Source organism: Mesorhizobium sp. GW821-FHT04C10 (genome assembly GCF_059420305.1).
Map to the genome: position 1 here is coordinate 4,342,779 of NZ_JBWKTL010000001.1, position 111,275 is coordinate 4,454,053.

Consider the following 111,275-nt stretch of genomic DNA (forward strand, 5'->3'; position numbering starts at 1 on the left):
GAAGCACCATGCCGATGAAAATGCGATAAATCAGGGATGCCATGACGTTGCTCGGTTGAGACGCGAGCTTGCCCCATTTTTGCGCCGTACCGCAACATTTGTCGTCCGTGCCCCGTGTGTGGCGATCAAAATCTAGGCATTTGGCCAAATTGGGCGAAAATTAGGCAGATGCCTTGTGCGTTGCGCAAATTTCCCTCAACCAATTTTTAACCGGCTCTCCTTTGTTTGTTCCGTCTAATATAATAACAGTCTGATAATATTTGCCTATTTGCCGTTTTTCGGCATCCGCACAGCGGTTGGCATGGGGGTTGCATTGCATTGGTGCGGTGCAATCAACCAGCTTGGGAGTCTTCCGTATGAGGGGTAATTTCTCGACAATAACAAAAATGTTCTCGGCAAGCGTGGTCGCCGCTGGCCTGTTGATTTCAGCTCCCGCCAAGGCGGCGGACGACACGATCAAGGTCGGCATTCTCCATTCGCTGTCGGGGACCATGGCGATTTCGGAGACGACGCTGAAGGATGCCATGCTGATGCTCATCGACGAGCAGAACGCCAAGGGCGGCCTGCTCGGCAAGAAGCTTGAAGCCGTTGTCGTCGATCCGGCGTCCAACTGGCCGCTGTTCGCCGAGAAGGCACGCGAGCTGATTTCGAAGGACAAGGTCGCGGCGGTGTTCGGCTGCTGGACCTCGGTGTCGCGCAAATCGGTGCTGCCGGTGTTTTCCGAGCTCGACAACATCCTGTTCTACCCCGTCCAGTATGAGGGCGAGGAGAGCGAGCGCAACGTCTTCTACACCGGTGCCGCGCCGAACCAGCAGGCCATTCCGGCGGTCGACTACCTGATGAGCGAGGATGGCGGCTCGGTGAAGCGCTGGGTGCTGGAAGGCACCGACTACGTCTATCCGCGCACCACCAACAAGATACTCGAGGCCTATCTGAAGTCGAAGGGCGTGGCGGCCGAAGACATCATGGTCAACTACACGCCGTTCGGTTTCTCCGACTGGCAGACCGAAGTCTCGGCGATCAAGAAGTTCGGCTCGGCCGGCAAGAAGACCGCCGTCGTCTCGACCGTCAATGGTGACGCCAACGTGCCGTTCTACAAGGAACTCGGCAACCAGGGCATCAAGGCCGAGGATATCCCGGTCATGGCCTTCTCGGTGGGCGAGGAAGAACTGGCCGGTCTCGACACCGCGCCGCTGGTTGGCCATCTCGCCGCATGGAACTATTTCGAGAGCGTCGACACGCCCGAAAACAAGAAGTTCATCGCCGACTGGCACAAGTTCATCAAGAACGACAAGCGCACCACCAACGACCCGATGGAAGCCCACTATATCGGCTTCAACATGTGGGTTAAGGCGGTCGAAAAGGCCGGCACCACCGATCCGGACAAGGTCATCGACGCCATGATCGGTGTTTCCGTGCCGAACCTGACCGGTGGCTATTCGACGATGATGCCGAACCACCACATCACCAAGCCGGTGCTGATCGGCGAAATCCAGGCCGACGGCCAGTTCGAGACGGTTTCGCGGACGCCTGGCCTGGTCATGGGTGACGAATGGTCCGATTACCTGCCGGACTCCAAGAACCTGATCTCCGATTGGCGCGCGCCCCTGTCCTGCGGCAACTTCAACGTTGCCACGGGCAAGTGCGGCGGCAAGGGAACGAACTGATCCTCCCCGGCCTGGACCATCCGGTCCAGGCCCATGACCGCAAGCGCGCCGGGCGGGCTTTCTCCTCCAGTCCGCCCGGGCGCGAAATCAACCTTTCGGAAGTCACCTGAAGCGATGAACCTGTTCCGCATGATTGGGCTGACGCTGTTGTTCCTGCTGGCGACGCTTTCGTCATCGGGGGCAGGCGAAGCCGATCTGCGTGGCATCATCGCCAAATTCGCGACGGCCAAGGGTTTTTCGGAGATCGGAACTGTCGTTCACGAACTGGCGGCCACCGGCGACCCGGCCGTGGAGGCCCCGCTTTCCGCACTCGCGGATGGCAATCTCTATATCCGCAAGGCCGATTCCCTGGTGTTCGTCGGCAAGGAAGCCGGCGAAACCGTCCAGCTTTCCGACCCGCTGAGCGGTGAAGCGTCCGGCGAGGCGGCCAAGGACGGCATCACCAAGATCAAGGTCAACAACACGCTGCGCCGCGTCATCCGCGACGCGCTGGGCACGCTGACGCTTGGCGCCAAGGATCCGACTGTCCGCATCGCCGCCGCCGACACCATGTTCAAAACGCCCGACGCCGCCAACATAGAGCCACTCGACGCGGCGATCGCCAAGGAGACGGTTGCCAGCGTCAAGGCTCTGCTCGAACAGGCCCGCGCCGCTTCGGTTCTTGTCTCCGACCGTCCGGATGCCGACAAGCTTGCGGCGGTCGCACTGATCGGCGCGCGTGGCGACCGCGATGCGGTTTCCTTGCTCACCTCGGTCGAGGCCAACGCCTCGGGCGCCGTGAAGGAAGCCGCGACAGCCGCAATCGCGGACATCAATTCGACATTGGCCCTGTGGGATGCCGGACAGAACATCTGGTACGGCATTTCGTTGGGCTCGGTATTGCTGCTCGCCGCGATCGGGCTCGCCATCACCTTCGGCGTGATGGGCGTCATCAACATGGCGCATGGCGAGATGGTGATGCTCGGTGCCTACACCACCTTCGTCGTCCAGCAGGTGATCCGCACATCCTTTCCCGGCCTGTTCGACTGGTCGCTGGTGATCGCGCTGCCGCTTGCCTTCCTGGTCGCCGCACTGGTTGGTCTTGCCATAGAACGCGGCGTCATCCGCTTTCTCTACGGCCGACCGCTGGAGACGCTGCTGGCGACATGGGGTGTATCGCTGATCCTGCAGCAGGCGGTGCGCTCGATCTTCGGGCCGACCAACCAGGAGGTCGGCAATCCCTCCTGGATGTCGGGTTCGTTCGATGTCGGCCAGTTGGCCATCACCTGGAACCGTCTGTGGATCCTCGTTTTCGCGCTCACCGTCTTCGGCGTGTTGCTCTACGTGATGAAGCGTACGCCCTGGGGCCTCCAGATGCGGGCCGTCACCGCCAACCGCCGCATGGCCGCCTCGATGGGCATCAGGACGCCATGGGTCGACGCGCTGACCTTCGCGCTCGGGTCCGGCATTGCCGGCATCGCCGGCGTCGCACTCAGCCAGATCGACAATGTCTCGCCCAATCTCGGCCGCGGCTACATCATCGACAGCTTCATGGTCGTCGTCTTCGGCGGTGTCGGCAATCTGTGGGGCACGCTGGTCGGCGCCTTCTCGCTCGGCATCGTCAACAAGTTCCTCGAGCCCTATGCCGGCGCGGTTCTCGGCAAGATCGTCGTGCTGGTGCTGATCATCCTGTTCATCCAGAAGCGGCCACGCGGCCTGTTCGCGCTCAAGGGCAGGGCGGTGGAAGCATGATCACGGGACACTTCTTCGCCGCCGGCGCGGACCGCCGCATCGCTATCACCATTTTCGTCCTGTTGGCGGCGGCCATCATCGTGCCGCTGCTCAACCTTGCTGTTTCTCCGGCAAGCGCGTTCTACATCCCGCCCTATATCGTGGCGCTGACCGGCAAATATCTCTGCTATGCGCTGTTGGCGCTCTCGCTTGACCTGGTCTGGGGTTATTGCGGCATCCTTTCGCTTGGCCACGGCGCCTTCTTCGCGCTCGGCGGTTACGCGATGGGCATGTATCTGATGCGCCAGATCGGCTCGCGCGGCGTCTATGGCAATCCGATCCTGCCGGATTTCATGGTGTTCCTGAACTACAAGGAATTGCCCTGGTTCTGGTATGGCTTCGACCATTTCTGGTTCGCTGCGGTCATGGTGCTTGCCGTGCCCGGCCTGCTTGCCTTCGTCTTCGGCTGGTTCGCCTTCCGCAGCCGCGTCACCGGCGTCTATCTCTCGATCATCACCCAGGCGATGACCTATGCGCTGCTGCTGGCCTTCTTCCGCAACGACATGGGTTTCGGCGGCAATAACGGGCTGACCGATTTCAAGGATATTCTGGGCTTCAACGTGCAGGCCGATGCGACCCGTTCGGCCCTTTTCGCCGTCAGCGCGGTGATGCTGGCGCTGGCCGTGTTCGTCACCTGGGCGATCGTCGGTTCCAAATACGGCAAGCTCCTGATGGCGGTGCGCGATGCCGAGAGCCGCACGCGCTTCCTTGGCTGGCGGGCGGAGAACGTGAAACTGTTTGCCTTCACCGTCTCGGCCGTCATGGCCGGCATTGCCGGCGCGCTCTACGTGCCGCAGGTCGGCATCATCAATCCCGGCGAATTCGAGCCGTCCAATTCGATCGAGGTGGTGATCTGGGCGGCCGTCGGCGGGCGTGGCACCATTGTCGGGCCGATCATCGGCGCGCTGCTGGTCAATGCCGGCAAGTCCTGGTTCACCGGCGTGCTGCCGGAACTCTGGCTGTTCGCGCTGGGCGGGCTGTTCGTCGCCGTCACGCTGCTCTTGCCGAAGGGGATAATCGGCATGTGGGATTCCTGGCGCGGCAACGCCAGGGCGCTGCGGGCCGCATCGCTGGCCGAAGAGGCCGGCACCGATGGCGACCCGGCGCCAGCGAAGATCGTTCGCAGCGCGGCGACAAAGCCCGGAGACTGGTCGTCGTCCAGCCCCGAACCGCAGCCGGCGGAGTAAGCGATGTCGAAGTCGAACACCATCCTTTATCTCGACGGCGTCTCGGTCTCCTTCGACGGTTTTCGCGCCATCAACAACCTGTCTCTTGTGCTCGACAAGGGAGAGATGCGCGCCATCATCGGCCCCAATGGCGCCGGCAAGACGACGATGATGGACATCGTGACCGGCAAGACGCGACCCGACGAAGGCGAGGTGTTCTTCGACGGCCAAGTGGATCTCACAAGGCATGACGAGGCCGAGATCGCCATGATGGGCATCGGCCGCAAATTCCAGAAGCCGACGGTGTTCGAGAGCCACACGATCGAGGAAAATCTGATGCTGGCGCTGAAGGGGCCGCGTTCGATCTTCCCGGCGCTGTTCCACCGCCGCTCCGCCGCCGAGGCGCGCCAGATCGACGATATTCTTGGCATCATACGGCTGGGCGACAAACGCAACGAACTGGCGGCCAACCTCAGCCACGGCCAGAAGCAGTGGCTGGAGATCGGCATGCTCCTGGCACAGGATCCGAAGCTGCTTCTGGTCGACGAACCGGTGGCCGGGATGACCGATGCCGAGACCGAGGAGACCGCGCGGCTGCTCAAGGACATTGCGCGCGACCATTCGGTCATTGTCGTCGAGCACGACATGCATTTCGTGCGCGAACTCGGCGTCAAGGTGACCTGCCTGCATGAGGGCTCGGTGCTCTCGGAAGGCACACTCGATTTTGTCTCGGCCGACGAACGTGTCGTCGAAGTCTATCTGGGGAGGTGAGCATGGTCTGGCGGGTCCAATTCCATCGCTTCGATCTGGCCTTTCTCCGGTTCTGGAAAAGGCGCTGAGACATGCTCGAGGTTTCAAACGCCACGCTCCACTATGGTGCCGCCCAGGCGTTGCGTGGTGTTTCGCTGAAGGCGGGCGCCGGCAAGATCACCTGCGTGCTCGGCCGCAACGGCGTCGGCAAGACCAGTTTGATGAGATCGATCGTTGGCCATCATCGGCTGACGAGCGGAAGCGTTGCCTTCGAGGGGAAGGCGCTCGACCGGAGCGCGGCGTATGACCGCGCCCGGTCGGGCATCGCATTCGTACCGCAGGGCAGGGAGATATTTCCCCTGCTCACGGTGCGGGAGAACCTGGAATCGGGTTTTGCGCCATTGAAGCGTGCCGACCGCAACGTGCCGGCGCATGTCTTCGAGCTGTTTCCGGTGCTGAAGCAGATGCTTGGCCGCCGTGGCGGCGATCTTTCCGGCGGCCAGCAGCAGCAACTCGCCATCGGCAGGGCGCTGGTGATGCGGCCGAAGCTTCTGGTGCTGGATGAGCCTACAGAAGGGATCCAACCATCGATCATCAAGGATATCGGCCGCGCCATCCGCTACCTGCGCGACCAGGCCGGCATCGCGGTTCTGCTGGTCGAACAGTATCTCGACTTCTGTCGCGAGCTTGCCGACGAGGTCAACATCATGGATCGTGGCCAGATCGTCCACACCGGCCCGGCAGAAGATTTGGACCGGGCTGATGTCCGCAAATTTCTCACGGTCTAGAATCGGCACTGGACTTCAGTTTCCGGTCCGAATTCCTTGGCAAGTCCAATATTTCTTTCATCCAGCCATTCGCGTCTCTGGTGCATCAGGGACTGCATGCTAGTCTTTTTCTTGGCTTTGTGAGTCGGCCGCTTCCGTACCAGTCTGGTTATCGCAGATCGAGGGCGCGGCGAAGGCCGGGCAAGTTCCACGCAAGCAAGGCTTCCTAGCTTCCCTCCTGCGATCTTTGTCGTTCAAACGCGTTTGGGCACACAGGCTAAGGGACAGCCATGGAACGTTACGTCGAGGACTACCAGAAGCGGCGGCTTACCGAACGCGTCGACATCATTGCCGCCATCAACATCCTGAGGTCACAGGGCTGCGAATACGACGACCTGATCGAGGAGATCACCAAGGTCTTCTATGTCGACCTCGATGCCTTCAATGAGATCGTCATGGCAGCATAGATGGGCTGGGCCGATAGCCGGCTCGTTTCCTTCCCGACCTGGCTGACATCCACTGCCATCAATCCGGCCCGGGCGATGCCATGCGTTCCAGCAGCGCGATCGCTGCTGCCAGCGTCTCGCGGTCGTCCTCGTCCAGAATGTTCTCCAGCCGGACTGCAATCCAACGCGCCCGTGCGGATCGCGATTGCCTCAGTTCAACCATGCCGTCCTCCGAAAGACGATACAGCCGCTCCCGTCCGTCCCGGGGGCTCGGCTCGCCGGTGACAAGCCCCCCGACTTCCATGTCCGACAGGACCTTGCGCGCGCTCTGATGGGTGACCGCTCGCGCTTTCGCCACCATTGCCGCGCTGAGCGGACCCTTGCGATCCAGGAGGCCAAGCGTCTCCGACCTTGCATCCGAAGGCGTTCCGGCGCATTCGCGCGTCCGCCTGACAAAAGAACCGATGGCTGCCCTCAGGCGCTCGGCAAGCTCGAAATTCGCGCTATTCGTCATGTCATCGAATTTCCTGTCTCCGGCTGATCCAACCAATCGCATCAGCACGGGGCCGATGCAACGGGCCATCCGGCACATGCACATAGGGATTGAACTCCGGTCGGGAATATATACAGTATGGCTGTATTGTTTTGCGAGGTAAATCATGCCCAAACCCAATCCGAAAGAGATCGTCCGGCGCTTCAATGCAGAGGTGATCGAAGAGGGCAACGCACAGAGCTTTGCCGAGTTGATGGCCGCGGATTTCGTCAATCACGCGGCTCCGCCCGGATCGCCCAATGGGCCGGAAAGCATGTGGAGCACCTTCGAAAACATCCTCCGACCGGCGATTTCGGAATTGCGCGTCAGGATCGAGGACCAGATCGCCGAGGGCGACATGGTGACGACGCGCAAGTCCGTCACCGGTATCCTCACAGGGCGATTGCTGGGAGCCGGTCCGACGAATGCGCCGATCGCCATCGATGTCATCGACATCGTGCGCGTCCGCGACGGCCGCTACGCCGAACACTGGGGCATGAACAATCTGGCCGGCGTCGTGGCCGCGATCCGGGGGGCGACGCATGAAGAGGTCGCCTCTTAGCCGCGAGATCGTCGAACGAGCAAACTCAACAGGGAGCAGATGATGGTCGAGACCGTCCTATGGCAGCGCTTCGAGGGGGCTATCTTGTTCGGGGCAGGTCTCCTGCTCTTCTGGCACGGCAATGGGTCGATACCATGGTGGGGAGCGCTGCCGGCGTTTTTCGCTCCCGACCTCAGCTTCCTTGGCTATCTTCTGGGGGCCAAGACGGGCGCGTTCATTTACAACGCCGTCCACATATACGGCTTCGGCGCGGCTGTGCTTGCAATTGGCCTCCTCGCGCCGGCTCCGCTTCTTGCCGGTTTCGGGTGGCTCTGGATTGCCCATGCGGGATTTGACCGCATGCTGGGCTATGGCCTGAAATTGCCGGAAGGCTTTGACCACACCCATCTTGGCCGCATCGGAAAGCGGCGGTAAGCGCCATCAGCTCGCGCGTCGGAAGGGGGAGGCCGTGACGCGGTTGCGGCCGCCACGCTTGGCGTCGTAGAGCGCCTTGTCGGCGGCGCTGAGCACCTTGTCGAAGCTGAGGCCTTCTTTGCTGCCGAATGCAAAGCCGGCACTGACCGTGCAGTTCAGGGAACCGTTTTCGGTCTCAATCAAGCGCGTCGCGAAAGCGGTCCGGATGCGCTCGGCGGCTTCTTCAACCGTCTCCGGCAGAGTGCGCTTCAACACCAGCGCGAATTCCTCGCCGCCCATGCGCGCCGCGACGTCGGCCTGGCGAAGATTGCCGGCGAGTTCCCCGGCGAACACTTTCAGCACCTCGTCGCCCGCCGCGTGGCCGTATTCGTCGTTGATGGCCTTGAAGTTGTCGAGGTCGAAGACGACCACAGCGGTAAAGGCGCCGACCGGGACATTGCCATGCATGTCGAACAGGGCGCGCCGGTTGAGCAGTCCGGTCAAGGGATCGGTCAGGGCATCGCGGCGATGGTGCCTCGCTAGACGACCCTGATTGAGCGCAAGCGAAAGGGCGCCAATACCCGTCATGCTGGCGATGACCACGATGAGGCTCAGTTCCTCCGCCCAGTTGCTTGGCGCATGCCCCAGGACCAGTTTTCCATCCCAGGCAAGAACCATGGCGCAGAGCGCGAAAGACGTGGCGGTGGCCGAATAGAGCGCGGTGATGCCGATCGTCAGGGCAGGGGCCTCGTTCCGGCACCTCCAATATTCGAAGGCGGTGGCGAACAGAAGCAAGGCCGCGAACGAGTTCTCGAATATGAAGCCCAGGCCGTCATAGCCCAGCGCCATGGGGGGCAGCGTCACCACCAGCGAAAGACAACCCAACAGCGTTCGCCTGACCGGTGAGCCGCCCGTTCTGAACTGATAGGCAGCGCCCAGCATGGTTGAAAAGCCGATCAGCAGGAAGCCCAGCGCGGCGATGCCGAGCAGCCGCCCGGGCATGTCGATATAGGCGTCATAGAAGAAGATATCGCCGACCACGAACACGAGGCTGATTGCCCATGTCAGCAGGAAACGCTCGGAGCGAGCGGTTAGCCACATGCCGAACAATGTCAGACTAAGGCAGGCCGCGGAGAATCCGACAGCCAGCAGAAGCGAAGTGTAGTCGAGCGACATGCCCCTCTTTCCTTGCCGGCGGCGGTTCCAGCTCTGCGGCTTGGCGTCGCCGCATTCATGCAGCAAGGAAGTGTCGATAAGGTTACGATGGAGGCGAAGATGCCATCAAAAGGCGCTTTGCCAAGCGCAAAACGCACAGGTGGCGCCTATGGCATGTGGCCTCTTGCTCGTCAGTCCGCCAACCGTTTCATCAGCGCCATCGCCCCGAAGGGCGCGCGCACCTTGCCCTCGGTGATGAAGTAGACGAACACGTCGCGCGGCCGCACCGGAGCGTCGGTTGCAGGGTCGGCACGCCGCAGGTCGGACGGCTGCTTTCCTTCCGCCCAGATCCTTGCACGCGCCGCCCATTCATCGAGCCCCTTCGGCGTATAGCAGTCGGGATTGTCGTCTGAGCCGGTCTGCAGCCGGGCGTAAATGAAATCGCCGGTCACATCGGCGATATCGGGATATTTGGCATGGTCGGCATAGACGATCGCCGCCTTGTATTTGCGCGCGAGCGCGGCGAATTCCGGCACGATGAAACTGTCATTGCGCACTTCGAGTGCATGGCGAAGCGCGACACCATCCTGCTTTTCCGGCAGCAGTTTCAAGAAGGCTTCGAAATCGTCCGGATCGAATTTCTTGGTCGGCGCGAACTGCCAGAGGATCGGGCCGAGCTTGTCGCCGAGCGCGGCAACGCCGGAACCGAGGAAGCGCATCATCGATTCACCGGCTTCGCCCAGCACACGCCGGTTGGTGACGAAGCGGTTGCCTTTCAGCGAATAGACAAAGCCGTCCGGCGCCTCGCTTGCCCATTTGACGAAGGTCGGCTCCTTGAAGCTGGAATAGTAGGTGCCGTTGACCTCGATGCTCGGCACCTGCCGGCTGGCGTATTGCAACTGCTTGGCCTTCGAAAGCTTGTCCGGATAGAAGGACGTGTCCCAGGGCTCGAAGGTCCAGCCGCCCATGCCGGAGCGGATTGTTCCCGATTTGCTCATTGTCGTCCTCCCGAGTGCAGAAGTCTGGCCAAAAAATCAGACCGTCGTGGTTTCGTCGACCGGTTTTGCCATGTCGACCAGCACCCATCCTGGCCTGTAAGGATTGGGCCGGCGACCCGTTTCGCGATAGCCGTAAGCGAGATAGAGCGCGATGTTCCGTTCCATTTTCGCGTTGGTGTAGAGCCGTATCTCCGGCAGGCCCCACGAGCCCGTCTGCTCGTCGGCGTGTTTCAGCAATGCGATACCGAACCCCTTGCCTTGAAAGGCGGGCGAGACCGCGACGGAGAAGATCATCGCATGGTCCTCATGCCGCTCCAGCGTGATCACTCCGGCAAGTTCGTCGCTGCTCTCCAGCAACCAGACCTCGCCTCGCTCGATGCGCGGCGCATAGTCCTCGGTCACCGGGATCGGCGGCGCGTCGAGTATTGCGCTATAGGGAGCGTAGGCTGCTTTCGTCAGCTTGACGATCGCGGCGAGATCTTCGGAGTGGGCAAGCCTCATGATTGATCCATTCCAGCGGCAGCGGCGATCACCTTCTTCATGCCGGCAACCATCGTCTCGACCGCGGCGCGGCTGGCTTCGCCCAGGCCATGGCGCTCGGCGATCCAGTGCGGATCATTGTAGGACAGCCAGATCTTGCCGTCCTCATCCTCCCACGCCAGCGCCTTCACCGGCAGGTCGATGCCGGCAAGTTGCCTGTCCTGCATGAGTGGTGTGCCACCTCTGGGGTTGCCGAAAATCAGCAACTCGGTCGGCCGCAGCGAGGCGCCGACATCGCGTGCGCCGGCTGCGTGATCGATGCGTGCGAAGACAAGCAGCCCTGCGCGCTTGACCACCTCGGTGAGGCGGTCGATGGTTTCGGTCACGCCAAAACGGCTCTGGACCGTGATGAGACCATCCTCAGCCATCACTCCGCCGCTTCGCGCTTGCCTCCGGGGCGCCGCTCCAGCAATTCCTTGAGGAACTGGCCGGTGTAGCTGCGCTTCTCGCGCACAATCGCTTCCGGCGTGCCCGAGGCAACCAGTTCGCCGCCGCCGTCGCCGCCTTCAGGACCAAGATCGAGCACCCAGTCGGCGGTCTTGATCACTTCGAGATTGTGCTCGATGACCACTACCGTATTGCCCTGGTCGACCAATTCATGCAGCACTTCCAACAGCTTGGCGACGTCGTGGAAATGCAGGCCGGTGGTCGGCTCGTCGAGAATGTAGAGCGTCTTGCCGGTCGCCTTGCGCGACAATTCCTTGGCGAGCTTGATGCGCTGCGCTTCACCGCCCGAAAGCGTCGTCGCCTGCTGGCCGATATGGATGTAGCCGAGACCGACCTGCTTCAGCGTGTCGAGCTTGTCGCGCACGCCGGGCACGGCGGCGAAGAAATCGACACCTTCCTCGACCGTCATGTCGAGCACGTCGGCGATCGACTTGCCCTTGAACAGGACATCGAGGGTTTCGCGGTTGTAGCGCTTGCCGTGGCAGACATCGCAGGTGACGTAGACGTCGGGCAGGAAGTGCATCTCGATCTTGATGACGCCGTCGCCCTGGCAGGCCTCGCAGCGGCCGCCCTTGACGTTGAAGGAGAAACGGCCCGGCTGGTAGCCGCGCGCCTTGGCCTCGGGCAGGCCGGCGAACCAGTCGCGGATCGGCGTGAAGGCGCCGGTATAGGTGGCGGGGTTCGAACGCGGTGTTCGTCCGATCGGCGACTGGTCGATGTCGATGACCTTGTCGAGGAATTCGAGGCCCTCGATGCGGTCATGCTCGGCCGGATGCTCGCGCGAGCCCATGATGCGGCGCGAGGCCGCCTTGAACAGCGTCTCGATGAGGAAGGTAGACTTGCCGCCGCCCGACACGCCGGTGACGGCGGTGAAGGTGCCGAGCGGGATTTCGGCGGTGACGTTCTTCAGATTGTTGCCGCGCGCGCCGACGATCTTCAGGCGCCGGTTCTTTTTCGCCTCACGCCGAACACCAGGGGTGGCGACTTCAAGCGCGCCCGACAGGTACTTGCCGGTGATCGAATTGGGGTTGGCCATCACCTGCTGCGGCGTGCCCTGGGCGATGATCTCGCCGCCATGGATGCCGGCCGCCGGTCCCATGTCGACGACATAGTCGGCATGCAGGATGGCGTCCTCGTCATGCTCGACGACGATCACCGTGTTGCCGATGTCGCGCAGGTGCTTCAGCGTATCAAGCAGGCGCGTGTTGTCGCGCTGGTGCAGGCCGATCGACGGCTCGTCCAGCACATAAAGCACGCCGGTGAGGCCGGAACCGATCTGCGACGCCAGCCGGATACGCTGGCTCTCGCCGCCCGACAACGTGCCGGAATTGCGCGACAGCGTCAGATAGTCGAGCCCGACATCATTGAGAAAGCGGAGCCGTTCACGGATTTCCTTCAGCACCCTGACCGCGATCTCGTTCTGCTTGTCATTGAGCTGGGCCGGCAGGTCGGTGAACCACTGGTCGGCCTTGCGGATCGACTGTTCGGTGACTTCGCCGATATGCTTGCCGCCGATCTTCACCGCCAGCGCCTCGGGCTTCAGCCGATAGCCTTTGCACACGGGGCAGGGCGTCGCCGACATGAAACGCTCGATCTCCTCGCGCATCCAGGCGGATTCGGTCTCTTTCCAGCGCCGTTCGAGATTGGGGATGACGCCTTCGAAGGTCTTGGTGGTCTTGTAGGAGCGCAGCCCGTCATCATACTGGAAGGTGACTTCCCGCTCGCCGGTGCCGCGCAGGATCGCGTCCTGTGCTTCCGCGCTCAAATCCTTGAACTTGTCGCCGAGCTTGAAATCGTAAGCCTTGCCCAAGGCCTCGAGCGTCTGCACGTAATAGGGAGAGGTCGACTTCGCCCACGGGCTGACGGCGCCGTCGCGCAGCGACACGTTCTCGTCGGGCACGACGAGATTGGGATCGATGGCGCGCTGGCTGCCGAGACCATCGCAGGTCGGGCAGGCGCCGAACGGGTTGTTGAACGAGAACAGGCGCGGCTCGATCTCCGGAATGGTGAAGCCCGACACCGGGCAGGCGAATTTCTCCGAGAACAGGATGCGCTCATGCGTCTCGTTCTTCGACTTGTTGACCGAATCCTCGCCGGTCTGGCTGGCGTCGAGCGGCTTGTCGGCGAACTCGGCCACCGCCAGCCCCTCGGCGAGCTTCAGCGCTGTTTCAATCGAGTCGGCGAGACGCGTGGCGAGATCGCCACGCACCACGATGCGGTCGACGACGACGTCGATGTCGTGCTTATATTTCTTATCGAGCGCCGGAACATCCGCGATCTCGTAGAAGACGCCGTCGACCTTTACGCGCTGGAAGCCTTTCTTCTGCAGTTCCAGCAATTCCTTGCGGTACTCGCCCTTGCGGCCGCGCACGATCGGCGCCAGCAGGAACAGGCGCGTGCCTTCCTCGAGCGCCAGCACCCGGTCGACCATCTGGCTGACCGTCTGGCTCTCGATCGGCAGGCCGGTGGCCGGCGAATAGGGCACGCCGACACGGGCGAACAGCAGGCGCATATAGTCGTAGATCTCGGTGACGGTGCCGACCGTCGAGCGCGGGTTCTTCGAGGTGGTCTTCTGCTCGATGGAGATGGCAGGCGACAGTCCGTCGATCTGGTCGACGTCAGGCTTCTGCATCATTTCGAGGAATTGCCTGGCATAGGCCGACAGGCTCTCGACATAGCGGCGCTGGCCTTCGGCATAGATGGTGTCGAAGGCGAGCGACGATTTGCCCGAGCCGGACAGGCCGGTCATGACGATCAGGCTGTCACGCGGCAGGTCGAGATCGACGTTCTTGAGATTGTGTTCGCGCGCCCCGCGAATGGAAAGGAATTTATGGTCGGCCATAGCCGGTCGCCGCCTCAGATCTGGAATTCGTGGGATTGGCGGGTTCTTCCCGGCCATCCCCTATGTAGGTCTTTTTGCCGCCACGTCGAGAGACGCCACAACTCCCGACAGAAGTCGTTTAACCGCCTTTCGCGCGAACGGGCAAGCGGAAAGAACAAAGGCTGAACACGCTCCTGACAAAGCTGTGTAAAAACCTAACCTGGACGTAACCTCCCAGCGATCACGTTTTTCGGTAACCGGCTATTGATGGTTGACGCGGCCGGCGCATGGGAGCAGTCTTCAAAAGTCAGCGAAGCCGGCCGTCTTTCGATGGCCTCGCCGCCCAAAGGCGGCCTGCGAGACGCCGCAGGCATTTGCGATTTGCGCTTCGCGACGGCAATGTCGCAACGGACACAGGAGCGGAGCATGACGCCACCGGACAGTCCCCAAGGGCTCCACGCCTCGTTGGAGCCGCGGCAGGCATAAGTGCCAGGGTTTAGCGTTTGCGCCACCCGACAAACCGTGACTTGCCGTATTCCCTAAAAATCAGAGACTGCTAGTCGGATCGTCGGCTGACGCCGCGAAGCATCCGAAATCAAACGCCGGCAGTACACTCCCGGCAAAAAATGGATTTGAGATCCAGAAAAGCCCCGTCCGTTTGCCCAAGGCACGGCGGGGCTGTTCTTTTGAGGAAATGGCTGAACCGGCCCTTGCGGAGGGCTGCTCACCTCGGGGGCTTAAACCCGCCCGTGGCCATATCGACCGTGATGCTGCCGGAAATCCTGACATCGGTATCGCCGATCTTGAACGTGCCGTTCCCGTTGCTGGGGAATGCGTCGTCGGGTTCCGGCTGGGGAGCCGGCTTGGCGATGCGATAATCGCCGGCCACGCCGGGCAGGGCGCCTTTCTGCGCCGGCGCTGCGCTGTCGTCGGCGAGTGCCATGCCGCTCGCAAGGCTGGCGAAAGTGAGCACCGCGGCGGCGATGACGCGATGCGACGTCCTGGGTGAATGAGTGTCGGCCATTGCAGGATTATAGGGACGAGCCGCTGCCGGAGCCAGACCGGTGTCGTCAAATCTTCGACAACCGCCAGGACTCCGATCTGGCTTGGGCTTAGGCCGCCTTTTTGCGCGTATAGAAAACGTGGTCGACAATGCCCCATGCCTGGGCCTCGCGGGCGGTCATGAAGTGGTCTCGGTCGAGCGTGCGTTCGACCTCCTCATAGCTGCGGCCGCAATGCTGGGCATAGAGTTCGGCCATACGCCGTTTGGTCTTGCCGATCCGCTCGGCATGGCGCTGGATGTCGGAAGCCTGGCCCTGGAAGCCGCCCAGCGGCTGATGCAGAAGGATGGTGGCGTTCGGCAGCGCGATGCGCCGCCCCGGCGTGCCCGCCATCAGCAGGAACGACCCCATCGAGGCGGCAAATCCCATGCACACGGTCGACACCGGGCAACTGACATACTGCATCGTGTCGTAGATGGCGAAGCCGCTGGTCACCACGCCGCCCGGCGAGTTGATGTAGAGCGAAATCTCCTTGTCGGGATTGTCCGACTCCAGCGACAGGAGCTGCGCGCAGACCAGCGCCGAGACGTCGTCGTTGATCTCGCCATTGATGAAGACGATGCGCTCGCGCAGCAGCCGTGAGAAAATGTCGAAGGCGCGTTCGCCGCGGCTCGACTGCTCGATCACCATCGGCACCAGACTGGCAATACCGCTCATTTTCTTCTCCAATTCCGTATTCAGGCCGCGCGCAGCATAAGGCGCGGTGTGTTCGCCGCGATGGGCTTTTCGGCGGCCCCGCGCAGCCCGAGCGAAAGCCGGCAGCCGGCGCCCGCCATGGCAACGGCAGGCATCGCCTTGCGGGAAAATCCGTCATGGACGATGCGCAGATGCGTGCCGCCCGAAACGGTGCGGGCGAGCGTGAAGGTGACGACGCTGTCGAGAGGATCCTGCCGTGCAGGATCGTCCGCCTGCTCTCGCCAGGAATAGCGCAGGAGGCGTTCGGGCTCGGCGTCGAGGATTTCGCACTCGATCGCAGCGTCCGTCCCGGCGAAAGCAAAGCGATTGCCGATTTCCGGCGTGATGTCGTTGGGCATCATCCAGGCGGCGAGCAGTTCCGGCACCGTCAGCGCCCGCCAAACCTTTTCCGGCGGCTCCGCAAGGTCGTATTCGAACTCGAGCGCATCCGAGGCGGCTTCGCTTTGGCTTTCGGCGTTCATTGATCCGACTTCCTTCACTGGTCCATGTCCTTCAAAACCGTCTTCAACCTTTCGATGCGCTCCGGCCAGAAGGTCCGGTAGCGTTCGATCCAGGAGAGCAAGGGGGCAAGCCCCTGCGGATCGGCACGGTAATAGGCGTTGCGGCCGGCCCGCCGCTCGACCACGAGGCCGGCGCCACGCAGCACCGCCAGATGCTGTGAGACGGCCGGCTGCGACACAGTCAGGCCGCTGCGCAATTCCGACACGCTCATCTCACTTGTGGCGAGGCGCTCGAAGACGGCGCGGCGTGTCGGGTCGGCCAGGGCGCGGAAAATCTCTGCTTCGATCATGACAAAAGCATAAGTCGACACTTATTGATTTGGCAAGCGCTGTTTTGAAACCCATATGAAGGTGCCGGGCATTGCTGCCATTCCTTGACAATCAGCAGCAGTGCATATAGGAACGAAAAGGGAACAAAAACCTTGTGGGAAAAGCCAGCCTTAGCAGGCGGCAGACCTGCGCAGCCTGTAAGGTGCTGCGACAAAAATTTGTTTCGGATGAGCGCGGAGAAAAATCATGGCGGGTAGCGTCAACAAGGTCATTCTGGTCGGCAATCTTGGCGCGGATCCGGAAATCCGTCGCCTGAACTCGGGCGAGCCGGTCGTGAACATCCGCATCGCCACGTCGGAAAGCTGGCGCGACAAGAATTCAGGCGAGCGCAAGGAAAAGACCGAGTGGCACAATGTCGTCATCTTCAATGAGGGCATCGCCAAGGTGGCCGAGCAGTATCTGAAGAAGGGCATGAAGGTCTATGTCGAAGGCCAGTTGCAGACGCGCAAATGGCAGGACCAGACCGGCGCCGACAAGTACACGACGGAAGTCGTGCTGCAGAAATTCCGTGGCGAACTGCAGATGCTCGACGCGCGCGGCCAGGGTGAGGGCGGCCAGGTCGGCGGTTATTCCGGTGGCGGCAGCAGCCGCGGTTCCGATTTCGGCCAGTCCGGCCCGAACGAAAGCTTCAACCGTGGCGGCGGCGCTCCCAGGGGCGGCGGTGGCGGCGGTTCGTCGCGCGAGCTGGATGACGAGATCCCATTCTGATCGAAAGCGATACCGAACGGCTGACGTCGCCATATGACTGACGTTACGTGATCGATACGCCCCGAGGGTCCTGCATGGACTTTCGGGGTTTTGCGTTGTTGATTGGCCTGACAGCAGGCGCGATCTGGGACTGAAAGGACAAGGCGGTGAAGGCACGGGTAAAATGGGTCGAGGAGCGCACCTTCGTCGGCGAGTCCGGCAGCGGTCACAAGCTGGTGCTGGGAACGGCGTTCGGACCTGAAGGCAAGACACCGGGGCCGAGCCCGATGGAACTGGTGCTGATCGGCACCGGCGGCTGTTCGGCCTATGATGTCGTGCATATCCTCGAAAAGGGACGCGAGGCGGTTGAGGATTGTGTCGTCGAACTCGATGCCGACCGGGCCGAGACCGAGCCAAAGGTGTTCACCCGCATCCACATGCATTTCATCGTCAAGGGCAGGGCGCTCTCGCCCGACAAGGTCAAGCGGGCGATCGACCTGTCGATCGAAAAATACTGCTCGGCCTCGGCGATGATGGCCAAGACGGCCACGATCACGCATGATTTCGAGGTGGTAGACACGTCGGCGAAGTAGGGCAGTAGGGGCTGCCGTTCACCCCACCATCAGCGCCTTGATGCCGTCGGCGACGAATTGCACGGCGAGTGCCGCCAGGATGACGCCGAGTAGGCGGGTCAGGATCGAGCGGCCGGTCTGGCCGAGGATGCGGTCGATGCGTTCCGACAACACGAACACCAGATAGGTGATGGCCAGGCAGACGAAGATGATGCCGACAAGGGCGGCCTGCGCGGCAAAGCCCTGAAACGAGCCGGAGAGCAGCACCGTCGCTGAAATCGCGCCGGGGCCGGCGATCAGCGGGATCGCCAGCGGGAAGGCGGCGATGTTGTGGATCATGTCCTTGGTGATGGCGACGTCGCCGATCTTCTCCTTGCGGTCCTGCCGGCGCTCGAACACCATTTCGAAGGCGATGAAGAACAGCAGAAAGCCGCCGGCGACGCGGAAGGCCGGCAGGGTGATGCCGAACACCGACAGGATGGAGGCGCCCGCCACCGCGAACAGCGCCATCACCAGAAAGCCGATGACCGAGGCGCGCACCGAAACCTGCTGGCGCTCCTCGCGGTTCATGCCGCGTGTCACGGCGAGAAACAATGGCGCCAGCCCGGGTGGGTCGATGGTCACGAGAATGGTGACGAAGGCATTGAACAGGCTGTCGAAACTCGGCATCGCTGATCCCTCCCGCCGGGCCGAGCCCGCTCCACATTGGTAGAGCAAAGCCCGGTCGGTGGAAACAGTCAGGGCCGCGAAAGCACGGGCTCCCGGCAGGGTTAGCCGGCGGCGTCGCAATAGGCCTCCAGGCGATAGCCGTCCGGGTCCACGACAAAGGCAGCGTAGTAGTTTTCACCATAGTCGGCGCGCAGACCCGGACCGCCATTGTCGCTTCCGCCTTCGCGCAACGCACCGGTATGGAAGGCATCGACGCTGTCCCGCGTCGGTGCGGCGAAGCAGAAATGCAGGCCGGATTTTTCGTCCGCCGGTACCGGCCTCGATGCCTCGTTGACCCATAGTGCGACGCTGTGGGCACCATAACCGAGCGAACCCGGTGACTGGCTGATGCAGCTGTAGCCAAGAGGCCTCAGCGCTGCGTCATAGAAGCGCTTCGAAGCATTGCTGTCGCGAACGCCAATCGAAATATGGTCGAACATGGTTTTCTCCATTGTTACAAAGTGTTGCGACGTCATCTGGCAGATTGACGGCGCGCCAGGAACTCGACTTCGAGGTGCCAGTCCGCGCCGTCGTGCGAGCGCTCGCCAAGCCATCGAAAGGCGTTTTCGGTGATCCGTGAAAAACTCCAGCGCACTGAGGAGCCGGTGCCGTCGGCGCCGACCTGCACGATCGTGTCGCCCTCGGCACGGCCAAGCTGGCGGCTGAAATACTGGTTGCGTGGATCGCTCCAGAAGATGTGCCAGGCGTCCGCGCCGGGATCATAGACGCGTAGCGTCGTGCCGTAGAATGTCCATTTGCCGAGGGAAGGCTGAGAACCGGTGTTCCGCGCGGGCAGGATCCAGACATCCTGGATGGCGCGGCCTTCCAGCACCCAGCCGAAATCCACCTCGCCACGCTCGGTCAGCACGGTGCCATCCTCGAGGTGGCGTGAGGCGTCGAAGGTCCAGGCGCCGACGAAGCGGCCGTAAAGGTTCAGTTTTTCGGCAAGCCCGCCGATCGGTCCGGGACTGTGCAAGGCTTCGGCGAAGGGGGCGAACATGGCTGCGGTCTCTTTCTGTCAGGAGACCGGAAGGAGTAGGCGCTGACGGGGTTCTGGGCTTGGGAAAAACTGCTATATTTCAGCATGACCGCGACGACCCGCACTCTCGCATCCGGACCCGGCTGGCACGTCGCGGACGTGATCTGCACGGCCGGCGCCGGCGACCGGCCGTTCGAGGAGGCCCATCAGGATTTCTGCGTCGCGGCGGTCACCAGCGGCACGTTCCGCTACCGTGCGCAGCAAGGCACGGCGATGCTGGCGCCGGGCGCATTGCTGCTCGGCAATTCCGGCACATGCTATGAATGCGGGCACGAGCATGGCAGCGGCGACCGTTGCCTCTCGTTCCATTTTGGACCGGCCTACATGGAACGGATCGTCGCCGGCGTGCCGGGCGCCCGAACACTCACCTTCGAGGCGCCGCGCCTGCCGCCCTTGCCGGCCTTGGCACCGCTGCTGGCCGAGGCGGAAGCCGCGCGTGAGATGGCCGACAAGGATGCCTTCCGGGAACTTTCCCTGCGCATCGCGGGTGCGGCCGTGGCCGCGATTTCCGGCGCCACGTCCGCTAGGCGCGGACCGAGCCGCCGCGACCAGAAACGGGTGGCCGAAGCCGTGCGGCGGATCGAGCTGGATGCCGAAGGGCCGATTTCTCTGTCGGCACTGGCGGATGAGACGGCGACCAGTCCCTATCATTTCCTGCGTATTTTCCGGCAGGTTGCCGGCATGACGCCCTACCAGTTCCTGCTCAAGACCCGCCTCCACCGGGCAGCGGTGCGGCTGCGCCTGTCGGACGATGCGATCTCGGCGATAGCCTTCGACGCCGGTTTCAACGACCTGTCGACTTTCAACCGCCGGTTCCGACGCGTCATGGGCGAGACGCCAGGCGACTATCGCGCGCGCCGATCAAGCAGTTCCGGCATGCGGGTGCCTCGACGGAGACAAGCTCAATCCGAGGTCGGTCCGCACCAGCCCGGCAGATAGTCCGCGTCCTTGCCCTTGGCGAGCGTCAACGCCTCTTTCATCGCCTTGTCGAAATTCTTCGCAATCGCGTTGCGATCGATGCGCCGGCGCAGGAAATCCGCCCAGATGAATTCGCTGAACGGCGTCGTGTCCTTGGCGAAGCCGCCTTGCCGGCGCAACTCGCCGGCCATGCTCCTATAGGGATCATCGATCAGCTCGCCGATTGTCTTTGGAATTGCCGAGTAGTCGCGGCGCCGGCCGTTCTCATCGAACGGGTGCATCCAGCCTCTGTTGTCGAGCACGAAAAGAAACGCGTCCTTGTCGAGCGCGGACAGGTCGCTGATCACGGTCACAAGAACGTCCTTGACGCCTTCCTCGAGCAGGGCGCGAGCGAGGTGATGGTGATCGGTGACGTAGTTTCGATTTTTGGGCCCCAATACGACCGGCACCATGTGTCTGCCGAGAAAAGCGCCGGTCTTCTTCTTGGCGTCCTGTTCCCGGATCATCTGACGTTTCAACGCAACTTCCCGCATGCCGACCGTTATCTGCGTCGGCCTGAGGTCCTCGACGGGAACCGGCGTGACAATGGGTTCTCGGGGGTCAATCATGGCACTCCATCCTGTTCTTGCTGCTGCTGTTGCCCCGGACCAAGTGATTTGATCGCCGCGTCGACGCTGTGGAATATGCGCTGCGTGCCGACCATTTCAGCGATGCCGAACCGCGCCAGGGCCGCCTGGGCGCGCAGCGATTCCAGCCGCGCTATGGCAAAGGTCGCGCCCGCCTTGCGGCAATGAAGGATGGTGTCGATCAGCGCCTGCGCGGCGGTGTAGTCGATTTCGACGATGTTGCTGGCCTCCAGCACGACCAGTTTCACGGTTTCGTTCCTGGCATCGATGAGATCGCAAAGCCCGCGCTTGAAACGGTCTGCATTGACGAAGGACAGCGGCGCCTGGAAGGCCGCGACCAGCACGCCTGGGAGCTGCTCGCCGGCGCTTGGCTTGCCGGGCGGCCACCAGACGGAAGTCCCCGGCACCTGTTCGAGTTCGATAGGCTGCGTCTGGGTGGCGCTCCAGATCCCGTGCAACAGCGACAGGCCGATGCCGACTGCCACGCCGGTCTCGATGGGCAACACGACGATCGCCGCCATGGTGATCAGGATCAAGGCGAATTCGACCGGCGCCTGCCGGTAGACGCTGGCGAATACCTTCCAGCGCAGTATGTGCTGGGCAACGAACATCAGGACGCCGGCAAGGGCTGCCTGCGGAACATTGGCGAGCAGGCCGCCACCAAAGGCGCCGAGCGCCAGCACGATGGCCGCGGCAATGAGGCCGGACAGTTGCGAGCGGCCACCCGACTGGGAGACGATTGCCGTGCGCGGCGGGCTGGCATTGACGGCAAAGGCGCCGAACAGGCCTGACACGATGCTGCCGGCGCCGGCGCCGACGAAGTCGCGGTTGACGTCGGGGGCATCGTCCTGCTGCGAGGCGAAGGAACGCGAGGTGGCGGCCGTCTGTACCATGACGACAATGGCGATCAGCAGCGCCAGCGGAACCAGCGCCTGTACATCATCGAGGCCAGCCTCCGGCAGGTAGGCTCGCGGCAGGCCGTTTGGCACGGCGCCGAGCACCTCGACGCAGCGATCCCTGAGGTCGAAGACGATGACCGCGAGCGTGGCAAGCACCATGCCGATCAGGGCGCCAGGGATGCGGGCGCTGATCCGTTCCGAGCAGAACACGATCGCGAACACGCCGAGGCCGAGGCCGAGGGCCCAGGGGTTGGTGAGATGGAGACTGCCGGCAATTTCGCCGATACGCCGCAAGGTCTCGCCGCTCTCGGCAGGCAGGCCGAGCAGCCCTGGCATTTGCGAGACGATGATGTGGACGGCGATGCCGGCCAAAAAACCCGTCGTGACCGGCACCGACAGGAGATCGGCGATCCAGCCGAGGCGAAAGACGCCGCTCAGCGTCACGATCGCCCCGACCATCAAGGCCAGCATGGCTGCCAGAGCCAGATAATGCGGCGAGCCGGATGTGGCGAGCAGCGCCAGGCTGCCGGCAAACAGCGGCGTGATGGTCGAATCCGCGCCAACCGAGAGGTGACGATTGGCGCCAAACAGGGCAAACGCCACCGAACCGGCAACAAAAGCGAAGAAGCCGACCTCGGGAGCAAAGCCGCCGAGCCGGGCCGTTGCCATCTGCTCGGGAATGGCGATCGCGGCCAGTGTCAAACCCGCGACCAGATCACCATTGAGATCCCGAGGCTGCCAGCCGCTCAGCGCTCGCAAAGGCAGCCACCGGCTCCGATTCATCGTGCTTGCGGCTTTCGCTTGGGGAAAACGGTCCATTGCCGGCTTTTGCCTTGTGGCGGCGAAAAGCGTTGTGGCCATATCGTCGCAATTAGCGGTATCCTTTTGAAATTACCACCAAAAATGACACTGGAAAAGTGCCGCTAACATTGGAGTTTCGGCCGTGCTTCCTATATAAGCGGTCAGTGATTCCTGATTAGATTGTGATCCGATTTGACCGACCAAAAGACACCGCGCGGCGCCGACGGCGGCCCCACCGGCATCGAGCCGATCTCCATCATCGAGGAGATGCAGAGCTCCTATCTCTCTTACGCCATGAGCGTGATCGTCAGCCGTGCGCTGCCCGATGTGCGCGACGGCCTGAAGCCGGTGCATCGCCGCATCCTCTACGCGGCGCATGAGAGCGGCTACCACTGGAACCGCAAATATGTGAAGTCGGCGCGCCCGGTCGCCGACGTGATGGGTAAATACCATCCGCATGGCGACGCCTCGATCTATGATGCCTTGGTGCGTATGGCGCAGGATTGGTCGCTGCGCGTGCCGCTGATCGACGGGCAGGGCAATTTCGGCTCGATCGATGGCGATCCGCCGGCGGCGATGCGCTACACCGAATCCCGGCTGACCAAGGTTGCGCATGAGCTGCTGGAGGATATCGACAAGGACACCGTCGATTTCCAGGACACCTATGATGCCTCGGATACCGAACCGAAGGTCCTGCCGGCGCGCTTTCCCAATCTGCTGGTCAATGGCTCCGGCGGTATCGCCGTCGGCATGGCCACCAACATCCCGCCCCACAATCTTGGCGAAGTCTGCAATGGCGCCATCGCCGTCATCGACAATCCGGCGATCGACCTGCCGGCGCTGATGGAGATCATTCCAGGCCCCGATTTCCCGACCGGCGGCATCGTGCTTGGCCGTTCCGGCATCTACAGCGCCTATTCGACCGGCCGCGGCTCCATCGTGATGCGCGGCAAGGTCAACATCGAGCAGCGCGGCAATGACCGGGAATCGATCATCATCACCGAGGTTCCCTACCAGGTGAACAAGGCCTCGATGATCGAGAAGATGGCCGAACTGGTGCGCGACAAGCGCATCGAGGGCATTTCCGACATCCGTGACGAAAGCGACCGCCAGGGCTATCGCGTCGTCATCGAGCTGAAGCGCGATGCCGTCGCCGACGTCATCCTCAACCAGCTTTACCGCTTCACGCCGCTGCAGACCTCTTTCGGCGCCAATATGGTGGCGCTGAATGGCGGCAAGCCGGAAGTGATGACCCTGACCGACATGCTGAAGGCGTTCGTCTCCTTCCGCGAAGAGGTCATCACACGGCGGACGAAATTCCTGCTGCGCAAGGCGCGCGACCGCGCCCATGTGCTGGTGGGCCTTGCCATTGCCGTCGCCAATATCGACGAGGTCATCAAGCTGATCCGCACCGCGCCTGATCCGCAGACGGCGCGCGAGCAATTGATGGAGCGGCGCTGGCCCGCGGGTGACGTCGAATCGCTGATCCTTCTGATCGACGACCCGCGCCACCGCATCAATGAGGACGGCACCTACAATCTCTCCGAGGAGCAGGCGCGCGCCATCCTCGAACTGCGCCTGCAGCGCCTGACCGCGCTCGGCCGCGACGAAATCGCCGACGAGTTGAACACGATCGGTGACGAGATCAAGGACTATCTCGACATCCTGGCGTCGCGCGCGCGCGTCCAGCAGATCGTCAAGGACGAACTCGCCGCCGTGCGCGACGAGTTCGGCACGCCACGCCGCACCGAACTCACCGACGGCGGCGCGGACATGGAAGACGAGGACCTGATCCAGCGCGAGGACATGGTCGTGACGGTGAGCCATTCCGGCTACATCAAGCGCGTGCCGCTGTCGCTCTACCGGGCACAGCGCCGCGGCGGCAAGGGCCGCTCCGGCATGTCGACCAAGGAAGAGGATTTCGTCACCCGGTTGTTCGTGGCCAACACGCATACGCCGGTGCTGTTCTTCTCCTCGCGCGGCATCGTCTACAAGGAAAAGGTCTGGCGGCTGCCGATCGGCAATCCGCAGTCACGCGGCAAGGCGCTGATCAACATGCTGCCGCTGGAGCAGGGCGAGCGCATCACCACGATCATGCCGCTGCCCGAGGACGAGACGAGCTGGGGCGAACTCGACGTGATGTTCGCCACCACGCGCGGCACAGTGCGCCGCAACAAGCTGTCAGACTTCGTCCAGGTCAACCGCAACGGCAAGATCGCCATGAAGCTGGAGGAGGAAGGCGACGAGATCCTCGGCGTCGAGACCTGCACCGACAATGACGACGTGCTTTTGACCGCGAGTTCCGGCCAGTGCATCCGCTTCTCGGTCGGTGACGTGCGCGTCTTCCAGAGTCGCAACTCTGTCGGCGTGCGCGGCATCACCATGGCCGAGACCGACCGCATCATCTCCATGTCGGTGATCGAGAGTGTCGATGCGCCGCCGGCAGAACGCGCCGCCTATCTCAAGCGGGCCGCGGCCGAACGGCGGCTTGCCGCCGGTATCGCGGCCGGCGAAGAGGAAGAAATCGCGCTGACCAATGAAGAGGTCGGCGAGGAGACGGAGCTTTCCGACGAACGCTACGAGTTCCTCAAGGCGCACGAGCAGTATGTGCTGACGGTTACCGAATATGGCTACGGCAAGCGCTCGTCGTCCTACGATTTCCGCCTGACCGGGCGCGGCGGCAAGGGCATACGGGCTACCGACGTGTCGAAGACGGCCGAAATCGGCCGGCTGGTGGCAACCTTCCCGGTCGGCAATGACGACCAGATCATGCTGGTGTCGGATGGCGGCACCGTCATCCGGGTGCCGGTCAACGGCATCCGTTTCGCCAGCCGCGCCACCAAGGGCGTGACCATCTTCAATACGGCTGAGGGCGAGAAGGTGGTTTCGGTCGAGCGGATCTCGGAGCCGCAAGCGGACGAAGAGAGCGAAGAAACTATTGAGGGTGGCGCTGAGTCCGGTCCGGTGACGGATACTGGCTCGGATGGCGCTGAATAAGTCCTGGACCGGTTTTTGACATAGCAACGCCGGCCCATTTGGCCGGCGCGGCAGCAAGTCTGGAATGACTTAGTAGTGACGATACGGCTTGCGCGGGCCGAAGCCTTCGAAGCGCTTGACGGTTGCCTTGACGCGGACGCGTTGTGCCTCCTGATGCAGCCCAAAAACGGTGGCGATCAGCATGGCGACGGTCATTGCGGTGGCGAGCATGTAGATCAGCATTTGCGTGTTCTCCTGCGCCTTACAACGGGTATATGGGATTTTGGTTTCATCTTATTAAGGTGCAATCTAGTGAACGCTGCGTGAAGGCTTGGTGATCAGCGTGTTCATCTGTCGTTCATGCGCCGGAAAAGGTTCACGACCCGCCCGCCAATCGGATTTGCCTTTGTGAGAGAGGCTCGCTAGAAGCTCCGCCATGACCGAACGCATCGCCCTTTATGCCGGCTCCTTCGACCCGCTGACCAACGGCCATCTCGATGTGCTGAAGGCGTCGCTGGCGGTTGCCGACATCGTTTATGCCGCGATCGGCATTCATCCCGGCAAGAAGCCGCTGTTCTCCTTCGAGGAACGGGTCCAGTTGATCGAAGCTGCCACGAAAGCCGAATTTGGCAGCGATGGCGCCCGCATCAGGGTGGTGGCCTTCGACGGGCTTGTCATCGATGCCGCGAGGAAGCAGGGCGCCTCGATCATGATCCGCGGCCTGCGCGACGGCACCGATCTCGACTACGAGATGCAGATGGCCGGCATGAACGAGACCATGGCACCTGAATTGCAGACGGTCTTTCTGCCCGCCAGCCCGTCGGTACGCACCATTACCGCCACACTTGTACGGCAGATAGCCTCGATGGGCGGCAACATCCGCCCCTTCGTGCCGGCGGCAGTTGCTGGCGCGCTCACCGCCAAATTCGCGAAATAAGCCTCGGAGAAAACACATGCAGCTGAAAAGGCTCGCCTCGTTCCTTGTCGTGCTCGCCGGTCTTTTGACCGCTTCCGTTTCCGCCTATGCCGCAGATCCCGAAAACACCATGATCATCACGCTGAAGGACGGCGACGTCACCATCGCGCTGCGGCCCGACCTGGCGCCCAAGCATGTCGCGCAGATCAAGAAGCTCGTGCGTGACCATGCCTATGACAATGTCGCCTTCCACCGCGTCATCGACGGCTTCATGGCGCAGACCGGCGACGTCAAGTTCGGCAACATGAAAAAGGGTTTCAACTCGCAAGCCGTCGGCACCGGCGGTTCGGACCTGCCCGACCTGCCGGCCGAGTTCTCGCAGACCGAGCACTACAAGCGCGGCGTGGTCGGCATGGCCCGCTCGCAGGATCCGAACTCCGCCAATTCGCAGTTCTTCATCATGTTCGCGCCGGCGCCGCCGCTCGACGGCCAGTACACCATCGTCGGCAACGTCGTCAGCGGCATGGAACTGGTGGACAAGATCAAGAAGGGTGACGAGGCCGACAACGGTACGGTCGCCGACCCTGACCGAATGATCAAGGTGCGCATCGCCGCGGACAAGTAATTCTGTTTTTTGAGAAAAAGGATATCTGACATGGCTGAGATCAAGGACCGCGAGAACGCGCTCATCCTGGAAACGACCAAGGGCAAGGTCGTCATCGAACTTTTCCCCGACCTGGCTCCCGGCCATGTCGCCCGCATCAAGGAACTGGCCAGGGAAGGCGCCTATGACGGCGTGGTCTTCCACCGCGTCATCGACGGCTTCATGGCGCAGACCGGCGACGTGAAGTTCGGCAATTCGAGCAAGCCGACCTTTGCTCCTTCGCGCGCGGGCATGGGCGGTTCCGACAAGCCGGACCTGAAGGCCGAGTTCTCCAACGCCAACCATGGCCGCGGCACCTGCTCGATGGCCCGTTCGCAGAACCCGAACTCGGCCAACTCGCAGTTCTTCATCTGCTTCGACGACGCCGCCTTCCTCAACCGCCAGTACACGGTCTGGGGCCAGGTCATCGAAGGCATGGACAATGTCGACAAGATCAAGCGCGGCGAGCCGGTGGTCGATCCCGACAAGATCGTGTCGCTGAAGGTCGCGGCCGACGTCAAGTAAGGCGAAACGACAATGATGGGCGTCGTCTGGTCGCTTCTCGGCATCCTGTCCGGCGCCTTCATTGCCATTCAGGCCCCGATCAATTCGCAGCTGGCGCGCGGCCTGGGTCTCCCGGTCGCGGCTGCTGCCTTCTCGTTCCTGTCGGGCGCCATCGTGCTTGGCATCATCTCCGTCACGGTGGTGAAGCTGCAAGGCATCTCGCTCGACTGGAAGGCGCCGGCGCCGTGGCTGTTCGTCGCCGGCGGCATGCTCGGCGGCTTCTATGTCACGCTCTCCACAATCCTGACGCCGCGCATCGGGGCCGCCGCCTTGATGGCGTTCCTGGTGGCCGGCCAGCTGCTGGCCGGCATGCTTATCGATCGCGTCGGCTTCCTTGGCGTCGCGGTGCGCGAGATCTCGCTCGGCCGGGTCGCCGGCGCGGTGCTGCTGCTGGTCGGAGCGCTGCTCGTCCGGCTCTACTGATGCGCGTCGATCTCTTTGATTTCGACCTGCCGGAAGAGCGCATCGCGCTCCGCCCGGCAGAGCCGCGCGACAGTGCCAAGATGCTGGTGGTCAAGCCGGGCGAAGAGCTTGAAGACCGGGCGGTTGGCGACCTGCCATCCCTGCTCAGGGCCGGCGATGTGCTGGTGTTCAACGACACCAAGGTCATTCCGGCGCAACTCAAAGGCATCAGGCGGCGCGGCGAAGCGGCGGCGCAGGTCGAAGCGACACTGCATATGCGCGTTGCGCCGGACCGTTGGCTGGCCTTCATGCGGCCAGGCAAGCGTATCGCCGCCGGCGACCGCATCCAGTTCGGTCATGACGGCAATTCCTGTTTCCTCGGCCAGCTCGACGCCACGGTGATCGAGAAGGGCGAGGGCGGCGAGGCGCTGCTCGGCTTCGACCTGTCGGGGCCTTTCCTCGACGAAGCGCTGCACGCCGTCGGCCACATTCCACTACCGCCTTACATCGCCTCGAAGCGCGATGACGACGAGCGCGACCTGGCCGACTACCAGACGATCTATGCAAGGGAGGAAGGCGCCGTTGCCGCCCCTACCGCCGGCCTGCATTTCACGCCGGAGCTTTTTGCTGCTCTCGACGCCGGGGGGGTCGAGCGCCACTTCGTGACCTTGCATGTCGGCGCCGGCACGTTCCTGCCGGTGAAGGCCGACGACACCGCCGACCACAAGATGCATGCCGAGATCGGTTCGGTCAGTGAGGCGACTGCCAACGCGCTCAACGCGGCCAAGGCGAGGGGCGGGCGCATCATAGCCGTGGGCACGACCTCGCTACGTCTGCTGGAGAGTGCCGCGCGTGAAGATGGTACGGTGCCTGCCTGGTCCGGCCCAACCGACATCTTCATCACGCCCGGCTACCGCTTTCGCACGGCCGACATGCTGATGACCAATTTCCATCTGCCGCGCTCGACGCTGTTCATGCTGGTTTCGGCCTTCAGCGGTCTCGATACGATGCGTGCCGCCTATGCGCATGCCATTGCGAACCGGTACAGGTTCTACTCCTATGGAGACGCAAGCCTGCTTTATCGAGCGGAGATGAGCGATGGACGATGATCTGCAAACCCTCGATCGTGAAGGCCTGATCGCCGAAGTCAAAAAGCTGCGCGCCGGCATTCGCGCGCATCGTGACACGTCAGGCCATGATCTCTGCTGGCATCACCCGGATTTGTGGGACCTGCTGCCTGAAAAGACCGAGCCATCGATCGCCGTGCCGCCCTGGCCAAAATTCATGCGCGGCTGCGTGCAATACCGCCAGTCGCTCGACAGGCAGGCGCCTGACGCGCCGGTTCATGACAAGGAATTCAATGGCTAAGCCGTTCAGCTTCAAGGTTCTGGCGACCGACGGCAAGGCGCGGCGCGGTGTCATCGACATGCCGCGCGGCGAAATCCGCACGCCGGCCTTCATGCCGGTCGGCACCGGCGGCACCGTCAAGGCCATGTACATGGACCAGGTGCGCGGCGTCGGCGCCGATATCATCCTGGGCAACACCTATCACCTGATGCTGCGGCCGGGCGCCGAGCGCGTGGCGCGGCTCGGCGGCCTGCATGAATTCGCCCGCTGGCCGCATCCGATCCTGACCGACAGCGGCGGTTTTCAGGTGATGTCGTTGTCGAAGCTGAGGAAACTGACCGAAAAAGGCGTCACCTTCCGCTCGCATATCGATGGCGCAGCCTACGAGATGTCGCCGGAGCGTTCGATCGAGATTCAAGGCCTGCTTGATTCCGATATCCAGATGCAGCTCGACGAATGCACGGCGCTGCCCGCTGAATTGAAGGAGATCGAGCGCGCGATGGAGCTGTCGCTGCGCTGGGCCGAGCGCTGCAAGGTGGCGTTCGATGATCAGCCCGGCAAGGCGATGTTCGGCATCGTGCAGGGCGGCGACAACGCCGCGCTCAGGGTGCGCTCGGCGCAGGCGCTGAGCGCGATGAATCTCAAGGGCTATGCGGTCGGCGGCTTGGCCGTCGGCGAGCCGCAAGCGGTGATGCTCGAAATGCTCGACATCACCTGTCCGGAACTGCCTGACGACAAGCCGCGCTATCTCATGGGTGTCGGTACGCCTGACGATATCCTGAAATCGGTGGCGCGCGGCATCGACATGTTCGATTGCGTCATGCCGACGCGAGCCGGCCGGCACGGCCTTGCCTACACAAGGCGCGGCAAGGTCAATCTGCGCAACGCGCGCCATGCCGACGACCCGCGCCCGCTGGATGAGGAAAGCGACTGCCCGGCAGCGCGGGATTATTCGCGCGCCTATCTGCATCATCTCGTGCGCTCGCAGGAGGCGCTTGGCGCGATGCTGCTCACCTGGAACAATCTTTCCTACTACCAGAAGCTGATGCAGGACATTCGCGCCGGGATCGAGACCGGCAGTTTCGAGACGCGTGGGGCCGAGATCACCGAGGGCTGGGCGAGGGGCGACATCCCCGTCCTGTAAGACCTCAGGTGCTCAACGAGTTCGATGCCCGCAGGCTGCAGCCGGTGATCTGGAACGTGCCGTCGGGCTGCTGCTGCAGCGTATAGACCGCCTCATAATCCTTGCCGTCGGGACCGACGATCAGCACCTGCTGGATGATCGAGCCCGGGCCTGTCTGCTCGACCTTGCCGAAGGCATAGGACTGTGGCTTGAGTACTGGCGGGTAGCCATTGGTCACCATGTTCATGAAGGCATCGACGGTCGGGAACACCTGCTTCACGTTCGGGGCGGCGAAGCTGTAGGCCTTGGCGCCATCATCGGCCAGCAGCGCCTTCAACTGACCGTCGATGACAGCCTGGCCAGCCTTGATTTCGGCATCGCCGGCAAAGGCCGAGGATATGAAGATGAATGGAATGACTGCGAATGCGAAAAAGGCGCGGCGCATGGCCTGTCTCCGTCGTTCCTCGGAATGGTCCCTCAAAATGATGTCCGAGACCCACGATAACATACGCTTGGCGATGCATCCCGGTTTCACCGATCGCGAATATTCGCCACCGGAATGTCATGCCGGTTGCGGCGCTGCGCGAGGCCGCGGCCAGTGCCAGTGTCGGCTAAGTACGGATTCCAATGCTTGAAAGGCCGGCTCCAGTCTGCCAGAAGGGCCGCTTGGACTTGGACGTTTAGCGGGACGAAGCCATGAAGGCGTTTTTCGTGCAGATCAAATGCGAGCTGGGCAAATCCTATGAGGTTGCCAGCGCGCTTGCCGATGCCGAGATCGCCTCGGAGATTTACTCCACCGCCGGCAATTACGATCTGCTCGCCAAATTCTATGTCGACGATGAGGAAGATGTCGGCCACTTCGTCAACGAGAAGGTGCAGATTCTCCCCGGCATCAAGGACACGTTCACGGTCGTCACGTTTCGCGCCTTCTAGCCGGGAATGCATGTGCCCGGGCGCGAGGCAAAGCCTGATCAAGGCCGTATTTCAGCTGCCTCAATTTTAGGCAGGCGCGACATACTGATCGCCCGGATCTCCCAAATCACCGATTACGCTTGATTTTCTCCGGCGACGCCAGTGAAATGGCGTCACAGGGGAGTATGCGATTGGCAGCGTTCGATGAAATGCTTCCGGAAGTCTCCGGATTGAGAAGACCGTATTCGGCTTATGACCGCTGGCTGAAGGAGCAGGATCCAGCCAGGCTTACCGAGAAGATGCAGGACGCCGAACGCGTCTTTCGCAAAACCGGAATCACCTTTGCCGTCTACGGCGAGCAAGAGGCGTCCGAGAGACTTATTCCCTTCGACATCGTTCCGCGCATCATTTCAGGCAATGAGTGGCGCCGCCTGACGCAAGGCATCGAGCAGCGTGTGCAGGCGCTGAACGCCTTCCTCGACGACATCTACCATCGTCAGGAGATCCTGCGCGCTGGCCGTGTCCCTAGGGACTTCATCGCCAGGAACGAGGCTTTCCTGCCGGAGATGATCGGGGTGCGGCCGCCGGCCGGCGTCTACACTCATATCATCGGCGTCGATATCGTGCGCATCAGCGAGGACGAATTCTACGTGCTGGAGGACAATGCACGCACACCGTCGGGTGTCTCCTACATGCTGGAGAACCGCGAGACGATGATGCAGCTGTTCCCCGAGCTGTTCCAAAAGATCAAGGTGCGGCCGGTCGAGAACTACCCGCAGCTGCTGCGCCAGTCGCTGGCGGCGGTGCGGCCGCAGAGCACCAAGGGCGCGCCGACCATCGCGGTGCTGACGCCAGGCAGTTTCAACTCGGCCTATTTCGAGCACGCCTTCCTTGCCGACCAGATGGGCGTGCAACTGGTCGAGGGGCAGGATCTGCGCGTCGTCGACGGCCATGTCGCGATGCGCACGACGGAGGGCTACAAGCAGATCGACGTGCTTTATCGCCGCGTCGATGATTCCTTCCTCGACCCGCTGACCTTTCGGCCGGATTCGGCCCTTGGCATACCCGGCATCATGGATGTCTACCGCGCCGGCAACATCACCATTGCCAATGCGCCGGGAACCGGTATCGCCGACGACAAGGCGATCTATTCCTACATGCCCGAGATCGTCGAATTCTACACCGGCCGCAAGGCGATCCTCGGCAACATCCCGACTTGGCGCTGTTCCGAGCCGGACAGCCTGAAATATGTGCTCGAGCACATCCACGAACTGGTGATCAAGGAAGTGCACGGGTCCGGCGGCTACGGCATGCTGGTCGGCCCGGCGGCGACCAAGAAGGAATGCGAGGCGTTCGCGAAGAAACTGGCCGCGAAGCCTACCAACTATATCGCCCAGCCGACACTGGCGCTGTCGACCTGTCCGATCCTGACCGACAAGGGGCTGGCGCCGCGCCATGTCGACCTCAGGCCCTACGTGCTGGTTTCCGACCGCATCCAGATCGTGCCGGGCGGCCTGACGCGCGTGGCGTTGAAGGAAGGCTCGCTGGTGGTCAATTCCTCGCAGGGCGGCGGAACGAAAGATACCTGGGTGCTGGATGATTGAGATGAGTGAGTAGGGAATAGTCAGTAGTGAGTGGTCAGCTGTAGAGGGGAAACGCATGCCATATTCCATTGAAATTCAACTATTTGCTACGGACTACTCACTGTTCCCTACTCACTAGCCCGAAGGGCCATTCCATGCTTCTCGGCCGCACCGCCAACGGGCTCTACTGGATGAACCGCTATATCGAGCGGGCCGAAAACATGGCGCGGCTGGTCGATGCCGGGCTGCGCATGGCGCTGACGCGCACGCAAAGCGCGTCGGAGGAATGGAACTCGGTTCTGCTCAGCGCCGGCTCGGATGTCACTTTCACGCAGAAGTACTCGGACTACACGGCCGCGAACGTCGCCGATTTTCTGCTGCGCGACACCTCGAACCCGTCGAGCACGATGTCGTCGATCGAGACGGCCCGCAACAATGCCCGCATGGTTCGCACCGCGCTGACGCGCGAGACCTGGGAAAGCATCAACGAAGCCTGGATGTCGCTGAAGCGGATGCTGGCGAGGCCGATCGACGAGCGCGACCTGCCAAGCGTGCTCGATGCGATCAAGCGCGAGACGGCGCTGATCCGCGGTTCGTTCTACGGCACCATGCTGCGCAACGAAATCTTCGACTTCTCGCAACTCGGCACCTATGTCGAGCGCGCCGACAACACAGCACGCATCCTCGATGTGAAATATTATGTGTTGCTGCCGTCGATCTCCTGGGTTGGCTCGACCCTCGACAACTATCAGTGGGAATCGATCCTGCGCTCGGTGTCGGCGCATCGCTCCTACCGCTGGGTCTATGATGCCGACTACAAGCCGACCAACATCGCCGACTACCTGATCCTCAACGTACGCATGCCGCGTTCGCTGACTTTCTGCTACCGCTTCCTGTCCGAGCATCTGAAGTTCCTCAGCGACGATTACGGCGAGCGTCACGCCTGCCACGCAACGGCGGAGAAGACGCAGACCATGCTGAGGGCAGGGTCGATCAAGGACATTTTTGATGCCGGCCTGCATGAGTTCCTGGCCAACTTCATTCGCGACAACACCAGGCTCGGCGACGAGATCGCGCAGGATTACCGGTTTTATTGAGGAAGCCATGAGGCTCAAGATCACGCACCGGACCGAATACCGCTATGACGCGCCGGTGCAATATCTGCTGCAGCGGCTGCGGTTGCTGCCGGTGAGTGGGCAGACACAGACAGTGCTGTCATGGGCGCTGAAGGTGGAGGGTGCGCGCGAGGAAGTGCGATTTACCGACCACTACGGCAACGACACCCGACTGTTGAGCGTCGAGGGTGACCATGACTTCATCACGGTCGAGGCTTCTGGCGAGGTGGTGACGCGCGACACGTCAGGCGTTAGCGGGCCGCATCACGGCTTCGCGCCGCTGTGGTTGTTTGCACAGGAGACACCGCTGACCACCATAGGCGGCGGCATTCGCGTTCTCGCCGAAGCGGTCGGTGCGGGCACCGATATCGAAAGGCTGCATCGGCTGATGGCAATGATCGGCGAGCGCGTCGCCTACACGCCGGGCACCACCAATGCGACAACGCCGGCTGAAGAGGCGCTGGCGCTAAAAACCGGGGTTTGCCAGGACCACAGCCATATCTTTGCCGCCACCGCGCGCGCCATGGGATTTCCGTCGCGCTACATCAGCGGCTATCTGATGATGGATGCCGTCGAACAAGCGGCAAGCCATGCCTGGGCCGAGGCGCATGTCCCGGGCCTCGGCTGGGTCGCCTTCGACCCCGCCAACGGTATTTCTCCCGACGAACGCTATGTGAAGGTGGCCACCGGCCGCGACTACCGCGATGCCTCGCCGGTATCGGGAATTCGGCTGGGGCAGGCGGAAGAACAGCTTGCGGTCACCGTCACGGTAGAGCAGTAATCCCGCAAGGATTAGTGCCAGAAGAGATTCCATGACCTATTGCGTCGGCCTGAAGATCGATCGCGGGCTCGTGTTCATGTCGGACACGCGTACCAATGCCGGCATGGATTCGATCTCGACCTTCAAGAAGATGCATGTCTGGGAGCAGCCCGGCGAACGCGTCATCGTGCTTATGTCGGCCGGCAATCTGGCGACGACACAGGCCGTGGTCAGCCTGCTCGACGAGCGTACGAAGGCGGTCGGCGATCGTCACGAGAAACTCCTGGACACGCCGTCCATGTACCAGACGGTGCGGCTGGTCGGTGACACGGTCAAGGAGGTGATCGCGCAATCCTCGCCGGCCGGCGAGAAGGCCGATTCCTATTTCAATGCCTCCTTTATCCTGGGCGGGCAGATCAAGGGCAGTCCGCCGCGGCTGTTCATGATCTATCCCGAGGGCAATTTCATCGAGTCGACCGACGACACGCCGTTCTTTCAGATCGGCGAGACCAAATATGGCAAGCCGATCATCATTCGCGCCTATGAGCGGACCATGAGCCTGGCCGAGACGGTGAAGCTGCTCCTGGTGTCGTTCGATTCGACGCTGAAATCGAACCTGTCGGTGGGCTTGCCGCTCGACCTGCTGTTCCTGGAGAAGGATACTTTCAAGGTTGGCCTGAAGAAGCGGATCGGTCAGGACGACCAGTATTACCGCACGATCTCCGATGGCTGGTCGAATGCGTTGAAGACGGCTTTTGCCAGCCTGCCGGATTTCCCGGGCTAATGCATGTCGCCCAAAGCGGCTCCGGTTTTGGGCAAACGACATGCATGAAAACAAGGACCTAAAACGCATCGCCGTCGATCCGATCAAATGCGATGTGCTTCAGGGCGCGGCACGGCAGGCGATAGTGCTGCATCTATTTCACATGTAATTAATGGCGGAATTCGAGAGCCGGGCCAAGAGTGCCGGATTTGCGATCATGTCGGGAGGACAGGATGAACAACAACGAGTTCCGGCAGTGGTCGCAGCGTGCCGCCGACTGGGGCGCCGACTATCGCAATTCACTGCGCGAGCGGCCGGTGCGGCCGCTGGTCGATCCGGGCGACATTTTCAGGAGCATCGAAGCCTCTCCGCCCGAAGACGCCGAACCGATGGACAGGATCTTCGCCGACTTCGAGGAGAAGATCGTGCCGGGGATGACGCACTGGCAGCATCCGCGCTTCTTCGCCTATTTCCCGGCCAACGCGGCGCCGGTCTCGGTGGTCGCCGAGTATCTGGTGTCGGCGATGGCCGCGCAATGCATGCTCTGGCAGACGTCGCCGGCTGCGACCGAACTCGAAACACGCACCGTCGACTGGATGCGCCAGGCACTCGGCCTACCCGAAGAGTTCTCCGGCGCGATCCAGGATTCGGCCTCGTCGGCGACACTCAATGCGGTGCTGACCATGCGCGAGCGGGCGCTGGATTGGCAAGGCAACAAAGAGGGATTGTCCGACCAGGCACGGCTGCGCGTCTATTCCTCGGATCAGGTGCATACTTCGATCGACCGCGCGATATGGGTTTCGGGCATCGGCGAGGACAATCTGGTGCGCATTCCCGTCAGCGGCCGTTTCCGCTCCATGGATGCGACAGCTCTGGAAGCGGCAATCGTCGCTGATCGTGCGGCTGGAATGCTGCCTGCCGGCATCATAGGCAGCGTCGGTGGAACCAGCATCGGCGGCACGGACGATATCGCCGCGATCGCCGGTGTGGCGCGCCGGCATGGGCTCTATTTGCATGTCGATGCCGCCTGGGCCGGGTCGGCAATGATCTGCCCGGAGTATCGTCATTTCTGGGCCGGCGTCGAACAGGCGGATTCTGTCGTCTTCAACCCGCACAAATGGCTGGGCGCGCAGTTCGACTGCTCCATCCAGTTCTTGCGGCAGCCAGAAGACCTGGTGCGCACGCTGGCGATCAAGCCCGAATTCCTCAAGACGCACGGACGTGACGGCATCATCAACTATTCCGAATGGTCGGTGCCGCTCGGCCGGCGCTTCCGCGCCTTGAAATTGTGGTTCCTGCTGCGCGCTCACGGGCTGCAGAACCTGCGCGCAATGATCCGCAACCATGTCGCGTGGAGCGAGGGGCTTGCCGCACGGCTGGCAGGAGAGCCGGATTTCGAGATCGTCAGCGAACCGATGTTGTCACTGTTTTCGTTTCGGCACAAAACGACATCAAGCGCTGACGAGCATAATCTGCGGCTGGTCAATGCGATCAACGACGATGGCCGTATCTACCTGACGCAGACGAGGGTGGACGGCCAGGTGGCAATACGGTTCCAGGTTGGCCAGTTCGAAACGACCGCTGGTGACGTCGACGCGGCTTTTGCCATCATCACCGAAATCGCCAGGAATGGCGTGATCCAGCCTTGATGGCGTTGCGTTTCGGCTTTGTCTTGGTGATCAGGTAATTTCCGTTAGCCGGCTTATGCCTTTTCATGGCTTTCGCTTTCGTCTATAGACAGGAAAAACGAAAACGGGAGCTTGCCTTATGTATCTGTCTCCGCGCCATGCCGAGATCATCCAGATGGCCAAGGACCATGGCCGTGTGCTGGTCGACGACCTGGCCACTCATTTCAATGTGACGCCGCAGACCATTCGCAAGGATCTCAACGATCTCTGCGACCAGCGGCTGCTTTCGCGCATCCATGGCGGCGCCTTGTTCCCTTCCGGGATCGAGAACATGGAGTATGAGGCGAGGCGCAAGATCGCGGCGGACGAGAAGGAAGCGATCGGCCGCGCCGCGGCAAGGCTGATTCCCGACAATGCTTCGCTGTTCATCAACATCGGAACCACGACGGAGGCGGTCAGCAAGGCTTTGCTCGATCATAACGGCCTCATGGTCATCACCAATAACATCAATGTTGCCAACAGGATGCGCATATATCCTTCGATCGAGGTGGTGATCGCGGGCGGGGTCGTGCGCGGCTCGGACGGCGGCGTCGTCGGCGAAGCCGCGGTCGATTTCATCCGGCAGTTCAAGGTCGACTACGCCGTCATCGGCGCTTCGGCCATCGACCATGATGGCGCCTTGCTGGATTTCGACTTTCGCGAGGTGAAGGTGGCGCAGGCGATCATTGCCAATGCCAGGCACGTCATCCTGGTCTCCGACCAGACCAAGTTCGAACGCACGGCGCCGGTGCGTATCGGCCACCTGTCACAGGTCAACACCTTCATCACCGATCGTTGCGACATCGCATCGGTGCGCAAGATCTGCCAGGAGGCCGAAGTCCAGCTGATCGAGACGTCGCTTGGCTGAGGCTGGTCACGGCCGCCTCACGGTGTCGTGATATTTCGTTTGACATTCGTTATCAGTTCGAAATAATTCCGCCACGGTTTCGCAAAAGACCAAAATGGTGCAATGCGAAATCGTGGAGGCGTTAAGTGGACACAACTTCGGTCCGGGACATTTTCGTAATCGGCGGCGGCATCAATGGCTGCGGTATTGCCCGGGATGCCGTTGGGCGCGGGTTTTCGGTTTTTCTCGCCGAGATGAACGACCTCGCCTCCGGAACCTCCTCAGGTTCGACCAAGCTGATCCATGGCGGCCTGCGTTATCTCGAATTCTATGAATTCCGCCTGGTGCGCGAGGCGCTGATGGAGCGTGAGGTTCTGTGGAAGAACGCGCCGCACATCATCTGGCCGATGCGCTTCGTGCTGCCCTATGCCAAGGGCCTGCGGCCCGCCTGGCTGATCCGGCTCGGCCTTTTCCTTTACGACCACATTGGTGGCCGCAAATTGCTGCCGGCGACCAGGACGCTCGACATGGCGAGCGATCCGGCGGGCAAGCCTTTGAAGCCGCTGTTCAAAAAGGCCTTCGAATATTCCGACGGCTGGGTGAACGATGCGCGCCTGGTGGCGCTCAACGCACGCGATGCCGCTGATCGTGGCGCGACGATTCGAACTCGTACGAAGGTTGTCGGCGCGCACCGCGAAGACGGCCTTTGGACAATCAAGATCGAGAATCTGCAGAACGGCGAGACCGAGGAGGTCAAGGCCCGGCTGCTGGTCAATGCCGCCGGACCATGGGTCGATCACGTGCTGTCCGGCGTCGTCGGCTTGAACGATGTGCACAATGTCCGTCTCGTGCAGGGCAGCCATATCGTCATCGCCAAGAAATTCGACGATCCGCGCGCCTATTTCTTCCAGAACAAGGATGGCCGCATCATCTTCGCCATTCCCTACGAGGAAGAGTTCACGCTGATCGGAACCACAGACCGGGATTATCCCGGCGATCCGCACGACGTGAAGATCAGTGATACCGAGATCGACTATCTCTGCGCCGCGGCCAGCGAGTATTTCGCGCAACCCGTCAAGCGCTCGGACATTGTCTGGACCTATTCGGCGGTGCGTCCGCTCTATGATGACGGCGCCTCCAAGGCGCAGGAAGCAACACGCGACTACGTGCTGAAGGCCGATGGCGGCGAGGGCGCTGCGCCGCTCGTCAATGCCTTTGGCGGCAAGATCACCACCTACCGCCGGCTGTCGGAATCGATGCTGGAGAAGATAGAGGGTTTTCTCGGCAAGCGCGGCAAGCCGTGGACGTCGGATGCACCGCTGCCGGGCGGGGATTTCCCGGCCACCGGTTTCGATGCGCAGGTGGCCAAGCTGAAGGCTGCCTATCCGTTCCTCGATGCGCGCCTCGCCCGGCGGCTGACGCGGCTCTACGGGACGCGCGCTCAGGTTCTGCTCGGACTTGCCAAGTCAAATGCCGAGCTCGGCCGCAATTTCGGTGGCGACCTCTACGAGGCCGAGGTTCGCTATCTCGTTGAAAACGAATGGGCCATCACGGCAGAGGATGTGCTGTGGCGCCGGACCAAGCGCGGCCTGCATCTCGCCCGCGAGCAGGTCGCGGCCCTCGATGAATTCATGCGCGGCATAAGCCGCCGGCATGTCGCGGCCGCCGAATGAGGAGATTTTGAGCTGATGCAGAAAGCCTGGGAGGAGGCGTCATGCTTGAACTGAGGAACGTCACCAAGACAGTCGGTGCGGTGGAGCACATACACGACGTGTCGCTGACCCTTCAGCACGGCTCGCTCAACGTCCTGCTTGGGCCGACGCTTTCCGGCAAGACCAGCCTGATGCGGCTGATGGCCGGCCTCGATGCGCCGACCTCCGGTTCGGTCTGGTTCGATGGCCGTGATGTCACCGGCACGCCGGTGCAGAGGCGCAAGATCGCCATGGTCTACCAGCAGTTCATCAACTATCCGGCGATGACGGTCTATGAGAACATCGCCTCGCCGCTGAGGGTGGCCGGCGTCGAGCAGGGCAAGATCGACAGCCAGGTGCGCGAGGCCGCCGCACTCCTCAAGCTGACGCCCTATCTCGACCGCACACCGCTCAACCTGTCGGGCGGCCAGCAGCAGCGCACAGCGCTGGCGCGCGCCATCGTCAAGAATGCCAGCCTGGTGCTGCTCGACGAACCACTGGCCAATCTCGACTACAAGCTGCGCGAGGAGTTGCGGGCCGAGCTGCCGAGGATTTTCGCCGCCGCCGGCACCATCTTCGTCTATGCCACCACGGAGCCGCACGAAGCGCTGCTGCTCGGCGGCAACACGGCAACACTATCGGAAGGCCGCATCACCCAGTTCGGGCCGACAATCGACGTCTTCCGCAGGCCGGTCGACCTGGTGACGGCCAGGACCTTCGCCGATCCGCCGCTGAACACCATCGTGCTGGCCAAGAAAGGCGCCGACTTCCTGCTCGAAGGCGGGGTGAAGCTGCCGGTGCCGTCCGAACTCGTCGGCATCGCCGACGGCAACTACACGATCGGCTTCCAGCCGCACCATCTTTCGCTCGAACGGCCCAATGCCTCGGCGGTGCCGGTGCGGGCAAAGGTCACCATCACCGAGATCACCGGGTCCGAGAGTTTCATCCATCTCGATTTCGCCGATGTGCGCTGGGTGATGCTGACCCACGGCATTCGCGATTTCGAGACCGACGCGGTGGTCGAGGTGTTCATCGACCCGCGTCACATCATGGTCTTCGACGAGCACGGCCGCGCCGTGACCGCGCCGAAGCTGGCGGCTTGAGGAGGACGATATGGCGCGCATCGACGTCAACCATGTCAGGCATTCCTACCTGCCGAACCCGCGGAAGGATGCCGATTTCGCGCTGCGGGAAGTGCACCACACTTTCGAGGATGGCGGCGCCTATGCGCTGCTCGGCCCGTCCGGCTGCGGCAAGACCACGCTGCTCAACATCATTTCGGGGCTGCTTCATCCCTCGCACGGCCAGTTGCTGTTCAACGGCAGGGATGTGACCAATCTGTCGACGCAGGAGCGCAACATCGCGCAGGTGTTCCAGTTCCCGGTCATCTACGACACCATGACCGTCTATGACAATCTGGCCTTCCCGCTGCGCAATCGCGGCGTGCCGGAGGCCGATGTCGACCGCAAGGTGCGCGAGACGCTGGAGATGATCGACCTGGCGTCGTGGGCGAAGAAGAAGGCGAGGGGCCTGACCGCCGACCAGAAGCAGAAGATCTCGCTTGGCCGCGGGCTGGTGCGCTCCGATGTCAACGCCATCCTGTTCGACGAGCCGCTGACCGTCATCGACCCGCACATGAAGTGGGTGCTGCGCTCGCAATTGAAGCTGCTGCATCGCCGCTTCGGCTACACCATGGTCTACGTCACCCATGACCAGACCGAGGCGCTGACCTTCGCCGACCAGGTCGTGGTCATGTATGACGGCGGTATCGTCCAGATCGGCACGCCGGCGGAGCTCTTCGAGCGGCCGCGCCACACTTTTGTCGGCTATTTCATCGGCTCGCCCGGCATGAACGTCATGCCGGTGGCGATCGACGGCAAGACGGCGACGCTCGGCTCCCAGCGGATCGAATTGCCGGGCGCACCCAAGGCGGCCGGCGGTGCCGTCGAACTCGGCATCCGTCCCGAATATGTGCGTCTCGGCCGCGACGGCATGGCTGTTTCAATCAGCAAGGTCGAGGATCTGGGCCGCCACAAGGTGGTGCGCGCCAAACTGGAGGGGCGCGACATCGCCGCCGTCATCGGCGAGGACGAGGCCGTTCCAGCCGAACCGAAGGTGCGGTTCGAGCCTGCGGGCATCAACATCTATGCCGATTCCTGGCGTGTCGAGATGGGGGCATAGATGGACAAGACCTGGAACAACAAGGCCTGGTTCCTGGTGCTGCCGGTGCTGGTGCTGGTGGCGTTCTCGGCCGTCATCCCGCTGATGACCGTCGTCAATTATTCGGTGCAGGACACGTTCGGCAACAACGTCTTCTTCTGGGCCGGCACCGAGTGGTTCGAGGAACTGCTCCATTCCAGCCGCTTCTGGGAGGCGATGAGCCGCAACCTCATCTTCTCCTTCATCATCCTCGCCATCCAGGTGCCGCTCGGCATCTTCATCGCGCTCAACATGCCGAAGAAGGGCTGGGGGGTGCCGGTCTGCCTGGTGCTGATGGCGCTGCCGCTGCTGATCCCGTGGAACGTCGTCGGCACCATCTGGCAGGTGTTCGGGCGCAACGACATCGGCCTGCTCGGCTATTACCTCAATGCGCTCGGCATCGACTACAACTACGTGCAGGACCCTTTCGACGCCTGGGTGACGATCATCATCATGGATGTCTGGCACTGGACGAGCCTCGTGGTGCTGCTCTGCTATGCCGGCCTGGTCTCGATCCCGGACGCCTTCTACCAGGCGGCCAAGATCGACGGCGCCTCGCGCTGGGCGGTGTTCCGCTACATCCAGTTGCCGAAGATGCAGCGGGTGCTTTTGATCGCCGTGCTGCTGCGCTTCATGGACAGTTTCATGATCTACACCGAGCCCTTCGTCGTCACTGGCGGCGGGCCGGGCAACTCGACGACGTTCCTGTCGATCGACCTTGTCAAGACGGCGCTTGGCCAATTCGACCTCGGTCCGGCGGCCGCCATGTCGCTGGTCTACTTCCTCATCATCCTGTTGTTGTCATGGGTGTTCTACACCGTGATGACCAATTACGACGCGGAGCGCTGAGATGGCCGGCGCCAATGAACGAACCGAGCGCAATGCGATGAACGGGGCCGCCGCCGCGGAGGGTCTCGCCAGTTCGCTGTCGCAGAGCGAGCTCGACAGGCGCATGCGCCGCCGCGGCGAGGAATCGCGCTGGTGGTGGATCGTGCCGACGCTCTACATCTTCGTGCTGCTGTTGCCGATCTACTGGCTCATCAATATGAGCTTCAAGACCAATGCGGAGATCGTCAACTCGCTGACCCTCTATCCGCACGCGCCGACCATCGCCAACTACGTCACCATCTTCACGCAGAAGGCCTGGTATTCCGGCTATATCAACTCGATCACCTATGTCGTCATGAACATGGTGATTTCGGTATCCGTGGCCTTGCCTGCGGCCTACGCCTTCTCGCGCTATCGCTTCCTTGGCGACAAGCATCTGTTCTTCTGGCTTCTGACCAACCGCATGGCGCCGCCGGCGGTGTTCGCGCTGCCGTTCTTCCAGCTCTATTCCGCCTTCGGCCTGATCGACACGCATATCGCGGTGGCGCTCGCGCACTGCCTGTTCAACGTGCCGCTGGCGGTGTGGATTCTCGAAGGCTTCATGTCGGGCGTGCCGAAGGAAATCGACGAGACCGCCTATATTGACGGCTATTCCTTCCCGCGCTTCTTCATCAAGATCTTCATGCCGCTGATCGCCAGCGGCATCGGTGTCGCCTGCTTCTTCTGCTTCATGTTCTCGTGGGTCGAACTGCTGATCGCCCGCACGCTGACCACGACCGACGCCAAGCCGATCGCGGCGACCATGACCCGCACAGTGTCGGCATCGGGCATGGACTGGGGGCTGCTGGCCGCCGCCGGCGTGCTGACGCTGATCCCCGGCGCGCTCGTGATCTGGTTTGTGCGAAACTATATCGCCAAGGGCTTTGCCCTGGGGAGGGTCTGACCATGAATCTCGACTTCTCCTGGATGGCGTGGACCTGGCCGACGGCCGCCTTCTTCATCGTCATCGCGCTGCTGCTGGTCGGCATGGGGGTCTGGGAATACGCGTCGCCCGGCGGCAATCCGCGTGTCGGCGTGCTGCGCTTCGAGACGACGCGCGGCGATCGCCTCTTCGTTTCGCTGCTTGGCAGCGCCTTTATCCATCTCGCTTGGCTGGGTCTGATTGGGCCCAGCCTGTGGTGGGCTCTCGCTCTCTCCGTGGTCTACGCCATCGGCGTGTTCCGCTACGTATAGAGGGGGAAACTGTTGGAGCGGCCGCGTGCTGGCGACCGCTCCAGATCGCACTTGAACCTTGAAAAGTGGAGGAAACACAATGCGACGGCAATTCCTAACATCAACGACTGCCCTTGCGCTATTGCTCGGCGTGGGCAACGCCTATGCCGGTATGGATGAGGCAAAAGCCTTTCTGGACAAGGAGATAGGCGACCTTTCGTCCCTATCACGCGCCGATCAAGAAACCGAGATGAAGTGGTTTATCGACGCCGCCAAGCCGTTTGCCGGCATGGAAATCAAGGTCGTGTCGGAAACGCTGACGACGCACCAGTATGAGTCGCAGGTGCTGGCTCCGGCCTTTGCCGCCATCACCGGCATCAAGGTCACGCATGACGTCATTCAGGAGGGCGACGTCGTCGAGAAGATCCAGACCCAGATGCAGACCGGCCAGAACCTCTATGACGGCTGGGTCAACGATTCCGATCTGATCGGCACCCACTGGCGTTATCAGCAGGTGCGCAACCTGACCGACTGGATGGCCAATGAAGGCAAGGATGTCACAAATCCGGGCCTCGACCTGAAGGATTTCATCGGCTCCTCCTTCACCACCGCGCCGGACAAGAAGCTCTACCAGCTTCCCGACCAGCAGTTCGCCAACCTCTACTGGTTCCGTTACGACTGGTTCAACGACGAGAAGAACAAGGCCGATTTCAAGGCCAAGTACGGCTATGACCTCGGCGTGCCGGTCAACTGGTCGGCCTATGAAGACATTGCCGAATTCTTCACCGGCCGCGATGTCGGCGGCAAGAAGGTCTATGGCCACATGGACTACGGCAAGAAGGATCCCTCGCTGGGCTGGCGCTTCACCGACGCCTGGCTGTCGATGGCCGGTAACGGCGACAAGGGCATCCCGAACGGCCTGCCGGTCGACGAATGGGGCATCAAGGTCAACGAGAAATCGCAGCCGGTCGGCTCCTGCACGGCGCGCGGCGGCGACACCAACGGCCCGGCGGCCGTCTATTCGATCCAGAAATACCTCGACTGGCTGAAGGCCTACGCGCCGCAGGAAGCGCAAGGCATGACCTTCTCCGAATCGGGTCCGGTGCCGGCGCAGGGCAACATCGCCCAGCAGATCTTCTGGTACACCGCCTTCACCGCCGACATGGTCAAGCCCGGCCTGCCGGTGATGAATGATGATGGTACGCCGAAGTGGCGCATGGCGCCGTCGCCGCATGGCGTCTACTGGAAGGACGGCATGAAGCTCGGCTACCAGGACGTCGGTTCGTGGACGCTGATGAAGTCGACGCCGGAAGACCGGGCGAAGGCGGCCTGGCTCTACGCCCAGTTTGTGACCTCGAAGACCGTGGATGTGAAGAAGAGCCATGTCGGCCTCACCTTCATCCGCGACTCCACCATCCACGACAAGAGCTTCACCGAACGCGCGCCGAAGCTCGGCGGCCTGATCGAGTTCTACCGCTCGCCAGCCCGCGTGCAGTGGTCGCCGACCGGCACCAACGTGCCTGACTATCCGAAGCTGGCACAGCTGTGGTGGCAGGCGATCGGTGACGCTTCTTCTGGTGCCAAGTCGGCCCAGGAAGCGATGGACTCGCTTTGCGCCGAGCAGGAAAAGGTCATGGGCCGCATCGAGAAGTCCGGCGTCCAGGGTGACATCGGGCCGAAGCTCGCCGAGGAACATGATCTCGCCTACTGGAACGCCGACGCGGTCAAGGCTGGCAATCTCGCGCCGCAGCTGAAGATCGAGAACGAGAAGGAAAAGCCGCAGACCATAAATTACGATGAGCTGGTCAAGAGCTGGCAGAAATAGGACTGTCTATGCGGGCGTTCGCGCCCGTGTGAAATTGGGGGAGGCGGCGCGTTGCCGTCTCCCTTCTTTGTGTCAAGGCGGAGGACGCGGGAATGAACGGTTTTGTGCTGGCAATCGACCAGGGAACGACGTCGACCCGAGCGATCCTGTTCGATGGCCAGATGAAAGTCGTGGGCAGCGGACAGAAGGAATTCATCCAGCACTATCCTGCCTCCGGCTGGGTCGAGCACGACCCGGAGGAGATCTGGGCGAGTGTCGTCGCCACGGTCAAAGGTGCGCTGAAGGCCGCCGGTCGCGAGGCTGCGGATGTCGCGGCGATCGGTATCACCAACCAGCGCGAGACCGTCGTCATCTGGGACAAGGCGACGGGCAGGCCGATCCACAACGCGATCGTCTGGCAGGACCGCCGCACCGCGCCGCTGTGCCAGAAACTGAAGAAGCAAGGCCTGGAGAAGAAATTCACGCGCAAGACCGGGCTGCTGCTCGATCCCTATTTTTCCGGCACCAAGATCGCCTGGATGCTCGACAAGGTGAGGGGCGCCAGGAAACGTGCCGAGAAAGGCGAGTTGCTGGCCGGCACCATCGACAGTTTTCTCATCTGGCGGCTGACCGGTGGCAAGGTCCACGCCACAGACGCCACCAACGCCTCGCGCACGCTGGTCTACAACATCGCGGAAAACGCCTGGGACGGCGAGTTGCTGGCCATTCTCAACATCCCGGCGAAAATGCTGCCTGAGGTCAAGGATTGCGCCGATGACTATGGAGCGACCGAGAAAAATCTGTTTGGCGCCGAGATAAGAATCCTCGGTGTTGCAGGCGATCAGCATGCCGCGACCATCGGCCAGGCTTGCTTCGAGCCCGGCATGATGAAATCCACCTATGGAACCGGCTGTTTTGCGCTGCTCAACACCGGCAGCGATCTGGTGCGTTCGAAGAACCGGCTTTTGACCACCATTGCCTATCGGCTGAACGGCAAGACCACCTACGCGCTGGAGGGTTCGATCTTCATTGCCGGGGCGGCCGTGCAATGGCTGCGCGACGGCATCAAGGTGATCGGCAAGGCCGAGCATAGCGGGCAACTGGCTGCCGAGGCCGACCCGACGCAGAATGTCTACCTCGTGCCGGCTTTCGTCGGTCTTGGCGCGCCGCATTGGGACGCCGACGCGCGCGGCGCCATCTTCGGGCTGACGCGCAATTCCGGCCCGGCGGAATTTGCGCGCGCCGCACTCGAATCCGTCGCCTACCAGACCCGTGACCTGCTCGACGCCATGCGCAAGGACTGGAAGGGGACTTCGGCCAAAACAGTTCTCCGGGTCGACGGCGGCATGGTGGCGTCGGACTGGACGATGCAGCGCCTGGCCGACATTCTCGACGCGCCGGTCGACCGCCCGACCATCCTCGAGACGACCGCGCTGGGTGCGGCCTGGCTCGCCGGCTCCAAGGCAGGGGTCTGGCCGAAGGCGAAGGAGTTCGCGAAAAGCTGGGCACTGGAGCGGCGTTTCAAGCCGGAGATGGACAATTCCATGCGGTCCGCGAAGCTGGCGGGCTGGCGCGATGCTGTGCGCAGGACGTTGAGCGTGCCATAACGCTCACCACGGAATGAGCTGAAGGTGGGGCATGCAGCCAGACTGGTATCCCGCTTGGCGTGACGAGGCTTTTGAACAGCTACGCGCCAAGAATGCCCGTTTGGAGAAGGAGTTCCGCCTCGGTCACTGGCCGCGCTATGACTACGACCTGACGACCGGCAGGCTTCTGTTCTCGGACCAGGGTGTCGTAAAAGTCGTCACCGAGATTCAGATTGCAGGCTCGACGAGCGCCAAAGCTGGTAACTGGCTTTGGGCCTGGTCGAATTCGAACCTGCCCGACGACCTTCTCGGCGATGCCAAGCGGGTTCGTTCCTTCGGTGAGAAGAACGATATCGCCGAACTTGAGCAGGCCTATGTGACCGACACGAAAGATGATCTGGAAGCGCTCGGCTGGGAACTGACAGCAGCGATGGTGCGTGTCTGCGAAGCACTCGGTGCTTACCGCTCTCCGCGCGGGGAAGGGGCGGTCTTTATCTGATCCTCAAAAGCGCAGGCTGGGGCAGCTGACAGCAACTTCATTCCGCCGATCGGGATGGTGCAATTCCAACGGAAAAAGCCCGCGCCATTTCCGGCGCGGGCCTTCCGTTCAGAGTTTCCAGCTACTGATATTCGCCTGGGTCAGTAAGGCGAACGGCACTCCTGCCGCGGGCCGTAGTTCGGCTGGAAGGTGTTGTCCGAGGAACGGTAGCTGCGGTAGTGGTCGTAGCACCACTGCACATGGGAATTGCCTTCGTAGACGCGGTGGTTCTCGCTGTTGACGATCGCACCCGTGATCAGGGCGCCAGTCGCGAAAGCTGCGAGCGGGAACCAATAGTCGCCATGACGGCGATAGCCGCGATGGTATTCGCGATAACCGCGATGGCCGTTCCAATAGCCGCCGTCGTCATTGTTGCGAGCGAAGTTACGATTGCCGTTGAAATGACGGTTGCCGAAATTGCGGTTGACGTGACGGTTGTTCATCCACGGCTTGTAATCGACCGTCTGCACATCGCTCGAAGCCGATGCCGCCTGCGGCACGAACATCTGCGCTGCATTGGCAGGCACAGCAGCCGCGGCAAACGAAGCTGAAAGTGTGGTCGCCAGTATACCCGTTACGATCTTATTCATGGTCTTCTCCTTCGAAAGGGTGATTGACGTCCCTTGTGGCGAGACAACGGGTGATGTGGGCGAAGGTTCCTCGCCAAATCCCAAGTTGCTGATTTGTAATGTTTCTCCGGCCTGCCGCCGGTGCCGACGGGAGGCTGCGCCTCTGCTTTGCCAGGAGCCCGCCACTCGTAACCGAAGCGGGCAGGGAAGCCCGGCGGCGATGCTTGAGAAGTCTGGCCAGTGGACCTCTTTTTCCGGTTGACCGGTCGAGGCACTCTCCCTATGTTCCGCGCAATTTCGAGGGCGCCCTTCAAGCCCGCGGGAGCGCGTAGCTCAGCCGGTAGAGCAACTGACTTTTAATCAGTAGGTCATGGGTTCGAATCCCATCGCGCTCACCATTGTTTCCCGAAAACGTCTTCGGGTTTCAGTTGGCGGACCGCATGCGCAGGCGCCAAGTCGGCCGGCAGGTAGTTTACATGCCAAAGTCCGCTGCTTGGTCTTTAGAAATTATGGCCTCGATCTCTGACACGAAGCCCTCCACCAGAAGCGAATTGGCGTAGGCAGTGACATGATCGCCGTCGAAGAACAACGGGTGTCCATCCCTGAACGCCGAACATGTAACTTGCGGGCAAAGCGTAGGCAAAGGATCCCAGACGTGAATGTTCTTCAGAGCCGCTGATATCTCAGCGTAGCCCTTCAAAATTGGTGATCGAAGATTTTCTATCAACTTTCGATCGATGTCGAATCCGTTAGTACAGGACGGATTCATTGAATTGAACCAATCACTGCATCGAAAGGCCGGGGCCCTAAAGATTGGCTTTGGGGCTTCGAAAACAATCGATAGTCCCGCCTTGGAGAGGTGGGTAAGTTGATTGATAGCGTTCTTGACGGCTTGTTCTCTCTGCTGCTCGCTGCTCTCCGCGCTACTGTTGGGGCCTGCAGCCTCTTGAAAGCTAAGTCGGGGTAGACGGAGCGAGGGCAGGAACAGCAGGTCGCGAGGCTTGGCAATCTTGGCTATGTAGGCTGCACTGGCAGTCGTGGCATGAGCGCACGTTGGGTCAGTGTCGTGGCGAAGATTCAAGCTGACAAACGGGCAACCGGCGGTCGACACCACCACTGTTCGGATGCCGGTTTCGAGCGTGAAGCGCTTCAGAAGAGGAATGTAGGCTCCGGCGTGAGAGTCGCCCAGCACGAACAAGGTCTCACTGCGCCCTTCGCCCGGACACCCGTGTTTGGTGAAGAACAGTGCTTCTTCCACGGTTTCTGTGACGACGGCGCAGCCAGCAGACTGGGGAGAGGTGTCTGGTGAGGTCGCATACCATTCGCCTCGATTCCTCATGACTGTGCTCAAGGCGATGTCATATCGATGGTCACGCATCAGTTTGAAGCCGCAAAACACAGCAGCGATGGCAACCAAAAAGAGGGCAACAACGGCTATGTCGGGGACGGTCCTCAGAAGCCGCAAACGACGCGTCGGTGTTTCGATCCAGAAATACGAGCCGAGGCTGAACGCCACCGCGACCAGCAACGCTGCCAATTTTGTGGCGGTGGTTTCGGTGCCTATCGTCCATCTTGCGATCACGAAGACTGGCCAATGCCATAGGTAGAGAGAGTATGAGATCCACCCGACGAACCTGACCGGCTTTATCTCCAACGCCGCAAAGTGCGGCGCACGATTGCTTCCCAGATGGTAGAGGCATCCGATCAAGACAGTTGTGCAGGCAACTGCGGCGATGTTCTCAAGCCCATGCGAACCCGTGCCAAAGTCGAACGCGAATGTCGCCACGAGCCCTATCAACGCGATCGTGGCTGCAAGATTGCAATGCCTTTCGAAGCCCGGCCGCTTCCCTATCCGGCTGACAAGCTGAAAGCACAATATGCCGCATGCCAACTGCCAAAAGCGAGCATAGGGCATGTAGAAGGCGTGAAGCGGGTTCGCAGCCAGAAGATGAAGCCATATCGCCACCGACGCGACAGCGAGCGCACCATAAACAAGCGCCGAGAATCTCTTCCCGCGCGGTCCTATAACCCAAGGAAAAAACAGCAGCGGGAAAACAACGTAGAATTGTTCCTCAACCCCAAGAGACCAGGTGTGGGTGAATGGGTTAAACTCGGTCACGGGTGAAAAATAGTCGGTTCCCTTGGCCAGGAAGATGTTGCTCAGGCCGACGAAGGCGGAAGAGGCGGTTCTACTGATTGATGTGCTGAGCCAGGCGTCTGGAACAAACAGAAAGGTGGCGAGCGCACTGAACAGCAAGCACACCAACAGCGCCGGCATAATTCTCGTGAATCGGCGCGCATAGAATTCCAAGACAAAATGAAAAGCGGACTGGCCCCGGTAGCGCCTCGACACGGTATAGCTGACGACGAAACCAGAAATTACGAAGAAAACATCAACCCCCAAAAAACCATTGGGGAGACGGTCGCCATACAGATGGTAGAATACGACTGACAGGATCGCGATGGCCCGGAGGCCATCAAGGAAAGCCAGGTAGTCCTTCGACGAGCGTTCCGAGGTCGAACCAAAATTATCGGCCATTGGACGAGACATGCGTTCCTGTAGCTGGAAAATCCAATCGGACAACGTTCTGGTTCAGGCCAGCCTACAGTTGACGCGCAGCAGCCCTAGTCTGCGGGCAATTACAGGATGTGCCGACCATGGGAAAGGCCGGAGACAGGATTTGTTTCGTTCGAAGGCGCTGTGAGGCTGATCCGTGGCTTTCAGTTGCAACCGAATGTCGCCAGCGAGGACATTCGACTTGCTCGTAAGCCTCCGTAGCGCGCCGCGATCGACGCTCAGCCGTTCCGCGACAGATGCACGTCCAGAACGGCGGCCTTCTTGGCGATCAGGCCTTCCAGATCCGCGTCCGAGCGCTTGGTGCCGGTCCGTTCGCGCAGCAGCGAGATCACAGCGCTCATCGAAAGTGGAGTTGTTTGGGAAAGCGGGGCGGTCCGGGTGCCCAGAATGGCATCCACCGCGCCGGCAACATCCGGAGTCTCCGTTGGTGCTCGCATGGGCGGTTCCTTTCTGTTCAGGTCGGCCTCGGTGCCATCAGCCGGTCCCCTGGCGCCGCGATCGAAGACGACCGCCAGGCGATTCTTCACCGCGAGTGCGGCGACCATATCGTCGAGCTCGCGGTCGGAAAGGGCTGGATCCGCTGGTTTCAGCATCTTGCGGATAACCCTGGCAGCCTGATCCGTCGATACGAAGCCATAACGCCGTTTTCTGGCCTCGACATATTGCTCGATGATCATGCTCAGGCGTCGGGCCGCGATATCCCTGGGCTCCTGCACTGAGGCCTCCTTGAGCCGAGTGCAACTCGGCAGCCAAATGAAATAGGGCGGCTTGATCGAACATCAAATGCTCCCGACCATTTGACGCATCTGCGAATGAGGCCGGAACGATCCTGCGGCTGAGGCATTCACGCTGCATCACCAGCTCATTGAGGGAAGGCCGGGCCATGAAGATTGCCCACGTCGCGCCACTATACGAGTCCGTGCCGCCAAGGCTCTATGGCGGCACCGAGCGCATCATTTCCTACCTGACCGAGGCTCTCGTCGCCCTTGGCCACGATGTGACATTGTTCGCCAGTGGCGACACGAAGACCTCCGCCAGGCTCGTGCCATGCCGCGAGCGGGCGCTTCGTCTTGATCCGCGTCCACTGAAATCCGAGATCGCGGCGCATCTGTCGATGCTCGACGAGGTGAGGAAGCGGGCCGACGATTTCGACGTCATTCACTTCCATCTCAGCCATTTCCTGCATTTCCCGTTCTTCCGCGACATGTCGCAACGAACGGTGACGACGCCGCATGGCAGGCTGGATTACGCCGACCTCGCACAAGCCTATGACCGGTTCCCGCGCTTCCCGATGATTTCCATATCCCGCAGCCAGCGGGCGCGGTTCGCGTCCGCGAACTGGCTGGCGACGATTCATCACGGACTGCCCGTCGATCTCTACGAACCCGATTTCGAGGCAGGTTCGGACGGCGGCTATCTCGCCTTTCTCGGCAGGATGTCGCGCGACAAGCGGCCGGACAGGGCGATCGAGATCGCCCGCCGCACCGGGCTCAAACTCAAGCTTGCGGCCAAGGTCGGCGATGGTGATCGCGCCTATTTCGAGGAAGTCGTCCAGCCGATGATCGATGGCGACAGGGTCGAATATGTCGGCGAGATCGGCGAGGACCAGAAGAGCACATTTCTTGGCAACGCGGCCGCCCTCTTGTTTCCCATTGATTGGCCCGAACCCTTCGGCCTTGCCGTGATCGAGGCCATGGCCTGCGGAACCCCGGTCATGGCCTGGAGTTGCGGCGCCATGCCCGAGATCATCGATTATGGGGTTACCGGCTTCGTCGTCGAAACCATCGAAGATGCCGTCGCCTCGATGCCGGCTCTCCTGCAACTCGACAGGCGGCGCATAAGAGCGGTGTTCGAGAGGCGATTCTCAGCCGACAGAATGGCCAGGGATTACGTCGCGGCCTATTCGCGGCTGAACAACGGACATGAGCAAAGCAGAGCCTCGTAGGCCTTCACCCGTTCGAAACCAGCACGGGACGATCTTTTGACCATCACCCACCTCGACGAGCGCAAGCTCGATCCTGCCATAGCACTGGCTTCCCTGGACGAAACCGCGCCCAGGGAGCCGCATCGTCTTTTCGCGCTCAAGCATGGTGACTGCTTCGCCGTTGCCGACGCCTATGGCGACATACGCGGTGTCGGCGACGGGTTCTTCCGCGACGACACGCGCGTGCTTTCCGAATTTCGCTTGACCGTCGGCGGGCGGTCGACATCGTTGCTTGGCGCGTCGCTCAGCCAGGACAATGTGCTGTTCACCTCCAATCTGACCAATCTGCCGATCGAGAGCGCGGCGGGTCGCCAGATACCGCAAGGCGCTATCCATATCGAGCGCGTCCGGCTGCTGTGGGAGGAACGGCTGTATGAACGCATAACGCTGTCCAACTACAGCCGTGAGCATTCGACGATCCTGTTGTCGCTGCGTTTTGCCGCCGATTTTCGCGACATGTTCGAGGTTCGGGGCTCGACCCGCTCGAAGCGCGGAACCGCCCATACGGCCGAGATCGCCAGGAGCGCGGTCGTGCTCCGCTACGAAGGCCTGGACAACGTGGTGCGGACATCGGCGATTTCATTTTCACAGACGCCCGATCAACTGACCTCCGAGCGGGCGGATTTCATCATCGCCGTCACCAAGCGCAGCAGCCAGACGCTTTACGTGGAAGTGGGCAACGAGACGGTTGCCAGTCCCGAAAGCCAGCGGTTTCGCGCTGCCGCTGCCCGTGCTCGTTTCGGCATGCGCGCCAAACGCCGGCATGGCGCGACGCTGCACAGTTCGGGCCGCGTTTTCAATGACTGGATGGCGCGGGCTCGCGCCGATGTCGCGCTGCTCACCACGGAACTGGCGACCGGGCCCTATCCCTATGCCGGCATTCCCTGGTTTTCCACCGCCTTTGGCCGCGATGGTGTGATTTCAGCCTTGCAGATGCTTTGGCTCAATCCTGGCCTGGCGCGCGGCGTTCTGGCGTTTCTCGCCCAGCACCAGGCGACCGAGACCTCTCCCTTCAGCGATTCCGAACCCGGCAAGATCATGCACGAGACGCGCAAGGGCGAGATGGTGGCGCTGAGCGAGCTGCCTTTCGGGCGCTACTATGGCGGTGTCGACACGACGCCGCTCTATATCCATCTTGCCTGCGCCTATGCGGACCGCACGGGAGACACGGCCTTCATCGATGACCTGTGGCCCTCGCTGTGCGCCGCGGCCGAATGGATCGAGACGGCGAGCCGTTCGACGGGATTCCTCACCTACCAGCGTGCCGCGGAATCCGGCCTTGCCAACCAGGGGTGGAAAGACAGTTTCGATTCCGTCTTTCACGCCGATGGCCGCATCCCGAAGGGGCCGATCGCGCTGGTCGAGGTGCAGGGTTATGTCTTTGCGGCATTCCAGGGCCTGGCGAAACTGGCACGGCTGCGTGGTGAAGCGGAGCGGGCGGAGGGCTGGGAAATACGTGCCGACGCCATTCGCCAAAAAGTCGAGCGCCATTTCTGGATCGAGGAGCTCGGCTACTATGCGCTGGCGCTGGATGGCGACGGCCAACCCTGCAAGGTGCGCACATCCAATGCCGGTCACCTGCTTTATGTCGGCCTTCCCGAACCGGATCGCGCGCGCATGGTCGCCGACCAACTGCTGTCGGCCTCGTTCCATTCGGGCTGGGGACTGCGGACGCTGGCGGACGACGCGATCTTCTTCAATCCGATGTCCTATCACAACGGATCCATCTGGCCGCACGACACGGCGATCTGCGCAGCCGGGCTGGCGCGATACGGCATTCGTGACAGCGTTGTGCGGCTGATGAGCGGCACCTTCGAATCCGCCGTTCATTTCAACATGCGGCTGCCGGAACTCTTTTGCGGCTTCACGCGCGCGGCAGGTGAAGCGCCGATTGCCTATCCGGTGGCATGCCTGCCGCAAGCCTGGTCCGCCGGCTCCGCCTTCATGCTCATGCAGTCGTGCCTCGGCCTGCGGATCGATGGCTGGACAGGCGAGATCCATGTGACCCGGCCGCGCCTGCCTATCGGCATCGACAACCTCGTCATCCGCCATCTTTCGGTAGGGCAGGCGGCGGTGGATCTGACATTCCAGCGCGTGGGAGACCGTGTCGGCGCCTTCCTTGCCGAACCGCATGAGGGGCTGGTGCCGCTCGTGGTCAGGAGCTGAAAAAATCGGAACCATCACGTCCCGCAGGCGTTGGACCACCAGACTATGGGGTGCCGAAACTCCAGCCGATAAAGCCGCTGCGGCATCCCATCGAAGGGTCATCGATTTCAATGCCTGACAACAGTTCGTACCTCGTCGTTCCCGTGTTCGCATTGTGGCTGTTTATTCTTGTCGCCGTCTGCGTTTTGGCCGTTGTGCTGGTGACGATGGTGGTACGGGCGCGCAAGGGCAGCAGGCCTGCCGCCTCGGAGCTTGAACCCGCTCGCAGCCCTTTGCCGGAATTCGAGAAAAATGGGCAGTCGGCGGCCGCGGCACTGGTGCAGTGGTCGCCCGAAACGCTGCGTCATATCCTTGCGACCGAACTTCCCGATGCCCAGGTGATCGTCGTCTCGAACCGCGAGCCGTATATCCACAACCGCGAAGGCGACGACATCCGGCTGGTCGTACCCGCCAGTGGGCTCGTCTCCGCCCTGGAGCCGATCACGCGGGCATGTGCCGGCACCTGGATCGCCTATGGCGGCGGTTCGGCCGACGCGCTCGTGGTCGACAAGAACGATCGGATCGAGGTGCCGCCCGACAATCCTTCCTACACGCTGCGCCGCGTCTGGCTGAGCGAGGAAGAGCAGCAAGGTTATTATCTCGGCTTTGCCAATGAAGGCCTCTGGCCGCTGTGCCATATCGCGTTCACTCGGCCGATATTCCGCGCCTCGGATTGGGAAGCCTATGAGGCGGTCAACCGCAAATTCGCCGATACAGTCGTCGCGGAAGCCCGCAACGAGCGGCCGATCGTGCTGGTCCAGGATTACCATTTCGCGTTGCTGCCGCGGATGATCCGAGAGCGCCTGCCCGAGGCGATCATCATCACCTTTTGGCATATTCCGTGGCCGAACTCGGAGGTGTTCAGCATATGCCCGTGGCGCGAGAAGATTCTCGAGGGCCTGCTTGGCAGTTCGATCGTTGGTTTTCACACCCAGTTTCATTGCAACAACTTCATCGACAGCGTTGACCGTTTCCTGGAGAGCAGGATCGAGCGCGAGGACTCGGCCATCTCCTATGGCGGCCAGATCAGCCTGGTTCATGCCTATCCGATTTCCATCGAATGGCCGCCGGCGCAACTGGCCAAGCTGCCTGACGTGGCGCAATGCCGTAGGCAGGTCCGCGAGAAATTCGGCCTGGCCGAACACGTCAAACTGTGCGTCGGCGTCGAACGTCTCGACTATACAAAGGGTATCCTCGATCGCTTCAATGCACTCGATGAACTGCTGACGCTTCATCCGGAATGGATCGGCAAGGTGGCATTCCTGCAGATCGCGGCGCCCAGCCGCGGCACTCTTCCTGCCTATCAACAATTGTATGAGGAGTGCCTGCGCCATGCCGAGGATCTCAACCAGCGCTACGGTCGCGAAGGCTATACGCCGGTTCTGATGGTGACGGAACATCACTCGCAAGAACAGGTCTACGAAATCTACCGCGCGGCCGATATCTGCATGGTGACCAGCCTGCACGACGGCATGAACCTCGTCGCCAAGGAGTTTGTCGCGGCGCGTGAGGATGAACAAGGTGTGCTGCTGCTCAGCATGTTCGCCGGCGCCTCCAAGGAGCTGCTGGAGGCGCTGATCGTCAATCCCTATGACGCGGCTATGATGGGCGATGCCTTGCTGCAGGCCCTGACCATGTCCGAGGACGAGCAACTCCAGCGCATGCGACGCATGCGCGAGATCGTGCGCGACAACAATGTCTATCGGTGGGCGGGCAGCATGCTTCTCGATGCCGCGCGCCTGCGCAAGCGTGATGCGGTCGATCGTGCCGTGGGCGTCGCTCCGACGCCCCCTGGCAATGTGATATCGTTGCTCGATCGCAGACGCGTGGCGGCGCTGTGATGTCGATATCGCCAAACCTGTCCGTGCCGGACGTACCGCAAGCACGGTGGGCACTGTTCCTGGACATTGACGGCACGCTTCTCGAACATGCCGCGCATCCCGATGCGGTGGTTGTCAGTGAGGAGTTGCGCATGCTGCTAGCACGGCTCGAAGCGCAACTGGACGGAGCATTGGCGTTCATCACGGGACGGTCGATCGCCGCTGTCGACCATCTATTCCAACCCCTCAGATTGCGCGCCGCGGGGCTTTATGGTCTCGAGCACAGGCTGGCGCGCGATGGTGCGGTCGAGGCGGCCGGTGAACCGGCGGACATCGCGGCCCTTGCCCGGGAAATCGAAGCGGAATTGGGCAGTGCGGATGTCTATATCGAGCGCAAGGGACCGATCCTGGCCATTCATACACGCGCGGCGCCGCATTTGCTGCGGCACGCCATACAACTGGTCGAACAGGCACTGGACAGGCTGCCCGCAGGCTATCGGGTGTTGGCCGGCAATGCAGGGGTTGAACTGATGCCGCTGGAGGCGGTGAAGGGAGCGGCCATCCGGCGCTTCATGGAGCAACCGGCTTTTGCTGGCCGCAGCCCTGTATTCCTCGGTGATGACACTTCGGATGAAAGCGGCTTTGACGTCATCAATGAAATGGATGGCGTCTCCGTGCGTATCAGACCGCGCGGACCGACCGCCGCGCGCCATGCGCTTGCCGGGGTCGACGAGGCGCTGGCCTGGCTTGATGCCGTTAGCCACGGCAACGCGGAGAGATCGACTGGTCGCCCCACGGAACGAAGGAGCCGGCAATGACCCAGTTCACCAGCCTCATCCGGGAGATCATGCCTGCCTGGCTGCGGCGGCGCTCGCGCCCGAACGTGCATGAGACCGATCCCGACTTCGATCCGTCCCGCCCGGGGGATGCGGACATGGTCTGGCGCGGGGTTGTCGAAAGGGATCTTTTTGGAGCGAACACGCAGGACTATGCGGAAAATCAGGACAAAAATACCAATCGGCACTGACGATCGGCTTTAAGGCGCGAAAACCAGCGAAACATTGCCGCCGGCATGGCGTTCGAGCCGACCGGCAAGGTCGAGTTCCAGCAATACCATGAAAACCTGGGCCGGGTGCAGGCCGGTGTGGCGGATGATTTCGTCGACCGGCACCGGCGTCGGGCCGAGCGCCTCGCTGACGCGGGCGCGGTCACTTTCGCCGGGCGGCGGGGTGGCTGAAAAGTCGGGCGGGTCCTCAAACGGCGGCACATCAGGCGCCCGCATGCCTGTCAGCGGTGCGATCGCCCTGGAAATATCCGATGCCTCGGTGACCAGCGTGGCGCCGTCCTTGAGCAGGCCGTTGCAGCCTGCGGCGCGCGGATCGAGTGGGGAGCCGGGCACGGCAAAGACCAGCCTGCCCATTTCGCCGGCAAGCCTGGCGCTGATCAGCGAGCCGGAACGCTGCGCAGCCTCGACCACCACCAGCCCAAGGGCAGCCCCCGCGACGAGCCGGTTGCGGCGTGGAAAATCCTGGGCGCGCGGCTGCCAGCCGAATGGCATTTCAGAGATGATGGCGCCACGCGCGGTGATCTCCTCGCACAGGCCGGCATTTTCAGGCGGGTAGGGCAGGTCGAGGCCCCCGGCGAGCACACCGACCGTGCCAGTCGCCAGACTGCCCTGGTGCGCCGCCGTGTCGATGCCGCGCGCCAGGCCGGAGACGATGCCGTAGCCGTCGCCGCCAAGATCGGCCGCCAGCTTGCGCGCCATCTTTATGCCGGCCAGCGATGCGTTACGGGCGCCGACGATGGCAATCCCCGGCAACCGGAACACAGCGGCATTGCCCTTGACCGCCAGAAGCGGGGGAGGATTGTCCATGGTTCTCAGCAAGGATGGATAGTCTGGCTCGCCGATACCGACAAAACGCGCGCCAGCCTTGCGAGCTGCCTCGAGCTCGGCTTCGGCTTCGGCGATCGAGGGAATGCGGGCGATCCGGTTGGCGCCGCCCGAAATCATCAGTTCCGGCAGGATCTCCAGCGCCACTTCGGCGGAACCGAAGCGGTTGATCAGATCGCGAAAGGAAGCGGGGCCGACATTCTGGGTCCGGATCAGCCGCAGCCAGCTCAGCCGCTGCCGGTCGCTGAGGCGCGGCCCGGCGGCTGGCTCGCTCATCCCTTGGCTCCGATCTTGCCCTCGGTGCCGGCAAGCAGCCGCGAAATGTTCGCCCTGTGCTTGATGAAGACGATGATGCTCATCACCACGAACAGGACGGCTGTTTGCGGTGCGCTCATGAAATACAGGGCGATCGGCACGACGACGGCCGCCGTCAGCGCCGCCAGCGAGGAGAAGCGAAACAGGAAGGCCATCACCAGCCAGACGGCGGCGAAGATCAGCGCCACCTGCCAGGCAAGGCCGATCAGCACACCGAGATAAGTCGCGACGCCCTTGCCGCCCTTGAAGCCCAGCCAGACCGGGAAGAGGTGGCCGAGAAAGGCGCCAAGGCCGGCCCAGACCGCCATTTCCTGCGCGAAATGGCCTGCAATCAGCACGGCGGCCGTGCCCTTCAGCGCATCAAGCAGCAGTGTCGCGGCGGCCAGGCCCTTGTTGCCGGTGCGCAGCACGTTGGTGGCACCGATGTTGCCCGAGCCGATCTTGCGCACGTCACCGAGGCCAGCGGCACGGGTCAGTAGCAAGCCGAATGGGATCGAGCCCAGCAGATAGCCGAACACCAATGCCAGGATCAGGCCGTAAGTCATTGTTTCCCCCGCATTTCCCCTGGCCAGCCGGATAAGGTGCGATACCTGTTCCCGGTCTATGCCGAGTACACTGTGCGGCCCGCGACCAGTGTTTGCAAGACCTTGCCCTGCAGGCGCGCGCCTTCGAAACAGGTGTTTTTCGAGCGCGAGCGAATGCCGCTTTCACTGACGATCCAGGGTTCGTCCAGATCAACAATCGCAAGGTCGGCGACAGCACCAGGCTTCAGTGTGCCGCCGGGCAATCCGAACAGCCTTGCCGGCGCGGTGGACAGGGTTTCGATCAGACGCAGCAGCGGCACATCGCCATTGTGGTGGAGCCGCAAGGCGGCGCCAAGCAACGTCTCCAATCCGATGGCTCCGGCCGCGGCGTCGGCGAAGGGCAGGCGCTTGGTGTCGACATCCTGTGGATCGTGCGAGGAGACAATGATGTCGACCGTGCCGTCCCTGACCGCCTCGATCATCGCCAGCCGGTCTTCCTCGGCGCGCAGCGGCGGTGTCAGGCGGAAGAAGGTGCGGTACTCGCCAACATCGTTTTCATTGAGCGACAGATTGTGGATCGAAACGCCCGAGGTGACGGCAGCGCCGTCGGCTTTGGCGCGCGTCACGGCGTTTGCCGCCATAGCCGTCGAGATCTTCGCCGCGTGATAGGAACCGCGCGTCAGCCGCGCCAAAGCCAGATCGCGCTCCAGCGGGATGGATTCGGCTTCACGCGGAATGCCGGAGAGGCCGAGCCAGCTGGCGTACAGGCCTTCGTTCATGACGCCGGACGAACCGAGGTCGGCATCCTGCGTCTCATGCACAATGGTGGCGCCGAAGTCGCGCGCATAGGTCAGCGCCCGGCGCATCACCAGCGCGCTTGCTATGGTGTGGCGGCCATCGGTGAAGGCGACGGCGCCCGCCTCGCGCAACAGGCCGAATTCCGTCATCTCGCGGCCGTCGAGGCCCTTGGTGATCGCCGCCGCCGGAAAGACGTTGACGATCGCCGTGTCCTTGGCGGTACGCAGCACGAACTCGACCAGCGCGACATTGTCGATCACCGGATCGGTATCGGGCATCATGACGATGGAGGTGACGCCGCCAGCCGCGGCGGCGACACTCGCCGAAGCGATGGTTTCGCGATGCTCGCCACCTGGTTCGCCGATGAAGACGCGGCCGTCGATCAGGCCGGGAATGATCGCCTTGTTGGCGCAGTCGATGACGGTCGCTCCCCCGGGCACGCCCTGGTTCAACGCCGCGTTGCCGGCGGCAACGATCTTCTTGCCATCGACGATGACGGAGCCGACTTCGTCGATGCCGCGCGACGGGTCGACGATGCGGGCGCGTTCAAAGACCGTCGTGCTCATGCGCCGCGACCCTCTTGATTACGGCCCTCTTGATTACGACGGGGATCAAGCAGCGCTTCCATCACCGCCATGCGAACGGCGACGCCCATCTCCACCTGTTCCTGGATGACGCTTTGCGGGCCGTCGGCGATTTCCGAGGCGATCTCGACACCGCGGTTCATCGGGCCCGGATGCATCACCAGTGCGTCCTCCTTGGCCGCCTTCAGCTTTTCGGCGTCGAGGCCGAAATAGCGGAAATATTCGCGCACCGAAGGCACGAAAGCGCCCTCCATCCGCTCGCGCTGCAGGCGCAGCATCATCACCACGTCGGCGTCCTTCAGGCCCTCCGCCATCGAGCGCGTGACGATGACGCCCATCCTGTCAATGCCGGAGGGCAGCAATGTCGAAGGCGCCACCACCCGCACCTGCGCGCCAAGCGCGTTGAGCAGCATGATGTTGGAGCGCGCCACGCGCGAATGCAGGATGTCGCCGCAGATCGCCACGATCAGCTTCGACAGCGGACCCTTGGCGCGGCGGATGGTCAGCGCGTCGAGCAGCGCTTGTGTGGGATGTTCATGCGCCCCGTCACCGGCATTGACCACCGAGCAGCCGACTTTCTGTGCCAGAAGAGCGGCGGCACCCGCCGACTGGTGGCGGATGATCAGGATGTCGGGCCGCATGGCGTTCAGCGTCATCGCGGTATCGATGAGCGTCTCGCCCTTCTTCACGGAAGAACTCGCCACCGACATATTCATGACATCGGCGCCGAGCCGCTTTCCGGCCAGCTCGAACGAAGACTGCGTACGGGTCGAGGCCTCGTAGAAGAGATTGATCTGGGTGCGTCCGCGCAGCGTCGAGGTCTTTTTCTCGGACTGCCGCGAGATCGCGACCGCCCTGTCCGCCCTGTCTAGCAAAAGCTCGATATCGGCCGGCGAAAGATCGCTGATGCCAAGAAGATGGCGGTGGGGATAGAGTGGCAGGGACGAAGCGTCGGTCATCTCAAGGGGCTGCTATAGGGTGCGGATTTTGCGCCCGCAAGCACCAGCTTTCGATTGGCGCCGTTCTCCTCAATTTTTTCGTGTAGATAGCTGATTATATCGGCCGGTATTTTCGTCGCGCGCGCGGCGACGCTTGGCTATATCTAGCCGAGGGCCTCGGATTCGTGGCTTTCGCACCGACAAAAGGTCTACCGATAAAAGGATTGGGCGTGACCGACGACGTAACGAACCAGCCGCCGCCGTTGACGGGCGGCAACGCCTGGCGAGGCGATCCGTTGCTGATCCAGCTTGCCGAGCGCTTTTCCGACCCGGTGCGCAAGGACCTGGACGGGCTCGGCCGTTTCGTGCTGACGCAGGAGGCGCAGGAACTGGCCCGCCTCGCCAATGTCGAGACGCCGAAGCTCAGGACCCATGACCGCCAGGGACGACGCATAGACCTCGTCGAATTCCACCCCGCTTATCACGCCTTGATGCGCCGTTCGGTGGCGAACGGCCTGCATTCCTCGGTCTGGGAAAATGGCGATGCCGAGATCGGCCGCCGCCATCAGGTGCGCGCCGCCCGCTTCTATTTGACGGCAGAGCTGGAGACCGGGCATCTCTGCCCGATCACCATGACCAGCGCCTCGCTGGCGGCGTTGATGGCCAGCCCGAAACTGTTCCGCGAATGGGCGCCGCGGGTCACGACGCGCAAATACGACCAGAGCCAGAAGCCGCCGGTTGAGAAGACCGGGCTGACGCTCGGCATGGGCATGACGGAGAAGCAGGGCGGCACGGATGTGCGCGCCAATACGACAAGGGCGGAACGCGCCGGCAGCGGCTTCTATCGCCTGACCGGCCACAAATGGTTCATGTCAGCGCCGATGTCGGATGCCTTCCTGGTGCTGGCACAGGCGCCGGAGGGACTGTCCTGCTTCCTCGTGCCGCGTGTTCTCGGTGATGGATCGGGCAATGGCTTCCGCTTCCAGCGGCTGAAGGACAAGCTCGGCAACCGCTCCAACGCGTCTTCCGAAGTCGAGTTCGTCAACGCCATCGGCGAGATGGTCGGCGAACCCGGCGCCGGCGTGAAGACGATCATGGACATGGTGACCCTGACCCGGCTCGACTGTGCCGTTGCGTCCTCGGCGATCATGCGGGCAGGGCTGGCGGAAGCGGTTCATCATGCCCGCCACCGCCAGGTGTTCGGTTCGACCTTGATCGAGCAACCGTTGATGCAGCGCGTGCTGGCCGACATGGCGCTCGATGTCGCCGCGGCAACCGCGCTGTCGTTCAGGCTCGCGCGCTCGTTCGACGAAGCGGCCAGCGATCGCGGCGAGGCGGCATTTGCCCGCGCCATGACGCCGGTCGTCAAATACTGGGTGTGCAAGATCGCGCCGCCGCTGCTCTTCGAGGCGATGGAGTGCCTCGGCGGCAATGGCTATGTCGAGGAAGCGCCGCTCGCCCGTTATTATCGCGAGGCCCCGGTCAACGCGATCTGGGAAGGGTCGGGCAACGTCATGGCGCTCGACGTGCTGCGTGTGCTCGGCCGCGCGCCGGGCCTGTTCGAAGAGGTGCTGGCAGGAATCGACCGCGATCTCGGCGCCGGTGGGCGCGGCACGATCGGCGTGCTGAAGGCGGCAATGCAGGTTGCTTCAACCGATGAGGGCTCGGCCCGGCTGCTGACCGAACAACTGGCGCTGTCGGCAGCGGCGGCGGAATTGCGCCGGCTGGGGGCAGGGCGGATCGCCGATGCCTTCGTCGAGACGCGCCTGGCCGGCCAGTGGCGCAACACCTATGGCATGCTCGATTCGCGCCACGATGCCCGCATGATCATCGACACGCTCTATCCGCCGGTGAACTGAGCCGGGAACCGCCGGGTCGCTGTGCGCCCTGTGGATCGCTGTTAACCTTAACAAATGGTTTCCATTGCGGCGGCGGGCGGCAAAGCCCACTGTCATGCCTGCCGAAGCAGGATCCACGATGCGACACGTATTGACCTCCTTTCTGTCCGTGCACTGGGCGATTGTTTTCGCCCTGCTGGCACTGATCTGCATCGATGGAAACCGCGGCGTGGCCGCAGCCCTCGGCGTGCTCGGCGTCACCGTCGAGAGCGCCCGGTTCGTCAATCTGGAGAATGTCATCGTTGTCGCGCCGCTGGCGACAGCATTGCTGGTTGTCTCGGTGCTGTTCTTCTGGGCCTTTGTCGATTCCTTGATCAACGATGCGGCCAATCCGGGCGCAGACAGCGTCGTTCGCATGGCCTTCATTTCCGCTTCAGGCGTGCTGTCGATGATCCTGATCGGTGGCGCCGCGCAGGGCATCAACGGGCTTTTCATGGTCGTCGCGGTGCAACTGGCCGCGCTTCTGGCCTCCTATGTCGCGATGCTCGCCGAGCGGCGCTCGGCAGCCGCGTCCGATGACGCGGATTTCCATGCCATGGCGCACAGCATGGCGAAGGCAGCGGCCCATAATTCGCTGCTCTCCCTGATATCGGGCCGAACTGGACCGAACGGGAAGGGAGGCCGCTGATGCGTTATATCTTCGGAATGTGGGCGGCCCCGATGGCGATCTTCTGGGGCTGGTTCTATCTGTCGGCCAACGACCTCAATTTCGGCTACGTCATGCTCAGCCGGCAGACGCACGACTTCTTCTTCCAGCTCTACGGTCAGATGCTGGGTATCGACCCGTCGATCATCCCGGGAATGGTAGCGAAGACGTGTATCTTCGACGGGTTTCTGCTGCTGGCCCTGTGGGCGTTTCGCCGCCGTCGCGAAATCGCCGGCTGGATCAGTCGGCGTTGGGCGGTCCAGGTTCCGTTCGTTCGGCTGCATCGAGCGACCGAAGCCGGTCCAAAACTCCCTGCAGAATAAAGGCGGCCGCCGCCGAATCGATCTTGCCGGCGCGTTTGGCGCGCGAGAAATCCATTTCTATCAGCGTCCTTTCGACCGCGACCGTCGACAGCCGCTCATCCCAGAACACGAAGGGCAGGTCGCTCAGCTGCGCCATGTTGCGCACGAAGGCGCGCGATTTCTGCGCGCGCGGACCTTCCGACCCATCCATGTTGATCGGCAGCCCGATCGCCACCGCGCCGACATTCTCCTTCTCCAGCAAGGCCAGAAGCACTGCGGCGTCTAGGGAGAATTTCCTTCGCATGATGACCGGGCGTGGATGGGCGAAGGAGAATCCCCGGTCGGAAACCGCGACGCCGATCGTCTTGTCGCCGAGATCGAGCCCCGCCAGCGTCCTGCCATTGGCGAGCCGCGCCGGCAATTGCTCAATCGTGATGATAGCCAACGGTTTTTCCTTGTCTTTTTCAGCGGCACGCATCCTTCCGGATGGGCGGCGGACACTATACCCTTTGATCTCGGGGCTATCGGCGTTCTATCCTTTGGCCCGGCAAAAATCGAGGAATGCATACATGAAACTGACCTGGTACGGCCATTCGGCCTTCCGTATCGAAACCGCTGATGCCAAGATCCTCATCGACCCCTATCTGATCGGCAACCCATCCTGGACGGGCGGTTGGGAAGGGCCGGCGGAAGGGATCACGCATGTCCTGCTGACGCACGGGCATAGCGACCACATCAGCGGCGCGCTGGAAGTGCTCGGCAAGAGCGGTGCCCAGCTGGTCGCTAATTTCGAGATCTGCATGTATCTGGTCGGCAAGGGTGTGGACGGCAACAAGATCAATCCCGGCAACATCGGCGGCACGGTCGATTGCGGCGGCTTCACCACCACTTTCGTCCAGGCGCTGCACTCCTCCTCGTTTGGCGAAGACGGCGGCAGGAATGTCTATCTCGGCAATCCCGGCGGGCTGGTCCTGCATTTCCCGGAAGACCGGACGCTCTACCATATGGGCGATACGGACATTTTTTCCGACATGGCGCTGATCAACGAACTGCATGAGCCGAAGATCGGCATTGTGCCGATCGGCGACCGTTTCACCATGGGCGGCGCGGTGGCGGCACTTGCATGTCGCCGCTTCTTCAAGTTCGACACGGTCGTGCCTTGCCACTTCGGCACGTTTCCAATGATCGATCCGACGCCCGAGAAATTCGAGGCCGGTCTGGAAGGGTCCGGCGTGAAGGTCGCATTGCCTGATATCGGTCAGACGATTACGATCTAGAAACAGCCAAAGCGGAACAAATCCATGGCGTTGGGGCGATCTCTTTGTGTGTCGATGTTTGTCGCGGCGTCGCCCGCGCTCGCCGCGGATGACTTTATTGAAGGCGTCTACCTTCAGTCCGAGGAGCTTTGCACGCAGGCCAGGAAGGACACGCTGCAGACGTTGATCGACGCCGGCAACATCGTGCTTTCCGTGCACGGCCTGCAGGGCGTCGAATACAATTGCGAGTTCGTCCAGGTCAGCAAGGCGACGCGCTCGCCGAGCTGGGCGGTGACCGCCATCTGCCAGGAACCGGGCTATGTCTTTCCCGATCTCCTGTCGGTGACGCGGATCAGCCCGACGCAACTCGATCTCGTGTCGGTCCGGCCGATCGACGACGAAAGCGAGGCGAGCGGCAACAGCGGCAGCTACTATCTGTGCGAGGGCGTTGCCCTGCCATGACGATGATGCAACGCGTCAGGTCGCTTTTTCGCCGTGAGCGGCTGGTGTTCCCAAAACTGGAACTGCACGTCGCGCATGGCTGCAATCTGTCTTGCGAAAGTTGCTCGCACTACTCCAATCACGCCCATTCCGGCACCGTCTCGCTCGATGAGGCGGATCGCTGGATGGGATTGTGGAGCCGGCGCATAGACGTTGTCTGGTTCTCCCTACTGGGCGGAGAGCCCACCATCCATCCGGAGCTGCCTGCCTTTGTCGGGCTGGTCCGGCGGCATTGGCCGGGTGCGCGCATAGAAATCGTCAGCAACGGCTTCTTCCTGCACCGACACCCGACATTGCCGGCAATTCTGGCCGCCGATGGCAATACCCAATTGTGCGTCTCGGTTCATCACTCCTCCGAGGAGTACCAGGCGAGATTGAAACCGGTCTTCGATCTCGTGGAGGCGTGGCGCCGGGAACACGGGCTGCATATCGAGATCCGCCCATCCGACAAGAACTGGACCCGTCGCTACGAAGGCTTCGGCGACACCATGTCGCCGTTCGAAGATGGCGATCCTCGCGCCAGTTGGGAAATCTGCCCGGCTCGCCATTGCAAGCAACTCCACGACGGGCAGATCTGGAAATGCGGGCCTCTCGCCTATCTGCCAATGCAGAAGGCAAAATACCGGCTTTCCGGCAAATGGGATCCTTATCTGGCATATCGACCGCTTGAGCCAGGTTGCTCCATGGCGGAATTGCGAGCCTTCGCGGCGCTGGAAGACGAGGACGCATGCGGCATGTGTTCGTCCACGAAGCGATTGTTCGAGTTGCCCAACCCGCTGCGGCGCTCCAAGGACCGGGTCGGCACCGCTGCCTAGCGCGATGCCAGGCACGATGCATGTTGCGCAGTGCGCGCCGCGCCGCTATAGCCCGGACTGGTTTTCCCCGAGGCAAATGTATGTCCGTTGATGTCAAGACAGTGAAGCGCGTGGCGCGTCTCGCCCGCATTGCGGTCAGCGAAGAAGATGCAGAGCGCATGACCGGCGAGCTGAACGCCATCCTTGGTTTTGTCGAGCAGCTGAACGAGGTCGATGTGTCCGGCGTCGAGCCGATGACCTCGGTGACGCCGATGGAGATGAAGAAGCGCCAGGACGTCGTCACCGACGGCAACAAGGCGGCCGACATCGTCGCCAATGCTCCGGCGACCGAAGAGAATTTCTTCCTCGTGCCAAAGGTCGTGGAGTAGGGCGCCGATGGCAATCGAGATCGCCATCGAGACGCCGCTGCAGGACGATGTGCGCGGGCTGGTCCAGGAACTCAACGAGACCTTGCTCGAACTGACGCCGCCTGAGCATTGCTACCATCTGACGGTCGAGCAGATGGCGGGCCAGGATACGACCGTTTTCATCGCTCGCGACGACGGAATCGCCATCGGTTGTGGGGCGCTGAAACGCCATGGCGACGCCATCGGCGAGGTCAAGCGCATGTACACGCGGCCTTCGCATCGCGGCCGCAAGATCGGCGCTGGGATCGTCGAACGGGTCGAGGCGCTGGCGCGGCAGGAAGGACTGAAGCGGCTGGTGCTGGAGACGGGCGATCGTCATCCCGCGGCCTGGGCCGTCTACGAACGTGCCGGGTTCTCGCGCTGCGGCCCGGTGCTGGATTATCCCGATTCCGAGTGGTCGGTATTTTACGAAAAGAGCCTTTGATGAGCGACCTGACCCGACTGACGATTTCGCAGGCCCGCGCCAAGCTGCGCGGCAAGGAAATCACCGCGACCGAGATCACCGACGCCTATCTCTCGGCGATCGATCGCGCCAATCCGGCGCTCAATGCCTATGTCGCTGTGACCGGCGACAGAGCGCGCGACATGGCCAAGGCGTCCGATGCCAGGCTGGTCAAGGGCGAGGGCGGTGCGCTGGAAGGCATTCCGCTGGGGATCAAGGATCTGTTCGGCACCGAAGGCGTTCATACCCAGGCCTGCAGCCATGTACTCGACGGCTTCAAGCCGCGCTACGAATCGACTGTCACCGCCAATCTGTGGGCCGATGGCGCGGTGATGCTCGGCAAGCTCAACATGGATGAGTTCGCCATGGGCTCGTCCAACGAGACATCCTATTATGGCCCGGTCATAAACCCGTGGCGGCGTTCTCGCCTCGACACGGTGGTGATGCCGACGACGCATCAGGGCGATGGCGGCTTCGTATCGGCCGGCGGCACGAAAACCCAGCGCAGCCTGGACAATGCGCAACTGGTGCCGGGCGGCTCTTCCGGTGGTTCTGCGACCGCTGTCTCGGCCTTCCTGTGCGCCGGCGCCACGGCCACGGACACTGGCGGTTCCATCCGTCAGCCGGCCGCTTTCACCGGAACCGTTGGCATCAAGCCGACCTATGGCCGCTGCTCACGCTGGGGTATCGTTGCCTTCGCCTCGTCTCTCGACCAGGCCGGACCGATCGCGCGCGACGTGCGCGACGCCGCGATCCTGCTCAGGTCGATGGCCTCCGTCGATCCGAAGGACACGACCTCGGTCGACCGGCCGGTGCCGGACTATGAGGCGGCGATCGGCAAGCCGATCAAGGGCATGAAGGTCGGCATTCCCAAGGAATATCGCGTCGCCGGCATGCCCGAGGAGATCGAGGCGCTGTGGCAGAAGGGCATTGCCTGGCTCAAGGATGCCGGCGCCGAGATCGTCGACATTTCCTTGCCGCACACCAAATACGCACTGCCGGCCTACTACATCGTGGCGCCCGCGGAAGCTTCATCCAACCTCGCGCGCTATGACGGCGTCCGCTACGGCTTGCGCGTGCCAGGCAAGGACATTGTCGAGATGTATGAGAAGACCCGCGCGGCCGGTTTCGGCCGCGAGGTCAAGCGCCGCATCATGATCGGCACCTATGTGCTGTCGGCCGGCTACTATGACGCTTACTATCTGCAGGCCCAGAAAGTCCGCAACCTGATCAAGCGCGACTTCGAAAACGTCTTCGCGGCCGGCGTCGACGTCATCCTGACCCCCGCGACCCCGTCGGCCGCCTTCGGCATTGCCGACGAGGACATGGCCGCCGACCCGGTCAAGATGTACCTCAACGACATTTTCACGGTCACCGTGAACATGGCCGGCCTACCGGGCATCGCCGTGCCGGCCGGTCTCGATCCCAAGGGCCTGCCACTTGGCCTGCAGCTGATCGGCAGGCCGTTCGAGGAAGAGACGCTGTTCCAGACCGCCGCCGTCATCGAGCAGGCGGCCGGCACATTCCAGCCGGAAAAGTGGTGGTAAGGGTATCGCTCGTCTAGCGCGTAAAAGGATGCGCGACGCCGCAATGGGGTGAGCGATGTTCTTCCTTCTTTCCAAGGTCTTCTGGTTCTTCATCCAGCCACTCAACCTGACGATCTTCCTGCTTCTGGCGGGGCTGATCGCCGGGATGATCGGCCGGCGGCGGCTGGCAGTCACCGGCAGCGTACTTGGGTTTCTGATCCTTGCGCTCTCGACGTGGACGTCGCTTGGCGCGATGATGCTCAACCCGCTGGAAGAACGCTTTCCGCGCCCTCCGTTGCCGCAAAAGGTCGATGGCATCATCGTGCTTGGCGGCGGCTTCGAGGGCGCCATCAACTTGGCGCGTGGCGGCTATGAATTGGGCAGCAGCGGCGACCGCATGATCGAGACCGCAATCCTCGCCCGGCGCTTCCCACAGGCCAAGGTGGTTGTATCGGGCGGACACGGCTCGTTTTTCATCGACGCCGAGGGGGACGCCGACACCGCGTCCCGCCTGCTAGTTCCGCTTGGTGTATCGGCCGATCGTCTTGTCCTCGAGGACAAGTCCCGCAACACCTATGAAAATGCGGTCTTCAGCCGCAAACTCGTCGAACCGAAGCCGGGCGAGACCTGGCTGCTGGTGACCTCCGCCTTCCACATGCCAAGGGCCAAGGCGCTGTTCGACAAGGCCGGGTTTCCAACCGTTCCATGGCCGGTCGACTATCACACGTCCGGCAAGGAAGGTGTCGGTTTGTTTCGCGACAATCCGATCGATTCCGTGCAGAACACCACCATAGCGCTCCGCGAATGGATCGGGCTTTTAGCCTATTGGCTTTCGGGCCGCATCGATCAGCCGTTTCCGGCGCCGGGCGGCTGACCGATGACGGCGCGCCGCGCCGCCGAGAAGAACTGGCGGCGCACCAGCACGGCCAGCAACAGCAGCGTCGACAGCACAAACACCACCGGGTCGACGAACCAGCCGAGATAGCCGATCGAGAAGAACACGCCGCGCAGGCCCGAGTTGAAATGCTTGCCGGCCAGCATGTTCATCTGCGCCGCCCGCCACACCGCCGTTTCCGTGACCGGATTGCGTGAGGCTTCGCCGTGCGGGATCGGCACCGCGCCGATCAGGATCGAGCAGTAGTTGAACAGCCGGTAGGCCCAGCCGAATTTGAAGAAGGAAAAGGCGAGGATCAGCACCAGTCCCAGCACCTTGATCTGGAAGGCCGGACGCGACGGCGCTCCGCCGAGCGGCAGGTTGCTCAGCACTTCAAGCACCCGGTCGGACGCGCCGAGCAAGGCAAAGCAGCCGCCGAGCGCGATCAGGGAACTGGAGGCGAAGAAGGCGGTTCCCTGCTGCAGGCCGCTCATGATGGCGGTGTCGACAATACGGATTTCGCGTTCGGCCATGGTGCGCATCCAGGCTTCGCGCTGCGCATTCATCGCCGTCGTCAGCGACATGCGGCTGACCAGCTTGCCGTCGGAGGCGAGCGTGTGCAGCAGCCACGCGATCAGGAAGAAGGCCAGCGCCCCGAAATCAGCCATCGAAAGATAGAAGGAATCGCCCATGGGCAGAATTTATCACATCCAGCGTGGTCGCTTCGATGCGGGCTCACGTGATCGACAGCAATGTCGCTGCCGGAGCAAACAAGGTCGGCAGGTGCTGCGCCGCGATTGCCAAAAGAGCGGAAACATCCGGGGAATTCCTATATCTGTATGAAGTCCTCGACGTGCCCCCAGGAGACAGCGTGTTCCTTTCGGTTTTCGACCTGTTCAAGATCGGCATCGGCCCCTCCAGCTCTCACACGATGGGGCCGATGACTGCCGCGCGTCGGTTTCTCGACGAGGTCGCGGGGGACGACTGGCCGCGTCCCGCCGGCGCCAAGGTCGCCCGCATCGGGGCCAGCCTGCACGGCTCGCTCGCCTATACCGGAATCGGCCATGGCAGCGACCGCGCCGTTATCCTCGGCCTCGCCGGCCAGACGCCGCAAACAGTCGATCCCGACCAGGCCGACGGCATTGTCGGCCGCATCACCGCCGACAGGCTGATTTCACCGCCCGGTCACCCGTCCTACCATTTCGACCCGGCCACGGATCTGGTGCTCGACCGCAAGACGCCGCTCACGGGTCACGCCAACGGCATGGCGTTCTATGCCTATGATTCCGGTGGCCGTCTGCTTCTCAAGCGCATCTACTATTCGATCGGCGGCGGCTTCGTGGTCTCGGAAGAAGAATTGCAGCGGATGAAGGCCAAGGGGTCGGTGACGACTGAAGGCAAGAAAGTGCCTTATCCCTTCAAGAACGCGGTCGAGATGCTGAAGATGGCGGCCAAGAGCGGCCTTTCCATCGCCGAGATGAAGCGCGTCAACGAGGAAACGCAGATGTCGCGCGAGGAGCTCGATGCCGGCCTCGACGCGATCTGGAACGCGATGAAGGGCTGCATCGACCGTGGCTTGTCGCAGGACGGCATCATGCCTGGTGGGCTGAAGGTGCGGCGCCGCGCCCGGCAACTCCACGACAAGCTGCAGGAACAGTGGCAACAGAACCGGCCAAATCCGCTGCTCGCCAATGACTGGCTGTCGATCTACGCGATGGCGGTCAACGAGGAGAATGCGGCGGGCGGGCGCGTCGTCACCGCGCCGACCAATGGCGCAGCCGGCACGCTGCCGGCGGTGCTTCGCTACTGGCTGCATTTCCATCCCGAGGCCGACCAGCCGAGCATCCGCGACTTCCTGCTGACGGCAGCGGCCGTCGGCGGCATCATCAAGACCAATGCGTCGATCTCGGGCGCCGAGGTCGGATGCCAGGGCGAGGTCGGTTCCGCCTCGGCAATGGCCGCGGCCGGCTTGTGCGCCGTCATGGGCGGTACGGCAATGCAGGTGGAGAATGCGGCCGAAATCGCACTCGAACACCATCTCGGCATGACCTGCGATCCGGTCGGCGGGCTGGTGCAGGTGCCATGCATCGAACGCAATGCTCTCGGCGCGGTCAAGGCGGTGACCGCCGCGTCACTGGCCATCAAGGGCGACGGCGTTCACTTCGTGCCGCTCGACTCGGCGATCGAGACCATGCGCCAGACCGGCCTCGACATGAACGAGAAGTACAAGGAAACCAGCCTCGGCGGGCTCGCCGTCAATGTCGTGGAGTGCTGAGGGCGTCTGGCACTGTGGAGAAGTTCGTCAGGCCGTTGACGTGTCGGCGCTCCGGACTAACCTTAGCGAATGGCTCTCAATCTCCTAAAACTGTGCGTCGGCTGCGACAGCGTCGAGGATCTCGAGGAATGGATCGAGTTCCGTCTCGACGAACGGCGCCGGGCCGGTGAACCGGTGGAACACTGGCACACCACGCGCATGGTGCCGACGCGGGGCGCCGAGATCACCGATGGCGGCTCACTCTACTGGGTGATCAAGGGCAACGTGCAGTGCCGCCAGCTGATCACCGAAATCCGGCCGTTCACCGACGATGAGGGCATCGGCCGCTGCCATTTGATGCTCGATCCGCAAGTCGTACGCACCGACTGGCAGCCGCGCCGGGCTTTCCAGGGCTGGCGCTACCTGAAACCTTCGGACGCGCCACTCGATCTCGGCAAGGGCAAGGCCGGACTGGTCGAGATGCCGCCGAAACTCAGGCGCGAGCTTGCCGACCTCGGCTTGCTGTAGGTCTCCGCGCACAAGCGTTGCCTGTCCCGGCGCGGGCTGTTTCTGGCCCTCAATCTTGCCTCGCACTGGACTTGCAAGCGGAGCCACAACGCCACATCTTGAAATTCATGCGCGATCAAAAGCTGTCGAACTCGACGAAAGCCGCGGCGCTCGCCGGGCCGGCCTGCTTGGCGGCCTCTTCCCGCCCGAGGGAAGGCCATCATTCCGGCGCAGAAAAAGTGTTTGATGACATCACGCGGCTGTCCGGGCCGACAGGGTATCCGCGGGGCGGTGGGAAATGTTAGGCGCAATTATCGTTCTGGTCGCATTGCTGCTGGTGTTCTTGGCCGTAGTCTCGGCCTTCCTCCGGGCAGACCCGGCCCGGCTCGCGAGCGCGACGAGAACACTGGGGCCGGTGCTGCTGGCACTGGCGGGCGGCGCCGTGCTTCTGGTCGGTCGAAGCGGAATCGGCGGCGTCATCCTGTTCGTGGCAATCGGCTGGTATGCCGCCACGCACGCGAACCGACCCAAGGTCAGTTCGGCGTCGGGAAAACGCTCAACGGTGCGGACGGCAGCACTCGAGATGGAACTGGATCACAATACGGGCGGCCTTGAAGGACTGGTTCTGGCCGGCCGCCACGACGGCAAGATGCTTGGCGCGATGGGCCTTGCGGAACTGCAGCATCTCTACCGCGAACTCTCCGGCGATGCGGAGAGTCGCCAACTGCTAGAGACGTATCTTGACGGCAGATTTCCCGTCTGGCGCAAAAACACTGAGGCGAACGGTGGCGAAGGGCTGGGTGTTGCGCCAGGTCCGGGCTCCATGACTAAGGAGGAGGCCTACAAGGTCCTTGGTCTTGAAGCGGGGGCCGCCGCGGCGGATGTCCGCAAGGCGCACCGCCGCCTGATGCAGCGCCTGCACCCCGATGTCGGCGGCACGTCTTTCCTGGCGGCGCGAATTAACGAAGCCAAGGACGTCTTGCTCTCCAATCACAATTAGTTCTCCTTCGACGCAGCAATTTTCCGGGAGATCGCTTCCACGCCGTCCTATTGCTGGACGGCGTAGCACTCGATTTTCTTCTTCTTCAAAGCAGTGCAGGCCTTCCAGGCGGCGTCCTTCGATCCGAAGCCGCCGAAGCGGGCGCGGTAATAGGTGACGCCGTCCTTGTCGAAGGCGACGGTGAAGCCGGCGGCATCCGCCAGCACCTTGGGCGCCTGCTTGGTGGTCTTGTCGAGGAATGCCTGGGCTTCCGACTGCTTAGGCGACGATGCGACCTGGATGGCCCAGCCCGACGGTACCGACGCCGTGTTGACCGGATCGACAGCCGGTGTCGGTTCGGCATAGGCGGCCACGACCTGTGCCGTGGCGACCTTGGGGGCAGCGACGATGACGGTCTTCACCTTCTTTGCCGGGACTACCAGCTTGGGTGCCTCGGCCTGAGCGGTCTCCTCGTCCTCGCTGTCGCCCTGGGCGACGGTTGCGTCGTCGGCGACAGCTGTGTCGTCTTCAGCGACGGCTACCGGCTTTTCATCCGGGGTCGGCGCGTCGTGCTTGGGCAGCAGAACCTTGGCAAGTGCCTTGATCGGATTGTTGCTGTCAGCCTGGGCGACCAGATCGCCACCACCGCGGGTCGATGCCCTCGGCATATAGGTGTTGATCAGGCTTGCCATCTGGTTGTCGCGGCTGCCGCCCGACGTTCCGCCCATGACAACGGCGACGAGCCGGCGGTTGCCGTCGGAGACGGACGAGACGAGATTGAAGCCGGAGGCGCGGGTGTAGCCGGTTTTGATGCCGTCGACGCCCTTGATGCGTCCAAGCAGGCGGTTATGTCCGTTGATGCGCTGGCGGCCGTAGAGAAAGGAGCGCTGCGAGAAATAGCCATAGTACTGGGGAAAATGCTCCCGCAGTGCGATGCCCAGCGTGGCCATGTCGCGCGCGGTGGTGAACTGGCCAGGGTCGGGCAGGCCGTTGGCGTTGCGGAAGACGGTGCCGTTCATGCCGAGCTGCCGCGCCTTGGCGGTCATCATGCGGGCAAAGGTGGTTTCATCACCGCCGAGCATTTCGCCGAGCGCGGTGGCCGAATCATTCGCCGACTTGGTGACGATCGACAGGATCGCGGTCTCGACCGTGACCGAACCGCCCGGCTTCACGCCAAGCTTCGTCGGCGCCTCGGCGGAGGCATGGGCCGAAAACACCACCGGCGAGTTTCTGCTGATCTTGCCCTTCGCCATGGCTTCGAAGGTCAGATAGAGCGTCATCATCTTGGTCAGCGACGCCGGATAGCGCCTGCCGTTGGCATCCGCGGAGTACAGCACCTTGCCCGTCTTGGCGTCCACGACAATGGCTGCCGGCCGCGCTGCCAGCGACGTGGCGACGTCAGCGCAAACGAATGTCATCGCCAAGGCGAAGACCATGATCGCTTTGAGGGGGGAGGTGGATTTGGAAACGATGCCCAACAACGCCTGACGCACTGATATTTCCCTTGAATTCTTCGTTGCGCTGGAGGCGGCAAAGGGTCCTGCCTCACTTCCGGCCAAGCTACCGGGGCAGCGTTACCAATCCGTTTATGGTAACCGCCGCGTTCACCATTTTCTTCGGGCTTGAAACTCACTTTATTTGATTTTTAGCCATTGCCTGCGCAGGCAGGCTCCGCACGCAGGCCAAATATTGACTTTTGTGCGGCGCACAATATATTTGAGTGCATTGCACAAGGGCGCCCCGAAGAAGGACGCCTCAACCGTCAAGGGAATCGTGAAATGACCCAGACCTATGAGGACTTCAGCAAATACGGCAAGGAATTCGCCGATACCGGATTGAAGAGCTTCGCTTCGCTCTCCAAGGGCGCGCAGGCGATCGCGACCGAAGCCGGTGAATACACCAAGAAGAGTTTCGAGGCCGGCAGCGCCGCTGCAGAGAAGCTTTTTTCGGCCAAGTCGCTGGAAAAGGCGATCGAGATCCAGTCTGACTACGCCAAGCAGTCCTACGAGGCGTTCGTCGCCGAGGCCACCAAGATTGGCGATCTCTATGCCGAACTCGCCAAGGAAGCTTACAAGCCGTTCGAATCGATCGTTGCCAAGGCGAAGTAGTTTTCGCCCGACAGCTGCAAGTCAGGCCCTTTGGGTCTGGGACAAACCCGGTCGCGGAAGCGCGGCCGGGTTTTTTCATGCCAATTTCCGCTCCAGGGCGGCGTAGCGCTTCACGATTGCGAAAATCCGCGAAGTTTGGTCACCTAGCCATATTGTCAGCTAACCAGAAGGGCTTAAAATCGTCCATCGAACACCTACATGTCGAACTCGCATGAGGATTCGAAGAGGCAGGATTACGTGACGATCGGTTTGACTGCCACGAAACAAGTGGCGCGGATGCAAAACGGCGGCGGCGACGGCAATGAGGCCGGCCGCGGGACGGCCGTCATCACGCGCACCAAAACCAAGACCAAGAAGCCCAGCCTTTACCGGGTCCTCATCCTCAACGACGACTACACTCCGATGGAGTTCGTGGTTCACGTTCTGGAGCGTTTTTTCCAGAAGGACCGCGAAGCCGCCACACGCATCATGCTCCATGTTCACAATCATGGAGTGGGCGAGTGCGGGGTCTATACATTCGAGGTGGCCGAGACCAAAGTGTCTCAGGTCATGGATTTCGCCCGACAGAATCAGCATCCGCTGCAATGCGTGATGGAGAAGAAGTGAGGTAACATGCCGGCTTTCTCCCAAGGCCTGGAAAAGGCGCTTCACCAGGCGCTGACGCTCGCCAATGAGCGGCACCATGAATACGCAACCCTAGAACATCTGCTGCTCGCGCTGATCGACGACACCGAGGCGGCCGCCGTCATGCGCGCCTGCAACGTCGATCTCGACGAGCTGAAGCACACTGTTCTCACCTATATCGACACCGAGCTCGACAACCTCGTCACCGGATACGACGAGGACTCCAAGCCGACCGCGGGGTTCCAGCGCGTCATCCAGCGCGCGGTTATCCATGTGCAGTCGTCGGGCCGCGAGGAAGTGTCGGGCGCCAACGTGCTCGTCGCCATCTTCGCCGAGCGCGAGAGCCACGCCGCCTATTTCCTGCAGGAACAGCAGATGACCCGCTACGACGCGGTCAACTACATCTCGCACGGCATCGCCAAGCGCCCGGGCGCATCGGAGACGCGCTCGCCGCGCGGTGCCGATGACGAACAGGGCGGCCAGAATGGCGCCGAGCCGCAAGAGGAAGGCGGCAAGAAGAAGCAGCAGCAGGACGCGCTGACCGCCTACTGCGTCAACCTCAACAACAAGGCCAAGGCCGGCAAGATCGACCCGTTGATCGGGCGCGAGTCGGAAATCAACCGCACCATCCAGGTGCTGTGCCGCCGCTCCAAGAACAACCCGCTCTATGTCGGCGACCCCGGCGTCGGCAAGACGGCGATCGCCGAGGGCCTGGCCAAGCGCATCGTCGAGGGCGACGTTCCCGAAGTGCTGCACAACGCCACCATCTTCGCGCTCGACATGGGCACGCTGCTGGCCGGCACGCGCTATCGCGGCGATTTCGAGGAGCGGCTGAAGCAGGTCGTCAAGGAGCTCGAGGATTATCCGGGCGCCGTGCTGTTCATCGACGAGATCCATACGGTGATCGGCGCCGGCGCCACGTCGGGCGGCGCGATGGACGCGTCCAACCTGTTGAAGCCGGCCTTGTCGTCGGGTGCGATCCGCTGCATCGGCTCGACCACCTACAAGGAATTCCGCCAGTTCTTCGAGAAGGATCGCGCTCTCGTGCGGCGCTTCCAGAAGATCGACGTCAACGAGCCGACCATCGAGGATGCCATCGAGATCATGAAGGGGCTGAAGCCCTATTTCGAGGAATTCCACAAGGTCCGCTACACGAGCGAAGCCATCAAGGCCTCGGTCGAGCTGTCGGCGCGCTACATCAATGACCGCAAGCTGCCGGACAAGGCGATCGACGTGATCGACGAGACCGGTGCCTCGCAGATGCTGGTGCCTGAAGCCAAGCGCAAGAAGACCATCGGCATCAAGGAGATCGAAGCAACGATCGCCACCATGGCGCGCATCCCGCCGAAGACCGTTTCGGCCGATGACGAGAAAGTGCTGCAAGGCCTCGACATCGAACTGAAGCGTGTCGTCTATGGCCAGGACACCGCCATTACCGCGCTGACCTCGGCGATCAAGCTGGCACGTGCCGGCCTGCGCGAACCGGAGAAGCCGATCGGCTCTTACCTGTTCTCAGGCCCGACAGGCGTCGGCAAGACCGAAGTCGCCAAGCAACTCGCCGCCTCGCTCGGTGTCGAGCTGATCCGCTTCGACATGTCGGAATACATGGAACGCCATACCGTTTCACGGCTGATCGGCGCGCCTCCCGGCTATGTCGGCTTCGACCAGGGCGGCCTGTTGACCGATGGCGTCGACCAGCATCCGCACTGCGTGCTTTTGCTGGATGAGGTGGAGAAGGCACATCCGGACCTGTTCAACATCCTGTTGCAGGTGATGGATCACGGCAAGCTGACCGACCACAACGGCAAGCAGATCGACTTCCGCAATGTGATCCTGATCATGACCACCAATGCGGGTGCATCGGATGCGCAGCGCGCGGCGATCGGTTTCGGTTCGACCAAGCGCGAAGGCGACGATGTCGAGGCGATCAATCGGCTGTTCACGCCGGAGTTCCGCAACCGTCTCGATGCGATCATCCCATTCGGCTCGCTGCCGGTGCCGGTGATCCATCAGGTGGTGCAGAAGTTCGTCATGCAGCTCGAGGCCCAGCTCTCCGAGCGTGGCGTCACCTTCGATCTGTCGCCGGATGCGATCGCCTGGCTCGCCGACAAGGGCTATGACGAGCGCATGGGCGCGCGGCCGCTCGGTCGCGTCATCCAGGAGCACATCAAGAAGCCGTTGGCCGACGAGGTGCTGTTCGGCAAGCTGAAGAAGGGCGGCACGGTGCGCGTCACCGTCGAGAAGAAGGAAACCGGCGAGACCGGCCTGAAGCTCGAATCGCTGGCCGACGAGGCGCCGGTGCAGCCGAAGAAGGAAGAGCCGGAAGACGCACCCAAGCCAAGGAAGGCGGTGGCCAAGAAGCCCGCGGCGAAGAAGGTTGTGGCGCAGAAGCCGGAGCCCAAGGGCAAGGATGGCGGCAAGCGCAGCCTTGTACCCCAACTGCCAAGAAAGAACTGATCATTTCGCAGTCGAGAAAAGCCCCGGAAACGGGGCTTTTTTCATTTGAACAATGGGGTGGCCATGGCCGGCCAGATCATCATCCTCAACGGCGCGCCGCGATCGGGAAAGTCGAGCATCGCCAGAGCCATTCAGGAAAGCTTCGATGGCCCGTGGATGAATCTGGGCGTCGATAGCTATGAGCGGATCACACCCCCGCGATATCGTCCGGGAATAGGCCTGCGCCCTGGCGGCGAGCGACCTGACCTCGAGGTCTTCGTGCCCCGCTTCTATGCGGCCCTCTACGAATCGATCGCGGCGCATAGCCGGCTGGGCCTGAATGTCGTGACGGATGTCGGCCATCACGATGCGTATTCGAAGCCCCTCGACTGCCTGATCGATTGTGCGCACCGGCTCGCCGGCCTGCCAGTGCTGTTTGTCGGCGTTCGCTGTCCAATTGAAATCATCATGGAAAGGCGAGCCGCCAGCGAGGCGGGCAGGGGTTATGTCACCGGCTCGCCGGCCGATCCCGTACCTTCGCCGGTGCGTCTGTGGCAGGATGAGGTACACCGGCCGGGCGTATACGACCTTGAGGTCGACACTTCGTTGCTGAGCCCGGTGCAATGTGCGGATGCGATCCGCGAACGGCTTCTACCGGGAGCGGCGAACCCGACAGCCTTTCAGGGGCTTGTAGATCCGTCCCCCGCAACCCACCAGCGTTCCTGACTATACCGACGCAGCTTCCGGGCGGGCCAAAGGAACCTCGCTCGCGAAACGTGAAGCAATCGTCGTCCGGGACAATACCACGCCGGTGATTTTCCAGATGGCGACCGAGATCAGTATGCCCGCGTAACCGTCCAGGGCGTAGTGCCACCCAAGAACCACGGAGCCGAGCATGATGATCGCCGCGAATATCCACAGTACGACGCCCAGCCGTGGAGACAGCCTCGTTACATACAGTGCAAAAAGCACGGATGACGCGACATGAATGGAAGGGAACGCTGATATGCCCATGGTTCCTGAGGACACACCCTCATAGCCGTTCCACAACCGGTCCTGCAGGGACAGGGCCCAGATCGGATACTGGTTATTCGCCGACTGAAGTGCGTCCATCAACGGCTGATAGAGATCGCCGAAGCCCAACCTTGCAAAGTAGCAGGGGCCGGCGGATGAGAATGTCAAAGCAACGAAGAAGCCGCCGATCAGCCAGAGCAGCATGAAGCTGAGCAGGAACTGATGACGCAGAAGAGTATCGCGGGTCGCCGCGACACTTGAAAAGACGGTCACGATCAGCACCGCGAACCAAAAATTATAGCAGAAATTGAGAAGACGGAGGGCTAGCGGGCTTTCAATAATCCACCAAAGCCATTGGTAAGAAGCGCGCCCGAAATGCAGCTTGGTGCTGAAGTGTGCGATGGCCTGGTCCCAGGAGAAAGGCGCCAGTACCGCGATCGCGCCCTTCAGCACTGAAAAGCCCGAAACAAAAATCAGGATCGCGACAAGGCCGTTCACGCCATTGGCAATGCGGTTTCTATCGGCCAGCAATTGCCGGAAGGAAACCAACAAATGGTTGGCTGGCGATCTTGCGCGGTGGACCAACGCCAGTTGAAGCAGCCGGAAGGCTGCATATGCACATCCAAAAATCCAGAAATAGACCACCAGATAAAAGGCATATTCGTAAAGCAACCCGAAATCCGGCAAATTTCCGACCCGGGCGCCAACCGCAAAGCCTAATCCCAGAGTAAACAGCGCAACCGCATGAATAATACGGTGCCGAAGAAACGATTCGACCAAGAGTTTTGAAAAAGCGGCCTCACCATTGGCCCCGGACCGCCGGCTCAAATATTCGAAAGTATCTTGCAATGCATGTCCCTCGCGCAGGAAAAATGCCTCGCAAGGGCTTGCTGGAATATTAAGAATGCCGCCGCCGGGTGATGTCCCAGTCGCTGCGATGATCGCTCGGTTTACAAAGGCTTAAGATTCGGCCGACAGGGCGGCGCGGATCTTTTCGGCGTTCTCAGCCAGCACTTCGGGCTTTTCCATTGCACCGGTATGCGGCTTCAGGGGGATGCCGTCGAAGCGCGGGATGACATGCACATGCAGGTGGTAAACGGTCTGCCCGGAGGCCGGTTCGTTGAACTGCAGGATGGTGACGCCATCGGCGTCGAGAGCCTTCTTCACGGCCAGCGCCACTTTCTGGACGACCGTGAAAAGCGGGCCGAAGGTCGACGGGGCAGCGTCGAGCAGATTGCGCGACGGCGCCTTTGGCACCACCAGCGTGTGGCCCGGCCCCTGCGGCATCACATCCATGAAGGCCACGACCGCATCGTCTTCGTAAACGCGGTGCGAAGGAATTTCGCCGCGCAGGATCTTGGCGAAGATGTTGTCGGTGTCATAGGCGGCTTGGGCCATGGCGAACGCTCCGGATTCTACCTCGCCATCCCGTGTAGCGAAGCTCTTCCGGAGCGGCAAGACGATGCGGCGGGCGATCAGGCGAGATCGACCATGCCAAAACCTGCTTACTCCTCCTCCAAGTCCTTGCGGAACGGGGTATGCTCTTCCAGATATTCGCCCATCCGCTCGACTTCGCGCCGCTCGCGCCTGAGATAGTCGGCGACCGCGTTGCGCAGGCCAGGATGCGAAATGTAGTGGGCGGAATGCATTGTCACCGGCCTGTAGCCGCGCGCCAGCTTGTGCTCTCCCTGCGCGCCAGCCTCGACCACCTTCAACTTGCGTTCGATGGCGAAATCGATGGCCTGGTGGTAGCAGACCTCGAAATGCAGGAAGGCGTGATCCTCGATGCAGCCCCAGTTGCGGCCATAGAGCGCGTCGGAGCCGATGAAATTGATGGCACCGGCAATGTAGCGCCCGTTGCGCCTGGCCATCACCAGCAGGATGTCGTCCGCCATGCGTTCGCCGATCAGCGAGAAGAACTGGCGGTTCAGATAGGGGCGGCCCCATTTGCGGCTGCCGGTGTCCATGTAGAAGGTGAAGAAGTCGTCCCAGGCTTTCTCGGTCAGGTCCTTGCCGGTCAGCCACTCGATGGTGATGCCATCGGCAAGCGCTTCGCGCCGTTCCTTCTTCATCGCCTTGCGCTTGCGCGAGGCAAGTGTGGCGAGAAAGTCGTCGTAAGTCGAAAAGCCTTCGTTGAAGAAGTGGAACTGCTGGTCGGTGCGATGCAGGAAGCCCGCGGCCTCAAGCGTCGCGACGTCGCTTTCCTGCGCGAAGGTGACATGCGCCGAGGACACGCCGAGCTTGTCGGTCACCATTTTGAGGCCGGCGGCGAGCCCGGCCTTGACCGCATCGGGATCCTCGCCTTTGCCGACCAGCAGGCGAGGGCCGGTGACGGGCGTGAACGGCACGGCGCATTGCAGTTTCGGGTAGTAGCGGCCACCGGCGCGCTCGAAGGCATCCGACCAGCCGTGGTCGAACACATATTCGCCCTGGCTGTGCGATTTGAGATAGCAGGGGACCGCCCCCAGCAGCCTGCCTTGCGCGGTCTCCAGCCGCAGGTGATGTCCTTGCCAGCCGGTGCGCCGCACGGCGCAGCCGGAATCTTCCAGTGCGCTCAAGAACGCGAATGAAACGAGCGGGTTATAGCCATTCTCCGCATCGCCGCGCGTGGTCCCGGCAAAGCCGTTCCATTCATCGCAGGTGAAAGCACCAATGCCGGCGGCGATGCGGACCGAATAGTCCGCGTTTGCTGTTTGCCCGTCGCCGTCGTCACCCTGATCCATGAGGCTTATTTAAGCTCCATCGGGGCCGCTACAAGTCACGTTTCAGACACACCGCTCAGGCGACCTTCACCGGGTCGGGCTCGAACCCTTCGAATGTCATCTGATCTGCATATTTGAAGGTCAGGTCGATCGCGGGCTGGTCATGGACCGTCCAGGTGATGACAGGCATCTTGAGCTTTTCACGCACGAAGCTGACGAACGGGTTCGGCAAGTCGCCGGCGGCGTAGGAGGTGAAGGAGAGTTCGTGCGCCAGCATGGAAAAATGCGCTTCGATCAGTTTGAGGTCCTTGCCGTAGGCGGTCAAACCAGCGGGAATGCCTGGCGCATGTTTCGGGAAATCGCGGATCAGCCAGTGATCGAACGACATGATCGCCGCCTTGCCCTTGTAACGCTTGAGCATCTTGCCGACACGCGCCACCAGGCCTTCATCGCGGCCGGGAATCCCTTTCAGTTCGACGACCATGGGGACGCGGCCGTCAACCAGGTCGAGCGCTTCCTGCAGCGTCGGCAAATGATCGGATGTGCCGCCAACCTTGAGCGCGGTCAGTTCGGCCGCGCTGCGTTGCCAGACGAAACCATCCTGTCCGGTCAGCCTTTTCAGGTCGTCGTCATGGATGATGATGGGAACGCCGTCCGACGACAGATGCACGTCGCATTCGATGGCGTAGCCCCGTTCGGCCGCGGCGGCGAAGGCCGACAGCGTGTTTTCCCAGCGCGTCTTGTTCATGTCGTGGAAGCCGCGATGGGCAACCGGCCGGGCAGTGAGCCAGGATAGGTCGGTCATGTCAGCCTCATTCGACTTCGAAGATCGCTTCGATTTCCACTGCGGCATTAAGCGGCAGGGAAGCGGTGCCGACGGCCGAGCGGGCGTGCTTGCCGCGCTCGCCAAGGGCGGCGACCAGGAAATCAGAGGCGCCGTTGGCGACCAGATGCTGCTCGACAAAGTCAGCCGCGGAGGCGACGAAGACGGTGATCTTGACCAGCCGGCGGATCTTCTCGAGATCGCCGAGCGCGGCTTTGGCCTGTGCCAGAATGTTGATTGCGCAGTATTTTGCCGCGTCCTTGCCGCTTGCCGTGTCGACGTCGCGGCCGAGCAGTCCGCTCGCCTGCAGCTTGCCGTCCTTGAGCGGCAATTGTCCGGCGGTGAACAGCAGATTGCCTGACCTGCAATAGGGCACGTAGTTGGCGGCAGGCGCGGCGGCGACAGGAAGCGCCACGCCGAGATCGTTTAGCCGCTTTTCGATTGTTTCACTCATTGCTTTTCCCTATTGCTGGAAGGCGCCGCGCTGGCCGGGCCGAAATTGCTATTTTTGCCTCGCTTCCGCCACGACTTTTTTTAAGCTGGACCATCTTTCCCTGCGGCCTGCCATCAGCCGCGACGATCGGAGTACCTCATGCGCGCAACGCGCCTTGCATTCCACGCCGTCCTGTTGTCGGCGGTCTTCTCGATAGGACCCGCTTTCGCCGTTCCGGCGCTGCAGGCGCACCGCGCCGTGTATGACCTCACCCTCAACAAGGCCTCCGACCGGTCCGGCATAACAGGCATATCCGGCCGCATGGTCTACGAATTCAACGGTTCGGCCTGCGAAGGCTATACGGTGAAGTTCCGTTTCGTGACCCAGATCGTCACCAACGACAACACGAGACTCACCGACCAGCAAACGACGACTTTCGAGGATGCCGAAGGCAAGACCTTTTCGTTCGTGACCAAATCCTTTGTCGACCAGAACCTCGACAAGGAGGTCAAGGGTATCGCCACGAAAGATGCGAAAGGGCTGAAGGTCGATATCGACAAGCCCGAGAAGAACAGCCTGGAACTCGCCGCCACCCAGTTTCCGACCCAGCATCTGGTCGAGCTGATCGGCAAGGCCGAGAAAGGCGAAAACTTCTACCAGACAAACCTGTTCGACGGCTCCGAGGACGCCAACAAGGTGATGACGACCACCGTCGTCGTCGGCAAGAAGACCGAAGCCGACAAGGCCGATCCGGAAGCTCCGGCGCTGGCGAAACTCGCCACCGACAAATACTGGCCGGTCGACATCGCCTATTTCGATGACAGCGCCCAGAACGGTGAAGAGGTGCCGGAATACCGGATCAGCTTCAAGCTGCACGAGAACGGCATCACCCGCGATCTCACCATGGACTATGGCGACTTCTCGATGACGGGCAAACTGGTCAATCTTTCGCTGTTCGACCAGACAAAGCCTTGCCCGGTATCGAAATAGCCGGGGCGCGCAATTGAGCTGGCCGCGGCGGGCTTGATGGCGGTCTACGTCGATGCGGCGATCTGGAAGTGGGCCGGCCATCGCTGGTGCCACCTGATGGCCGACGATACCCACGAGTTGCATCGATTCGCCGCCGAACTGGGCGTCAAGCGCTCGTCCTACCAGGGCCCGCCCAAGACATCGGCTCCGCACTATGACATAACCGGCCTGGAGCGCGACCGCGCGGTGCGGCTCGGCGCCATCGAATGCAGCCGCGAGGAGATCGTCGCGATCTTCCGGCGGGTGCGGGTGCCCAATGGAAAGGCCAAGCCATGACGCCAACTGCATTTCTCGCCTATTGCGCCGCCGTCACACTCGCCGCCGCCACACCGGGACCCGCGATGTTCGCGGTCATCACCAATGGCGTGTCGCGCGGCTTCCTTCGTGCCTTCATGGCCGGCATTGGGGTTGCCGCCGGCGATGCGGTGCTGGTCACCCTGGCGCTGCTCGGGCTGGTGGCGCTGGCCCAGACCTTCGAATGGATCTTTCTCCTGCTGAAATATGCCGGTGCTGCCTATCTGATCTTTCTCGGGATGAGGATGTGGCGCGCCTCGGCCGCGCAATCGGATGAGCCGCGGACGGCCGAGGCGAGATTGTCGCGGTCCTTCTTGCTTGGCGCATCCATTGCGCTGGGGAACCCGAAGGCAATCCTGTTCCATGCCTCGATCATGCCGTTGATCCTCAACCTCGACACGCTCACCTTTGTCGATGGCCTGCTGGTGGTGGCCGTCGTCATCAGCGTCAACGTCCTCACCATGGGGGCCTATGCGGCGCTTGCGGGCCGGGCTTCGGGCTGGTTCAGGACACCCAGGCGCATGCGGCTGATGAACCGGTTTGCCGGCAGCGCCATGATCGGTACCGGAGCGCTGATTGCCGCACGCTGAGCCGTAAAACGGCACCCCGCTTGCGTTTGTCGCGCTTCCCCTCTATATGCGCGCTCATTCCACACACGGACTTTGGTGTCTGCCCGGGAGAAATCCGGCTGAAACCTCCGGTGGCGTTCGAGGACCTGGTCCGAAAATGCCTGTGTCCGTGGAGGCTAACCGGAAAGGAAAATAAGAATGGCTCTGCCTGATTTCAGCATGCGCCAGCTTTTGGAAGCTGGCATTCACTTCGGCCACCAGACCCACCGCTGGAACCCGAAGATGGCGCCCTACATCTATGGCGCCCGCAACAACATCCACATCATCGACCTCTCGCAGACGGTGCCCCTGCTGCACCAGGCGCTGAAGCAGGTTTCCGACACCGTCGCCAAGGGCGGCCGCGTGCTGTTCGTCGGCACCAAGCGCCAGGCGTCGGACATCGTCGCCGATGCGGCTCAGCGTTCGGCCCAGTACTATGTCAACTCGCGTTGGCTCGGCGGCATGCTGACCAACTGGAAGACGATCTCGAATTCGATCCAGCGCCTGCGCAAGCTCGACGAGATGCTGGCCGGCGAGGCCCAGGGCCTCACCAAGAAGGAGCGCCTGAACCTCGATCGTGAGCGCGAGAAGCTGGACAAGGCACTGGGCGGCATCAAGGACATGGGCTCGACGCCTGATCTGATGTTCGTGATCGACACCAACAAGGAAGCGATCGCGATCCTCGAGGCCAAGCGTCTCGGCATCCCGGTCGTCGCCATCATCGATTCGAACTGCGATCCGGACAAGATCGATTTCCCGATCCCCGGCAATGACGACGCGGCCCGCGCCATCCAGCTCTATTGCGACCTGATCGCCAAGGCTGCGATCGACGGCATCGCCCGTCAGCAGGGGGCGCTCGGCGTCGACATCGGCGCTTCGGTTGAAGCTCCGGTCGAGCCGGCGCTCGATCCGGCTCCGGCATCGGAAGCCCCAGAAGCTTGATAACAACCCGGGCTTGATAATCGAAGGCCGGTTCACGGCCTTCATCTTTCTCATATTTTGGCACGCTAAACAGACGCACCATCGAACACCGATGGTGCGTCGGTGCATTTGAAAAACAAAGAGGCGACAATGAGCATTTCGGCTGCACAGGTCAAAGAACTCCGCGACTTGACCGGCGCGGGCATGATGGACTGCAAGGCGGCGTTGACCGAGACCAACGGTAATATGGAAGAGGCCGTCGATTGGCTGCGCAAGAAGGGCATTTCGAAGGCCGACAAGAAGGCTGGCCGCACTGCGGCTGAAGGCCTGATCGGAGTCGACAATGGCGTGCGCGAGGCCGCGGTCGTCGAGGTCAATTCCGAGACCGACTTTGTCGCCCGCAACGCCGCGTTCCAGGAAATCGTCGCCAACGTTGCCAAGGTCGCTCTCGCCTATGGCACGACCGAGGCGGTTGCCGCCGCCAAATATCCGGGTTCGGACAAGTCGGTCACCGACACCATCAAGGACGCTGTCGGCACAATCGGCGAGAACCTGGGCTTCCGCCGCTCGGCCAAGCTGACCGTTCCGCATGGCGCTGTGGCGACCTACGTCCACAACGCGGTTGCCGACGGCCTTGGCAAGCTCGGCGTGCTGGTCGCGATCGAAACCACGGGCAATGAGCATGCGGCCAACGCCTTCGGCCGCCAGGTCGCCATGCACGTCGCCGCCACCAACCCGATGGCGCTGACGGCAGAGCAGATCGACCCGGCCGCGGTAGAACGCGAAAAGGCGATCTTCTCCGACCAGGCGCGTCAGTCCGGCAAGCCGGAAGCGATCATCGAGAAGATGGTCGAAGGCCGCATGCGCAAGTTCTACGAGGAAGTCGTGCTCCTGAAGCAGGCCTTCGTGCTCAATCCCGACATCACCGTCGAGAAGGCGCTGAAGGATGCCGAGAAGGAGATTGGCGCGCCGGCCAAGATCACCGCCTATCTGCGCTTCGCGCTTGGCGAGGGTATCGAGAAGGAAGAGACCGATTTCGCGGCGGAAGTCGCGGCGGCGGTCAAGAAGTAAGCTTCCTACCGCTTTATTCCGACAGTGTTTTTCGGCCTGATGTCCGCATGGATGTCAGGCCGATTTCTTGTGCGGTGTCGATAAACGCCCTCAGCTTCGGCGCCATCGCCGCCCGGCGCGGGAAGTAGAGGAACAGGCCAGGTTCCTCGATCGCTGATTGCGGCAGCACCCGCACTAGGCGGCCGGCCGCAAGATCCGCGCGCGCCAGCGGTTCGAACATGTAGGCAAGGCCCACTCCGGCAAGCGCGAGATCAATCGCGGCCAGCGAATCCGTGACGATGGCCGTTCCGCCGGTCTCCATGACGACATCCTTGCCGTCCTCCGCCAAATCCCAGCGATAGAGCGCGCCGGAGCGAACCAGCCGGTAGCCGATGCAATTGTGGTTGGCGAGATCTGCTACGCTGCGCGGGCGGCCACGGCGTCCGATATAGGCGGGAGAGGCGACGATGACGGCTTTGAACGGAGGCGTGAGCCGCACAGCGACCATATCCTGCGCGATCATCTCGCCCAGCCGGATCCCGGCGTCAAAACCTTCGCCGACGATGTCGACCAGTCCCTGATCGGCGAAGACCTCCACCGTGATGTCCGGATAGCGCTCGGCCATGGCGGCAACGACCGGCGTCACCGCCAATGGGATCGCGATGTTGGAGGCATTGATCCTGAGCAGGCCGGACGGCTTGCCCTTGACGCTGCGGATACGATCCATCCGTTCGGCAATATCCTGGAGGGCAGGGGCCGCCGTTTCCACCAGTGCCTTGCCGGCCTCGGTGAGCGAAACGCTGCGCGTCGTGCGCGCAAACAGCGGCTGACCAATGCGCTCCTCGACAAGGCGCACCGCATGGCTGACGGCGGACGGACTCATGCCGAGTTCGGCGGCTGCAAGCGCGAAGCCGCCGCGCCGGGCAACGGCAACGATGACAGGCAGATGGCTGAGCAGATCCCGATCCATTCATGAATGATATCGCATGGTCCTTGCGAACAATGCAATCTTATCGATGCCAAGACACCGATCCACATTGTCGCCGACACATCCGCGGTTGGCTGATGGCATTGAGGAGAAGAGAGATGAATGCGTTGAAGCACGTAACTTTCGCGGCCGGCATGGCGCTGTCGCCGGTCGATGCCGGCGGGGCGGAACCATCCGGCTGGCAGGCGCTAGCGGATGAACGCGCGGTCATCCGGATCGCCGATGCCATCGACCGCGCCGTCGACGCGCAGAACTGGAAACTCGCGCGCAGCTATTTCGCGGATCGGGTTGCCGCCGACTTCAGCAGCCTGTCGGGACAGCCCGCGGCCATCATCGCCTCCGACGATCTGATCGGCGCCTGGGCCGGCAACCTCAAGGGTTCCAAGACAAGCCTGCACCTGCGCACCAATCACCAGGTCGTTCTCGAGGCGGACACGGCGACCGTCCTGTCCAACGGTTATGCCTGGAACCGGATGGAAGGCAATGGCGACTCGCTTTGGGAGGTCTGGGGTACGTATGAGCACAAGCTGACGCGCGCCGCCTCCGGTTGGAAGGTCGATGGCTTCGCCTTCCGCATGACGCACGAGCGCGGCAACCCCTGGGTCAAGGCGACGCCGGGCCAGTGACGCGGCGGCATTCACCATCAATTATTGGAAGACGATCATGACCATGACCTATTACACGCTCGGCAACAGCGGCCTCAGGGTCAGCCGGCTGGCGCTGGGTACCATGACGTTCGGCCAGGAGTGGGGCTGGGGAGCAGACAGGGACACGGCCCGCGCGATGTTTAACGCCTATGTCGAGGCAGGCGGCAATTTCTTCGACACGGCGGACCTCTACACCGGTGGCACCGCCGAAGCCTGGCTTGGCGAATTCATCGCCGAGCGGGGCTTGCGCGATACCGCGGTGATCGCCAGCAAGTTCACCATGAGCATGCAGCCCGGCAATCCCAATGCCGGCGGCAACGGCCGCAAGAACATCATGCGCGCGATAGACGCCTCACTGAAGCGGCTGGGCACCGACTATATCGATCTCTACCTCATGCATGTGTGGGACAGGCTGACGCCGGCCGAAGAGGTCATGCGCACCCTGGATGACCTGGTGCGGGTGGGCAAGGTGCGCCATGTCGGCCTGTCCGACGTGCCGGCCTGGTATGTGGGGCGGGCACAGGCGATCGCCGAGCTGCGCGGATATGAACCGGTTTCGGCCCTGCAGCTCGAATACTCCCTCGCCGAGCGCTCGATAGAGAATGAGTTCGTACCGTTCGGCACGCGCCATGGCGCCGGCATCATGGTCTGGAGCCCGCTGGCCAGCGGGCTGCTCAGCGGTAAATACCGGCCGGTCCAGGCCGGAAACGCGGGCCGGCTCGACGGGTTTCGCAACTCGACGCATCCGGGCTTCCAGAAATTCACGGAGCATAACTGGACCATCGTGGCCGAGCTCGAGAAGGTTGCGTGCGAGCTCGGCCGCAGCATGCCGCAGGTTGCGCTCAACTGGGTGGCGACGCAGCCCGGCATCGCCGCCGTCATCCTCGGTGCGACGACGCTCGGCCAGATCAAGGACAATCTTGGCGCGCTGGACTTCGAGATACCGGCAGGGCTTCGCAACCGGCTGGATTCGGTCAGCGCAACGCCGGCGCCGTTTCCCTATTCCTATTTCGGGCCGCAGATACAGGCGCGCGTCACCGGCGGCGCGGCAACGGGCGATAAGCCTCCCGGCTACGCCTCGCCGGTGCTTGTCGAGGGCGAGCCGGCCAGCGTATCCACCGACTGATCGATCGGCCAGGGGTTGCCGTGAATTCGCCGATTGGGCGCCGCGTGACATCGCGGCGCCCTTCGTGTATCGGAACTCGGCATCGCGCCAATGTTCGGGGCGCGGCGCCTGCGCGAGGGCGGCCAGCCCAGGCGCGCCACATGCAAAATGACGAGGACCAGATGACGGTGAAGCCCCTCTACCGACGTGTCTTGTTGAAAGCGTCGGGCGAAGCGTTGATGGGCGAACAGCATTTCGGCATCGATGTCTCGGTCGTGGATCGCATTGCCGCCGACATCGCCGAGGCCCGCGCGCTGGGCATCGAGGTCGGAGTCGTCATCGGCGGCGGCAACATCTTCCGCGGCGTGGCCGTCGCCTCCAAGGGCGGTGACCGCGTCACCGGCGACCATATGGGCATGCTTGCCACGGTCATCAACTCGCTGGCACTGCGCACCTCGCTGCACAAAATCGGCGTCGATGCTGTGGTGCTGTCGGCGATCGCCATGCCAGAACTCTGCGAGAGTTTTTCGCAACGCCAGGCGGACGCTTACATGAACCAGGGCAGGGTGGTGATCTTTGCCGGCGGCACCGGCAATCCGTTCTTCACTACTGATTCGGCCGCAGCGCTTCGCGCGGCTGAAATCGGCGCCGACGCGCTGTTCAAGGGCACGCAGGTCGACGGTGTCTATTCGGCCGACCCGAAAAAGGACCCGCATGCGACGCGTTTCGAGCGCATCAGCCATGCCGAAGTCATAAATCGCGGCCTTTCCATCATGGATACTGCTGCGATTGCACTTGCGCGTGAAAACAACATTCCGATAATCGTCTATTCGATCCACGAAAAAGGTGGTTTCGGCGATATTCTGAGGGGCGGCGGCCGCTGCACGGTCGTCGCGGACGATTGATCCGGGGCCTGATCCCTAGAAAAGGGAAACCGGCTTTTCGAAAATCAGGCTCGAACGGGGCCTTGCCCCGAGGCAGTGAACCCGCGGCAGACGGGTCGAGGAGACTAAGATGAGTGGTGAGTACGACGATCTCAAGCGGCGCATGGATGGGGCAATCGCCGCGTTCAAGCATGACCTGGCTTCGCTGCGGACCGGTCGCGCCTCCAGCAATCTGCTCGATGCCATCCAGGTGCAGGCCTACGGCACCACCATGCCGATCAACCAGGTCGCCAACGTTACCGTTCCGGAGCCGCGCATGATCTCGGTGTCGATCTGGGACAAGTCGATGGTTGGAGCCGTCGACCGCGCCATCCGGGAATCCAATCTGGGCTTCAACCCGATCGTCGACGGCACCAATCTCAGGATTCCGCTGCCGGAGCTCAACGAACAGCGCCGCAAGGAACTGGTCAAGATCTCGCACGGCTACGCCGAGAACGCCCGCGTCGCCGCGCGCCATGTGCGCCGCGACGGCATGGACTTCCTGAAGAAGGCGGAGAAGGACGGCACCATCAGCGAGGACGATCAGCGCAAGCGTTCTGACCAGGTTCAGAAGCTCACAGACGAAACGATCAGCACCATCGATCATCTGCTTTCCGACAAGGAAGCTGAAATCATGCAGGTTTAGGGTTGGCCGCAGGCTGACCCGAAAGCGAGATCATGACAACGCCCGCGCATGTCGCGATCATCATGGATGGAAATGGACGCTGGGCCAAGTCGCGCGGCATGCCGAGGCTCGCCGGTCATCGCGCCGGCGTCGAGGCGCTGCGCAAGACGGTGCGCGCGGCACCGGATCTCGGTATCTCCTTCCTGACCGTCTACGCTTTCTCGTCGGAGAACTGGTCGCGGCCGAAGTCCGAAGTCAGCGACCTGATGGGACTGTTGAAGCTGTTCATCCGCCGCGATCTCGCCGAACTCCATCAGAGCGGTGTACGGGTCAGGATCATCGGCGACAGGGCAGGGCTGCAGGCCGACATCAGAGGGCTGCTCGACGAAGCCGAATCGCTCACCGCCGGCAACGAAGCGCTGACGCTGGTCATCGCCTTCAACTATGGCGGACGCGATGAGATCGTGCGCACGGCGCGCAAGCTTGCTTCGGCCGTGGCGCGCGGCGAGATCGACAGCGACGCGATCACCGCCGAAAGCTTTGCCGGCTGTCTCGACACGCAAGGCATCCCCGATCCGGAACTGGTCATACGCACCAGCGGCGAGCTTCGCCTGTCCAACTTCCTCTTGTGGCAGGCCGCCTATAGCGAGTTGGTGTTCCTGCCTTGCTATTGGCCCGATTTCAGCCGCGAGCACCTCGCCGAGGCCTTGCGCGAATTTGCCGGCCGTGAGCGCCGTTTCGGCGGACTGGGCCCGCAAGACGTCGCGTCGCGACCGGCCGCGGGATGAGCAACCTTCAGCTCCGCGTCATTTCAGCGGTCGTGCTTGCCGTCATCGCCCTTGGCCTGACCTGGCTTGGCGGCCTGCCTTTCCGACTGCTGTGCGCAGCCATGGTGGCGATGATCTTTTACGAGTGGACACGCATGTCGCGGCCTGTCACTGCCCATGGGCTGGGCTTCCTGCCCGAAGCTCTGGCGGTCGTTTTCATCGGCGCCCTGATCGCCGGGCTTCCTGCGTTCTGGCTGCTGCTGCTCGCCGTGATTCTGATTGCCGTGACGGCGATTGCCGCCCTGGTTCGCCAGACCGGGCAGTGGGAGGCAAGCGGTCTTGCCTATGCCAGCGTGTCCGGCCTGTCGCTCGCCCTGCTGCGCGATGGCGACCATGCGGGCCTCGTCGCCATCCTGTTTTTGTTCGCGGTCGTCTGGGCGACCGACATTTTTGCCTATTTCGTCGGGCGCGCCGTTGGCGGTCCCAAACTTGCGCCGGCGATTTCGCCCGGCAAGACGCGCAGCGGCGCGCTTGGCGGTGCTGTCGGTGGTGTCGTTGCCGGGGTTACGCTGGCAGCCGTCGCCGGTGCCGGGAACCTGGCGCTGCTCGGCCTTGTGGCGCTGGTGCTTTCGATTGTAGCCCAAGCCGGTGACCTGTTCGAATCCTGGGTAAAGCGGCGGCACGGCCGCAAGGATTCGGGTGTGCTCATTCCGGGGCATGGCGGCGTGATGGACCGTGTCGACGGGCTTGTCGCGGCGGCTCTCGCCCTGTACGTCATCGGCTGGATTTCGGCGGGCGCCGATCATCCGGCACAGGGGCTGTTTCCGATTTGAATGATGCCGTTCCACGATCTGGTGCGGACGCGCCTTGGATTCGCCTGGATTGATGTCACAGTCATGGCGCAACTGCGGAAGAATTTGAGGGCCTGAATTGAACGAGATTCTTCACGCGATTTTCAGCACGGAAGGTTTCTTTCTCGGCACGCTCGTGCCGTTTCTCTTCGTGCTGACCGTGGTGGTGTTCGTCCACGAAATGGGCCACTACCTCGTCGGCCGCTGGTGCGGCATCGGGGTCAAGGCCTTTTCGATCGGCTTCGGTCCCGAACTCATCGGTTTCAACGACAGGCATGGCACGCGCTGGAAGCTTTGCGCCATACCGCTTGGCGGCTATGTCAAATTTGTCGGCGACATGAACGCCACCTCCAGCCAGCCCACCTCGGATGAACTCGAGACGCTGACCGACGAGGAGCGCAAGGTCGCCTTTCATACCCAGGCGATCTGGAAGCGCGCGGCGACGGTCGCGGCCGGGCCTCTGTTCAATTTCCTGCTGACGATCGTCGTGTTTGCCGTCCTGTTTGCGGCCTATGGGCGTTATGTCGCGGAGCCCATGGTGGCGGAGGTTACGACGGACAGTCCCGCGGCGAAGGCGGGCATCCTGCCCGGGGACCGATTCGTCAGCGTCGACGGCAGCAAGGTCGAAACCTTCGGCGATGTGCAGCGGCTGGTCTCGGGCCGGGCCGGCGATACCATCACCTTCGTCATGCTGCGCGATGGCAAGGAAGTCACGGTCACCGCGACCCCGCAGTTGATGGAGCAGGAAGACGCGCTCGGCAACAAGGTCAAGGTCGCCGTGATCGGTGTCGTCAACAACAAGGAACTCGGCCAGCCCCGCCTCATCACCTACACGCCGGTCGGTGCCGTGGCGGCGGCCGTTGAGGAAACGGGCCACGTCATCGAGCGCACCGGCCAGTTCCTGCAGCGTTTCGCCGCGGGCCGCGAGGACAAGTGCCAATTGGGTGGTCCGGTCAAGATCGCCGACATGGCGGGCAAGGCTGCGAAACTGGGTTTCGAGTGGCTGGTTCAGCTCGTCGCGCTGCTGTCTGTCGGGATAGGCATTCTCAACCTTTTGCCGATTCCCCCCCTCGACGGCGGCCATCTCTTGTTCTACGGGGTGGAGGCCGTCATTCGCCGACCGGTGTCGGAACGGATGATGGAAATGGCCTATCGGGCCGGTCTGCTCCTTGTCCTGTGCTTCATGGGTTTCGTGTTCTGGAATGATCTCTTTGGATGCTGAAATCATGAAGAAATTCGGCTTCGGCATGGCCAATGTTGAGACGCCGTTTACCATGCACGGGGATATGAGTGACGCGAAAGCCACGCACCAGGGTTAAGTAAATACAAATTAACCAGAAGCCTTGCGTGTAGGGAAAATCCGGTTAATACGGTAGGGGAAATTACCGCACGTCCGGTTTTCTCGCCGTGGGGACTACGAGAAAAGGTTATTAAGCCCGATGAAGGCAGCATCCAAGTTTCTGAACGCCGCGTCAGCGGCGGCACTGTCCGCCGCTCTGGTCGTACCAGGTGCGCTCGCAGTGCAATTCGTTGCCACATCGGCGGCTGAAGCCGCTGTCGTCAGCAGGGTGGAGGTGACCGGCAACCAGCGTGTCGACGCCGAGACCATCCGCAACTACATCACCATCAAGCCGGGCAAGGCCTTCTCCAGTTCCGATATCGACAGCGCGGTCAAGGCGCTGTTCGGCACCGGCCTGTTCTCGGATGTCCAGATCAACCAGGTCGGCTCGACGCTGGTGGTCAAGGTCGCCGAGTACAAGGTCGTCAACCAGGTTCTGTTCCAGGGCAACAAGAAGCTCAAGGACAATGCGCTTCAGGCCGCGGTTCAGCTGAAGCCGCGCGGCACGTTCTCTCAGGCGACGCTCGATTCCGATGTCGAGGCGGTCAAGGCCGCTTACAAGCGCATCGGCCGCGACGATGCCGGCGTGACCGCGCAGATCATGGATCTCGGCGACAACCGCGTGAATGTGGTCTTCCACATCACGGAAGGCGACCGCACGCAGATCGCGGCGATCAACTTCGTCGGCAACAGCGCCTATTCGAGCCGTCGCCTGTCGGACGTGATCAACACCAAGCGCTCGTCCTGGGTTTCGTTCATCCTGCGTGACGACGTCTATGACGAGGACAAGCTGCGCGCCGACCAGGAGCTGCTTCGCCGCTTCTATTACAATCACGGCTATGCCGATTTCCAGGTCGTGTCGGCAGTCGGCGAACTCGACAGCGCCACGAATAAGTACACGGTCACCATCACCGTCCAGGAAGGCGAGCGCTACAACTTCGGTGACATCAGCGTCGAAAGCACGATCCCGGAAGTCGACTCCAAGTCACTGGAATCTGTGGTCGAGACCCGCAAGGGCGACGTCTACAATGCCAAGAACGTCGAAGACTCCATCATCGCGCTGACCGAGAAGGTGGCCGGCTCCGGCTATGCCTTCGCACAGGTGACGCCGCGCGGCGACCGCAACTTCGAGAACCATACGATTTCGGTGGTCTATACGGTCGACCAGGGCACCAAAGCCTATATCGAGCGCATCGAGATCCGAGGCAACGATCGCACGCGCGACTATGTCATTCGCCGCGAATTCGACGTCAGCGAAGGCGATGCGTTCAACCAGGTGCTCATCCAGCGCGCGAAGAAGCGCCTGGAAAACCTGAATTATTTTGACAAAGTCGACATCTCGACCGTGCCCGGCTCGCAGCCGGACCAGGTCGTGCTGGTGGTCGATGTGGTCGAGAAGTCGACAGGTGAATTCTCCATTGGCGCCGGCTATTCGACCGGTGGCGATGCGGCGGGTCCGTCCGTCGAAGGATCGATCACCGAGCGCAACTTCCTCGGCCGCGGCCAGTTCATCAAGCTGTCGGCGGGTGGCGGCAAGAATTCGCGCGACTACAGCATTTCGTTCACCGAGCCTTATTTCCTCGGGCGGCGCATCGCTGCCGGCTTCGACATCTACAAGTCGACGAGGCAGTACAACAACAACTACGACAGCGACACCACGGGTGCGACGGTCCGCTTCGGACTGCCGATCACCAACAACATCACCACCCAGCTGGCGTACAATATCTCTCAGGAGAAGTATAAGGTCGACGACAGTTGCGGCCCTACCGATTTTCCCAATCCTCCGGGGGGCACCTGTAACATCTCCCAGGCTGTCCTGGACGGTATCGAGCAGAGTCCGTGGATCAAGTCGTCGGTCAGCCTGGGGCTGGTCTACAACACCATCGACGACATGAAGAACCCGCATGAGGGTATCTATGCCAACACGACCGTCGAGGTCGCGGGTCTTGGCGGCGATGCCAAGTTCGTGAAGATCACGGGACGCGGCAGCATCTATCAGACGCTGTCCGAGCAGCTCGATCTTGTCGGTCTCCTTTCGGGTGGCGCCGGTCACGTCGAGGGTTACGGCAGCGACGGCGATTTGCGCATCTTCGACCACTTCCAGAGCACCGACCGCATGATCCGCGGCTTTGCCTACGGTGGCATCGGCCCTGTCGCAGAAGGCACCAGCGGTGACCATCTCGGTGGTACAACCTATTTCAATGCGTCGGCCGAGGCCCAGTTCCCGCTGCCGGTCATTCCTGAGAGCTTCGGCCTGCGCGGGGCTGTATTTGCCGATGCGGCGACGCTCTATGGCAGCAAGATTGCGAATCAGGCCTTGGTCGACCAAGACTCTACCGGCATGAAATTGCGTGCTTCGGTCGGTCTCGGCCTGATGTGGGCTTCGCCGTTCGGTCCGATCCGTATCGACTATGCGATCCCGGTCAAGAAGGAAGCGAGCGACGACGTGCAGGAATTCAACTTCGGCATATCGACCCGCTTCTGATCGGCGGCCAACGATGCTCCCGGGTTTTCTGGATCCGGGAGAAATGTTCCGACCTAGCTGGATATAGCTTCTGGAATGACCGACCCGGTGTTCTTCGCGCCATCACGCCGGTATACGGCGGCCGAAGTCGCGAATCTGACCGGCTCGGTGCTTGTCGATTCCGGCCAGTCCGACGTGTCGATCGAAGCGCTGGCACCAGCCAACGAAGGCGCTGCCAATGCGCTCGTCTTCGTCGACGGCAGACGCAATTCCGCGCTGATGCCCTCGCTGCGGGCGGCTGCGGTCCTGTGCCCGGCGGAATTCGCCAACAAGGCGCCGGCCGGGGTCGCTGTGCTGATACACCCGCGGCCGCAACAGGCATTCGCGCTCGTCGGCCGGCTGCTGTTCCCGACAGCCGCCACGCCGGGGCCAATGACAGGTGAAACCGGTATTTCATCGCATGCCCACATCGATCCGACCGCGCATATCGAAGCCGGCGCTATCATCGAGGCCGGCGTGGTCATCGGACCGGGCGTCTCGATCGGCAGCGGGACCGTCGTCGCACCCAACGCGGTCATTGGGCAGTCCTGCCAGATCGGCCGTGACGGCTATGTCGGCCCGGGAGCCAGCATCCAGTATGCGCTGATCGGCAACCGGGTCATCATCCATGGCGGCGCCAGGATTGGCCAGGACGGCTTCGGCTTTGTCGGCGGCGCCAAGGGGCCGGAGCGGGTGCCGCAGATCGGGCGGGTCGTCATCCAGGACGATGTCGAGATCGGCTCCAATTCCACCGTCGATCGTGGCGCCATGTCCGATACGATCATCGGCCAAGGTACCAAGATCGACAATCTCGTCCAGATCGCCCATAACGTCCGCATCGGTCGCAATTGCATAGTGGCCGGGCTTTCAGGTATTTCCGGTTCCGTGGTCGTGGGTGACAATGTCACGATGGGCGGCGGCGTGGGACTTGCCGATCACCTGACCATCGGCACAGGAGCCAAGCTTGCCGCCAGAAGTGGATTTATGAGCAATGTCCCTGCCGGCGAGATCTGGGGCGGTTATCCGGCACAGCCGATGGCGGAAGCCATGCGGGAGATAGCCATGTTGCGCACGATGGCCAGGGCACGCAAGCAGGGCAAGGACAATGGCTGATATGGTGGCGGCGACGACGCTGGAAGCGGTCGACATATTGGGGCTGATGAAGCTTCTGCCGCACCGCTATCCCTTCCTGATGATCGACCGCATCGTCGACATCGATGGCGATGAATCTGCCATCGGCATCAAGAACGTCACCATCAACGAGCCTCATTTTCAAGGGCATTTCCCGGAGCAGCCTGTGATGCCGGGCGTGCTGATCGTAGAGGCCATGGCACAGACGGCGGGCGCCATCTGCATCCGAAGCCTTGGGGCCTCGAAGCCGTCGCTGGTCTATTTCCTGACCATCGACAACGCCAAATTCCGCAAACCGGTCGTTCCCGGCGACCAGTTGAAGATCCACGTCAAGAAAATCAAGAAGCGCGGCAACCTGCTCAAATTCGCCTGTGAAGCCCTGGTCGATGGCACCAAGGCGGCCGAGGCCGAGATTTCAGCCATGATGGTCACCGGCGACTGACGATCGAGTGCCTATGAAAATCAAGACTTCAATCCATCCTTCTTCCGTCGTGGAAGAGGGCGCTCAAATCGGCCAGGGTGTGCGCATCGGGCCGTTCTGCCATGTCAGCGCCGATGCCGTGATCGGTGATGGCGTCGAACTGGTCAGCCATGTCTCGGTGATGGGCGCGACCACTATCGGGGCGTCCACCAAGGTCTATCCGATGGCGATATTGGGCGCGCCGCCGCAGAACACCAAGCACAAGGGCGGCCGCACCACGCTGGTCATCGGCGCCAATTGCACCATCCGCGAAGGCGTCACCATGCATGTCGGCACGGATACCAGCCGCGGCGAGACGACGGTCGGCGACAACGGCAATTTCCTTGCCTATGCCCACATCGCCCATGATTGCGTGGTCGGCAAGAACGCCACCTTCGCCAATGGCGCGACGCTGGGCGGACACTGCGAGATTGGCGACAACGTCTATATTGGCGGCCTCAGCGCCGTTCATCAGTTCGTGCGCGTCGGCGATAACGCCTTTCTTGGCGGGTGCTCGGCTTTTGTCGGTGATGTCATTCCCTATGCCATTGCCGTCGGCAACCGCGCCAGCTTGCGCGGCTTGAACATCATCGGCCTCAAGCGCGCCGGTCTGCCGCGTTCCGAAATCTATCTGTTGCGCAAGGCTTACAGGACGATCTTCGACCGCTCCCGCACCGTCGGCGAGAACATCGAATTCGCCAAGGCCGAGTTCGCCTCTTCGCCGACCGCCATGAAGATCATCGATTTCATCACCAGTCGCGGCAAGCGGCACTATGCGGTGCCATCGCTCAAGGGCAGCGACGGCGACGATGCCGATGATGAAGACTGAGACGGCTTCTGCTGGTCTTGATCTCCCGCCTGATGCCAGGGTCGGCATCATCGCCGGCGGCGGCAGTCTTCCCGTTGAAGTCGCGGCCGGCTCGGCCGAGCAGGGGTATCCGCCCTTCGTCGTCCTCATGGACGGCGAAGCCGACCGACTGGTGGAATTGCGCCAGTATGACCATGAGACCCTGGCCCTGGAGGCGATCGGCTCGCTTGTTCCATTGCTCAAGCGCCACCGGATTACCCATCTTGTGCTTGCCGGCGAGATCAAACGCCGACCAAGACTGACGCATCTGCGCCCAAGCCTCAGCCTGCTCGCCGTGATACCCCTTGTCGTGATGGCACTGGCGCGCGGCGATGATGGCCTATTGAAAGTGGTGGCGCGAGGCCTTGAGACACGAGGAATAAAGGTCGTGGGTGCCCATGAAATCGTGCCGAACCTTGTGGCAGCCGAAGGGACCTTGACCAAGGTGGAGCCGCAGAAGCCCGACTGGCGCGACATCGAGGCCGGCTTTGCGGCGGCAAAGGCCATCGGAGCGCTGGATATCGGCCAGGCGGCGATCGCGGTCGGCGGCCGGACCATCGCGCTCGAGGGCATCGAGGGCACGGCCGGGTTGCTCGACCGCGCCAGGCTGCTGCGTGGCCACGGCCGCATCGCCGGCAAGACGCGCGGCGTCCTCGTCAAATGCGCCAAGCCCGGCCAGGAGCTGCGCGCCGATCTTCCGTCCATAGGACCGCAGACGGTCGAAGCAGCCCACGCGGCCGGGCTTGTGGGCATTGCCGTCGAGGCGGGACGCTCGCTGATCCTCGAGGGTCCCGCAACCCTGTCGCGCGCCAATGAACTCGGTCTGTTCATCGTCGGCCTGGCCGCCGCGGAGCCGGCGCATGGCTGACAGGGTATTCAAGATCGCGATCGTCGCGGGTGAGGAATCAGGCGATCTGCTTGGAGCCGACATCGTGCGTTCTCTCCGCCAGATGACGGGCCGCGAGGTGCAACTCGTCGGCCTCGGCGGCCGGCATCTCGGCGAATTGGGCCTGGTGTCGCCCTTCGATGCCGGCGAGATCGCTCTGATGGGGTTCAGTGCCGTCCTGCGCGATCTGCCGCGCCTCATCAGGCGGATAGGCCAACTGGCCAAAACCATCGCGGACGAGAAGCCGGACTGCCTGGTCACCATCGACAGCCCCGACTTTTCCTTGCGTGTCGCCAGGAAGGTGCGTGCGGCCAACCCGTCGATTCCCATCATCCACTATGTCTGTCCAAGCGTCTGGGCGTGGCGGCCGGGCAGGGCGGTGGCAATGAGGCCTTACGTCGACCATATCCTGTGCATCCTGCCGTTCGAAGTGAAGGAACTCGAGCGGCTGGGTGGCCCGCCCGGCACCTATGTCGGGCATCGCCTCACGCATGAGGCGGGCGTGCTTGCTGCCGCGAAGGCGCAGGAATTGCCGCGCGATCTTGCCCAGGACCGCATCAAGACATTGCTCGTGCTGCCCGGCTCGCGGCGCGGCGAGGTGCGCCGCCTGATCGAACCATTCGGCGAGACGGTGTCGATGCTGCGCGCGCGCGGACATAGGCTGCGGCTGTTGCTGCCGACGGTTCCCCACGTCGCCGACCTCGTAAAATCCTCGGTCAACCGCTGGGATGAAAAGCCCGAGATCATCGTTGATCCCCAACGCAAATGGCAGGCTTTCGGCAAGGCCGATGCCGCGCTGATCGCATCGGGAACCGTATCGCTGGAGCTGGCGCTGTCGGGTGTGCCGATGGTCTCGTGCTACAGGCTCGATCCCATAGCACGCGCCGTTGCGCCCTATTTCGTTTCCGTCTGGTCGGCGCTGCTGCCCAACCTGATTGCGGATCGTGCGCTTATTCCGGAGTTCTACAACGAGTACGTCAAGCCGAACAATCTGGCCCGGCAGATGGAGGCGCTGTTCGCCGACAGCGGCATGCGCGCCTGGCAGAAAGACGGCTTTGCCGAGATCGCGCGGCGCATGGCGACGGACAAGCCGTCGGGCGAGATCGCGGCGCAGGTGGTGATGGGGTACGTCAAGAGAGCGAGGTAGTGAGTAGTGAGTAGTGAAGTAGACTATCACTATTCACTACTGACTACTCACTTCTTCCGATCACCGCTTGGCGATCGGCACGTAGTCACGCTCCGGCGCGCCGGTGTAGAGCTGACGCGGGCGGCCGATCTTCTGGCGCGGATCCTCGATCATCTCCTTCCACTGCGCGATCCAGCCCACGGTGCGGGCGACCGCGAACAGCACGGTGAACATGGTGGTGGGGAAGCCCAGCGCCTTCAGCGTGATGCCGGAATAGAAGTCGACATTCGGATAGAGCTTCTTCTCGATGAAATAGGGATCGGTCAGCGCGATCTTCTCCAGCTCCATCGCGATGTCGAGCAGCGGATCGTCCTTGATGCCGAGTTCGCCCAGGACTTCGTGCGCCGTCTTCTGCATGATTTTCGCACGAGGATCGTAGTTCTTGTAGACGCGGTGGCCAAAGCCCATCAGCCGGAACGGATCGTTCTTGTCCTTGGCGCGGGCGATGAACTCCGGGATGTGATCGACATGGCCGATCTCGCCCAACATGTTGAGCGCCGCTTCATTGGCGCCGCCATGGGCCGGGCCCCACAGGCAAGCGATGCCGGCGGCGATGCAGGCGAACGGGTTGGCGCCAGAAGAGCCGGCGAGGCGAACCGTCGAGGTCGAGGCATTCTGCTCGTGATCGGCGTGCAGGATGAAGATGCGCTCCATGGCGCGCGCCAGCACCGGGTTGATCTTGTACTCCTCACACGGCACGGCAAAGCACATATGCAGGAAGTTTGCCGCGAAACCGAGATCGTTCTTCGGATAGATGAAGGGCTGGCCGATGTGGTATTTGTAGGCCATGGCCGCGATCGTCGGCATCTTGGCGATCAGCCGCATGGAAGCGACCATGCGCTGGTACGGGTCGGAGATGTCGGTGGAGTCGTGATAGAAGGCCGACAGCGCGCCGACCACGCCGCACATGACCGCCATCGGGTGCGCATCGCGGCGGAAGCCGGTGAAGAAGCGCGACATCTGCTCATGCACCATGGTGTGGCGCGTTACGCGGTAATCGAAATCGTCCTTCTGCGCCTTGGTCGGCAGTTCGCCGTAGAGCAGGAGATAGCAGACTTCGAGGAAGTCGCCGTGTTCAGCCAACTGGTCGATCGGATAGCCGCGATGCAAGAGGATGCCGGCATCGCCGTCGATGAAGGTGATTTCGGACTCGCAGCTTGCGGTCGAGGTGAAACCGGGGTCGTAGGTGAAGGCGCCGGTGGTGCTGTAGAGCGAGGCGATGTCGATGACGTCAGGTCCGACGGAGCCGCTTCGCACCTTGAATTCATGAGTCTTGCCGGCGAATTCAAGCGTTGCCGTAGCTTCTTGGTTCTTGCCGCCCACATCCAGTTTCTTCGCAGCTTCGGTCATTGCAAACTCCTTCTTGTTTCCTCATGCCGGCAAAGGCAAATTTCTGCAGAGCGACACGTCGAAATCACCGCAATGCGCGTATTCGCCACCGCATTTTAGGAGGTGCGTGCCAGATTGGGCCAAGGCCTAATGTTGCACTGCGAAACGCGCCTTTCAATGCCAATCTTCTTGGGCCAGTTTGCTCCTAATCGATTTGATCCGCTATGCGCGCCAGGCTCTCCTCGCGTCCAAGCACGGCAAGCACGTCGAACACACCCGGTGAGGTGCTTTTGCCAGTCAGCGCGGCCCGCAGGGGCTGGGCCACGGCGCCAAGCTTATGGCCACCGGCCAGCGCATAATCGCGGATCGCGGCCTCCGCCGCGGCAGCCGTCCAGTCGCCAGAAACCGCGTTCAAAGCTTCGTGAGCGCCACGCAGGATCTTGCGCGCATCGTCATTGAGCAAGAGCGCCGCCTTGTCGTCGATCGGCAGCGGGCGCGTGGCGAACAGGAAGGCCGCGCCATCGACAAGCTCGACCAGCGTCTTGGCGCGCTCCTTCAGCCCCGGAAGGGCTACCAGCAGCTGCGCCTTGTTCGCGTCGTCAAGGCGCGCGGCCATCGCCGGGCCGCCCTCGAGATAGGGCAGCGTGGCGATGAAGATGTCGAACAGTTCGGCATCGGCCATGCGGCGCATATGCGCGCCATTGATCGCTTCGAGCTTGGCGAAATCGAAGCGGGCAGCGCCCTTGTTGACGTCGCCGATATCGAACCAGGAGATCATGTCCTTGATCGACATGATCTCGTCGTCGCCGTGGCTCCAGCCCAGGCGCGCCAGGTAGTTGAGCAGCGCCTCCGGCAGGTAGCCCATGGCGCGATAAGCCTCGACGCCGAGCGCGCCGTGACGCTTCGAGAGCTTGGCGCCGTCGGCGCCATGGATCAGCGGGATATGCGACATCGATGGCACGTCCCAACCCATGGCATTGTAGATCACCGTCTGGCGGGCGGCATTGGTCAGGTGGTCGTCGCCACGGATGATGTGGGTGACGCCCATGTCGTGGTCGTCGACGACGACGGCATGCATGTAGGTCGGGTTGCCGTCCGAACGCAGGATGATGAAGTCGTCGAGATCCTTGTTGGGGAAGCGCACCTCGCCCTGGACGCGGTCGTGGACGACCGTCTCGCCCTCGGTCGGCGCCTTGATGCGGATGGCGCCCTTGACGCCGGCTGGCGCCTCGGACGGATCGCGATCGCGCCACTGGCCATTGTAGCGCGGCGGCAGACCCTTGGCGCGAGCCGCCTCGCGCATTGCCTCCAGTTCGGCAGGCGTCTCGTAGCTGTAATAAGCCTTGCCCAGGCGCACGAGCTCCTCCGCGACTTCGCGGTGGCGCGGGGCGCGATCGAATTGCGAAACCGCATCGCCGTCCCAGCCAAGACCGAGCCAGGTGAGTCCGTCCAGGATGGCGGCCGTTGCCGCATCGGTGGAACGCTCGCGATCGGTGTCCTCGATGCGCAGCAGCATCGTGCCGGCGGTATGTTTGGCATAGAGCCAGTTGAACAGCGCCGTGCGCGCGCCTCCGATATGCAGGTAACCGGTGGGCGAGGGGGCAAAACGGGTGACGACCTTGTCGGACATGAAACTCTCGGAAACCATCTGAAGCGGGGCGCGGCGGCGCGGACTTTCGCGCGTTGCGCGTTCATGTAGCATAGGGCGTCAGGGGTGCAAGGGGCAGACCCGATGGCTGGACGTGGCCGGGGCTCGGATCAGGGCGAGGACGCTGTTGTTGGCGTCAGCGAGCGGTCCCTGTTTGCGATCCCGCCGCCGGCCTCGCTGCCGCCATCACCTCTCGTTCCCGGCTCCGGCAGCCGACCTTTGCCAGCGGGTGCCCCAGCACCAATTCCGCCCGCCACTGGCAGGATTGCGCGTATCGGGCGGCAAATCGGCCAGGCTTCCTTGCCTCGCCTGCGCCACGGTGTGACGACAGCAGCGGAACTGGAACTTGACCGAGGCGTCGCCTTCCTGCTGGTGCCGGTCTGCCTGGCCGCTGGTGCGATCGGCTATTATTCGTTGGCGGCGGAGCCTGACTTTGCAAAGCCTGTGGCGATCGTCGTGCTGATGGCGATCTGTGCGCTTGTCTCGCGCTCCTGGCCAAAAACCCATCTGGCTTTCATGGCGGCATTGTTGTGCGCGCTGGGCCTGCTTGCCGCCAAGGTCGAGACCTGGCGGGCGGGCACCCGGATGCTGGGTTCGGAAATCTCGACGCAAGTGACCGGCCGCGTCGTCTCGCTCGACCGCATGGAGACCGGCCGCATCCGGTTGACCATAGACGTGACGTCGACGGCGCGGCCAAAACTGCGTTACGCACCGGAAAGGGTCCGGCTCTCGGCGCGCAAGATACCTGACGACATGACCGCCGGCTCGCTGATATCGGGCTATGCCAAACTGCTGCCGCCGACCGGTCCGGTGCGGCCGGACAGCTACGATTTCTCCTTCGACAGCTACTTTGCCGGCATCGGTGGCAGCGGCTTCTTTCTCGGCAATCCAAGAATCGTCACCGCCGACGACGATGAGATGCCGCTGTCTGCCCGCCTGTTTTCAGGGATAGAAAATGCCCGCGAAGCCATCGCCGACCATATCAGGAGCGTTGTTGGCGGTGCCGAAGGTGAGATCGCGGCAGCGCTGATCGTTGGCGTGCGCGCCGGCATTCCCAATGAAATCAACGAAGCGATGCGGCGCACCGGCATCTATCACATCATCTCCATTTCGGGACTGCATATGGCGCTGGTCGCCGGCACCATCATGGGTCTGCTGCGCGGTGCCTTCGCGCTGTTCCCGGATTTCTCCGCACGCCGGCCGGTGAAGAAATATGCGGCCGCCGCGGCACTGTTCTCGATCGCCGCCTACCTCATCATCTCAGGCGTCGTCGTTGCAGCCGAGCGCAGTTTCATCATGCTGGCGGTGATGCTGATTGCCGTATTGTTCGATCGCGCGGCGCTGACCATGCGCAATCTGGCGATCTCGGCGATCGCCGTCATCGTGGTGTCGCCGCACGAAGTTGTCGGCCCGAGCTTCCAGATGTCGTTCGCCGCAACGGCCGCGCTGGTCGGCGCCTATGCCGGCTGGGCGGATCACCGTGCGGGAAAGGCAAGACCGCCACCGCCAAAGCGGTCCCTGCCGGGGTTCCTGACGCGAAGATTCCTGCTGGCGACGGGCGGGTTGGCGATGACCTCCATCATTGCCGGCTGCGCCACGGCGCTGTTTGCCATCTGGCATTTCCAGCGTGTGTCACCGCTCAGCCTGTTCGCCAATCTCGCCGTCATGCCTATCGTGTCACTGATTGTCATGCCTTTCGCTGTTCTCAGTTCTCTTGCGATGCCCTTTGGTGCCGATGGTCCCTTTCTCTACGTGATGGGCAAGGGCCTGACCGTGATGATCTCCATATCGGCGTGGATATCGGAACGCTCCCCCGTCGATGCGATCGGGCTGATTTCACAACACTCCGTGCTGCTGGTGACGATTGCCCTGGTCATCGCGACGATGGCGACGACATGGCTGCGGCTCGCGGCAGTGCCATTCGCGCTCGCCGGCCTGTTGACCGTGTCTGATACGCGCATGCCGGATGTGCTGATCTCCGAAGACGCGCGGCTGGTCGCGGTGCCGATCGGCGGTGGCGAACTCGCGGTCAGCCGAGCTCGGCCGAACGAATTCACCGTCGACAATTGGAATCGCGCGTTGGTGTCCGAAACCATTGTCACACCGGAGATGTTCAACAAGGCGGACGGGCAATTCGACATTGCCGATGTCGTCAATCTACCGCCAGGGGCACCGTTCTACTGCACGGAAGGCATCTGTCTCGCCCGGCATCCGTCTGGCGCGATCATCGCGCATGTCGAAGACCGCAAGGCTACCTGGAAGGCCTGCGGCTTCGCCGACCTGATCGTTGTCAATGACGCGACGGGCTACGATGCCTGCCACAACCCGCTGGTCCTCGTCATCACCAAGCGGCAACTTGCACGCAAGGGCAGTGCCGCCGTCTTCTTTGACCGCCAATCGGCGACCGGTCCGCCAACCGTCAGCTTCGCCGTGGACGGGCCGTATCGGCCCTGGCACGAGCAACGAAAGTTTTCGCGTGAGGCGAGGGGGCTGCCACCCTATCAAAAAGCCGAAACGCCGGCTGCTCCTGCTCAGTAGCGCCTGATCAGCCCGACCAGCTTGCCTTGCACCTTGACCCTATCCGGCCCGAAAATGCGTGTCTCGTAGGCCGGGTTGGCGGCCTCAAGGGCAATCGAGGCGCCCTTGCGGCGGAACCGTTTCAAGGTCGCTTCCTCCTCGTCGACCAGCGCCACGACGATCTCGCCCGGGCTCGCCGTATCGGCGTTGCGGATAATGACCGTGTCGCCATCGAAGATGCCGGCCTCGATCATCGAGTCGCCCTTGACCTCCAGCGCATAGTGCTCGCCACCCATGATCATGTCCGGCGGCACCGAGATCGAATGCGTCTGATGCTGGATCGCATCGATCGGCACGCCGGCGGCGATACGGCCCATCACCGGGATCGACACGGCGGAGACCGCGTCGTCGTCATTGCCGGCAGAAGGCAAGCGCGACGGCGCCGGCTTGATCTGGCGGCCGAGGCCGCCTTGACCGAGACTGCCCTGAATGACACTCGGCGAGAATTTCTTTGCGGCGTTGAGGCCGGGCGCGATCGAATCCGGCAGCCGCAGCACTTCCAATGCCCGCGCCCGGTTGGGCAGCCGCCTGATAAAGCCGCGTTCCTCCAGTGCCGTGATCAGGCGATGGATCCCTGACTTGGAGGCGAGATCGAGCGCTTCCTTCATCTCGTCAAAGGAGGGCGGGATACCGCTTTCCTTCAGCCGTTCATGGATGAACATCAGAAGTTCATGTTGCTTGCGCGTCAGCATGGCGCCCCCCAGGCATTGAACGAAGGGTGTGAATCGGAATCGAAAAACAAACCCAGAACAAACACTATCTGTTCCAGTTGTGTTCCGCAACTGTTTAAAGTTTAGTGAATTTGTTAAGGCATCTGAAATTATCCGCTGCCGGCAGTGGGCAGCAATCGACCACCTCCGCGCCAAGGCGAGCATTGAAATCATTTTGGTTAATGGCCTGTGGTCCACCCTCTTGTCCCGCTTGGCATCAGCGTTTGAAGGGCATTCACAGGGCGGATTGCAGGGGCCAATCGATCCATTTCGAGCGGAACGAAACGAAATCAAAACGCCAACAATCGCTGGCTATCCGGGGATAGAACGCGTTCAGGCTTCCGGCATCGCTCCGCCCAGAATCTGCGCATAGGCGCCGGCATCGATATTGCCGCCGGAGATAACGCAGACGACGTTGCCGGTTGCCCGCTCGCTGCGGAGCGCGGCGGCGAGCGAGGCGGCACCCGCGCCTTCGGCCACGATCTTTGCCTTCGAGAACAACAGGCGCATCGCTTCCGTGACCTGATCGAGGCTGACGGCAATGGCGCCGTCGATAGACTGGCTTGCCAATGGCCATAGGCCGGGCACCAGCGATGGGCCGCCTATGCTCTTGATGAAGGAGGGGCGCGTCTCGATCTCGACAATGCGTCCGGCCGCCAGCGCCGCCGTGACCGGAGCCGCATTCTCATCCTCGACGGCGAAGACCTTCGTCTGGCTCCGCATCGCCTTGACCGCACTGGCGACACCGGTTGTCATGCTCCCTCCGCCATAAGGTGTCAGGACGCAATCGACCTCGGGCAGATCTTCGGCGATCTCGAGGCCAATGGTCGCGTTGCCGGCAAGCACCGCCTGGTCGGTGACCGGGTTCACCAGGAGTTCCGCGCCCTCCGGCCGCTCCGTTCCGATGATGTGGCGCCACCATGTCTCGTGCGAGACGAAGCGCACGTCGCCACCAAGGCCGCGGACCCCGTCGATCTTGGTCTGGGGTGCATCGGCATACATGTAGGCGGCCACCGGAACGCCAAGCGCCCGTGCCGCCCAGGCCATTCCGTAGGCCATGTTGCCGGAACTGATGGTCGCAACGCCATGCCTGAGTTCATCGGCATCGCGGCAGAGCAAGGCATTGAGCGCCGGCCTGATCTTGAAGGCGCCAATGGGCGACAATGTCTCGAGCTTGAGGAATATCCGCTGATCGGCACGACCGAGATCGAGGCGCAGCAGCGGCGTGCGCGGCAACCAGGCGGCCAGCCTGTCACGGGCCGCGACCACCTCATCGAGAGTCGGACGTCGCGGAAGCGCTGAAGTCATCCCGAAATTGCCTTCAGGCTGCCGGCGCGTGCGGTGTAGTTGTTCGCGCCGCCGTCCTCGCTGTGAACGTAGACATGCAGCGTGTAGCCGATATGCGCCGTCATCAGCGCCTTTGCCCGCTCGACATCGCGATCGAGGGCCGCTTCCATGATCGCGGTGTGATGCTCGATCGCGATCGCCTCGCGCAGGGCGTCCATTGCCTCGCCATAGCCATCCTTGAGGCCGGCGGCCGCCCGCAATGTCGGCGCCAGGCCGAGAAAACGATGATGCCGCCGCAACTGATCGGCGATTGTCGAACGGAAGCGCAACAGCCAGTTGGACGTCGCAGCACTCAGCAGTGCCGCGTGAAAGGCCTCGTGGCTCTCGTCCCATTGATCGACGGCCGCATCCGAGGGGTCGTCGACCGCGGTCTTGCAGCGGGAGAGCCGGTAGTGGGCGGTGACAACCGCGTCCTCCCATTCCC

General features: G+C 62.3%; 115 protein-coding genes and 1 tRNA gene (2 of these 116 cut by a window edge). 77 read left to right on the forward strand and 39 right to left on the reverse strand.

Annotation, left to right across the window (positions count from 1 at the left end; all coding sequences use genetic code 11):
* A protein-coding gene (locus AC07UC_RS20995; protein WP_494907296.1) for a hypothetical protein crosses the window boundary here: on the reverse strand, positions 1-43 show its beginning. Its footprint begins 365 nt before the window's first position; only the first 43 of its 408 coding nucleotides appear in the window; its start codon is at positions 41-43; its stop codon lies off the left edge, out of view.
* 343 nt (positions 44-386) lie between these two features.
* Between AC07UC_RS20995 and urtA the strand changes: the two genes are divergently transcribed.
* The 6 genes from urtA to AC07UC_RS21025 all read left to right on the forward strand — a co-directional run bounded on the left by urtA (position 387) and on the right by AC07UC_RS21025 (position 6,587).
* Positions 387-1,667 (forward strand): urea ABC transporter substrate-binding protein, encoded by a 1,281-nt coding sequence (gene urtA / locus AC07UC_RS21000; protein ID WP_244735116.1) that lies wholly within the window; start codon positions 387-389, stop codon positions 1,665-1,667.
* A gap of 114 nt (positions 1,668-1,781) precedes the next feature.
* Complete coding sequence (urtB, locus tag AC07UC_RS21005) at positions 1,782-3,398, forward strand: urea ABC transporter permease subunit UrtB (protein WP_494907297.1); 1,617 nt, start codon at positions 1,782-1,784, stop codon at positions 3,396-3,398.
* Positions 3,395-4,624 (forward strand): urea ABC transporter permease subunit UrtC, encoded by a 1,230-nt coding sequence (gene urtC, locus AC07UC_RS21010; protein ID WP_494907298.1) that lies wholly within the window; start codon positions 3,395-3,397, stop codon positions 4,622-4,624. The genes urtB and urtC overlap by 4 nt, the downstream gene beginning before the upstream one ends.
* A gap of 3 nt (positions 4,625-4,627) precedes the next feature.
* Complete coding sequence (urtD, locus tag AC07UC_RS21015; RefSeq protein ID WP_056576773.1) at positions 4,628-5,374, forward strand: urea ABC transporter ATP-binding protein UrtD; 747 nt, start codon at positions 4,628-4,630, stop codon at positions 5,372-5,374.
* Between the two features lie 71 nt (positions 5,375-5,445).
* The gene (urtE, locus tag AC07UC_RS21020; RefSeq protein WP_013895283.1) at positions 5,446-6,141 is read left to right on the forward strand and encodes an urea ABC transporter ATP-binding subunit UrtE; all 696 of its coding nucleotides are present in this window, start codon (positions 5,446-5,448) and stop codon (positions 6,139-6,141) included.
* A 269-nt stretch (positions 6,142-6,410) separates the two neighbouring features.
* Positions 6,411-6,587: a hypothetical protein gene (locus AC07UC_RS21025; protein ID WP_081294751.1), complete on the forward strand. Its 177-nt coding sequence runs from the start codon at positions 6,411-6,413 to the stop codon at positions 6,585-6,587.
* Between the two features lie 58 nt (positions 6,588-6,645).
* On the opposite strand, the gene AC07UC_RS21030 is transcribed toward AC07UC_RS21025, so the two are convergent.
* On the reverse strand, positions 6,646-7,227 hold the full coding sequence (locus tag AC07UC_RS21030) for a MarR family winged helix-turn-helix transcriptional regulator (RefSeq protein WP_494907299.1): 582 nt from the start codon (positions 7,225-7,227) through the stop codon (positions 6,646-6,648).
* On the opposite strand from AC07UC_RS21030, the gene AC07UC_RS21035 reads away from it, so the two are divergent.
* Positions 7,226-7,660: an ester cyclase gene (locus AC07UC_RS21035; protein ID WP_140773406.1), complete on the forward strand. Its 435-nt coding sequence runs from the start codon at positions 7,226-7,228 to the stop codon at positions 7,658-7,660. The two genes, AC07UC_RS21030 and AC07UC_RS21035, sit on opposite strands and share 2 nt — an antisense overlap.
* Positions 7,661-7,699: 39 nt before the next feature.
* Positions 7,700-8,074 carry a DUF4260 domain-containing protein gene (locus tag AC07UC_RS21040; protein ID WP_494907300.1) on the forward strand — a complete coding sequence of 125 codons (375 nt, stop codon included), beginning with the start codon at positions 7,700-7,702 and terminating at the stop codon, positions 8,072-8,074.
* A gap of 6 nt (positions 8,075-8,080) precedes the next feature.
* On the opposite strand, the gene AC07UC_RS21045 is transcribed toward AC07UC_RS21040, so the two are convergent.
* The 9 genes from AC07UC_RS21045 to AC07UC_RS21085 all read right to left on the reverse strand — a co-directional run bounded on the left by AC07UC_RS21045 (position 8,081) and on the right by AC07UC_RS21085 (position 16,561).
* Positions 8,081-9,229: a GGDEF domain-containing protein gene (locus AC07UC_RS21045; RefSeq protein WP_494907301.1), complete on the reverse strand. Its 1,149-nt coding sequence runs from the start codon at positions 9,227-9,229 to the stop codon at positions 8,081-8,083.
* A gap of 170 nt (positions 9,230-9,399) precedes the next feature.
* Positions 9,400-10,206 carry a DUF72 domain-containing protein gene (locus AC07UC_RS21050; protein WP_494907302.1) on the reverse strand — a complete coding sequence of 269 codons (807 nt, stop codon included), beginning with the start codon at positions 10,204-10,206 and terminating at the stop codon, positions 9,400-9,402.
* Between the two features lie 36 nt (positions 10,207-10,242).
* Entirely contained in the window at positions 10,243-10,707 is a 465-nt protein-coding gene (locus AC07UC_RS21055; RefSeq protein WP_494907303.1) for a GNAT family N-acetyltransferase, read from the reverse strand.
* Positions 10,704-11,114 carry a DUF302 domain-containing protein gene (locus tag AC07UC_RS21060; RefSeq protein WP_494907304.1) on the reverse strand — a complete coding sequence of 137 codons (411 nt, stop codon included), beginning with the start codon at positions 11,112-11,114 and terminating at the stop codon, positions 10,704-10,706. Before AC07UC_RS21060 ends, AC07UC_RS21055 begins: the two co-directional genes overlap by 4 nt.
* Positions 11,114-14,035, reverse strand: a complete 2,922-nt coding sequence (gene uvrA, locus AC07UC_RS21065) for an excinuclease ABC subunit UvrA (protein ID WP_494907305.1) — start codon at positions 14,033-14,035, stop codon at positions 11,114-11,116. The genes AC07UC_RS21060 and uvrA overlap by 1 nt, the downstream gene beginning before the upstream one ends.
* Positions 14,036-14,738: 703 nt before the next feature.
* Complete coding sequence (locus tag AC07UC_RS21070) at positions 14,739-15,038, reverse strand: hypothetical protein (RefSeq protein ID WP_140773419.1); 300 nt, start codon at positions 15,036-15,038, stop codon at positions 14,739-14,741.
* An 88-nt stretch (positions 15,039-15,126) separates the two neighbouring features.
* Positions 15,127-15,732, reverse strand: a complete 606-nt coding sequence (locus tag AC07UC_RS21075; protein WP_494907306.1) for an ATP-dependent Clp protease proteolytic subunit — start codon at positions 15,730-15,732, stop codon at positions 15,127-15,129.
* Positions 15,733-15,752: 20 nt separating this feature from the next.
* Entirely contained in the window at positions 15,753-16,232 is a 480-nt protein-coding gene (locus AC07UC_RS21080) for an SRPBCC family protein (protein ID WP_494907307.1), read from the reverse strand.
* 14 nt (positions 16,233-16,246) lie between these two features.
* Positions 16,247-16,561 (reverse strand): ArsR/SmtB family transcription factor, encoded by a 315-nt coding sequence (locus tag AC07UC_RS21085; protein ID WP_015317709.1) that lies wholly within the window; start codon positions 16,559-16,561, stop codon positions 16,247-16,249.
* Positions 16,562-16,787: 226 nt separating this feature from the next.
* Here AC07UC_RS21085 and AC07UC_RS21090 point away from each other — a divergent pair, with 226 nt between their 5' ends.
* Both AC07UC_RS21090 and AC07UC_RS21095 read left to right on the forward strand, forming a co-directional pair.
* A complete protein-coding gene (locus tag AC07UC_RS21090) occupies positions 16,788-17,309 on the forward strand; it encodes a single-stranded DNA-binding protein (RefSeq protein ID WP_056576800.1) in 522 nt (173 codons plus the stop codon).
* 146 nt (positions 17,310-17,455) lie between these two features.
* Positions 17,456-17,881, forward strand: a complete 426-nt coding sequence (locus AC07UC_RS21095) for an OsmC family protein (RefSeq protein WP_140773425.1) — start codon at positions 17,456-17,458, stop codon at positions 17,879-17,881.
* 18 nt (positions 17,882-17,899) lie between these two features.
* Here AC07UC_RS21095 and AC07UC_RS21100 read toward each other — a convergent pair whose 3' ends face one another.
* From AC07UC_RS21100 to AC07UC_RS21110, 3 genes are all read right to left on the reverse strand, one after another.
* Entirely contained in the window at positions 17,900-18,529 is a 630-nt protein-coding gene (locus AC07UC_RS21100) for a MarC family protein (protein WP_140773427.1), read from the reverse strand.
* A 101-nt stretch (positions 18,530-18,630) separates the two neighbouring features.
* Entirely contained in the window at positions 18,631-19,008 is a 378-nt protein-coding gene (locus AC07UC_RS21105; protein ID WP_494907308.1) for a VOC family protein, read from the reverse strand.
* Between the two features lie 32 nt (positions 19,009-19,040).
* Complete coding sequence (locus AC07UC_RS21110) at positions 19,041-19,568, reverse strand: hypothetical protein (RefSeq protein WP_494907309.1); 528 nt, start codon at positions 19,566-19,568, stop codon at positions 19,041-19,043.
* A gap of 84 nt (positions 19,569-19,652) precedes the next feature.
* Here AC07UC_RS21110 and AC07UC_RS21115 point away from each other — a divergent pair, with 84 nt between their 5' ends.
* Positions 19,653-20,546 (forward strand): helix-turn-helix transcriptional regulator, encoded by an 894-nt coding sequence (locus tag AC07UC_RS21115; RefSeq protein ID WP_246683136.1) that lies wholly within the window; start codon positions 19,653-19,655, stop codon positions 20,544-20,546.
* Here AC07UC_RS21115 and AC07UC_RS21120 read toward each other — a convergent pair.
* Both AC07UC_RS21120 and AC07UC_RS21125 read right to left on the reverse strand, forming a co-directional pair.
* Entirely contained in the window at positions 20,510-21,133 is a 624-nt protein-coding gene (locus AC07UC_RS21120; RefSeq protein ID WP_140773433.1) for a ParB-like protein, read from the reverse strand. The genes AC07UC_RS21115 and AC07UC_RS21120 overlap by 37 nt on opposite strands.
* On the reverse strand, positions 21,130-22,833 hold the full coding sequence (locus AC07UC_RS21125; protein ID WP_494907310.1) for a SulP family inorganic anion transporter: 1,704 nt from the start codon (positions 22,831-22,833) through the stop codon (positions 21,130-21,132). The genes AC07UC_RS21120 and AC07UC_RS21125 overlap by 4 nt, the downstream gene beginning before the upstream one ends.
* A gap of 210 nt (positions 22,834-23,043) precedes the next feature.
* On the opposite strand from AC07UC_RS21125, the gene gyrA reads away from it, so the two are divergent.
* On the forward strand, positions 23,044-25,848 hold the full coding sequence (gene gyrA, locus AC07UC_RS21130; protein ID WP_494907311.1) for a DNA gyrase subunit A: 2,805 nt from the start codon (positions 23,044-23,046) through the stop codon (positions 25,846-25,848).
* Between the two features lie 69 nt (positions 25,849-25,917).
* Here the strand turns inward: gyrA and AC07UC_RS21135 are convergent, their stop codons facing one another.
* Complete coding sequence (locus AC07UC_RS21135; protein WP_081294748.1) at positions 25,918-26,070, reverse strand: hypothetical protein; 153 nt, start codon at positions 26,068-26,070, stop codon at positions 25,918-25,920.
* Between the two features lie 193 nt (positions 26,071-26,263).
* Here AC07UC_RS21135 and coaD point away from each other — a divergent pair, with 193 nt between their 5' ends.
* The 7 genes from coaD to tgt all read left to right on the forward strand — a co-directional run bounded on the left by coaD (position 26,264) and on the right by tgt (position 30,843).
* The gene (coaD, locus tag AC07UC_RS21140; RefSeq protein WP_056576824.1) at positions 26,264-26,764 is read left to right on the forward strand and encodes a pantetheine-phosphate adenylyltransferase; all 501 of its coding nucleotides are present in this window, start codon (positions 26,264-26,266) and stop codon (positions 26,762-26,764) included.
* Positions 26,765-26,873: 109 nt separating this feature from the next.
* Complete coding sequence (locus AC07UC_RS21145) at positions 26,874-27,368, forward strand: peptidylprolyl isomerase (RefSeq protein WP_446720333.1); 495 nt, start codon at positions 26,874-26,876, stop codon at positions 27,366-27,368.
* A 30-nt stretch (positions 27,369-27,398) separates the two neighbouring features.
* Positions 27,399-27,911: a peptidylprolyl isomerase gene (locus AC07UC_RS21150; RefSeq protein WP_202322263.1), complete on the forward strand. Its 513-nt coding sequence runs from the start codon at positions 27,399-27,401 to the stop codon at positions 27,909-27,911.
* 12 nt (positions 27,912-27,923) lie between these two features.
* Positions 27,924-28,373, forward strand: a complete 450-nt coding sequence (locus AC07UC_RS21155) for a DMT family transporter (protein WP_056576832.1) — start codon at positions 27,924-27,926, stop codon at positions 28,371-28,373.
* Entirely contained in the window at positions 28,373-29,461 is a 1,089-nt protein-coding gene (queA, locus tag AC07UC_RS21160; protein ID WP_494907312.1) for a tRNA preQ1(34) S-adenosylmethionine ribosyltransferase-isomerase QueA, read from the forward strand. Before AC07UC_RS21155 ends, queA begins: the two co-directional genes overlap by 1 nt.
* Complete coding sequence (locus tag AC07UC_RS21165; protein WP_140773449.1) at positions 29,451-29,720, forward strand: hypothetical protein; 270 nt, start codon at positions 29,451-29,453, stop codon at positions 29,718-29,720. Before queA ends, AC07UC_RS21165 begins: the two co-directional genes overlap by 11 nt.
* Entirely contained in the window at positions 29,713-30,843 is a 1,131-nt protein-coding gene (gene tgt / locus AC07UC_RS21170; protein WP_494907313.1) for a tRNA guanosine(34) transglycosylase Tgt, read from the forward strand. Before AC07UC_RS21165 ends, tgt begins: the two co-directional genes overlap by 8 nt.
* A gap of 4 nt (positions 30,844-30,847) precedes the next feature.
* On the opposite strand, the gene AC07UC_RS21175 is transcribed toward tgt, so the two are convergent.
* A complete protein-coding gene (locus tag AC07UC_RS21175; RefSeq protein ID WP_494907314.1) occupies positions 30,848-31,267 on the reverse strand; it encodes a DUF4864 domain-containing protein in 420 nt (139 codons plus the stop codon).
* Between the two features lie 251 nt (positions 31,268-31,518).
* Here AC07UC_RS21175 and AC07UC_RS21180 point away from each other — a divergent pair, with 251 nt between their 5' ends.
* The 16 genes from AC07UC_RS21180 to AC07UC_RS21255 all read left to right on the forward strand — a co-directional run bounded on the left by AC07UC_RS21180 (position 31,519) and on the right by AC07UC_RS21255 (position 48,288).
* The gene (locus AC07UC_RS21180) at positions 31,519-31,755 is read left to right on the forward strand and encodes an Lrp/AsnC family transcriptional regulator (RefSeq protein WP_010909609.1); all 237 of its coding nucleotides are present in this window, start codon (positions 31,519-31,521) and stop codon (positions 31,753-31,755) included.
* A gap of 170 nt (positions 31,756-31,925) precedes the next feature.
* The gene (locus AC07UC_RS21185) at positions 31,926-33,338 is read left to right on the forward strand and encodes a circularly permuted type 2 ATP-grasp protein (protein WP_494907315.1); all 1,413 of its coding nucleotides are present in this window, start codon (positions 31,926-31,928) and stop codon (positions 33,336-33,338) included.
* A gap of 134 nt (positions 33,339-33,472) precedes the next feature.
* The gene (locus AC07UC_RS21190; protein ID WP_140773455.1) at positions 33,473-34,414 is read left to right on the forward strand and encodes an alpha-E domain-containing protein; all 942 of its coding nucleotides are present in this window, start codon (positions 33,473-33,475) and stop codon (positions 34,412-34,414) included.
* A 7-nt stretch (positions 34,415-34,421) separates the two neighbouring features.
* The gene (locus AC07UC_RS21195; RefSeq protein ID WP_494907316.1) at positions 34,422-35,213 is read left to right on the forward strand and encodes a transglutaminase family protein; all 792 of its coding nucleotides are present in this window, start codon (positions 34,422-34,424) and stop codon (positions 35,211-35,213) included.
* A 31-nt stretch (positions 35,214-35,244) separates the two neighbouring features.
* Entirely contained in the window at positions 35,245-35,976 is a 732-nt protein-coding gene (locus AC07UC_RS21200) for a proteasome-type protease (RefSeq protein ID WP_140773457.1), read from the forward strand.
* 212 nt (positions 35,977-36,188) lie between these two features.
* Positions 36,189-37,604, forward strand: coding sequence for a pyridoxal phosphate-dependent decarboxylase family protein (locus tag AC07UC_RS21205; protein WP_494907318.1), 1,416 nt, complete (start codon positions 36,189-36,191; stop codon positions 37,602-37,604).
* 118 nt (positions 37,605-37,722) lie between these two features.
* On the forward strand, positions 37,723-38,490 hold the full coding sequence (locus tag AC07UC_RS21210) for a DeoR/GlpR family DNA-binding transcription regulator (RefSeq protein WP_027044602.1): 768 nt from the start codon (positions 37,723-37,725) through the stop codon (positions 38,488-38,490).
* Between the two features lie 125 nt (positions 38,491-38,615).
* On the forward strand, positions 38,616-40,142 hold the full coding sequence (glpD, locus tag AC07UC_RS21215) for a glycerol-3-phosphate dehydrogenase (RefSeq protein WP_494907319.1): 1,527 nt from the start codon (positions 38,616-38,618) through the stop codon (positions 40,140-40,142).
* A gap of 41 nt (positions 40,143-40,183) precedes the next feature.
* A complete protein-coding gene (locus AC07UC_RS21220; protein WP_494907320.1) occupies positions 40,184-41,263 on the forward strand; it encodes an ABC transporter ATP-binding protein in 1,080 nt (359 codons plus the stop codon).
* A gap of 10 nt (positions 41,264-41,273) precedes the next feature.
* Positions 41,274-42,341, forward strand: a complete 1,068-nt coding sequence (locus AC07UC_RS21225; RefSeq protein WP_494907321.1) for an ABC transporter ATP-binding protein — start codon at positions 41,274-41,276, stop codon at positions 42,339-42,341.
* Entirely contained in the window at positions 42,342-43,208 is an 867-nt protein-coding gene (locus AC07UC_RS21230; protein WP_140773467.1) for a carbohydrate ABC transporter permease, read from the forward strand.
* Position 43,209: 1 nt separating this feature from the next.
* Positions 43,210-44,130 carry a carbohydrate ABC transporter permease gene (locus tag AC07UC_RS21235; protein ID WP_056576877.1) on the forward strand — a complete coding sequence of 307 codons (921 nt, stop codon included), beginning with the start codon at positions 43,210-43,212 and terminating at the stop codon, positions 44,128-44,130.
* Between the two features lie 2 nt (positions 44,131-44,132).
* Positions 44,133-44,420 (forward strand): DUF2160 domain-containing protein, encoded by a 288-nt coding sequence (locus AC07UC_RS21240; protein WP_056576880.1) that lies wholly within the window; start codon positions 44,133-44,135, stop codon positions 44,418-44,420.
* A 79-nt stretch (positions 44,421-44,499) separates the two neighbouring features.
* A complete protein-coding gene (locus AC07UC_RS21245) occupies positions 44,500-46,224 on the forward strand; it encodes an ABC transporter substrate-binding protein (protein WP_494907322.1) in 1,725 nt (574 codons plus the stop codon).
* A 92-nt stretch (positions 46,225-46,316) separates the two neighbouring features.
* A complete protein-coding gene (gene glpK / locus AC07UC_RS21250; protein ID WP_494907323.1) occupies positions 46,317-47,810 on the forward strand; it encodes a glycerol kinase GlpK in 1,494 nt (497 codons plus the stop codon).
* A 31-nt stretch (positions 47,811-47,841) separates the two neighbouring features.
* A complete protein-coding gene (locus AC07UC_RS21255) occupies positions 47,842-48,288 on the forward strand; it encodes a DUF6882 domain-containing protein (protein ID WP_494907324.1) in 447 nt (148 codons plus the stop codon).
* Between the two features lie 140 nt (positions 48,289-48,428).
* Here the strand turns inward: AC07UC_RS21255 and AC07UC_RS21260 are convergent, their stop codons facing one another.
* The gene (locus AC07UC_RS21260) at positions 48,429-48,917 is read right to left on the reverse strand and encodes a BA14K family protein (RefSeq protein WP_494907325.1); all 489 of its coding nucleotides are present in this window, start codon (positions 48,915-48,917) and stop codon (positions 48,429-48,431) included.
* A 301-nt stretch (positions 48,918-49,218) separates the two neighbouring features.
* Here AC07UC_RS21260 and AC07UC_RS21265 point away from each other — a divergent pair.
* Positions 49,219-49,294, forward strand: a tRNA-Lys gene (locus tag AC07UC_RS21265).
* Between the two features lie 74 nt (positions 49,295-49,368).
* Here AC07UC_RS21265 and AC07UC_RS21270 read toward each other — a convergent pair.
* Together AC07UC_RS21270 and AC07UC_RS21275 are read right to left on the reverse strand one after the other, a co-directional pair.
* The gene (locus tag AC07UC_RS21270) at positions 49,369-51,435 is read right to left on the reverse strand and encodes an acyltransferase family protein (protein WP_494907326.1); all 2,067 of its coding nucleotides are present in this window, start codon (positions 51,433-51,435) and stop codon (positions 49,369-49,371) included.
* A 257-nt stretch (positions 51,436-51,692) separates the two neighbouring features.
* Positions 51,693-52,151 (reverse strand): hypothetical protein, encoded by a 459-nt coding sequence (locus AC07UC_RS21275; protein WP_494907327.1) that lies wholly within the window; start codon positions 52,149-52,151, stop codon positions 51,693-51,695.
* 206 nt (positions 52,152-52,357) lie between these two features.
* Here AC07UC_RS21275 and AC07UC_RS21280 point away from each other — a divergent pair, with 206 nt between their 5' ends.
* The 5 genes from AC07UC_RS21280 (at position 52,358) to AC07UC_RS21300 (ending at position 58,510) form a co-directional block, all read left to right on the forward strand.
* The gene (locus tag AC07UC_RS21280) at positions 52,358-53,419 is read left to right on the forward strand and encodes a glycosyltransferase family 4 protein (protein ID WP_494907328.1); all 1,062 of its coding nucleotides are present in this window, start codon (positions 52,358-52,360) and stop codon (positions 53,417-53,419) included.
* Between the two features lie 42 nt (positions 53,420-53,461).
* Complete coding sequence (locus AC07UC_RS21285; protein WP_494908969.1) at positions 53,462-55,624, forward strand: amylo-alpha-1,6-glucosidase; 2,163 nt, start codon at positions 53,462-53,464, stop codon at positions 55,622-55,624.
* 110 nt (positions 55,625-55,734) lie between these two features.
* Positions 55,735-57,504, forward strand: a complete 1,770-nt coding sequence (locus AC07UC_RS21290) for an alpha,alpha-trehalose-phosphate synthase (UDP-forming) (RefSeq protein ID WP_494907329.1) — start codon at positions 55,735-55,737, stop codon at positions 57,502-57,504.
* Positions 57,504-58,301, forward strand: a complete 798-nt coding sequence (gene otsB / locus AC07UC_RS21295; RefSeq protein WP_140773484.1) for a trehalose-phosphatase — start codon at positions 57,504-57,506, stop codon at positions 58,299-58,301. Before AC07UC_RS21290 ends, otsB begins: the two co-directional genes overlap by 1 nt.
* Positions 58,298-58,510, forward strand: coding sequence for a hypothetical protein (locus AC07UC_RS21300; protein ID WP_494907330.1), 213 nt, complete (start codon positions 58,298-58,300; stop codon positions 58,508-58,510). Before otsB ends, AC07UC_RS21300 begins: the two co-directional genes overlap by 4 nt.
* A gap of 9 nt (positions 58,511-58,519) precedes the next feature.
* Here the strand turns inward: AC07UC_RS21300 and dprA are convergent, their stop codons facing one another.
* From dprA to AC07UC_RS21320, 4 genes are read right to left on the reverse strand one after another with little or no spacing between them, the layout of a single operon-like run.
* Positions 58,520-59,650: a DNA-processing protein DprA gene (dprA, locus tag AC07UC_RS21305; protein ID WP_494907331.1), complete on the reverse strand. Its 1,131-nt coding sequence runs from the start codon at positions 59,648-59,650 to the stop codon at positions 58,520-58,522.
* Complete coding sequence (plsY, locus tag AC07UC_RS21310) at positions 59,647-60,234, reverse strand: glycerol-3-phosphate 1-O-acyltransferase PlsY (RefSeq protein WP_494907332.1); 588 nt, start codon at positions 60,232-60,234, stop codon at positions 59,647-59,649. The genes dprA and plsY overlap by 4 nt, the downstream gene beginning before the upstream one ends.
* Before the next feature lie 56 nt (positions 60,235-60,290).
* Positions 60,291-61,577, reverse strand: a complete 1,287-nt coding sequence (locus AC07UC_RS21315) for a dihydroorotase (RefSeq protein ID WP_494907333.1) — start codon at positions 61,575-61,577, stop codon at positions 60,291-60,293.
* Positions 61,574-62,554, reverse strand: coding sequence for an aspartate carbamoyltransferase catalytic subunit (locus tag AC07UC_RS21320; protein ID WP_140773492.1), 981 nt, complete (start codon positions 62,552-62,554; stop codon positions 61,574-61,576). Before AC07UC_RS21320 ends, AC07UC_RS21315 begins: the two co-directional genes overlap by 4 nt.
* A 209-nt stretch (positions 62,555-62,763) precedes the next feature.
* Between AC07UC_RS21320 and AC07UC_RS21325 the strand changes: the two genes are divergently transcribed.
* The 3 genes from AC07UC_RS21325 (at position 62,764) to AC07UC_RS21335 (ending at position 65,400) form a co-directional block, all read left to right on the forward strand.
* Positions 62,764-64,392 carry a DNA alkylation response protein gene (locus tag AC07UC_RS21325; protein WP_140773494.1) on the forward strand — a complete coding sequence of 543 codons (1,629 nt, stop codon included), beginning with the start codon at positions 62,764-62,766 and terminating at the stop codon, positions 64,390-64,392.
* A 118-nt stretch (positions 64,393-64,510) separates the two neighbouring features.
* Positions 64,511-65,059 carry a hypothetical protein gene (locus AC07UC_RS21330; RefSeq protein WP_140773496.1) on the forward strand — a complete coding sequence of 183 codons (549 nt, stop codon included), beginning with the start codon at positions 64,511-64,513 and terminating at the stop codon, positions 65,057-65,059.
* Complete coding sequence (locus tag AC07UC_RS21335) at positions 65,059-65,400, forward strand: DUF6105 family protein (protein ID WP_140773498.1); 342 nt, start codon at positions 65,059-65,061, stop codon at positions 65,398-65,400. Before AC07UC_RS21330 ends, AC07UC_RS21335 begins: the two co-directional genes overlap by 1 nt.
* On the opposite strand, the gene ruvX is transcribed toward AC07UC_RS21335, so the two are convergent.
* A complete protein-coding gene (ruvX, locus tag AC07UC_RS21340) occupies positions 65,318-65,824 on the reverse strand; it encodes a Holliday junction resolvase RuvX (protein WP_494907334.1) in 507 nt (168 codons plus the stop codon). The genes AC07UC_RS21335 and ruvX overlap by 83 nt on opposite strands.
* A gap of 124 nt (positions 65,825-65,948) precedes the next feature.
* Here ruvX and AC07UC_RS21345 point away from each other — a divergent pair, with 124 nt between their 5' ends.
* From AC07UC_RS21345 to AC07UC_RS21375, 7 genes are all read left to right on the forward strand, one after another.
* A complete protein-coding gene (locus AC07UC_RS21345; RefSeq protein WP_494907335.1) occupies positions 65,949-66,656 on the forward strand; it encodes a metal-dependent hydrolase in 708 nt (235 codons plus the stop codon).
* 24 nt (positions 66,657-66,680) lie between these two features.
* On the forward strand, positions 66,681-67,097 hold the full coding sequence (locus tag AC07UC_RS21350) for a hypothetical protein (protein ID WP_140773503.1): 417 nt from the start codon (positions 66,681-66,683) through the stop codon (positions 67,095-67,097).
* Between the two features lie 5 nt (positions 67,098-67,102).
* On the forward strand, positions 67,103-67,951 hold the full coding sequence (locus tag AC07UC_RS21355) for a radical SAM protein (protein WP_494908970.1): 849 nt from the start codon (positions 67,103-67,105) through the stop codon (positions 67,949-67,951).
* 80 nt (positions 67,952-68,031) lie between these two features.
* Positions 68,032-68,319: an Asp-tRNA(Asn)/Glu-tRNA(Gln) amidotransferase subunit GatC gene (gene gatC, locus AC07UC_RS21360; RefSeq protein WP_027044576.1), complete on the forward strand. Its 288-nt coding sequence runs from the start codon at positions 68,032-68,034 to the stop codon at positions 68,317-68,319.
* Positions 68,320-68,326: 7 nt separating this feature from the next.
* The gene (locus AC07UC_RS21365; RefSeq protein ID WP_140773504.1) at positions 68,327-68,782 is read left to right on the forward strand and encodes a GNAT family N-acetyltransferase; all 456 of its coding nucleotides are present in this window, start codon (positions 68,327-68,329) and stop codon (positions 68,780-68,782) included.
* Positions 68,782-70,347: an amidase gene (locus AC07UC_RS21370; RefSeq protein WP_494907336.1), complete on the forward strand. Its 1,566-nt coding sequence runs from the start codon at positions 68,782-68,784 to the stop codon at positions 70,345-70,347. The genes AC07UC_RS21365 and AC07UC_RS21370 overlap by 1 nt, the downstream gene beginning before the upstream one ends.
* 55 nt (positions 70,348-70,402) lie before the next feature.
* A complete protein-coding gene (locus AC07UC_RS21375; protein ID WP_140773508.1) occupies positions 70,403-71,200 on the forward strand; it encodes a YdcF family protein in 798 nt (265 codons plus the stop codon).
* Here the strand turns inward: AC07UC_RS21375 and AC07UC_RS21380 are convergent.
* On the reverse strand, positions 71,173-71,892 hold the full coding sequence (locus AC07UC_RS21380; protein WP_140773509.1) for a DUF599 domain-containing protein: 720 nt from the start codon (positions 71,890-71,892) through the stop codon (positions 71,173-71,175). The genes AC07UC_RS21375 and AC07UC_RS21380 overlap by 28 nt on opposite strands.
* 179 nt (positions 71,893-72,071) lie before the next feature.
* On the opposite strand from AC07UC_RS21380, the gene AC07UC_RS21385 reads away from it, so the two are divergent.
* The 3 genes from AC07UC_RS21385 (at position 72,072) to AC07UC_RS21395 (ending at position 74,961) form a co-directional block, all read left to right on the forward strand.
* Positions 72,072-73,475, forward strand: a complete 1,404-nt coding sequence (locus AC07UC_RS21385) for an L-serine ammonia-lyase (RefSeq protein ID WP_202322301.1) — start codon at positions 72,072-72,074, stop codon at positions 73,473-73,475.
* A gap of 69 nt (positions 73,476-73,544) precedes the next feature.
* Positions 73,545-73,982 (forward strand): DUF1489 family protein, encoded by a 438-nt coding sequence (locus AC07UC_RS21390; protein WP_202322303.1) that lies wholly within the window; start codon positions 73,545-73,547, stop codon positions 73,980-73,982.
* A gap of 277 nt (positions 73,983-74,259) precedes the next feature.
* Positions 74,260-74,961: a DnaJ domain-containing protein gene (locus AC07UC_RS21395; RefSeq protein ID WP_494907337.1), complete on the forward strand. Its 702-nt coding sequence runs from the start codon at positions 74,260-74,262 to the stop codon at positions 74,959-74,961.
* A gap of 47 nt (positions 74,962-75,008) precedes the next feature.
* On the opposite strand, the gene AC07UC_RS21400 is transcribed toward AC07UC_RS21395, so the two are convergent.
* Positions 75,009-76,433 carry an SPOR domain-containing protein gene (locus tag AC07UC_RS21400; RefSeq protein WP_494907338.1) on the reverse strand — a complete coding sequence of 475 codons (1,425 nt, stop codon included), beginning with the start codon at positions 76,431-76,433 and terminating at the stop codon, positions 75,009-75,011.
* 285 nt (positions 76,434-76,718) lie between these two features.
* Between AC07UC_RS21400 and AC07UC_RS21405 the strand changes: the two genes are divergently transcribed.
* The 4 genes from AC07UC_RS21405 (at position 76,719) to AC07UC_RS21420 (ending at position 80,834) form a co-directional block, all read left to right on the forward strand.
* Positions 76,719-77,048 (forward strand): phasin family protein, encoded by a 330-nt coding sequence (locus AC07UC_RS21405; RefSeq protein WP_140773518.1) that lies wholly within the window; start codon positions 76,719-76,721, stop codon positions 77,046-77,048.
* 276 nt (positions 77,049-77,324) lie between these two features.
* Positions 77,325-77,654 (forward strand): ATP-dependent Clp protease adapter ClpS, encoded by a 330-nt coding sequence (gene clpS, locus AC07UC_RS21410; RefSeq protein ID WP_010909565.1) that lies wholly within the window; start codon positions 77,325-77,327, stop codon positions 77,652-77,654.
* A gap of 6 nt (positions 77,655-77,660) precedes the next feature.
* A complete protein-coding gene (clpA, locus tag AC07UC_RS21415) occupies positions 77,661-80,129 on the forward strand; it encodes an ATP-dependent Clp protease ATP-binding subunit ClpA (protein ID WP_056576958.1) in 2,469 nt (822 codons plus the stop codon).
* Between the two features lie 63 nt (positions 80,130-80,192).
* On the forward strand, positions 80,193-80,834 hold the full coding sequence (locus AC07UC_RS21420; protein WP_494907339.1) for a chloramphenicol phosphotransferase CPT family protein: 642 nt from the start codon (positions 80,193-80,195) through the stop codon (positions 80,832-80,834).
* Here the strand turns inward: AC07UC_RS21420 and AC07UC_RS21425 are convergent, their stop codons facing one another.
* The 5 genes from AC07UC_RS21425 to AC07UC_RS21445 all read right to left on the reverse strand — a co-directional run bounded on the left by AC07UC_RS21425 (position 80,835) and on the right by AC07UC_RS21445 (position 85,101).
* A complete protein-coding gene (locus tag AC07UC_RS21425; RefSeq protein WP_494907340.1) occupies positions 80,835-81,971 on the reverse strand; it encodes a phosphatase PAP2 family protein in 1,137 nt (378 codons plus the stop codon). It abuts the gene before it with no gap.
* Between the two features lie 111 nt (positions 81,972-82,082).
* A complete protein-coding gene (locus AC07UC_RS21430) occupies positions 82,083-82,520 on the reverse strand; it encodes an HIT family protein (protein WP_202322313.1) in 438 nt (145 codons plus the stop codon).
* A 107-nt stretch (positions 82,521-82,627) separates the two neighbouring features.
* On the reverse strand, positions 82,628-83,845 hold the full coding sequence (locus AC07UC_RS21435) for a GNAT family N-acetyltransferase (RefSeq protein WP_494907341.1): 1,218 nt from the start codon (positions 83,843-83,845) through the stop codon (positions 82,628-82,630).
* Positions 83,846-83,900: 55 nt separating this feature from the next.
* Positions 83,901-84,629 (reverse strand): glycerophosphodiester phosphodiesterase, encoded by a 729-nt coding sequence (locus AC07UC_RS21440; RefSeq protein WP_202322317.1) that lies wholly within the window; start codon positions 84,627-84,629, stop codon positions 83,901-83,903.
* A gap of 7 nt (positions 84,630-84,636) precedes the next feature.
* Positions 84,637-85,101 carry a RidA family protein gene (locus AC07UC_RS21445; RefSeq protein WP_494907342.1) on the reverse strand — a complete coding sequence of 155 codons (465 nt, stop codon included), beginning with the start codon at positions 85,099-85,101 and terminating at the stop codon, positions 84,637-84,639.
* A 138-nt stretch (positions 85,102-85,239) separates the two neighbouring features.
* On the opposite strand from AC07UC_RS21445, the gene AC07UC_RS21450 reads away from it, so the two are divergent.
* From AC07UC_RS21450 to tsf, 5 genes are all read left to right on the forward strand, one after another.
* Positions 85,240-86,070 (forward strand): cell envelope integrity EipB family protein, encoded by an 831-nt coding sequence (locus AC07UC_RS21450; protein ID WP_140773529.1) that lies wholly within the window; start codon positions 85,240-85,242, stop codon positions 86,068-86,070.
* A gap of 36 nt (positions 86,071-86,106) precedes the next feature.
* Positions 86,107-86,385 carry a DUF4031 domain-containing protein gene (locus tag AC07UC_RS21455; protein ID WP_202322319.1) on the forward strand — a complete coding sequence of 93 codons (279 nt, stop codon included), beginning with the start codon at positions 86,107-86,109 and terminating at the stop codon, positions 86,383-86,385.
* Entirely contained in the window at positions 86,382-86,993 is a 612-nt protein-coding gene (locus tag AC07UC_RS21460) for a LysE family translocator (protein ID WP_494907343.1), read from the forward strand. The genes AC07UC_RS21455 and AC07UC_RS21460 overlap by 4 nt, the downstream gene beginning before the upstream one ends.
* Positions 86,994-87,170: 177 nt before the next feature.
* On the forward strand, positions 87,171-87,953 hold the full coding sequence (gene rpsB, locus AC07UC_RS21465) for a 30S ribosomal protein S2 (RefSeq protein ID WP_023777441.1): 783 nt from the start codon (positions 87,171-87,173) through the stop codon (positions 87,951-87,953).
* A 129-nt stretch (positions 87,954-88,082) separates the two neighbouring features.
* Positions 88,083-89,003, forward strand: coding sequence for a translation elongation factor Ts (tsf, locus tag AC07UC_RS21470; protein ID WP_494907344.1), 921 nt, complete (start codon positions 88,083-88,085; stop codon positions 89,001-89,003).
* 13 nt (positions 89,004-89,016) lie between these two features.
* Here tsf and AC07UC_RS21475 read toward each other — a convergent pair whose 3' ends face one another.
* Positions 89,017-89,952 (reverse strand): LysR family transcriptional regulator, encoded by a 936-nt coding sequence (locus AC07UC_RS21475; protein ID WP_494907345.1) that lies wholly within the window; start codon positions 89,950-89,952, stop codon positions 89,017-89,019.
* Between the two features lie 116 nt (positions 89,953-90,068).
* Between AC07UC_RS21475 and AC07UC_RS21480 the strand changes: the two genes are divergently transcribed.
* The 13 genes from AC07UC_RS21480 to lpxB all read left to right on the forward strand — a co-directional run bounded on the left by AC07UC_RS21480 (position 90,069) and on the right by lpxB (position 103,201).
* Positions 90,069-90,596 (forward strand): nuclear transport factor 2 family protein, encoded by a 528-nt coding sequence (locus AC07UC_RS21480; protein ID WP_494907346.1) that lies wholly within the window; start codon positions 90,069-90,071, stop codon positions 90,594-90,596.
* A gap of 37 nt (positions 90,597-90,633) precedes the next feature.
* A complete protein-coding gene (locus AC07UC_RS21485) occupies positions 90,634-91,743 on the forward strand; it encodes an aldo/keto reductase (RefSeq protein ID WP_494907347.1) in 1,110 nt (369 codons plus the stop codon).
* A 161-nt stretch (positions 91,744-91,904) separates the two neighbouring features.
* On the forward strand, positions 91,905-92,627 hold the full coding sequence (pyrH, locus tag AC07UC_RS21490) for a UMP kinase (protein ID WP_140773541.1): 723 nt from the start codon (positions 91,905-91,907) through the stop codon (positions 92,625-92,627).
* Positions 92,628-92,736: 109 nt separating this feature from the next.
* The gene (gene frr, locus AC07UC_RS21495) at positions 92,737-93,291 is read left to right on the forward strand and encodes a ribosome recycling factor (RefSeq protein WP_027051885.1); all 555 of its coding nucleotides are present in this window, start codon (positions 92,737-92,739) and stop codon (positions 93,289-93,291) included.
* A 32-nt stretch (positions 93,292-93,323) separates the two neighbouring features.
* Positions 93,324-94,058, forward strand: coding sequence for an isoprenyl transferase (locus tag AC07UC_RS21500; RefSeq protein ID WP_494907348.1), 735 nt, complete (start codon positions 93,324-93,326; stop codon positions 94,056-94,058).
* Positions 94,055-94,870: a phosphatidate cytidylyltransferase gene (locus AC07UC_RS21505; protein WP_494907349.1), complete on the forward strand. Its 816-nt coding sequence runs from the start codon at positions 94,055-94,057 to the stop codon at positions 94,868-94,870. Before AC07UC_RS21500 ends, AC07UC_RS21505 begins: the two co-directional genes overlap by 4 nt.
* A 97-nt stretch (positions 94,871-94,967) precedes the next feature.
* Positions 94,968-96,110: an RIP metalloprotease RseP gene (gene rseP, locus AC07UC_RS21510; protein WP_140773548.1), complete on the forward strand. Its 1,143-nt coding sequence runs from the start codon at positions 94,968-94,970 to the stop codon at positions 96,108-96,110.
* A gap of 217 nt (positions 96,111-96,327) precedes the next feature.
* Entirely contained in the window at positions 96,328-98,712 is a 2,385-nt protein-coding gene (gene bamA, locus AC07UC_RS21515; protein ID WP_494907350.1) for an outer membrane protein assembly factor BamA, read from the forward strand.
* Between the two features lie 75 nt (positions 98,713-98,787).
* The gene (lpxD, locus tag AC07UC_RS21520; RefSeq protein WP_140773552.1) at positions 98,788-99,843 is read left to right on the forward strand and encodes a UDP-3-O-(3-hydroxymyristoyl)glucosamine N-acyltransferase; all 1,056 of its coding nucleotides are present in this window, start codon (positions 98,788-98,790) and stop codon (positions 99,841-99,843) included.
* Positions 99,836-100,303 carry a 3-hydroxyacyl-ACP dehydratase FabZ gene (fabZ, locus tag AC07UC_RS21525; protein ID WP_140773554.1) on the forward strand — a complete coding sequence of 156 codons (468 nt, stop codon included), beginning with the start codon at positions 99,836-99,838 and terminating at the stop codon, positions 100,301-100,303. Before lpxD ends, fabZ begins: the two co-directional genes overlap by 8 nt.
* 13 nt (positions 100,304-100,316) lie before the next feature.
* The gene (gene lpxA, locus AC07UC_RS21530) at positions 100,317-101,150 is read left to right on the forward strand and encodes an acyl-ACP--UDP-N-acetylglucosamine O-acyltransferase (RefSeq protein ID WP_140773556.1); all 834 of its coding nucleotides are present in this window, start codon (positions 100,317-100,319) and stop codon (positions 101,148-101,150) included.
* On the forward strand, positions 101,137-102,036 hold the full coding sequence (locus AC07UC_RS21535; protein WP_494907351.1) for an LpxI family protein: 900 nt from the start codon (positions 101,137-101,139) through the stop codon (positions 102,034-102,036). The genes lpxA and AC07UC_RS21535 overlap by 14 nt, the downstream gene beginning before the upstream one ends.
* On the forward strand, positions 102,029-103,201 hold the full coding sequence (gene lpxB, locus AC07UC_RS21540; protein WP_494907352.1) for a lipid-A-disaccharide synthase: 1,173 nt from the start codon (positions 102,029-102,031) through the stop codon (positions 103,199-103,201). Before AC07UC_RS21535 ends, lpxB begins: the two co-directional genes overlap by 8 nt.
* A 60-nt stretch (positions 103,202-103,261) precedes the next feature.
* On the opposite strand, the gene gltA is transcribed toward lpxB, so the two are convergent.
* Both gltA and gltX read right to left on the reverse strand, forming a co-directional pair.
* Positions 103,262-104,590, reverse strand: a complete 1,329-nt coding sequence (gene gltA, locus AC07UC_RS21545) for a citrate synthase (protein WP_056577025.1) — start codon at positions 104,588-104,590, stop codon at positions 103,262-103,264.
* A 184-nt stretch (positions 104,591-104,774) separates the two neighbouring features.
* Positions 104,775-106,199: a glutamate--tRNA ligase gene (gene gltX / locus AC07UC_RS21550; RefSeq protein WP_494907353.1), complete on the reverse strand. Its 1,425-nt coding sequence runs from the start codon at positions 106,197-106,199 to the stop codon at positions 104,775-104,777.
* A gap of 102 nt (positions 106,200-106,301) precedes the next feature.
* On the opposite strand from gltX, the gene AC07UC_RS21555 reads away from it, so the two are divergent.
* A complete protein-coding gene (locus AC07UC_RS21555; protein WP_494907354.1) occupies positions 106,302-108,755 on the forward strand; it encodes a ComEC/Rec2 family competence protein in 2,454 nt (817 codons plus the stop codon).
* Here the strand turns inward: AC07UC_RS21555 and lexA are convergent.
* From lexA to AC07UC_RS21570, 3 genes are all read right to left on the reverse strand, one after another.
* Entirely contained in the window at positions 108,749-109,486 is a 738-nt protein-coding gene (gene lexA / locus AC07UC_RS21560; protein ID WP_096446241.1) for a transcriptional repressor LexA, read from the reverse strand. The two genes, AC07UC_RS21555 and lexA, sit on opposite strands and share 7 nt — an antisense overlap.
* Positions 109,487-109,837: 351 nt before the next feature.
* The gene (locus AC07UC_RS21565; RefSeq protein ID WP_494907355.1) at positions 109,838-110,812 is read right to left on the reverse strand and encodes a threonine ammonia-lyase; all 975 of its coding nucleotides are present in this window, start codon (positions 110,810-110,812) and stop codon (positions 109,838-109,840) included.
* Positions 110,809-111,275: the 3' portion of a GntR family transcriptional regulator gene (locus tag AC07UC_RS21570; protein ID WP_140773567.1), read on the reverse strand. The gene runs 307 nt beyond the window's last position; 467 of the gene's 774 nt are visible here — the last part of the coding sequence; its start codon lies off the right edge, out of view; the stop codon is at positions 110,809-110,811. The genes AC07UC_RS21565 and AC07UC_RS21570 overlap by 4 nt, the downstream gene beginning before the upstream one ends.

What these genes read in the sequence shown, in the direction of transcription:
- urtA (WP_244735116.1), top strand. Translation starts at nt 387, where the DNA reads ATGTTCTCGGCAAGCGTGGTCGCCGCTGGCCTGTTGATTTCAGCTCCC.
- urtB (WP_494907297.1), top strand. Translation starts at nt 1,782, where the DNA reads ATGAACCTGTTCCGCATGATTGGGCTGACGCTGTTGTTCCTGCTGGCG.
- urtC (WP_494907298.1), top strand. Translation starts at nt 3,395, where the DNA reads ATGATCACGGGACACTTCTTCGCCGCCGGCGCGGACCGCCGCATCGCT.
- urtD (WP_056576773.1), top strand. Translation starts at nt 4,628, where the DNA reads ATGTCGAAGTCGAACACCATCCTTTATCTCGACGGCGTCTCGGTCTCC.
- urtE (WP_013895283.1), top strand. Translation starts at nt 5,446, where the DNA reads ATGCTCGAGGTTTCAAACGCCACGCTCCACTATGGTGCCGCCCAGGCG.
- AC07UC_RS21025 (WP_081294751.1), top strand. Translation starts at nt 6,411, where the DNA reads ATGGAACGTTACGTCGAGGACTACCAGAAGCGGCGGCTTACCGAACGC.
- AC07UC_RS21035 (WP_140773406.1), top strand. Translation starts at nt 7,226, where the DNA reads ATGCCCAAACCCAATCCGAAAGAGATCGTCCGGCGCTTCAATGCAGAG.
- AC07UC_RS21030 (WP_494907299.1), bottom strand. Translation starts at nt 7,227, where the DNA reads ATGATTTACCTCGCAAAACAATACAGCCATACTGTATATATTCCCGAC.
- AC07UC_RS21040 (WP_494907300.1), top strand. Translation starts at nt 7,700, where the DNA reads ATGATGGTCGAGACCGTCCTATGGCAGCGCTTCGAGGGGGCTATCTTG.
- AC07UC_RS21045 (WP_494907301.1), bottom strand. Translation starts at nt 9,229, where the DNA reads ATGTCGCTCGACTACACTTCGCTTCTGCTGGCTGTCGGATTCTCCGCG.
- AC07UC_RS21050 (WP_494907302.1), bottom strand. Translation starts at nt 10,206, where the DNA reads ATGAGCAAATCGGGAACAATCCGCTCCGGCATGGGCGGCTGGACCTTC.
- AC07UC_RS21055 (WP_494907303.1), bottom strand. Translation starts at nt 10,707, where the DNA reads ATGAGGCTTGCCCACTCCGAAGATCTCGCCGCGATCGTCAAGCTGACG.
- AC07UC_RS21060 (WP_494907304.1), bottom strand. Translation starts at nt 11,114, where the DNA reads ATGGCTGAGGATGGTCTCATCACGGTCCAGAGCCGTTTTGGCGTGACC.
- uvrA (WP_494907305.1), bottom strand. Translation starts at nt 14,035, where the DNA reads ATGGCCGACCATAAATTCCTTTCCATTCGCGGGGCGCGCGAACACAAT.
- AC07UC_RS21070 (WP_140773419.1), bottom strand. Translation starts at nt 15,038, where the DNA reads ATGGCCGACACTCATTCACCCAGGACGTCGCATCGCGTCATCGCCGCC.
- AC07UC_RS21075 (WP_494907306.1), bottom strand. Translation starts at nt 15,732, where the DNA reads ATGAGCGGTATTGCCAGTCTGGTGCCGATGGTGATCGAGCAGTCGAGC.
- AC07UC_RS21080 (WP_494907307.1), bottom strand. Translation starts at nt 16,232, where the DNA reads ATGAACGCCGAAAGCCAAAGCGAAGCCGCCTCGGATGCGCTCGAGTTC.
- AC07UC_RS21085 (WP_015317709.1), bottom strand. Translation starts at nt 16,561, where the DNA reads ATGATCGAAGCAGAGATTTTCCGCGCCCTGGCCGACCCGACACGCCGC.
- AC07UC_RS21090 (WP_056576800.1), top strand. Translation starts at nt 16,788, where the DNA reads ATGGCGGGTAGCGTCAACAAGGTCATTCTGGTCGGCAATCTTGGCGCG.
- AC07UC_RS21100 (WP_140773427.1), bottom strand. Translation starts at nt 18,529, where the DNA reads ATGCCGAGTTTCGACAGCCTGTTCAATGCCTTCGTCACCATTCTCGTG.
- AC07UC_RS21105 (WP_494907308.1), bottom strand. Translation starts at nt 19,008, where the DNA reads ATGTTCGACCATATTTCGATTGGCGTTCGCGACAGCAATGCTTCGAAG.
- AC07UC_RS21110 (WP_494907309.1), bottom strand. Translation starts at nt 19,568, where the DNA reads ATGTTCGCCCCCTTCGCCGAAGCCTTGCACAGTCCCGGACCGATCGGC.
- AC07UC_RS21115 (WP_246683136.1), top strand. Translation starts at nt 19,653, where the DNA reads ATGACCGCGACGACCCGCACTCTCGCATCCGGACCCGGCTGGCACGTC.
- AC07UC_RS21120 (WP_140773433.1), bottom strand. Translation starts at nt 21,133, where the DNA reads ATGATTGACCCCCGAGAACCCATTGTCACGCCGGTTCCCGTCGAGGAC.
- AC07UC_RS21125 (WP_494907310.1), bottom strand. Translation starts at nt 22,833, where the DNA reads ATGAATCGGAGCCGGTGGCTGCCTTTGCGAGCGCTGAGCGGCTGGCAG.
- AC07UC_RS21135 (WP_081294748.1), bottom strand. Translation starts at nt 26,070, where the DNA reads ATGCTGATCTACATGCTCGCCACCGCAATGACCGTCGCCATGCTGATC.
- coaD (WP_056576824.1), top strand. Translation starts at nt 26,264, where the DNA reads ATGACCGAACGCATCGCCCTTTATGCCGGCTCCTTCGACCCGCTGACC.
- AC07UC_RS21145 (WP_446720333.1), top strand. Translation starts at nt 26,874, where the DNA reads ATGATCATCACGCTGAAGGACGGCGACGTCACCATCGCGCTGCGGCCC.
- AC07UC_RS21150 (WP_202322263.1), top strand. Translation starts at nt 27,399, where the DNA reads ATGGCTGAGATCAAGGACCGCGAGAACGCGCTCATCCTGGAAACGACC.
- AC07UC_RS21155 (WP_056576832.1), top strand. Translation starts at nt 27,924, where the DNA reads ATGATGGGCGTCGTCTGGTCGCTTCTCGGCATCCTGTCCGGCGCCTTC.
- queA (WP_494907312.1), top strand. Translation starts at nt 28,373, where the DNA reads ATGCGCGTCGATCTCTTTGATTTCGACCTGCCGGAAGAGCGCATCGCG.
- AC07UC_RS21165 (WP_140773449.1), top strand. Translation starts at nt 29,451, where the DNA reads ATGGACGATGATCTGCAAACCCTCGATCGTGAAGGCCTGATCGCCGAA.
- tgt (WP_494907313.1), top strand. Translation starts at nt 29,713, where the DNA reads ATGGCTAAGCCGTTCAGCTTCAAGGTTCTGGCGACCGACGGCAAGGCG.
- AC07UC_RS21175 (WP_494907314.1), bottom strand. Translation starts at nt 31,267, where the DNA reads ATGCGCCGCGCCTTTTTCGCATTCGCAGTCATTCCATTCATCTTCATA.
- AC07UC_RS21180 (WP_010909609.1), top strand. Translation starts at nt 31,519, where the DNA reads ATGAAGGCGTTTTTCGTGCAGATCAAATGCGAGCTGGGCAAATCCTAT.
- AC07UC_RS21190 (WP_140773455.1), top strand. Translation starts at nt 33,473, where the DNA reads ATGCTTCTCGGCCGCACCGCCAACGGGCTCTACTGGATGAACCGCTAT.
- AC07UC_RS21195 (WP_494907316.1), top strand. Translation starts at nt 34,422, where the DNA reads ATGAGGCTCAAGATCACGCACCGGACCGAATACCGCTATGACGCGCCG.
- AC07UC_RS21200 (WP_140773457.1), top strand. Translation starts at nt 35,245, where the DNA reads ATGACCTATTGCGTCGGCCTGAAGATCGATCGCGGGCTCGTGTTCATG.
- AC07UC_RS21205 (WP_494907318.1), top strand. Translation starts at nt 36,189, where the DNA reads ATGAACAACAACGAGTTCCGGCAGTGGTCGCAGCGTGCCGCCGACTGG.
- AC07UC_RS21210 (WP_027044602.1), top strand. Translation starts at nt 37,723, where the DNA reads ATGTATCTGTCTCCGCGCCATGCCGAGATCATCCAGATGGCCAAGGAC.
- AC07UC_RS21220 (WP_494907320.1), top strand. Translation starts at nt 40,184, where the DNA reads ATGCTTGAACTGAGGAACGTCACCAAGACAGTCGGTGCGGTGGAGCAC.
- AC07UC_RS21225 (WP_494907321.1), top strand. Translation starts at nt 41,274, where the DNA reads ATGGCGCGCATCGACGTCAACCATGTCAGGCATTCCTACCTGCCGAAC.
- AC07UC_RS21230 (WP_140773467.1), top strand. Translation starts at nt 42,342, where the DNA reads ATGGACAAGACCTGGAACAACAAGGCCTGGTTCCTGGTGCTGCCGGTG.
- AC07UC_RS21235 (WP_056576877.1), top strand. Translation starts at nt 43,210, where the DNA reads ATGGCCGGCGCCAATGAACGAACCGAGCGCAATGCGATGAACGGGGCC.
- AC07UC_RS21240 (WP_056576880.1), top strand. Translation starts at nt 44,133, where the DNA reads ATGAATCTCGACTTCTCCTGGATGGCGTGGACCTGGCCGACGGCCGCC.
- AC07UC_RS21245 (WP_494907322.1), top strand. Translation starts at nt 44,500, where the DNA reads ATGCGACGGCAATTCCTAACATCAACGACTGCCCTTGCGCTATTGCTC.
- glpK (WP_494907323.1), top strand. Translation starts at nt 46,317, where the DNA reads ATGAACGGTTTTGTGCTGGCAATCGACCAGGGAACGACGTCGACCCGA.
- AC07UC_RS21255 (WP_494907324.1), top strand. Translation starts at nt 47,842, where the DNA reads ATGCAGCCAGACTGGTATCCCGCTTGGCGTGACGAGGCTTTTGAACAG.
- AC07UC_RS21260 (WP_494907325.1), bottom strand. Translation starts at nt 48,917, where the DNA reads ATGAATAAGATCGTAACGGGTATACTGGCGACCACACTTTCAGCTTCG.
- AC07UC_RS21270 (WP_494907326.1), bottom strand. Translation starts at nt 51,435, where the DNA reads ATGGCCGATAATTTTGGTTCGACCTCGGAACGCTCGTCGAAGGACTAC.
- AC07UC_RS21275 (WP_494907327.1), bottom strand. Translation starts at nt 52,151, where the DNA reads ATGATCATCGAGCAATATGTCGAGGCCAGAAAACGGCGTTATGGCTTC.
- AC07UC_RS21280 (WP_494907328.1), top strand. Translation starts at nt 52,358, where the DNA reads ATGAAGATTGCCCACGTCGCGCCACTATACGAGTCCGTGCCGCCAAGG.
- AC07UC_RS21290 (WP_494907329.1), top strand. Translation starts at nt 55,735, where the DNA reads ATGCCTGACAACAGTTCGTACCTCGTCGTTCCCGTGTTCGCATTGTGG.
- otsB (WP_140773484.1), top strand. Translation starts at nt 57,504, where the DNA reads ATGTCGATATCGCCAAACCTGTCCGTGCCGGACGTACCGCAAGCACGG.
- AC07UC_RS21300 (WP_494907330.1), top strand. Translation starts at nt 58,298, where the DNA reads ATGACCCAGTTCACCAGCCTCATCCGGGAGATCATGCCTGCCTGGCTG.
- dprA (WP_494907331.1), bottom strand. Translation starts at nt 59,650, where the DNA reads ATGAGCGAGCCAGCCGCCGGGCCGCGCCTCAGCGACCGGCAGCGGCTG.
- plsY (WP_494907332.1), bottom strand. Translation starts at nt 60,234, where the DNA reads ATGACTTACGGCCTGATCCTGGCATTGGTGTTCGGCTATCTGCTGGGC.
- AC07UC_RS21315 (WP_494907333.1), bottom strand. Translation starts at nt 61,577, where the DNA reads ATGAGCACGACGGTCTTTGAACGCGCCCGCATCGTCGACCCGTCGCGC.
- AC07UC_RS21320 (WP_140773492.1), bottom strand. Translation starts at nt 62,554, where the DNA reads ATGACCGACGCTTCGTCCCTGCCACTCTATCCCCACCGCCATCTTCTT.
- AC07UC_RS21330 (WP_140773496.1), top strand. Translation starts at nt 64,511, where the DNA reads ATGCGACACGTATTGACCTCCTTTCTGTCCGTGCACTGGGCGATTGTT.
- AC07UC_RS21335 (WP_140773498.1), top strand. Translation starts at nt 65,059, where the DNA reads ATGCGTTATATCTTCGGAATGTGGGCGGCCCCGATGGCGATCTTCTGG.
- AC07UC_RS21345 (WP_494907335.1), top strand. Translation starts at nt 65,949, where the DNA reads ATGAAACTGACCTGGTACGGCCATTCGGCCTTCCGTATCGAAACCGCT.
- AC07UC_RS21350 (WP_140773503.1), top strand. Translation starts at nt 66,681, where the DNA reads ATGGCGTTGGGGCGATCTCTTTGTGTGTCGATGTTTGTCGCGGCGTCG.
- AC07UC_RS21355 (WP_494908970.1), top strand. Translation starts at nt 67,103, where the DNA reads ATGCAACGCGTCAGGTCGCTTTTTCGCCGTGAGCGGCTGGTGTTCCCA.
- gatC (WP_027044576.1), top strand. Translation starts at nt 68,032, where the DNA reads ATGTCCGTTGATGTCAAGACAGTGAAGCGCGTGGCGCGTCTCGCCCGC.
- AC07UC_RS21365 (WP_140773504.1), top strand. Translation starts at nt 68,327, where the DNA reads ATGGCAATCGAGATCGCCATCGAGACGCCGCTGCAGGACGATGTGCGC.
- AC07UC_RS21370 (WP_494907336.1), top strand. Translation starts at nt 68,782, where the DNA reads ATGAGCGACCTGACCCGACTGACGATTTCGCAGGCCCGCGCCAAGCTG.
- AC07UC_RS21375 (WP_140773508.1), top strand. Translation starts at nt 70,403, where the DNA reads ATGTTCTTCCTTCTTTCCAAGGTCTTCTGGTTCTTCATCCAGCCACTC.
- AC07UC_RS21380 (WP_140773509.1), bottom strand. Translation starts at nt 71,892, where the DNA reads ATGGGCGATTCCTTCTATCTTTCGATGGCTGATTTCGGGGCGCTGGCC.
- AC07UC_RS21390 (WP_202322303.1), top strand. Translation starts at nt 73,545, where the DNA reads ATGGCTCTCAATCTCCTAAAACTGTGCGTCGGCTGCGACAGCGTCGAG.
- AC07UC_RS21395 (WP_494907337.1), top strand. Translation starts at nt 74,260, where the DNA reads ATGTTAGGCGCAATTATCGTTCTGGTCGCATTGCTGCTGGTGTTCTTG.
- AC07UC_RS21405 (WP_140773518.1), top strand. Translation starts at nt 76,719, where the DNA reads ATGACCCAGACCTATGAGGACTTCAGCAAATACGGCAAGGAATTCGCC.
- clpS (WP_010909565.1), top strand. Translation starts at nt 77,325, where the DNA reads ATGCAAAACGGCGGCGGCGACGGCAATGAGGCCGGCCGCGGGACGGCC.
- clpA (WP_056576958.1), top strand. Translation starts at nt 77,661, where the DNA reads ATGCCGGCTTTCTCCCAAGGCCTGGAAAAGGCGCTTCACCAGGCGCTG.
- AC07UC_RS21420 (WP_494907339.1), top strand. Translation starts at nt 80,193, where the DNA reads ATGGCCGGCCAGATCATCATCCTCAACGGCGCGCCGCGATCGGGAAAG.
- AC07UC_RS21430 (WP_202322313.1), bottom strand. Translation starts at nt 82,520, where the DNA reads ATGGCCCAAGCCGCCTATGACACCGACAACATCTTCGCCAAGATCCTG.
- AC07UC_RS21435 (WP_494907341.1), bottom strand. Translation starts at nt 83,845, where the DNA reads ATGGATCAGGGTGACGACGGCGACGGGCAAACAGCAAACGCGGACTAT.
- AC07UC_RS21440 (WP_202322317.1), bottom strand. Translation starts at nt 84,629, where the DNA reads ATGACCGACCTATCCTGGCTCACTGCCCGGCCGGTTGCCCATCGCGGC.
- AC07UC_RS21445 (WP_494907342.1), bottom strand. Translation starts at nt 85,101, where the DNA reads ATGAGTGAAACAATCGAAAAGCGGCTAAACGATCTCGGCGTGGCGCTT.
- AC07UC_RS21450 (WP_140773529.1), top strand. Translation starts at nt 85,240, where the DNA reads ATGCGCGCAACGCGCCTTGCATTCCACGCCGTCCTGTTGTCGGCGGTC.
- AC07UC_RS21455 (WP_202322319.1), top strand. Translation starts at nt 86,107, where the DNA reads ATGGCGGTCTACGTCGATGCGGCGATCTGGAAGTGGGCCGGCCATCGC.
- AC07UC_RS21460 (WP_494907343.1), top strand. Translation starts at nt 86,382, where the DNA reads ATGACGCCAACTGCATTTCTCGCCTATTGCGCCGCCGTCACACTCGCC.
- rpsB (WP_023777441.1), top strand. Translation starts at nt 87,171, where the DNA reads ATGGCTCTGCCTGATTTCAGCATGCGCCAGCTTTTGGAAGCTGGCATT.
- tsf (WP_494907344.1), top strand. Translation starts at nt 88,083, where the DNA reads ATGAGCATTTCGGCTGCACAGGTCAAAGAACTCCGCGACTTGACCGGC.
- AC07UC_RS21475 (WP_494907345.1), bottom strand. Translation starts at nt 89,952, where the DNA reads ATGGATCGGGATCTGCTCAGCCATCTGCCTGTCATCGTTGCCGTTGCC.
- AC07UC_RS21480 (WP_494907346.1), top strand. Translation starts at nt 90,069, where the DNA reads ATGAATGCGTTGAAGCACGTAACTTTCGCGGCCGGCATGGCGCTGTCG.
- AC07UC_RS21485 (WP_494907347.1), top strand. Translation starts at nt 90,634, where the DNA reads ATGACCATGACCTATTACACGCTCGGCAACAGCGGCCTCAGGGTCAGC.
- pyrH (WP_140773541.1), top strand. Translation starts at nt 91,905, where the DNA reads ATGACGGTGAAGCCCCTCTACCGACGTGTCTTGTTGAAAGCGTCGGGC.
- frr (WP_027051885.1), top strand. Translation starts at nt 92,737, where the DNA reads ATGAGTGGTGAGTACGACGATCTCAAGCGGCGCATGGATGGGGCAATC.
- AC07UC_RS21500 (WP_494907348.1), top strand. Translation starts at nt 93,324, where the DNA reads ATGACAACGCCCGCGCATGTCGCGATCATCATGGATGGAAATGGACGC.
- AC07UC_RS21505 (WP_494907349.1), top strand. Translation starts at nt 94,055, where the DNA reads ATGAGCAACCTTCAGCTCCGCGTCATTTCAGCGGTCGTGCTTGCCGTC.
- bamA (WP_494907350.1), top strand. Translation starts at nt 96,328, where the DNA reads ATGAAGGCAGCATCCAAGTTTCTGAACGCCGCGTCAGCGGCGGCACTG.
- lpxD (WP_140773552.1), top strand. Translation starts at nt 98,788, where the DNA reads ATGACCGACCCGGTGTTCTTCGCGCCATCACGCCGGTATACGGCGGCC.
- fabZ (WP_140773554.1), top strand. Translation starts at nt 99,836, where the DNA reads ATGGCTGATATGGTGGCGGCGACGACGCTGGAAGCGGTCGACATATTG.
- lpxA (WP_140773556.1), top strand. Translation starts at nt 100,317, where the DNA reads ATGAAAATCAAGACTTCAATCCATCCTTCTTCCGTCGTGGAAGAGGGC.
- AC07UC_RS21535 (WP_494907351.1), top strand. Translation starts at nt 101,137, where the DNA reads ATGATGAAGACTGAGACGGCTTCTGCTGGTCTTGATCTCCCGCCTGAT.
- lpxB (WP_494907352.1), top strand. Translation starts at nt 102,029, where the DNA reads ATGGCTGACAGGGTATTCAAGATCGCGATCGTCGCGGGTGAGGAATCA.
- gltA (WP_056577025.1), bottom strand. Translation starts at nt 104,590, where the DNA reads ATGACCGAAGCTGCGAAGAAACTGGATGTGGGCGGCAAGAACCAAGAA.
- gltX (WP_494907353.1), bottom strand. Translation starts at nt 106,199, where the DNA reads ATGTCCGACAAGGTCGTCACCCGTTTTGCCCCCTCGCCCACCGGTTAC.
- AC07UC_RS21555 (WP_494907354.1), top strand. Translation starts at nt 106,302, where the DNA reads ATGGCTGGACGTGGCCGGGGCTCGGATCAGGGCGAGGACGCTGTTGTT.
- lexA (WP_096446241.1), bottom strand. Translation starts at nt 109,486, where the DNA reads ATGCTGACGCGCAAGCAACATGAACTTCTGATGTTCATCCATGAACGG.
- AC07UC_RS21565 (WP_494907355.1), bottom strand. Translation starts at nt 110,812, where the DNA reads ATGACTTCAGCGCTTCCGCGACGTCCGACTCTCGATGAGGTGGTCGCG.